The sequence below is a fragment of the Nocardioides sp. Root122 genome (genome assembly GCF_001425025.1).
Lineage (GTDB): Bacteria > Actinomycetota > Actinomycetes > Propionibacteriales > Nocardioidaceae > Nocardioides.
On the sequence record NZ_LMDE01000011.1, the window covers coordinates 55653 to 169063 of the forward strand.

107 protein-coding genes and 1 tRNA gene (1 of these 108 only partly in view) are annotated in these 113411 nt (G+C 71.8%); 42 read left to right on the forward strand and 66 right to left on the reverse strand.

The annotated features are described in order from the left end of the window. Positions 1-111 precede the first annotated feature (111 nt). On the reverse strand, positions 112-1044 hold the full coding sequence (locus ASC64_RS13055; protein ID WP_056907990.1) for an aminoglycoside phosphotransferase family protein: 933 nt from the start codon (positions 1042-1044) through the stop codon (positions 112-114). A 23-nt stretch (positions 1045-1067) separates the two neighbouring features. Here ASC64_RS13055 and ASC64_RS13060 point away from each other — a divergent pair, with 23 nt between their 5' ends. Both ASC64_RS13060 and ASC64_RS13065 read left to right on the forward strand, forming a co-directional pair. Continuing rightward, positions 1068-1523 carry an XdhC family protein gene (locus ASC64_RS13060; RefSeq protein ID WP_056907991.1) on the forward strand — a complete coding sequence of 152 codons (456 nt, stop codon included), beginning with the start codon at positions 1068-1070 and terminating at the stop codon, positions 1521-1523. Positions 1524-1525: 2 nt separating this feature from the next. After that, positions 1526-2614 (forward strand): DNA glycosylase AlkZ-like family protein, encoded by a 1089-nt coding sequence (locus ASC64_RS13065; RefSeq protein WP_056907992.1) that lies wholly within the window; start codon positions 1526-1528, stop codon positions 2612-2614. A 5-nt stretch (positions 2615-2619) separates the two neighbouring features. On the opposite strand, the gene ASC64_RS13070 is transcribed toward ASC64_RS13065, so the two are convergent. Then, positions 2620-3126 carry a HutD/Ves family protein gene (locus tag ASC64_RS13070; protein WP_056907993.1) on the reverse strand — a complete coding sequence of 169 codons (507 nt, stop codon included), beginning with the start codon at positions 3124-3126 and terminating at the stop codon, positions 2620-2622. Beyond that, complete coding sequence (gene lepA, locus ASC64_RS13075) at positions 3126-5000, reverse strand: translation elongation factor 4 (RefSeq protein ID WP_056907994.1); 1875 nt, start codon at positions 4998-5000, stop codon at positions 3126-3128. The genes ASC64_RS13070 and lepA overlap by 1 nt, the downstream gene beginning before the upstream one ends. A 107-nt stretch (positions 5001-5107) precedes the next feature. Between lepA and ASC64_RS13080 the strand changes: the two genes are divergently transcribed. Further along, positions 5108-6058, forward strand: a complete 951-nt coding sequence (locus ASC64_RS13080; RefSeq protein ID WP_056907995.1) for a DMT family transporter — start codon at positions 5108-5110, stop codon at positions 6056-6058. Between the two features lie 176 nt (positions 6059-6234). Here ASC64_RS13080 and bglX read toward each other — a convergent pair whose 3' ends face one another. Both bglX and ASC64_RS13090 read right to left on the reverse strand, forming a co-directional pair. Then, a complete protein-coding gene (gene bglX, locus ASC64_RS13085; protein WP_056907996.1) occupies positions 6235-8598 on the reverse strand; it encodes a beta-glucosidase BglX in 2364 nt (787 codons plus the stop codon). A 125-nt stretch (positions 8599-8723) separates the two neighbouring features. Beyond that, positions 8724-9251, reverse strand: a complete 528-nt coding sequence (locus ASC64_RS13090; protein WP_056907997.1) for a GNAT family N-acetyltransferase — start codon at positions 9249-9251, stop codon at positions 8724-8726. Between the two features lie 99 nt (positions 9252-9350). Between ASC64_RS13090 and ASC64_RS13095 the strand changes: the two genes are divergently transcribed. From ASC64_RS13095 to rpsT, 3 genes are all read left to right on the forward strand, one after another. Beyond that, the gene (locus ASC64_RS13095; RefSeq protein WP_056907998.1) at positions 9351-10313 is read left to right on the forward strand and encodes a phosphotransferase family protein; all 963 of its coding nucleotides are present in this window, start codon (positions 9351-9353) and stop codon (positions 10311-10313) included. Further along, positions 10310-11254 carry a hypothetical protein gene (locus ASC64_RS13100; protein ID WP_056907999.1) on the forward strand — a complete coding sequence of 315 codons (945 nt, stop codon included), beginning with the start codon at positions 10310-10312 and terminating at the stop codon, positions 11252-11254. The genes ASC64_RS13095 and ASC64_RS13100 overlap by 4 nt, the downstream gene beginning before the upstream one ends. A 170-nt stretch (positions 11255-11424) precedes the next feature. Next, positions 11425-11685: a 30S ribosomal protein S20 gene (gene rpsT / locus ASC64_RS13105; RefSeq protein ID WP_056908000.1), complete on the forward strand. Its 261-nt coding sequence runs from the start codon at positions 11425-11427 to the stop codon at positions 11683-11685. 81 nt (positions 11686-11766) lie between these two features. Here the strand turns inward: rpsT and holA are convergent, their stop codons facing one another. From holA to leuS, 5 genes are all read right to left on the reverse strand, one after another. Continuing rightward, positions 11767-12753, reverse strand: a complete 987-nt coding sequence (holA, locus tag ASC64_RS13110; protein WP_056908001.1) for a DNA polymerase III subunit delta — start codon at positions 12751-12753, stop codon at positions 11767-11769. 54 nt (positions 12754-12807) lie between these two features. Continuing rightward, positions 12808-15075 carry a ComEC/Rec2 family competence protein gene (locus tag ASC64_RS13115; protein WP_056908002.1) on the reverse strand — a complete coding sequence of 756 codons (2268 nt, stop codon included), beginning with the start codon at positions 15073-15075 and terminating at the stop codon, positions 12808-12810. A 3-nt stretch (positions 15076-15078) separates the two neighbouring features. Continuing rightward, complete coding sequence (locus ASC64_RS13120) at positions 15079-15930, reverse strand: ComEA family DNA-binding protein (RefSeq protein ID WP_082550458.1); 852 nt, start codon at positions 15928-15930, stop codon at positions 15079-15081. A 66-nt stretch (positions 15931-15996) separates the two neighbouring features. Next, entirely contained in the window at positions 15997-16854 is an 858-nt protein-coding gene (locus tag ASC64_RS13125) for a DegV family protein (protein WP_056908003.1), read from the reverse strand. Positions 16855-16882: 28 nt separating this feature from the next. Then, on the reverse strand, positions 16883-19387 hold the full coding sequence (leuS, locus tag ASC64_RS13130) for a leucine--tRNA ligase (protein WP_056908004.1): 2505 nt from the start codon (positions 19385-19387) through the stop codon (positions 16883-16885). Positions 19388-19547: 160 nt separating this feature from the next. Between leuS and ASC64_RS13135 the strand changes: the two genes are divergently transcribed. Further along, positions 19548-20312 carry a hypothetical protein gene (locus ASC64_RS13135; protein WP_056908005.1) on the forward strand — a complete coding sequence of 255 codons (765 nt, stop codon included), beginning with the start codon at positions 19548-19550 and terminating at the stop codon, positions 20310-20312. 6 nt (positions 20313-20318) lie between these two features. Here ASC64_RS13135 and ASC64_RS13140 read toward each other — a convergent pair whose 3' ends face one another. Further along, positions 20319-20849, reverse strand: coding sequence for a DUF4870 domain-containing protein (locus ASC64_RS13140; RefSeq protein WP_082550459.1), 531 nt, complete (start codon positions 20847-20849; stop codon positions 20319-20321). A 289-nt stretch (positions 20850-21138) separates the two neighbouring features. Here ASC64_RS13140 and ASC64_RS13145 point away from each other — a divergent pair, with 289 nt between their 5' ends. From ASC64_RS13145 to ASC64_RS13160, 4 genes are read left to right on the forward strand one after another with little or no spacing between them, the layout of a single operon-like run. Then, positions 21139-21705 carry an ArsR/SmtB family transcription factor gene (locus ASC64_RS13145; RefSeq protein WP_200937746.1) on the forward strand — a complete coding sequence of 189 codons (567 nt, stop codon included), beginning with the start codon at positions 21139-21141 and terminating at the stop codon, positions 21703-21705. Further along, positions 21702-22955, forward strand: coding sequence for an MFS transporter (locus ASC64_RS13150; protein WP_056908006.1), 1254 nt, complete (start codon positions 21702-21704; stop codon positions 22953-22955). Before ASC64_RS13145 ends, ASC64_RS13150 begins: the two co-directional genes overlap by 4 nt. A 9-nt stretch (positions 22956-22964) precedes the next feature. Beyond that, a complete protein-coding gene (locus ASC64_RS13155; protein WP_056908007.1) occupies positions 22965-23726 on the forward strand; it encodes an SDR family NAD(P)-dependent oxidoreductase in 762 nt (253 codons plus the stop codon). Beyond that, positions 23726-24007, forward strand: a complete 282-nt coding sequence (locus ASC64_RS13160; RefSeq protein ID WP_056908008.1) for an ankyrin repeat domain-containing protein — start codon at positions 23726-23728, stop codon at positions 24005-24007. The genes ASC64_RS13155 and ASC64_RS13160 overlap by 1 nt, the downstream gene beginning before the upstream one ends. Here ASC64_RS13160 and ASC64_RS13165 read toward each other — a convergent pair. Next, positions 24000-25385, reverse strand: a complete 1386-nt coding sequence (locus tag ASC64_RS13165; RefSeq protein ID WP_056908009.1) for a DUF6226 family protein — start codon at positions 25383-25385, stop codon at positions 24000-24002. The two genes, ASC64_RS13160 and ASC64_RS13165, sit on opposite strands and share 8 nt — an antisense overlap. Before the next feature lie 13 nt (positions 25386-25398). Next, positions 25399-26634 carry an ornithine--oxo-acid transaminase gene (rocD, locus tag ASC64_RS13170; protein WP_156385187.1) on the reverse strand — a complete coding sequence of 412 codons (1236 nt, stop codon included), beginning with the start codon at positions 26632-26634 and terminating at the stop codon, positions 25399-25401. A gap of 126 nt (positions 26635-26760) precedes the next feature. On the opposite strand from rocD, the gene ASC64_RS13175 reads away from it, so the two are divergent. After that, entirely contained in the window at positions 26761-27636 is an 876-nt protein-coding gene (locus ASC64_RS13175; protein ID WP_056908010.1) for an NAD(P)-dependent oxidoreductase, read from the forward strand. Positions 27637-27792: 156 nt separating this feature from the next. Here the strand turns inward: ASC64_RS13175 and ASC64_RS13180 are convergent. The 7 genes from ASC64_RS13180 to ASC64_RS13205 form a co-directional block, all read right to left on the reverse strand. After that, positions 27793-27868 (reverse strand) — tRNA-Ala (locus ASC64_RS13180). An 82-nt stretch (positions 27869-27950) separates the two neighbouring features. Next, complete coding sequence (locus ASC64_RS13185; protein WP_200937747.1) at positions 27951-28421, reverse strand: DUF4112 domain-containing protein; 471 nt, start codon at positions 28419-28421, stop codon at positions 27951-27953. Continuing rightward, complete coding sequence (locus ASC64_RS13190) at positions 28418-29041, reverse strand: histidine phosphatase family protein (protein ID WP_056908011.1); 624 nt, start codon at positions 29039-29041, stop codon at positions 28418-28420. The genes ASC64_RS13185 and ASC64_RS13190 overlap by 4 nt, the downstream gene beginning before the upstream one ends. Further along, on the reverse strand, positions 29038-29397 hold the full coding sequence (gene rsfS / locus ASC64_RS13195) for a ribosome silencing factor (protein WP_056908012.1): 360 nt from the start codon (positions 29395-29397) through the stop codon (positions 29038-29040). Before rsfS ends, ASC64_RS13190 begins: the two co-directional genes overlap by 4 nt. Then, positions 29394-30023, reverse strand: coding sequence for a nicotinate-nucleotide adenylyltransferase (nadD, locus tag ASC64_RS13200; protein ID WP_439956824.1), 630 nt, complete (start codon positions 30021-30023; stop codon positions 29394-29396). Before nadD ends, rsfS begins: the two co-directional genes overlap by 4 nt. Before the next feature lie 4 nt (positions 30024-30027). Further along, on the reverse strand, positions 30028-30180 hold the full coding sequence (locus tag ASC64_RS22515; protein ID WP_200937748.1) for a hypothetical protein: 153 nt from the start codon (positions 30178-30180) through the stop codon (positions 30028-30030). A gap of 30 nt (positions 30181-30210) precedes the next feature. Beyond that, entirely contained in the window at positions 30211-31461 is a 1251-nt protein-coding gene (locus ASC64_RS13205; RefSeq protein WP_056908013.1) for a glutamate-5-semialdehyde dehydrogenase, read from the reverse strand. Between the two features lie 39 nt (positions 31462-31500). On the opposite strand from ASC64_RS13205, the gene ASC64_RS13210 reads away from it, so the two are divergent. Further along, on the forward strand, positions 31501-33036 hold the full coding sequence (locus ASC64_RS13210; protein WP_056908014.1) for a hypothetical protein: 1536 nt from the start codon (positions 31501-31503) through the stop codon (positions 33034-33036). A 64-nt stretch (positions 33037-33100) separates the two neighbouring features. Here ASC64_RS13210 and ASC64_RS13215 read toward each other — a convergent pair whose 3' ends face one another. From ASC64_RS13215 to ASC64_RS13240, 6 genes are all read right to left on the reverse strand, one after another. Then, a complete protein-coding gene (locus tag ASC64_RS13215) occupies positions 33101-34075 on the reverse strand; it encodes an electron transfer flavoprotein subunit alpha/FixB family protein (protein ID WP_056908015.1) in 975 nt (324 codons plus the stop codon). A 13-nt stretch (positions 34076-34088) separates the two neighbouring features. Continuing rightward, on the reverse strand, positions 34089-34871 hold the full coding sequence (locus ASC64_RS13220; RefSeq protein WP_235563740.1) for an electron transfer flavoprotein subunit beta/FixA family protein: 783 nt from the start codon (positions 34869-34871) through the stop codon (positions 34089-34091). A 174-nt stretch (positions 34872-35045) separates the two neighbouring features. Further along, complete coding sequence (locus tag ASC64_RS13225) at positions 35046-35750, reverse strand: Ig-like domain repeat protein (RefSeq protein WP_156385188.1); 705 nt, start codon at positions 35748-35750, stop codon at positions 35046-35048. Positions 35751-35797: 47 nt separating this feature from the next. Next, the gene (locus tag ASC64_RS13230) at positions 35798-36691 is read right to left on the reverse strand and encodes a DUF6801 domain-containing protein (RefSeq protein WP_056908018.1); all 894 of its coding nucleotides are present in this window, start codon (positions 36689-36691) and stop codon (positions 35798-35800) included. 166 nt (positions 36692-36857) lie between these two features. Beyond that, positions 36858-37157: a hypothetical protein gene (locus ASC64_RS13235; RefSeq protein ID WP_056908019.1), complete on the reverse strand. Its 300-nt coding sequence runs from the start codon at positions 37155-37157 to the stop codon at positions 36858-36860. Positions 37158-37226: 69 nt separating this feature from the next. Beyond that, positions 37227-38003, reverse strand: a complete 777-nt coding sequence (locus ASC64_RS13240; protein WP_056908020.1) for an enoyl-CoA hydratase/isomerase family protein — start codon at positions 38001-38003, stop codon at positions 37227-37229. Positions 38004-38107: 104 nt separating this feature from the next. On the opposite strand from ASC64_RS13240, the gene glgX reads away from it, so the two are divergent. Next, positions 38108-40294, forward strand: coding sequence for a glycogen debranching protein GlgX (gene glgX, locus ASC64_RS13245; RefSeq protein WP_082550463.1), 2187 nt, complete (start codon positions 38108-38110; stop codon positions 40292-40294). A 51-nt stretch (positions 40295-40345) separates the two neighbouring features. Here the strand turns inward: glgX and ASC64_RS13250 are convergent, their stop codons facing one another. Then, on the reverse strand, positions 40346-40807 hold the full coding sequence (locus tag ASC64_RS13250) for a MarR family winged helix-turn-helix transcriptional regulator (protein ID WP_056908021.1): 462 nt from the start codon (positions 40805-40807) through the stop codon (positions 40346-40348). 46 nt (positions 40808-40853) lie between these two features. Between ASC64_RS13250 and ASC64_RS13255 the strand changes: the two genes are divergently transcribed. After that, complete coding sequence (locus tag ASC64_RS13255; protein ID WP_056908022.1) at positions 40854-41225, forward strand: hypothetical protein; 372 nt, start codon at positions 40854-40856, stop codon at positions 41223-41225. Here the strand turns inward: ASC64_RS13255 and ASC64_RS13260 are convergent, their stop codons facing one another. Beyond that, positions 41226-42137 (reverse strand): helix-turn-helix transcriptional regulator, encoded by a 912-nt coding sequence (locus ASC64_RS13260; RefSeq protein WP_235563744.1) that lies wholly within the window; start codon positions 42135-42137, stop codon positions 41226-41228. Between the two features lie 63 nt (positions 42138-42200). After that, a complete protein-coding gene (locus ASC64_RS22810) occupies positions 42201-42461 on the reverse strand; it encodes a VOC family protein (protein WP_235563746.1) in 261 nt (86 codons plus the stop codon). Between the two features lie 374 nt (positions 42462-42835). Between ASC64_RS22810 and ASC64_RS22520 the strand changes: the two genes are divergently transcribed. Then, complete coding sequence (locus tag ASC64_RS22520) at positions 42836-42976, forward strand: hypothetical protein (protein WP_200937749.1); 141 nt, start codon at positions 42836-42838, stop codon at positions 42974-42976. A gap of 29 nt (positions 42977-43005) precedes the next feature. Here the strand turns inward: ASC64_RS22520 and glgP are convergent, their stop codons facing one another. Next, positions 43006-45588 (reverse strand): alpha-glucan family phosphorylase, encoded by a 2583-nt coding sequence (gene glgP, locus ASC64_RS13270; RefSeq protein WP_056908024.1) that lies wholly within the window; start codon positions 45586-45588, stop codon positions 43006-43008. Between the two features lie 116 nt (positions 45589-45704). Here glgP and ASC64_RS13275 point away from each other — a divergent pair, with 116 nt between their 5' ends. From ASC64_RS13275 to glgB, 5 genes are all read left to right on the forward strand, one after another. After that, positions 45705-49547, forward strand: a complete 3843-nt coding sequence (locus tag ASC64_RS13275; RefSeq protein ID WP_156385189.1) for a M36 family metallopeptidase — start codon at positions 45705-45707, stop codon at positions 49545-49547. 74 nt (positions 49548-49621) lie between these two features. Then, complete coding sequence (locus tag ASC64_RS13280; RefSeq protein WP_056908025.1) at positions 49622-51601, forward strand: alpha-1,4-glucan--maltose-1-phosphate maltosyltransferase; 1980 nt, start codon at positions 49622-49624, stop codon at positions 51599-51601. An 11-nt stretch (positions 51602-51612) separates the two neighbouring features. Continuing rightward, the gene (treS, locus tag ASC64_RS13285) at positions 51613-53355 is read left to right on the forward strand and encodes a maltose alpha-D-glucosyltransferase (protein ID WP_056908026.1); all 1743 of its coding nucleotides are present in this window, start codon (positions 51613-51615) and stop codon (positions 53353-53355) included. Then, complete coding sequence (locus ASC64_RS13290) at positions 53352-54773, forward strand: maltokinase N-terminal cap-like domain-containing protein (RefSeq protein ID WP_056908027.1); 1422 nt, start codon at positions 53352-53354, stop codon at positions 54771-54773. The genes treS and ASC64_RS13290 overlap by 4 nt, the downstream gene beginning before the upstream one ends. Beyond that, a complete protein-coding gene (glgB, locus tag ASC64_RS13295; RefSeq protein ID WP_235563747.1) occupies positions 54770-56662 on the forward strand; it encodes a 1,4-alpha-glucan branching protein GlgB in 1893 nt (630 codons plus the stop codon). Before ASC64_RS13290 ends, glgB begins: the two co-directional genes overlap by 4 nt. Positions 56663-56714: 52 nt before the next feature. Here glgB and ASC64_RS13300 read toward each other — a convergent pair whose 3' ends face one another. Continuing rightward, positions 56715-57587, reverse strand: a complete 873-nt coding sequence (locus tag ASC64_RS13300) for a hypothetical protein (RefSeq protein WP_156385190.1) — start codon at positions 57585-57587, stop codon at positions 56715-56717. 163 nt (positions 57588-57750) lie between these two features. On the opposite strand from ASC64_RS13300, the gene ASC64_RS13305 reads away from it, so the two are divergent. From ASC64_RS13305 to ppdK, 3 genes are read left to right on the forward strand one after another with little or no spacing between them, the layout of a single operon-like run. Continuing rightward, a complete protein-coding gene (locus tag ASC64_RS13305) occupies positions 57751-59604 on the forward strand; it encodes a multicopper oxidase domain-containing protein (protein ID WP_056908029.1) in 1854 nt (617 codons plus the stop codon). A gap of 34 nt (positions 59605-59638) precedes the next feature. Then, positions 59639-60664 carry an NUDIX hydrolase gene (locus tag ASC64_RS13310; RefSeq protein ID WP_056908030.1) on the forward strand — a complete coding sequence of 342 codons (1026 nt, stop codon included), beginning with the start codon at positions 59639-59641 and terminating at the stop codon, positions 60662-60664. 14 nt (positions 60665-60678) lie between these two features. Next, positions 60679-63357: a pyruvate, phosphate dikinase gene (gene ppdK / locus ASC64_RS13315; protein WP_056908031.1), complete on the forward strand. Its 2679-nt coding sequence runs from the start codon at positions 60679-60681 to the stop codon at positions 63355-63357. On the opposite strand, the gene ASC64_RS13320 is transcribed toward ppdK, so the two are convergent. Next, entirely contained in the window at positions 63343-64284 is a 942-nt protein-coding gene (locus tag ASC64_RS13320) for a co-chaperone YbbN (protein ID WP_056908032.1), read from the reverse strand. The genes ppdK and ASC64_RS13320 overlap by 15 nt on opposite strands. A 59-nt stretch (positions 64285-64343) precedes the next feature. On the opposite strand from ASC64_RS13320, the gene ASC64_RS13325 reads away from it, so the two are divergent. Together ASC64_RS13325 and ASC64_RS13330 are read left to right on the forward strand one after the other, a co-directional pair. Continuing rightward, positions 64344-64931 (forward strand): GtrA family protein, encoded by a 588-nt coding sequence (locus ASC64_RS13325; protein WP_056908033.1) that lies wholly within the window; start codon positions 64344-64346, stop codon positions 64929-64931. 101 nt (positions 64932-65032) lie between these two features. Beyond that, positions 65033-65758 (forward strand): SDR family oxidoreductase, encoded by a 726-nt coding sequence (locus ASC64_RS13330; protein ID WP_056908034.1) that lies wholly within the window; start codon positions 65033-65035, stop codon positions 65756-65758. Between the two features lie 22 nt (positions 65759-65780). Here ASC64_RS13330 and ASC64_RS13335 read toward each other — a convergent pair whose 3' ends face one another. Continuing rightward, positions 65781-68348 (reverse strand): MMPL family transporter, encoded by a 2568-nt coding sequence (locus ASC64_RS13335; RefSeq protein ID WP_056908035.1) that lies wholly within the window; start codon positions 68346-68348, stop codon positions 65781-65783. Position 68349: 1 nt separating this feature from the next. Next, complete coding sequence (locus ASC64_RS13340; protein WP_156385191.1) at positions 68350-68991, reverse strand: TetR/AcrR family transcriptional regulator; 642 nt, start codon at positions 68989-68991, stop codon at positions 68350-68352. 158 nt (positions 68992-69149) lie between these two features. Between ASC64_RS13340 and ASC64_RS13345 the strand changes: the two genes are divergently transcribed. Further along, a complete protein-coding gene (locus ASC64_RS13345) occupies positions 69150-69695 on the forward strand; it encodes a hypothetical protein (protein WP_056908037.1) in 546 nt (181 codons plus the stop codon). Here ASC64_RS13345 and meaB read toward each other — a convergent pair. Next, on the reverse strand, positions 69686-70645 hold the full coding sequence (meaB, locus tag ASC64_RS13350) for a methylmalonyl Co-A mutase-associated GTPase MeaB (protein WP_056908403.1): 960 nt from the start codon (positions 70643-70645) through the stop codon (positions 69686-69688). The two genes, ASC64_RS13345 and meaB, sit on opposite strands and share 10 nt — an antisense overlap. A gap of 17 nt (positions 70646-70662) precedes the next feature. Beyond that, positions 70663-71844 carry an acetyl-CoA C-acetyltransferase gene (locus ASC64_RS13355; protein WP_056908038.1) on the reverse strand — a complete coding sequence of 394 codons (1182 nt, stop codon included), beginning with the start codon at positions 71842-71844 and terminating at the stop codon, positions 70663-70665. Between the two features lie 281 nt (positions 71845-72125). On the opposite strand from ASC64_RS13355, the gene ASC64_RS13360 reads away from it, so the two are divergent. The 6 genes from ASC64_RS13360 (at position 72126) to ASC64_RS13390 (ending at position 78907) form a co-directional block, all read left to right on the forward strand. After that, positions 72126-72881, forward strand: coding sequence for a LamG-like jellyroll fold domain-containing protein (locus ASC64_RS13360; protein WP_056908039.1), 756 nt, complete (start codon positions 72126-72128; stop codon positions 72879-72881). Between the two features lie 92 nt (positions 72882-72973). Next, positions 72974-73429, forward strand: coding sequence for a methylmalonyl-CoA epimerase (gene mce / locus ASC64_RS13365; protein ID WP_056908040.1), 456 nt, complete (start codon positions 72974-72976; stop codon positions 73427-73429). Between the two features lie 130 nt (positions 73430-73559). Next, a complete protein-coding gene (gene ccrA, locus ASC64_RS13370; RefSeq protein WP_056908041.1) occupies positions 73560-74900 on the forward strand; it encodes a crotonyl-CoA carboxylase/reductase in 1341 nt (446 codons plus the stop codon). A 139-nt stretch (positions 74901-75039) separates the two neighbouring features. Next, positions 75040-76452, forward strand: coding sequence for a hypothetical protein (locus ASC64_RS13375; protein ID WP_082550467.1), 1413 nt, complete (start codon positions 75040-75042; stop codon positions 76450-76452). 26 nt (positions 76453-76478) lie between these two features. Then, positions 76479-77777: an AI-2E family transporter gene (locus ASC64_RS13380; protein WP_056908043.1), complete on the forward strand. Its 1299-nt coding sequence runs from the start codon at positions 76479-76481 to the stop codon at positions 77775-77777. A 137-nt stretch (positions 77778-77914) separates the two neighbouring features. Further along, on the forward strand, positions 77915-78907 hold the full coding sequence (locus tag ASC64_RS13390) for a hypothetical protein (RefSeq protein ID WP_056908045.1): 993 nt from the start codon (positions 77915-77917) through the stop codon (positions 78905-78907). Here the strand turns inward: ASC64_RS13390 and ASC64_RS13395 are convergent. Further along, on the reverse strand, positions 78844-79866 hold the full coding sequence (locus tag ASC64_RS13395) for an EamA family transporter (protein WP_082550513.1): 1023 nt from the start codon (positions 79864-79866) through the stop codon (positions 78844-78846). The genes ASC64_RS13390 and ASC64_RS13395 overlap by 64 nt on opposite strands. A gap of 47 nt (positions 79867-79913) precedes the next feature. On the opposite strand from ASC64_RS13395, the gene ASC64_RS13400 reads away from it, so the two are divergent. Next, positions 79914-80450 carry a CGNR zinc finger domain-containing protein gene (locus ASC64_RS13400; protein WP_056908046.1) on the forward strand — a complete coding sequence of 179 codons (537 nt, stop codon included), beginning with the start codon at positions 79914-79916 and terminating at the stop codon, positions 80448-80450. Between the two features lie 46 nt (positions 80451-80496). Here ASC64_RS13400 and ASC64_RS13405 read toward each other — a convergent pair whose 3' ends face one another. The 4 genes from ASC64_RS13405 to ASC64_RS13420 all read right to left on the reverse strand — a co-directional run bounded on the left by ASC64_RS13405 (position 80497) and on the right by ASC64_RS13420 (position 83899). Further along, positions 80497-81267: an alpha/beta fold hydrolase gene (locus tag ASC64_RS13405; protein WP_056908047.1), complete on the reverse strand. Its 771-nt coding sequence runs from the start codon at positions 81265-81267 to the stop codon at positions 80497-80499. A gap of 19 nt (positions 81268-81286) precedes the next feature. Then, positions 81287-81526 carry a hypothetical protein gene (locus ASC64_RS13410; protein ID WP_056908048.1) on the reverse strand — a complete coding sequence of 80 codons (240 nt, stop codon included), beginning with the start codon at positions 81524-81526 and terminating at the stop codon, positions 81287-81289. After that, positions 81523-83007, reverse strand: coding sequence for an MFS transporter (locus ASC64_RS13415; protein ID WP_056908049.1), 1485 nt, complete (start codon positions 83005-83007; stop codon positions 81523-81525). The genes ASC64_RS13410 and ASC64_RS13415 overlap by 4 nt, the downstream gene beginning before the upstream one ends. Positions 83008-83128: 121 nt before the next feature. Continuing rightward, a complete protein-coding gene (locus ASC64_RS13420; protein WP_056908050.1) occupies positions 83129-83899 on the reverse strand; it encodes a hypothetical protein in 771 nt (256 codons plus the stop codon). 225 nt (positions 83900-84124) lie between these two features. Here ASC64_RS13420 and ASC64_RS13425 point away from each other — a divergent pair, with 225 nt between their 5' ends. The 3 genes from ASC64_RS13425 (at position 84125) to ASC64_RS13435 (ending at position 87677) form a co-directional block, all read left to right on the forward strand. Continuing rightward, positions 84125-86548: a LuxR C-terminal-related transcriptional regulator gene (locus ASC64_RS13425; RefSeq protein ID WP_056908051.1), complete on the forward strand. Its 2424-nt coding sequence runs from the start codon at positions 84125-84127 to the stop codon at positions 86546-86548. Positions 86549-86595: 47 nt separating this feature from the next. Then, a complete protein-coding gene (locus ASC64_RS13430; protein WP_056908052.1) occupies positions 86596-87057 on the forward strand; it encodes a VOC family protein in 462 nt (153 codons plus the stop codon). 80 nt (positions 87058-87137) lie between these two features. Continuing rightward, positions 87138-87677 carry a hypothetical protein gene (locus ASC64_RS13435; protein ID WP_056908053.1) on the forward strand — a complete coding sequence of 180 codons (540 nt, stop codon included), beginning with the start codon at positions 87138-87140 and terminating at the stop codon, positions 87675-87677. Between the two features lie 11 nt (positions 87678-87688). On the opposite strand, the gene ASC64_RS13440 is transcribed toward ASC64_RS13435, so the two are convergent. Continuing rightward, a complete protein-coding gene (locus tag ASC64_RS13440; RefSeq protein WP_082550514.1) occupies positions 87689-89497 on the reverse strand; it encodes a 3-hydroxyacyl-CoA dehydrogenase family protein in 1809 nt (602 codons plus the stop codon). Between the two features lie 47 nt (positions 89498-89544). Next, the gene (locus ASC64_RS22525; RefSeq protein WP_200937751.1) at positions 89545-90528 is read right to left on the reverse strand and encodes a hypothetical protein; all 984 of its coding nucleotides are present in this window, start codon (positions 90526-90528) and stop codon (positions 89545-89547) included. Here ASC64_RS22525 and nucS point away from each other — a divergent pair. Further along, positions 90517-91239: an endonuclease NucS gene (gene nucS / locus ASC64_RS13450; protein ID WP_439956818.1), complete on the forward strand. Its 723-nt coding sequence runs from the start codon at positions 90517-90519 to the stop codon at positions 91237-91239. The two genes, ASC64_RS22525 and nucS, sit on opposite strands and share 12 nt — an antisense overlap. 9 nt (positions 91240-91248) lie before the next feature. Here nucS and ASC64_RS13455 read toward each other — a convergent pair whose 3' ends face one another. Then, complete coding sequence (locus tag ASC64_RS13455; protein ID WP_056908055.1) at positions 91249-91851, reverse strand: 3'-5' exoribonuclease domain-containing protein; 603 nt, start codon at positions 91849-91851, stop codon at positions 91249-91251. 28 nt (positions 91852-91879) lie between these two features. Here ASC64_RS13455 and ASC64_RS13460 point away from each other — a divergent pair, with 28 nt between their 5' ends. Next, positions 91880-92329: a DUF952 domain-containing protein gene (locus ASC64_RS13460; RefSeq protein WP_200937753.1), complete on the forward strand. Its 450-nt coding sequence runs from the start codon at positions 91880-91882 to the stop codon at positions 92327-92329. A gap of 10 nt (positions 92330-92339) precedes the next feature. Here the strand turns inward: ASC64_RS13460 and ASC64_RS13465 are convergent, their stop codons facing one another. From ASC64_RS13465 to ASC64_RS13480, 4 genes are all read right to left on the reverse strand, one after another. Beyond that, the gene (locus ASC64_RS13465) at positions 92340-92951 is read right to left on the reverse strand and encodes a histidine phosphatase family protein (RefSeq protein ID WP_056908056.1); all 612 of its coding nucleotides are present in this window, start codon (positions 92949-92951) and stop codon (positions 92340-92342) included. Continuing rightward, the gene (locus ASC64_RS13470; RefSeq protein WP_056908057.1) at positions 92944-93867 is read right to left on the reverse strand and encodes an FAD-dependent oxidoreductase; all 924 of its coding nucleotides are present in this window, start codon (positions 93865-93867) and stop codon (positions 92944-92946) included. Before ASC64_RS13470 ends, ASC64_RS13465 begins: the two co-directional genes overlap by 8 nt. 21 nt (positions 93868-93888) lie before the next feature. Then, positions 93889-95901, reverse strand: coding sequence for a protein meaA (locus ASC64_RS13475; protein WP_056908058.1), 2013 nt, complete (start codon positions 95899-95901; stop codon positions 93889-93891). A gap of 65 nt (positions 95902-95966) precedes the next feature. Beyond that, positions 95967-96272, reverse strand: coding sequence for an STAS domain-containing protein (locus ASC64_RS13480; RefSeq protein ID WP_056908059.1), 306 nt, complete (start codon positions 96270-96272; stop codon positions 95967-95969). Positions 96273-96404: 132 nt separating this feature from the next. Here ASC64_RS13480 and ASC64_RS13485 point away from each other — a divergent pair, with 132 nt between their 5' ends. Then, positions 96405-96989, forward strand: coding sequence for a cob(I)yrinic acid a,c-diamide adenosyltransferase (locus ASC64_RS13485; protein WP_056908060.1), 585 nt, complete (start codon positions 96405-96407; stop codon positions 96987-96989). A 92-nt stretch (positions 96990-97081) separates the two neighbouring features. Next, positions 97082-98059: a sensor domain-containing diguanylate cyclase gene (locus ASC64_RS13490; RefSeq protein ID WP_082550471.1), complete on the forward strand. Its 978-nt coding sequence runs from the start codon at positions 97082-97084 to the stop codon at positions 98057-98059. A 78-nt stretch (positions 98060-98137) separates the two neighbouring features. Here the strand turns inward: ASC64_RS13490 and ASC64_RS13495 are convergent, their stop codons facing one another. Beyond that, a complete protein-coding gene (locus ASC64_RS13495) occupies positions 98138-99304 on the reverse strand; it encodes an MFS transporter (protein ID WP_082550472.1) in 1167 nt (388 codons plus the stop codon). Between the two features lie 78 nt (positions 99305-99382). On the opposite strand from ASC64_RS13495, the gene ASC64_RS13500 reads away from it, so the two are divergent. Then, positions 99383-100369 (forward strand): LacI family DNA-binding transcriptional regulator, encoded by a 987-nt coding sequence (locus ASC64_RS13500; RefSeq protein ID WP_056908063.1) that lies wholly within the window; start codon positions 99383-99385, stop codon positions 100367-100369. Between the two features lie 18 nt (positions 100370-100387). On the opposite strand, the gene ASC64_RS13505 is transcribed toward ASC64_RS13500, so the two are convergent. The 17 genes from ASC64_RS13505 to rho form a co-directional block, all read right to left on the reverse strand. Beyond that, entirely contained in the window at positions 100388-100831 is a 444-nt protein-coding gene (locus ASC64_RS13505) for a DUF2550 domain-containing protein (RefSeq protein WP_056908064.1), read from the reverse strand. Between the two features lie 89 nt (positions 100832-100920). After that, complete coding sequence (locus ASC64_RS13510) at positions 100921-101328, reverse strand: F0F1 ATP synthase subunit epsilon (protein WP_056908065.1); 408 nt, start codon at positions 101326-101328, stop codon at positions 100921-100923. Continuing rightward, complete coding sequence (atpD, locus tag ASC64_RS13515; RefSeq protein WP_056908066.1) at positions 101328-102785, reverse strand: F0F1 ATP synthase subunit beta; 1458 nt, start codon at positions 102783-102785, stop codon at positions 101328-101330. Before atpD ends, ASC64_RS13510 begins: the two co-directional genes overlap by 1 nt. A gap of 2 nt (positions 102786-102787) precedes the next feature. Then, on the reverse strand, positions 102788-103714 hold the full coding sequence (locus ASC64_RS13520; RefSeq protein ID WP_056908067.1) for a F0F1 ATP synthase subunit gamma: 927 nt from the start codon (positions 103712-103714) through the stop codon (positions 102788-102790). A gap of 4 nt (positions 103715-103718) precedes the next feature. Next, positions 103719-105362 (reverse strand): F0F1 ATP synthase subunit alpha, encoded by a 1644-nt coding sequence (atpA, locus tag ASC64_RS13525; RefSeq protein ID WP_056908068.1) that lies wholly within the window; start codon positions 105360-105362, stop codon positions 103719-103721. A 71-nt stretch (positions 105363-105433) separates the two neighbouring features. Next, complete coding sequence (locus tag ASC64_RS13530; RefSeq protein ID WP_056908069.1) at positions 105434-106228, reverse strand: F0F1 ATP synthase subunit delta; 795 nt, start codon at positions 106226-106228, stop codon at positions 105434-105436. Next, positions 106228-106809 (reverse strand): F0F1 ATP synthase subunit B, encoded by a 582-nt coding sequence (locus ASC64_RS13535; protein WP_056908070.1) that lies wholly within the window; start codon positions 106807-106809, stop codon positions 106228-106230. Before ASC64_RS13535 ends, ASC64_RS13530 begins: the two co-directional genes overlap by 1 nt. 34 nt (positions 106810-106843) lie before the next feature. Next, positions 106844-107047 carry an ATP synthase F0 subunit C gene (gene atpE / locus ASC64_RS13540; RefSeq protein WP_056908071.1) on the reverse strand — a complete coding sequence of 68 codons (204 nt, stop codon included), beginning with the start codon at positions 107045-107047 and terminating at the stop codon, positions 106844-106846. A gap of 71 nt (positions 107048-107118) precedes the next feature. Continuing rightward, the gene (gene atpB, locus ASC64_RS13545) at positions 107119-107916 is read right to left on the reverse strand and encodes a F0F1 ATP synthase subunit A (RefSeq protein WP_082550474.1); all 798 of its coding nucleotides are present in this window, start codon (positions 107914-107916) and stop codon (positions 107119-107121) included. 12 nt (positions 107917-107928) lie between these two features. Beyond that, positions 107929-108153: an AtpZ/AtpI family protein gene (locus ASC64_RS13550; protein ID WP_156385193.1), complete on the reverse strand. Its 225-nt coding sequence runs from the start codon at positions 108151-108153 to the stop codon at positions 107929-107931. A gap of 29 nt (positions 108154-108182) precedes the next feature. Then, the gene (locus ASC64_RS13555; RefSeq protein WP_056908073.1) at positions 108183-108674 is read right to left on the reverse strand and encodes a hypothetical protein; all 492 of its coding nucleotides are present in this window, start codon (positions 108672-108674) and stop codon (positions 108183-108185) included. A 75-nt stretch (positions 108675-108749) separates the two neighbouring features. Further along, the gene (locus ASC64_RS13560) at positions 108750-109976 is read right to left on the reverse strand and encodes an MraY family glycosyltransferase (protein ID WP_082550475.1); all 1227 of its coding nucleotides are present in this window, start codon (positions 109974-109976) and stop codon (positions 108750-108752) included. 5 nt (positions 109977-109981) lie between these two features. After that, on the reverse strand, positions 109982-110647 hold the full coding sequence (locus tag ASC64_RS13565) for an L-threonylcarbamoyladenylate synthase (RefSeq protein WP_056908074.1): 666 nt from the start codon (positions 110645-110647) through the stop codon (positions 109982-109984). Continuing rightward, a complete protein-coding gene (gene prmC, locus ASC64_RS13570) occupies positions 110644-111474 on the reverse strand; it encodes a peptide chain release factor N(5)-glutamine methyltransferase (protein ID WP_235563748.1) in 831 nt (276 codons plus the stop codon). The genes ASC64_RS13565 and prmC overlap by 4 nt, the downstream gene beginning before the upstream one ends. Positions 111475-111486: 12 nt before the next feature. Beyond that, a complete protein-coding gene (gene prfA, locus ASC64_RS13575) occupies positions 111487-112560 on the reverse strand; it encodes a peptide chain release factor 1 (protein ID WP_056908076.1) in 1074 nt (357 codons plus the stop codon). An 87-nt stretch (positions 112561-112647) separates the two neighbouring features. After that, positions 112648-112869, reverse strand: a complete 222-nt coding sequence (gene rpmE, locus ASC64_RS13580) for a 50S ribosomal protein L31 (RefSeq protein ID WP_056908077.1) — start codon at positions 112867-112869, stop codon at positions 112648-112650. Positions 112870-113011: 142 nt separating this feature from the next. Next, positions 113012-113411 carry the 3' end of a transcription termination factor Rho gene (rho, locus tag ASC64_RS13585; RefSeq protein WP_082550476.1) on the reverse strand. It continues 1520 nt past the right edge of the window, so the window shows 400 of its 1920 coding nt (coding positions 1521-1920); the start codon falls outside the window, past its right edge; the stop codon is at positions 113012-113014.

The following is a 113411-nucleotide window of genomic DNA, read 5'->3' on the forward strand; positions in this document are numbered from 1 at the left end:
GGGTTGCTGCTGACTGGCCTGTAACCTAGATCACTATGTTTACCGGGTGGTAGCAAACTCGCGGATTGTCCGGACCACGGACGTGATCAGCCTCGCACCCCGCGACCCGAGTCAGTCCTGCACGGCCTTGGTGATCGCGATGCAGCGGGTGATCCAGTCCTGCTCGTCGGCGCTGAGCCGGCGACCCGCGCGCCGCGCGTCCTGAACGGCCCAGCCGGCGTTGAGCACCATCCGGACCACGACCCAGTCGCGGGCCCGGTCCTCGTCCAGCCCGCCCGCGTCGACGAGGGCGTGGAAGCGGCGACGCAGGCCGTCGCGGACCGAGCCGACGGCGAGCGGGCCGCTCAGCTCGTCCATCCGGTTCCACAGCATCGGCGCCGGCTCGTAGTGCGGGTCGCCGGCCATCGGCTTGGGGTCGATGGCCAGCCACTCGCCCGCGTCGGCCATCACGTTGGAGTAGTGGAGGTCACCGTGCACGACGACCGGTCGGGACGCGTCCGGCGCCAGCAGGTCCCGTCCGAGGGACAGGGCCTGCTCGACGTAGCGCCGCGGGATCGGCACGTCGCGACCGAGGTCGTCCAGCTCGACCAGCCACCGCTCGACGTACGACGCCACGGTGGCCAGCTGCGGCAGCGCGGGGACGTGCAGCCGCCCGTAGAGGCCGCCGACGACCTCGCACGCCTCGACGTCCCACGCGTCGCCGAGGTCGGGACCGGGCAGCCAGTCCAGGAGGAGGGCCCGCCGGTGCGGGTCGGCGCGCAGGAGTCGTACGGCGCCGCGTCCGCCCCACTTCTGGAGGGCCAGACCCTCGTGGAGCGACTCCTCGTCGCCGTCGAACGAGACCTTGAGGGCCGCGCGCGCCCCGGAGGCGTCCGTCACCGGCACGACGAGGGAGCAGAACCCGTGGAGGGAGTCGGCGACCGGCGTCAGGTGCCACTCGTCGAGCAGCTCGCCCGCCAGGCGCGGGAGCCGGTCGAGCCAGCGGCCCCAGTCCTCCCCCAAGCCCCGTTGCGACTGCAGCTCCTGCGGGATGGTGACGGGCATGCGGCGACAATAGGCTGGCCGACATGGGTGAGCGCAGAGAGCAGCCGTGGTCGGACGACGGGCCGTCGCACGGCCGGATCCTGATCCTCAGTGACAACCCGATCTCCCGCGCGATCGCGGTCATCGCCTCGACCGTCGGGCGCGACGTGGTCGTGGAGCCCGACGACGACGGCGGCCCGGGCCTGTCGCCGGCGCCGGGCGATGCCGTCGTGCTGTGCGACCACGACGCGCCGGACGCGCCGCAGGTGCTGCGTGACGCCCTGGCCTCGGAGGCGTCGTACGTCGCGATGATGGCGAGCCGCCGCCGGGCGGCCGGGTTGCTGGACGAGCTCGTGGAGGAGGGGGTGGACATCTCGTCCCTGCACGTCCCGGCGGGCCACGACCTCGGCGGCAAGGGCCCCGGCGAGATCGCCCTCTCGGTGGTCGCGGAGATCGTCGCCGAGTCCTATGCCCGCCCCGGCGGCCCGATGCGCCGCTGAGCGTGGCGCTTTCCTGGGACGACCTGGCGGGCGCCGCCCTGGCGCGGCAGTTCCCCGACCCCGCACCCGACGTCGCGGGCCGCCTCACGCAGGTCGGCCCGGTCCAGGCCCAGACCGCGCGGTCGCCGTTCCTCGGGCTCGCCGCCCGCTTCCCCGGCACCACGCGCGCCGAGGTCGAGTCGGCCTACGAGGCCGGCGCGATCGTGCGCGGCAGCACGATCCGGGGCACGGTCCACACCGCGACCCCGCAGCAGTACGCCGCCCTCGGCGCCGTGACCCGCGTCGGGCAGCGCACCCTGTGGCAGCGCCTGCTGCGGCTCGAGCGCTCGACCCTCGAGGAGCTGTGGGCCGCCACCGAGGAGTTCGCCGCCGACTGGCGCACGACCGACGACCTCCAGGACCACCTCCACCGGTGGCTCGTCGAGCACGAGGGACGCGACGACGTGACCACCAACGCCGCGGGGCGCTACCTCGCGTTCGGCCACGGCGGCCTGGTGCGGCGACCGGTCAACGGCGACTGGGCCGGGCAGGGCGCGCCGGAGTACCGCACCCTGTCGCCCGTCGTCGCCGCGACCCTGGCGGACGCGGTGCTGCTGCACCTGCGCAGCCACGGTCCGGCGTCCCGGCACGACCTGGCCTGGTGGTCCGGGCTCGGTCTGCGGGCCGTCGACCAGCTGCTCGCCGAGCTCGACGGGCTGGTGTCCGAGGAGGGCCCCGACGGCAGGACCTACGTCGCCCTCCCGGACGCACCTCCCGCCCGCGCGCTGGAGGGCGTGCGGCTGCTGCCGGAGTTCGACGCGGTCATGTGCGGCTACGACCCGGCAGCGCGGATCCGTTTCGCGCGGAGGGAGCACCTCGACCGGCTCTGGACCGGCGCCAACGGCATGGTCCTGCCGCCGCTGCTCGTGGACGGGCGGATCACCGGCTACTGGCGCGCCACGGGGTCTGCGAAGCGGCGTCCGCTCGAGGTCGTGTGGTTCGCCGGCACCCGCAGGCCCCGCAAGGCCGAGCTGGACCCCCCGGTCGGCGCGCTCGAGACCGGGCTCGGGATCACCGTCACCGACGTGGCCCTCACGCGCGAGCAGGTGTAGCCGGCTCAGCAGCGCTCGAGCGTGATGACGGCGACGGTGGACCGGCCGGACACCTCGCCGGGGCCGGCGACGAGGCTTCCGGAGCCGGCGTCCGGGGAACCGCCCTTCAGGACGAAGGCGGCCTGGTCCTCGGCCAGCGGGAGCACCGACGTACGGCCGAGCTCCAGGACGGTCACGTGCGGCGTGACGGACGGGTCGACGATCACGTTGAGCGCGCGCACCGGGCCCTCCGGGACGGACGCCTCGACCACCGCGTCGCCGGAGAAGGCGAAGGGGCGGTGCGGCTCGACCACGTGGGTCTCACCGTCGACGTCGAGCCCGAGCACCGGGCCGTCGACGACGGTCAGCAGCCGGCGTCGGCCGGGGAAGGGCGAGAACGGTCCGTCGGAGCCGATGTCGGCGAGGCTGATCCGCCACGACCCGTCGTCGGCCACGAGCAGCTCGCGCGTCGTACCGCCGCCGTTGGCCCACGGCTGCGGTGCGACCTCCTCGGCCCGGACGACGCGGGTCACTACTTCTTCCCGGACTTCTCCGCGGGCTGGGTGGTGGACAGCGCGGCGACGAACGCCTCCGGCGGCACCTCGACCGACCCGATGTTCTTCATCCGCTTCTTGCCCGCCTTCTGCTTCTCGAGCAGCTTGCGCTTGCGGCTGATGTCACCGCCGTAGCACTTGGCGAGCACGTCCTTGCGGATCGCGCGGATGGTCTCGCGGGCGATCACGCGCGCACCGATCGCTGCCTGGATCGGCACCTCGAACTGCTGGCGCGGGATGAGGTCCTTGAGCTTGCCGGCCATCATCACGCCGTAGGAGTAGGCGGCGTCGCGGTGGATGATCGCGCTGAACGCGTCGACCGGCTCGCCCTGGAGCAGGATGTCGACCTTCACCAGGTCGGCGGCCTGGTCGCCGGAGCGCTCGTAGTCGAGCGAGGCGTAGCCCTTGGTGCGCGACTTCAGCTGGTCGAAGAAGTCGAAGACGATCTCGCCCATCGGCAGCGTGTAGCGCATCTCGACGCGGTCCTCGGAGAGGTAGTCCATCCCCTGCAGGCTGCCGCGCTTGAGCTGGCACAGCTCCATGATGGTGCCGATGTAGTCGCTCGGCGCGAGGATCGTCGCCTTCACGACCGGCTCGCGGACCTCGGCGACCTTGCCGTCGGGGTACTCGCTGGGGTTGGTCACCACGTGCTCGGTGCCGTCGTCCATGACCACGCCGTAGACCACGTTGGGGGCGGTCGAGATCAGGTCGAGGTTGAACTCGCGCTCGAGCCGGTCGCGGGTGATCTCCATGTGGAGCAGGCCGAGGAAGCCGCAGCGGAAGCCGAAGCCCAGGGCGCCGGACGTCTCGGGCTCGTAGGTGAGCGCTGCATCGTTGAGCTGGAGCTTCTCGAGGGCGTCGCGCAGCGTCGGGTAGTCGTCGCCGTCGATCGGGTAGAGACCGGCGTAGACCATCGGGTTCGGGTGCTTGTAGCCGCCGAGCGGCTCGGTCGCCCCGTGGTGCTGCGACGTCACGGTGTCGCCGACGCGCGACTGACGCACGTCCTTCACGCCGGTGATCAGGTAGCCGACCTCGCCGACACCGATCTCCGCCGACTTCACGGGCTCGGGGCTGATCACGCCGACCTCGAGCATCTCGTGCACGGCGTTGGTCGACATCATCTTGATCCGGTCGCGGTGGCTGAGCTTGCCGTCGACCACGCGGACGTAGGTCACCACGCCGCGGTAGGTGTCGTAGACCGAGTCGAAGATCAGCGCGCGGGCCGGCTTGTCGGCGTCACCGACCGGCGGCGGGGTCTGCTTGACGATCTCGTTGAGCAGCGCCTCCACGCCGACGCCGGTCTTGGCGCTGGTGAGCAGCACGTCCTCGGGCTCGCAGCCGACCAGGCCGGCGAGCTCGGCGGCGTACTTGTCCACGTTGGCGCTCGGCAGGTCGATCTTGTTGAGCACCGGGATGATGTGGAGGTCGGCGCCCATCGCGAGGTAGAGGTTGGCGAGCGTCTGCGCCTCGATGCCTTGGGCGGCGTCGACCAGCAGGACCGCCGCCTCGCACGCCTCGAGGCTGCGCGAGACCTCGTAGGTGAAGTCGACGTGGCCGGGGGTGTCGATCATGTTCAGCACGTAGGTGCCGGGCTCGGCGTCCTCGGCGTTGCCGGCCGGCACGGTCCACGGCATCCGCACGGCCTGCGACTTGATGGTGATGCCGCGCTCGCGCTCGATGTCCATCCGGTCGAGGTACTGCGCGCGCGAGGACCGCTCGTCGACGACGCCGGTGAGCTGGAGCATGCGGTCAGCGAGGGTCGACTTGCCGTGGTCGATGTGCGCGATGATGCAGAAGTTGCGGATGATCGACGGATCGGTCGAGCCAGGCTGAGGCGCGTTCTTGAGGCTCACGGACTGCTTTCAGGAGTACGACGGCGGGGTCCGGTCATTGTTCCACGCACCCGGGGGCACGCCGAACCGGCGGCGACCGGCCCGCGGGCGGACGCTAGCGTGCCGGGGTGACCCGGCCGCCTCACTCGCACCTCCCCCTGGCCCCGGCCGCCGCCTTCGTCCTCGTGTGGTCGTCGGGCTACATCTCCGGTCCGGCCGCCGTGCACGCCGCCGCTCCTTTCACCGTCCTGGGCTGGCGCTTCGTCCTGGCCGCCCTGCTCGGTGCAGGCCTGGCACTCGCGATGCGCCGGCCCACCCGGATGGACCGCGCCATCGTCGGACGGGTGGCGCTCGTCGGGCTGGTCATGAACGCCCTGCAGTTCGGCCTGATGTACGTCGCCTTCGACCTCGGGCTCGGCGCCACGCTCGCCTCGCTCTTCCACGCGCTCAGCCCCGTGCTCACCGCGATCCTCGCGGCCGGCCTCCTCGGCGAGCGCGTCTCGGTGCTCCAGGTCGCCGGGTTCGTCGTCGGCGTGGTCGGGGTGCTGCTGGTCCTCGGGGCCGACCTCGGCCACGCGGGCGGCCCGGTCGCGGTCCTCATCGGGTGCCTGAGCATGCTCACCCTCAGCCTCGGCACCCTCGGCCAGCGGTGGATCGGCGCCCAGCCCGACCTCCTGTGGTCGGCGGCGGTCCAGTTCGCGGTGTCCGCTCCCCCGATGCTGGTGCTGGGCTGGGCGACCGAGGGCCTGTGGCCCGTCACGGACACCTCGCAGGCGGTGGTATCCGTGCTCCTCCTCGCGATCGTGAACTCCATCGTCGGGCTGGTCCTGCTGTCCATGCTGGTGCTGCGTGGCGGCTCCGGCGCCGCTGCCAGCCTCTTCTTCCTCAGCCCGCCCGTCACCGCGGTGATGGCCTGGCTGGTTCTCGACGAGACGCTGACCCCGACCCAGCTGGTGGGTCTGGTCGTGGCCGTCGTCGGCGTCGGCGCGGCGACCCGCACGCGCCCGGTCCCTGTTCCTGGCTCACCGACCGGCGACGAGCACCATGCAGGCAGTTCACGCGCGGAGCATCCACGCTGAGCGTGAGGACGACAGCGATCAATCCGAACTGCCTTCCTGACGGACGGCTGGAGTGGGCAGTGCCGCTCCGGCCGACAGAGATCGTGGCCGGACGACCGCTGTACGGCCCGCACCCCATCGGCCAGCGAGTCTGAACCAGACGGCACCGATCGGTCCGGACCACGCCCTCGTCGGCCTCACCGGGTGACCGTGAACGTCTGCTTCATGGTTGCCGTCGACGAGTCCCCGCCGTAGACCTCGATCAGCCCCGGCTCGACGACGTACGTCCCCTGGTTGTCCCAGAAGCCGAAGTCGCTCTTGTCGAGGGTGAAGCTGACGGTGGTGGACTGGCCCGGCTCGAGGCTCACCCGCTGGAACCCCCGCAGCCGCCGTACGGGCTGGGACAGGCTCGCGACCGGGTCGTGGAGGTAGAGCTGCACGACGTCGTCACCGGCCACGCTCCCGGTGTTGCGCACCCGCATCGACGCGGTGAGGCTGCCGGTGCGCCGCACGGTGCTGCGGCTGAGGGACAGCCCGGTCACCTCGAAGGTGGTGTAGCTCAGGCCGTAGCCGAACGGGTAGAGCGGGGCACACGTGTCGAGGTCGCGGTAGCGCGAGTTCCACTTGAACGTCGGGTCGCACGGACGGCCGGTCGGCTCGTGGTTGTAGTAGTACGGCACGGTGCCGACGCGGCGCGGGAACGAGACCGGCAGCTTGCCGCCGGGGTTGACCGTGCCGAAGAGCACGTCGGCGACCGCGTTGCCGCCCTGGGTGCCCGGGAACCAGGCCTCGAGGATCGCGGACGCCTTGCCCTGCACGGCGCTGAGGTCGAGCGGGCGTCCGTTGAACAGCACGACCACCAGCGGCTTGCCGGTCTGCGCCACCGCGTCGATCAGCTCCTCCTGGGCGCCGGGCAGGTCCAGCTCGCTGCGAGCGTTGGACTCCCCACTCATGAAGGCGTTCTCACCCAGTGCGAGCACGACCTGGTCGGCCGCCTCGGCCGCCGCCACCGCGTCCTCGATCGTGGTGCCGTCCGCTCCGGGCCCGGCGCACACCTCCTCCTCCGGCGTGAGCGGCGGGTTCGCGTTGTTGGGCGGGTCGAAGTTGTGCGCCAGGTTGCACGCCTGCGTGTACGTCACCTCGGCGCTGCTCGCGGCCCGCAGCCCCGCGACCAACGGCACGTGGTCGGGGGCGAGGTCGTCCGATCCGCGGCCGGACCACGGACCGAGCACGTCGTCGACGTTGTCCCCGAACGGCCCGATGAGGGCTGTGGACCGCTCCGGGTCGAGCGGCAACGCGCCGTCGTCGTTCTTCAGCAGCACCATGGACCGCCCCGCGGCCCAGCGGCTCTTCTCGAGGTCCTCGGGCCGGCCGTAGCTGGCCGGGTCGGCGGCCGCGCCGACGTCGATGTAGGGGTTGTCGAAGAGGCCGGCCCGGAACTTCACGCGCAGGATGCGGCGCACGGCGTCGTCGAGGCGCCGCATGGTGATCTGCCTGCTCGCGAGCAGCTCCGTGCCGTAGTCGCGGATGTTGGTGCTGACCATCTCGGAGTCGGTGCCGGCCATCAGCGCGGCCGCGCCCGCCTGCGGCCCGTCGGCGGCCACCCCGTGGCCGCACGGGCCCTCGTCGGGTCGCACCGGCGGGCAGGCGCGGAGCTCGGCAACGGCGGTGTAGTCGCTCTCGATGAAGCCGTCGAAGCCCCACTCCTTCTTCAGGATGTCGGTCTCGGTGTACTTGTTCGCACAGCCGGGCACCCCGTTGATCGAGTTGAACGAGCACATGACCGTGTCGGCGCCCGCATCGATCGCGGCCTTGAACGGCGGCAGGTAGAGGTTGCGCAGCCGGGACTCCGACATGTCGGTGGTGTTGTAGTCGCGGCCACCCTCGGGCTGGCCGTAGGCGACGTAGTGCTTGACGCTCGAGACGACCTTGTCGGGCGCGCTGTAGTCGGAGCCCTGAGCCCCCTTCACGCGGGCCGCGCCCATCACCGAGCCGAGGTAGGGGTCCTCCCCCGCTCCCTCGACGATGCGGCCCCACCGCGGCTCGTGGGAGACGTCGACCATCGGGCTGTAGACCTGCTTGAGCCCCTGGACGGCCGACTCGCGCGCACCGACCTCGGCGTCGGCACGCGCGACGTCGGGGTCGAAGGAGCTGGCCGCACCCAACGGCACCGGGAAGATCGTGCGGTAGCCGTGGATCGTGTCGTAGGCGAACAGGACAGGGATCCCGAGGCGCGACTCCTCGACCGCGATCCGCTGGAAGTGGTCGATCTTCTCCGGGTCGACGAGGCTGAAGACCGACCCCACACCCGCGCGGGCGTCGGCGTCGGTGATCTGGCCGTCGGAGAGCAGCTGGACCTGCTGCAGCTTCTCCTCGACCGTCATCCGGGCCACGAGCCGGTCGATCTTGCGCTCGATGCTGTTGCTCGGCCTGCCGCGGGTGGGGGCCAGGGCGTCCTCGTCGTCGCTCGCGCTGCGGGAGGCCAGCGCCCCCGAGGCCAGCGCCAACGTCAGCCCCAGGGCTGCGGCGAGGGTGGTCGTACGGCGTCGGGTGTGCGCCATGGGGTGCCTCCGGGGGTCTGGGTGGCCAGGCGCCCGGGCCGGACCCTGCTCCGAGCGCAGGTGTGATCTACGTCACTCTCCGCCGCACCGGGAGGGCTGTCAACGGGCGCTGGAGATCGGACGCCTCAGGAGGTCGGCACCCAGTAGCGGCGCTTGACCCCGCGGACGTCCTCCAGCTCGCCACCGGCGGCCTCGATCACCCGGATCGAGCCGACGTTGTCGGTGTCACAGGTCACCAGCGCCGGGTCGATGCCGAGCCGGAGCGCCCACGGGAGCGCCTCCTGGAGCATGGCCGTCGCGTGGCCCTCGCGACGGCGCGTCGGGCGGACGTCGTACCCGATGTGCCCACCGACATCGAGGAGGAAGTCGTTGAGCCGGTGGCGGATCGCGATGCGACCGAGGTAGTCCTCGCCGTCGACCCACCACAGCGTCGTGCACGGGACGTGGAAGTCGGGGCGCGGGGTGTCCTCGGCGGCGTCGGCACGGACTGCCTCGGTGAACGCGGCGAAGGCCTCGGGGTCGGTCCACCCGGGCGCGTTGTGCTCGATCCACGCGGAGGTCTGGGTGTTCTGGGCACCCTCGGCGACGAACTCGTCCATCGCCTCGAGGAAGGAGCGCTGGACGGAGGTGGTCGGCAGGACGAGCTCGGGCATGCCCCCATTTGTACCGTCGTCCCGGCAGCCCGCTCCATCCGGTATCCGACGCGTCGGATACCGGTCGTGGCTGCGGACGTCGTGGGGAAGGATGCGTCCATGTCCCGCACCGCACCCGTCGCGCCCTACCCCGCCCCGCACGACAACACCGCCCGCCGCCTCGAGTGGTCGTTCCTCCCCCCGAACCTGCGGGCCTACATCGAGCGCAAGTGCGGGTCCGGGGTCGTCTCGGCGATCTCGCAGACGAGCGGCTTCACGCCCGGCTTCGCCTCCGTCCTGGTCTGCGAGGACGGCTCGCGGCACTTCGTGAAGGCGGCGTCGGTGAAGGCGCAGCGCCCGTTCGCCGACTCCTACCGCGAGGAGGCCCGCAAGCTCGCCGCCCTCCCCGTGGAGGTGCCCGCCCCGCGCCTGCTGTGGCACCTCGACGACGACTGGGTGGTCCTCGGCATCGAGTACGTCGCTGCGCGGGCGCCTCGCCGCCCCTGGGAGCAGGAGGACCTCGACGCCGTCCTCGACGCGCTGGAGCAGGCGGCCGACGCACTCACGCCTCCCCCGCCCGACCTCGACCTCGACACCGCCGAGGACGACTTCGCGCCCCTGCTCGACGGCTGGACCGCGATCCGCGAGACCCGCGGTGACCTCGACCCCGCCCACCTCGTGGAGGCCGAGGCGCTGGCCCGGCGCTACGCCGAGGTCGTCGGCGGCGACACGCTCGTGCACACCGACGTGCGCTCCGACAACGTGCTCATCGACCCCGAGGGCCGCGCGCTCGTCTGCGACTGGAACTGGCCGGTCCGCGGCACCGCCTGGTTCGACTCGTTCGCCGCGCTCATCGGGCCCCGCGGCGAGGGCGTCGACGTCGACCCGGTCATCGCCGCGCGACGACTGCTGCGTGACGTCCCAGCTGAAGCGTTCGACATCGCCCTCGCGCTCTACGCCGGCTACTTCTTCACGCAGTCCGAGCTCCCGGTCCCGCCGACGTCGCCCCACCTCCGCGACCACCAGCGCTGGCAGGGCGAGGTCTGCTGGCACTGGCTCGCCGAGCGCCGCGGCTGGTCGTGACCGCCCCGCGCGCCGTCGGCGTGCGGCTGCCCTACGCCGCCGTGCCCGCCGCCGTGCGCACCTGGGTCGAGGACGTGCTCGGGTCGCCCGTGGTCGCGACGGCCGAGCAGGTCGGCGGCATGTCGCCGGGCTGCGCCACCCGCGTGACCTGTGCCGACGGCACCCGCGCCTTCGTGAAGGCGGTCGGCGCGGAGCTCAACCCCGACACCCCGGGCCTGTTCCGGCGTGAGGTGGGCGTGCTCACCCACCTCGGCGAGCACGACCTGTGGGCCCGCCTGCTCGCGTCGTACGACGACGGGGCGTGGGTCGCGCTGCTGATCGAGGACGTCGACGGACGCCATCCCGACTTCTCGCACCCCGACGAGCTGGCTGCGGTCCTCGACGGGACCGACCGCCTCTCCACCGTCCTCCGGGAGCGCCCCGTCCCCGACACGGTGGACCTGGTGGACGTCGCCCACGTCCTCCGGAAGTGGGCGGACTGCCTCGACGGGCTGGCCGGGGCGCCGGCAGCCGCGCGCGTCCCTGACTGGCTCCGCAGCGATCCGTACGGCTGGGCCGCAGTGCTGCGCGACCATGCCGCGCGGCCGATGCCGGACGTCATCCACTGGGACATCCGGATCGACAACCTGCTGCGGCGCCCGGACGGTCGCATCGTCTTCGTGGACTGGGGCACGACCGCCCGCGGCCCCGCGTGGACCGACGCACTCCTGGCGCGGCTCGAGCGGGTGGACGAGGCGTGGTTCGACGACTCGGTGGGCACCTCCCCGGCCCTGCTCGAGGCGGGCGACGACGCCGTCACGGCCTTCCTCGCCGGCTTCGGCGCGCACCTCGCCGTACGCTCCCTGGTGGCGGTCGACGTGAACCTCCCCACGCTCAACGATTTCCGCGTGCGGGAGTCGCGGCGCATGCTGGAGGCCGTGGCCCGCCGCACCGGTCGCTGAGCCCGTTGTCGTGGCGCAGTCGATTTGGGCGTGGGCGATGCCTGCCGGTATCGTCTCCCTCTGCATGTCCGGCACCCGACCCTCCCCGTGATGGTTCTGGGAGGGATTGCCAGGCAGCCGACAAGCACAGACTTCCATTCCAGACCAGTTCTAGCTCCGAGGATCCACACGTGGCGAACATCAAGTCCCAGATCAAGCGCAACAAGCAGAACGAGAAGGCGCGTCAGCGCAACCAGGCCGTGAAGTCGCGCCTGAAGACCGCCGTTCGCAAGTTCCGTGAGCTGTCCGAGGCGGGCGACAAGGACGCCGCGCTGGTCGCCGGCCGCGACGCCATGAAGGCGCTCGACAAGGCCGCCTCGAAGGGCGTCATCCACGGCAACCAGGCCGCGAACCGCAAGTCCTCGATCGCCAAGAAGACCGCCGCTCTCTGAGCCGCCTGCCGATCGGCACCACGCGCTGAACACCCGCCCACGTGGCGGGTGTTTCGCATTCCGGGGCGAGTCGGAGCGCGGTCAGCGCGCGTCGCGCAGCCCGGCCACGGTCAGCACGAGCCGCTCGAGGGTGTAGGACGCGTCGTGCGCGCGTCCCTTGATGTCGGCGTCGGCCGTCGCCACCGCGCGGACCGCGGCGGCGATGCCGTCCGGGCTCCACGACCGGGACTGGTCGCGGACGGTGCGGACCTTCCACGGCGGCACGCCGAGGTCGCGGGCCAGGTCGGCGTCGCGCGCCCCGCGCGGCGCACCGAGGTAGCGCGCCAGGCTGCGGGCAGAGGCGGCCATCGCCGAGGTGACCAGCACCGCCGGCGTGCCGGAGTCGAGCGCCCAGCGCAGCTCCTCCAGCGCCTGCGCCCGCTTGCCGGAGAACGCGGCGTCGGCGACGGTGAACGACTTGGCCTCGGCCCGGCCCCCGAAGTAGCGCTGGACCTTGTCGATCGTGAGTTGCTCGCCCGGGAAGTCGTTGGTGAGCTGGTCGGCGGCGGCGGCCAGCGAGCGCAGGTCGGAGCCCACCGCCTGGACGAGGAACACGGCGGCCTCGGAGTCGATCCGGGCGCCGTGCGAGGCGACCTCGGAGGTGACGAAGCCGGGCATCTCGCTCGCCTTGATCTCCTCCGACTTCACCTCGGTGACCGCTGGCAGCTTGCGCAGCTTGGCCAGCACGCCGCTGCCCTTCTGGCCGCCGGAGTGCACCAGGACGAGGGCGACGTCCTCGGCCGGTGCGGCGCAGTAGTCGAGCAGGCCGTCGACGGACTCGTCGGGCAGGTCCTCAACCCCGCGCACGATGACGCAGCGGATCGAGGAGAAGAGTGACGGCGCGGCCATCTCCCCCAGCGCGGCCAGCGTGAGCTCGGCGGCGGCCGACTCGGCGAGCTCGGCCTCCGGGTCGTGGGCCCGCACCGCTTCGCGGACCGAGGCGACCGTGCGCGAGGAGAGGTACTCCTCCTTGCCCGTCACGAGGACGACGTGGCCGAGGACCTGCGCGGCGGTGGGGGTGCGTGCCATGGTGCGGCGATCCTATGGGACCTCACCCACACCGACGTACCCCCCGGCGAGGTCCTAGCCGCGCGCGACGACGCCGACCTCGCCGTCGCGCACCACCACGGCGACGTCGCCGGCCAGGTCGGTGCGCCACACCCGCGTGCCGGCCGCGGTGAGCGCGGCGAGGACGTCGGGGGCGGGGTGCCCGTAGTCGTTGTCCTCGCCGACCGACACCAGCGCCACCCGCGCCCCCAGCGCGGTGAGCCAGTCCAGGTCCTGGTGGCGGCTGCCGTGGTGGGGGACCTTGAGCACGTCGACCCGCAGCCCGGGGAGGTCGCGGGCCAGGGCCGCCTGCGCGGACGGCTCGACGTCGCCGGTGAGCAGGATCCGCAGCCCCCGCACCTGCGCCAGCAGCACGACGCTGGCGTTGTTGGGCGCGCTCTCCCCCGAGGCGTCGAGACGCGCGCCCGGACGGGGCCAGATCTCCTGGAGCGTGACCTCGCCGACCGTCCTCGTGGTCCCGTACGCCGGCGGGGCAGGGTCGCGGCCGAGCGCGGTCGCCACCTCCCGCACGCCCGCCGCGGGATCGAGCAGGGCCGTCCCCTCGACGTCACCCACCCGGCGCCCCTCCCCCGCCCCGGCGGTGCCGCCGACGTGGTCGGCATGGAAGTGGGTGAGCACCAGCAGCGGCACCGAGGTGACCGCGAGCCGGTCCAGGCAGGCGTCCATCGCCACGGGGTCGGGGCCCGTGTCGACCACGACGGCCACGTGCTCGGCGGCTCGCAGCACCAGCCCGTCGCCCTGGCCGACGTCGCACATCGCGAGCACCCAGCCCTCGGCCGGCCAGCCGATCGACGGCGGCCGCACCAGCATCGCGACCACCAGCAGGCCCGTGGACGCCAACGCCGTGGACGGGTGGCGCAGCACGCTCGGCGCCAGCACGACCATCGCCAGGCAGAGCGCCGTGAGCAGGGCGAGGGCCAACGGGCCGGTCCCCCACGTGACCGCCGCGGCCGGGATGCCGGCGCCCCAGCGGGCCACGGTGATGATCCAGCCCGCCGACCACGCCGCCGGGGCGGCGACGAGCACGCCCGCCGGCGCCCAGAGCAGGCCGAGCAGACCGCCGGTCAGCCCCAGCACGGTCGCGGGCGCCACCGCGGGTGCGGCCAGCAGGTTGGCGGCGACCGCCACGAGGCTGACCTGCCCGGACAGCGCCGCGACGACGGGCGTGCAGGCGACCTGGGCGGCCAACGGGACGCTGACGGCCTCCGCGACCCAGCGCGGGGTCCATCGCGCCAGCGCGTCGCGCCAGCCGGGCGCGAGCAGGAGGATGCCGGCCGTCGCGAGCACGGACAGCGCGAAGCCCGCCGTGATGGCCAGGCGCGGCCAGACGAGCAGGAGCAGCAGGACGGCGACGCCCAGGCTGCGGGTGCCGCGCGAGCGGCCGTTGTGCCCCAACCCGACGAGGGCGACGGTGCCCATCGCAGCGGCGCGTACGACGCTCGGCTCGGCACGGGCCGTGAGGACGAAGCCGGCGATGCCGACGGCAGCCAGCGCGTGCAGCCAGCGGCCCCGGACGCCGGCCCAGCGGCCGAGGACGAGCAGGAACCCGACGACCAGGGTGAGGTTGGTGCCGCTCACCGCGAGCAGGTGGGTCAGGCCGGTCGTGCGGAAGTCGTCGGCGAGGTCGGGGTCGAGGCCACCGTCGTCGCCGACCACCAGTGCCGGCACCAGCTCGCGTGCGTCCGCGTCCCGGCCGGCCACCGCGGCGCGCACCGATCGGCGTACGGCAGCGGCGGCGTCCCACCAGGCGTCCGGCTCCGTCAGCACCCGCGGCTCGCCCACCGGTCGGACGAGCGCCGCCACGTCGCCGTCGCCCGGAACCAGCCGGGCAGCCGTCTCGAGGGTGGTGCCGAGGGGTTGGCGCGGCCAGTCGGCGTCGGCCATCACCACGACCGGGGCGTCGAGCGACCACGCGCTGCCCCGGCCCTCCAGGCGGGTCACCCGGGCGCGGACGACCTGGAGGTCGCCGTACTGGCCGGCCACCACCCGCGTGTCCGAGGTCAGGTCGAGGCGCAGCGTGGCGACCGCCTCGTCGGCGGCCAGCCGGGCGAGCGGCGAGGTCGCGACGACCGCCAGCTGGAGCGCCGCCACCCCGGCCACCGCGACGAGCGCGGCGAGCGGACCGACCCATGCCACGGACCACCAGCGGCGGGCCACACCCACGACGACGAGGACCACGACCCCGATGACACTGCCCAGGGCAGCCGGTCCCGGCAGCGCCAGCACGAGCAACGCGCCGGTCCAGGCGCCCAGCCCCAGCGCGACCGCACGCAGGTCGGGCACGGGTCAGAGCGTGACGAGCGGCGCCAGGTCGGCGAGCGTCGCCTCGCCGATGCCGTCCACCTCCAGGAGCTCGTCGACCGAGGAGAAGCCCCCGTTGTCGGTGCGCCACGCGAGGATCGCCTCGGCGGTGACCGGACCCACCCCGGGCAACGTCTCCAGGGTGGGCTGGTCCGCGGTGTTGAGGTTGACCAGGGTCCCTCCCGACGGCGTGGGCGAGCCGAGGCTGCCCGCCACCCCGGCCGCAGGCGCCACCCCGACCAGGATCTGCTCGCCGTCGACCAGCGGGCGGGCGAGGTTGAGCGAGGTGAGGTCGACGCCGCTCCGCGCGCCGCCGGCGGCCTTCAGGGCATCGACGACCCGCGACCCCGGAGGAAGCACCGCGATCCCCGGCCGGCGCACCTTGCCGGCGATGTCGACCACGAGGTCAGCCGAGGGGGCTGCGGTCCCCGAGGGCGAGGGAACGGACGGGTCGGGGGAGGTCGAGGAGGCCACCTCGGTGTCCGTCAGCCCGGCCAGCGGCGAGGCCGCCGGCTCGACGGGCGCGAGGGGCACCGCCTCCGCCTGGTCGCGCACCGCCCACCACGCCGCCAGCCCCACCGCGACGGCCGCCACCACGGCGACGACGGCGAGGTGGACCGGCCCCAGACGGAGGGCCCCCAGCCGCAGCCGCCGCGACGCGTGCCGCCCCGGCACCGGCAGGACCACCGGCGCGGGCGGGGGCGCCTCGGAGGGGCGGACCCGGGTGTGCGTCGAGGGGTCGGGCTCACTGCGTACGGCGGCCAGCTCCGCGCTCAGCGTCGCCAGCCGTCGCGACACCGCCTCCGCGTGCTCGGACGAGGACTGGGATCGGCGCATGCCTCCACGCTAGGAACGCCCGTGCCCGCTCCGACAGGCCCGATCGCCGATCTGTGGAGAAACGTGTCAGGGGCGCGGCGAGACGCAGACCGCGACCATGCCCGGGCCGACGTGGGCGCCGAGCACGGCGCCGAGCTCGCCGCACATCACCTCGCGCCCGTCCAGCCCGCCGGCCAGGCGCTCGGCGAGCGTGGTGGCCAGCTCCTCGGCCCGCTCGGCGTTGGCCAGGTGGGAGACGCACACGTCGACCTGCTGCTCCCCCGCGATCTCCACCGCGAGGTCCGCGAGCCGGGCGAGCGCACGCGACGCCGTGCGCACGCGCTCGCGCGGGACGACACGGCCGTCCTTGATCTCCAGCAGCGGCTTGACCGCGAGGGCGCTGCCGAAGAGGGCGGCTGCGGCGCCGATCCGGCCGCCGCGGCGGAGGTACTCCAGGGTGTCGACGTAGAACAGCGACGAGGCGGCCTGGCCGCGCGCGAGGGCCGCCTCGGCCGCCGCCTGCGCGGTGCCGCCGGACTCGAGCACGTCGACCGCGGTCAGCGCGGCGTAGCCGGTGGCGATGCCGACCTGCCCGGAGTCGACCACGTGCACCGGCAGGTCGACCTCGAGCGCGGCGAGCTGCGCGGACTCGAAGGTGCCACTCATCTCGCCGGAGAGGTGCACGGAGACGACCTCGTCGACCCCGTCGGCCTCCAACGAGCGGTAGACCTCCGCGAACAGCGCGGGAGCAGGTCGCGAGGTGCTCACCGGCACGAAGTCGCGCAGCGCCTGCGCCACCACGTCCGGGGTGGCGCCGTCCGGGCCCTCGTCGAGCACTTTGGCGCCGATCACCACCTGCAGCGGCACGACCCGGATGCCGCGGGCCTGCGCCACCTCGGTGGGCAGGCTCGCGGTCGAGTCGGTGACCACGACGACGCGGGACATGCAGGGACCTTACTGTCCGGGGACGACCTCAGACGACGATGTTCACCAGCTTGGGCGCACGCACGATCACCTTGCGCACCTGCGCTCCGTCGATCGCCCGCTGGACGCCCTCGTCGGCCATCGCCGCGGCCTCCAGGTCGGCCTCGGAGATGTCCGGGGACACCTCCAGCCGGGCGCGGACCTTGCCCTTGACCTGCACGACCGCGGTGACGGTGTCCTCGACCAGCAGCGCCTCGTCGACGGCCGGCCACCCGACGCGTACGACTGTGGGCTCGTGACCCAGCCGCTCCCACATCTCCTCGGCCGTGTAGGGAGCGACGAGGGACAGCAGGATCGCCACCGCCTCAGTCGCCTCGCGCACCGCCGGGTCGGCCGGGCCGCAGCCGGAGTCGATGGCCTTGCGGGTGGCGTTCACCAGCTCCATCACCCGCGCGACCATCACGTTGAAGCGGTAGGTCTCGACCAGCTCGGCCGCGTCGTGGATCGTCCGCGCGGTCGTACGCCGCAGGGCGACGTCGCCGGTCGTCACGTCGACGCCGGGGGCGGAGGTGACGTCACCGGACAGCCGCCAGGCTCGCTGCAGGAAGCGCAGCGACCCCTCGGGCGACATGTTGGCCCAGTCGATGTCGTCCTCCGGCGGACCGGCGAAGACCAGCGTCAGCCGCACGGCGTCGACGCCGAAGGCGGCCAGCTGGTCGCCCAGGTTGACGCCGTTGCCCAGGGACTTGCTCATCTTCTTGCCCTGGTTGATCACGAAGCCCTGGTTCAGCTGGGCCGACCACGGCTCGCGGAAGTCGACCAGGCCCATGTCGTTGAGCACCTTGGTGAAGAACCGGCCGTAGAGCAGGTGCAGCACCGCGTGCTCGACGCCGCCGACGTAGAGGTTGGCCGGCATCCAGGCGTTGACCTTGTCGCTGTCGAACGGCCGGTCGTCCTCGTGCGGCGAGCAGTAGCGGAACATGTACCAGGACGAGTCCACGAAGGTGTCCATCGTGTCCGTGTCGCGCGTGGCCGGACCGCCGCACGTCGGGCAGGCGACGTTGACCCACTCGGCCGCCCCGCCCAGCGGCGAGGTGCCCTTGGGCTTCAGGTCGGAGCCCTTCAGCATCGGCAGGGTCACCGGCAGCTGGTCCTCGGGCACCGGGACCTCGCCGTCCACCGGGCAGTGGATGATCGGGATCGGGGCGCCCCAGTAGCGCTGGCGGCTCAGCAGCCAGTCGCGCAGGCGGAAGTTGACCGTGCCGCGACCCAGGTCCTTGCCCTCCAGGAAGGCGATGGTCGTGGTCTTGGCCTCGGCGACGCCCATCCCGGACAGGTCGATGTCGTCGTTGGCGGAGTTGATCGCGGGACCGTCGCCGGTGAAGGCCTCGCCCTCCCAGCCCTCCGGCGGCTGGACCGTGCGGATCACCGGCAGGTCGAACGCCTGGGCGAACTCCCAGTCGCGCTGGTCCTGTCCCGGGACGGCCATGATCGCGCCGGTGCCGTAGTCGGCCAGCACGTAGTCGGCGGCGTAGACCGGGATCTGCGTGCCGGTCAGCGGGTTGGTCGCGTGCACGCCCAGGAAGACACCGGTCTTGGGCCGGTCGGTGGCCAGCCGGTTGATCTCGGTCTCCTTGCGGACCTCGACCAGGTAGTCGTCCAGCGCCTGCCGCTGCTCGTCGGTGACCAGCTCGCCGGCCAGCGCGGCGTCGGCCGCAACCACCATGAACGTGGCGCCGAACAGCGTGTCCGGGCGGGTCGTGTAGACCGTGACCGGCTCGTCACGCCCCTCGACGACGAAGTCGACGTGCGCACCCTCGGAGCGGCCGATCCAGTTGCGCTGCGCGGTGACCACGCGGTCGGGCCAGGTCTTCTCCAGGTCGTCCAGGCCGTCCAGCAGCTCCTGGGCGTAGTCGGTGATCTTGAAGTACCACTGGGTCAGCTCCTTCTTGGTCACCTCCGCCCCGCAGCGGTCGCAGACGCCGCCCACGACCTGCTCGTTGGCCAGCACGGTCTGGTCGTTGGGGCACCAGTTCACCGGGCTGTTCTTGCGATAGGCCAGGCCGCGCTCGTAGAACTTCAGGAACAGCCACTGCGTCCAGCGGTAGTACTCCGGGTCGCTGGTGTTGAAGGTGCGCGACCAGTCGAACGACGCGGCGTAGCGCCGGCACGACTCGATCGACTTGGCGATGTTGGCGCGCGTGTATGTGTCGGGGTGCTCGTCGTGGCGGATCGCGGCGTTCTCCGCAGGCAGGCCGAAGGAGTCGAAGCCCATCGGGTTCAGCACCTCGTAGCCGCGCTGCCACCAGTAGCGCGCCACCACGTCGTGCAGCGCGAACACCTCGGCGTGGCCCATGTGCAGGTCACCGCTCGGGTAGGGGAACATCGTCAGCGCGTAGCGCTTCTCGCGCGGGCTGTCGTCGTCGGCGCGAAACGGCTGGAGGTCCTCCCAGACACGCTGCCACTTCGTCTCGGTGGCGGCGATGTCGTACGTCGCGCGCTCGGCCTCGGTCGGGTGGGAGGCTCCGGTGTCTGCGGTGTCTGGGGTGCTCATGGCGTGTCCTCTGCAGGTGCGGATGGTGCTGGGTCGGGCATGAAAAAACCCCTCACATGGAGGGGTGGCCGCGTGTCGGTCTCCGTGGGTGGGAGATCCCGATCAGCGCGGCTGTCGAAGAAGGAGCTGCTCGTGCACGAGAGACAGCATACTCGCTCCCATGGCCGCTGACCTGAGCAGGTACGACGACTGGCTCGCGTTCCTCACCGGGCTCCCCGGCCGCGTGCCGACCCTCCAGGTGGTCGTGGTCAACGGCTCGGCTGTCACCGGGGGGTGGGACGAGCACTCCGACCTCGACGTCGAGGCGTGGTGCAGCGGCGACGCCTCGACGACGTACGACGCCGTGCTCGAGCTGGTGCAGCGGGACTTCGACGTCGACCACGTCTGGCAGCTGCCGGAGGCCACGTGGCCGACCGGGCGGCAGTGCTTCGTCCACCTCCAGCCCGACGCCGGTGACCTCAGCCGCCCGACCCGGCTCGTCGACCTCGTCGTCCTGACCACTCCCGAGGTGCTCACCATGGACACCCGGCGCCACGGCGTGCCGCTGGTGCTGCACGACCCCGACGGGTTGCTGGTCCTGGCGGACGACGACGAGGCCGAGCTGCAGGAGCAGCGGCGGCAGGCGGTCGCCCAGACCGCCGCCCGGCGCCAGACCGCTGCCTGGCTGGTGGAGCGGGCCATCGCCCGCGGCGACCTCGCCGAGGCGACGTCGCTGCACCTGCGGTTCGCGGTCGAGCCGCTGGTGCGGCTGCTGCGGGTCCAGCACTGCCCGGCACGGCACGACTTCGGGCTGCGCTACCTGCGCACCGACCTGCCCGCCGGGATGGCGGAGCGGGTGGAAGCACTGATGCCCGGGCCGGACCTCGCGGTCCGGTCCCGGGCAGCGTTCGCGTGGCAGGACGAGGTCCTGCGCGACCTCAGCTGAGGGTCGTCACTTGACGAACTGCGGGGTGAGCGGCGGCGTCCACCACTCCCCGTTGTAGGCCTTCACCGCGCCGATCACGTGCAGGACGCCCGCCACCACGAACGCCGCGGCGAGCGCCGGCAGCATCACGACCAGGCCCAGGCCCAGCGTGAAGATGGCGATCGGGATGGTGAGGATGCCGAGCACGAGCAGCCAGATGAACATGGTGATCTGGATGTTGATGGAGTTGGCCGCGTGGCTGCGGACGAAGGGCCCACGGTCCTTGTGGATCACGTAGACGGCGATCGAGGCGAGGAAGCCGAGGAAGCCGGCCGAGCAGATCATCGCGACGACGGCGCCGGCGTGGCTGATCGCACCCCACGTGCGCTCGTCCTCGGGCGACATCGTCGCCGGGGCGGTGCCGTAGGCGGCCTGCGGCTGCTGGCCGTAGCCCTGGGTGGGGTGGCTCTGGGTGGGGTGGCTCTGGGACTGGTAGCCCGGGGTCGGGTAGCCCTGGGTGGGCTGGCCCTGCGGGTCGGTCGGGTACTGGTCGGACATCTCTCTCACTCCTCGGCGGGCCGGTGCGGCCCCTGCGTGAGGACCAGCCAAGCACGTCCCCGGGACGAATTCACCCGTTCCGGGGTCCGGTCAGGGTCGGGTCGGGGGTGGTTCCGGGGCGGCCCCCTCCGGCCCCCTCGCGGTAGTCCAGTGGCGAACGGTCGTCCGGTACGTGGGTCGGCAACCGCTGGCCACTGGACTACCCCGATAACGACTGCCCAAGAAGTGTTTGACAGTCGCGTCGGCTGCCTGCACACTCACTCCCCGACGACGGGTGGAGGGTGGAGCGTTGGGGGACACGGACGAGGCGGTCGCGCGGCTGCGCGCCACCGCGCACCCGCTGCGGCTGCGGATCCTCTCGCTGCTGACGGGCGAGGCGATGAGCGCGGCCGAGGTGGCCCGCGCGCTGGACACCACCCACGCCAACGCGTCGTACCACCTCCGGGTGTTGCACGACGCCGGCAAGCTCCTGGTCGAGGGCGAGGAGAAGATCCGCGGCGGCGTGGCCAAGCGCTACCGGTACGACGCCACGCGCGAGGTGGCCGACCGCAGCCCGGACGTCGACGACCGGATCGCCTACGCGCGGGCCAGCGCCGCCGAGGTCGAGCGCCGCCTGCTCAGCGCCGCCCGCGGCCCGGCGACCTCGAGCGACCTCGAGACGTGGGTGACCCCGGAGACGTGGCAACGGGCGGTGGACCTCCTCCACGAGGCCTCCCAGCTGCTGCACGGCGCGGCCCTCCCCACGGGGACGCCTGGCACCGTGCACGTCAGCGCCACCCACACCGCCTTCACGATGACCGGCGGTCTCACCGGCGAGGACGCCCGCCGAGCCGTCGACCCGGAGGAGCAGCGATGACGACCTGGGCCACCTCGTTCGCGCCGCTGCGCAACCGCAACTTCGCGTGGTACTTCTCCTCGCGCTTCGTCAACACGCTCGGCAACATGATGTCCAACGTCGCGCTCGCCTTCGCGGTGCTCGACATCAGCGACTCGGCGAGCGCGCTGGGGCAGGTGCTCGCGGCCCACATGGCGCCCATGGTGCTGCTGCTGCTCTACGGCGGCGTGATCGCCGACCGGTTCCCGCGGGTGGCGGTCCTCCAGTTCTCCAACCTCGCCTCGGCGCTGACCCAGGGCGCCATCGCGGTGCTCGTGCTCACCGGGCACGCCGAGATCTGGATGCTGCTCGTCCTGGCCGCCGCCCACGGCGTGGTGAGCGGGGTCGGCTTCCCGGCGATGGCGAGCGTGCTGCCGAGCCTGGTGCCGCGCGCGCAGCTCCAGCCGGCCAACGCGCTCGTGTCGCTGACCCGCAACGGCCTGACCGTCCTCGGACCCAGCGTCGGGGCGCTCCTCGTGGTCACCGTCGGGCCCGGCTGGGCGCTGGCGGTCGACGCGGGGACCTGGCTGCTGAGCGCGCTCCTGCTGCTGCCGATCACGATCCCGCCGCGCGAGCCGCGCAGCGGGTCGTCCAGCACGATCCGCGAGCTGCGCGAGGGGTGGGGCTTCTTCTGGGCCACGCCCTGGCTGTGGGTCGTGGTCGTCGGCTTCGGCGTGATGAACGCGATCCACGGCGGTGCCTGGAACACGCTCGGCCCGGTCGTGGCCGACGACACCATCGGCCGCCAGGGCTGGGGCTACGTGCTCTCGGCGGAGGCGATCGGTCTGGTGCTGACCACCGTCGTGCTGCTGTGGCTGCCGCTCCAGCGGCCGCTGCTCTACGGGATGATCGGCATGTTCGCGTTCGTCCCGCCGATGGTGCTGCTCGGCGTCCACCCGAGCCTGGGCTGGCTGGTCGCCGCGTCGTTCCTCGCCGGGGTCGGCGTCGAGGTCTTCGGCATGGGGTGGAACCTCGCGATGCAGGAGAACATCGACGACTCGATGCTCTCGCGCGCCTACTCCTACGACGCCCTCGGGTCCTTCGTGGCGATCCCGATCGGCCAGGTCGCCTACGGGCCGCTGGCGCAGGTGGTCGGCGTGGAGCAGCTCCTGGTCGCCTCGGGAGTGGCGTACGCCGTCGTCGTCGCGCTCGTGCTGTGCTCCAGGTCCGTGCGCGACCTGCCGCGCACCCCGGTCACCCCGACGGAACCCGTGACGACCGCCACGCCGTAGGGTCCCGGCATGGGAGTCATGGACATGTTCCGCCTCGACGGCAAGGTCGTCATCGTCACCGGTGCCTCCAGCGGGCTGGGCGTCGCCTTCGCCCACTGCTTCGCCGAGGCGGGCGCCGACCTCATGCTCGGCGCGCGCCGGGTCGAGAAGCTCGAGCGGGTCGCGGCATCGGTGCGCTCGACCGGTCGCCGGGTGCACACCGTCGCGACCGACGTGGCCGACCCCGACCAGTGCCAGCGGCTGGTCGACGAGGCGATGGCGAAGTTCGGGCGCGTCGACGTGCTCGTCAACAACGCCGGCATCGGCACGGCGGTGCCCGCCACCCGGGAGACCCCCGAGCAGTTCCGCTCCGTCATCGACGTCAACCTCAACGGCTGCTACTGGATGGCGCAGGCGTGTGGCCGGGTGATGCAGCCGGGCTCGAGCATCATCAACATCTCCTCGATCCTCGGCATCACCACCGGTGGCCTGCCGCAGGCGGCGTACTCCGCCTCGAAGGCCGGCCTGGGCGGGCTGACCCGCGACCTGGCCCAGCAGTGGACTGGCCGCAAGGGCATCCGCGTGAACGCCCTCGCGCCGGGCTTCTTCGCCTCGGAGATGACCGAGACCTACCCCGACGGCTACCTCGACCTGGCCATGCAGCGCGTGCCGGCGGGCCGCAAGGGCGACCCGCACGAGCTGGCCGCGACCGCGGTGTGGCTGGCCTCCGACGCCGGTGGCTACGTCACCGGGCAGATGATCCCGGTCGACGGCGGCCTCACCATCGCCTGATGTCCCACGGGGACTACAAGGCGTTCTTCGCCGCAGCCTGCGCCGGTGACGTGGAGCTGGTCGAGCACCACCTCGACGCCGGCGTCGACGTGGACTTCGTGCACCCCGAGCTCCAGTCGACCGCGCTGGTCGCGGCCATCGAGGAGCGGCGCTCCGACGTCGCCCTGCTTCTCCTCGACCGCGGGGCGTCACCCACCCTGGTCTCCCCGCTGGAGGGCACGACGCCGGGCGAGGCGGCCCGGGCCGCCGGTCTGACGGCGGTCGTCGACCGGCTCAGCTGAGCCAGGGATCGCCGGCGACCACCCCGTCGGTACGGCGTCCCTCCGCGGCCTCGTCCAGCCAGCGCTCCGCGTCGGCCACGCCGTTGGCCCCCCAGCCGTCGAGATGCCGCGTGACGACCCTGGACCCCTCCCGCACGGCGTAGACACCCCCGGAGAGCGCGAGCACGAACGCGTCGTCCACCGTCTCCAGCAGGTCGGCCGAGCCGGTGTCGCAGGCGTCGCAGCCGCAGTCCGGCTGGCGCTCGAGGACCTCCACAGGCTCGCCGACGCCGATCTGGACGAACGCCTCCTCGGCCGACTGCGACGGGGCCACGCCCACGACGATCGGTTGCGTCCCCGGCTTTCCGCGCACCACCGTGACGCGGGTCGGCGTGAGGACGGGCTCGCCCTGCCACGTGAGCGACGACGGCTCGACCGACCCGGCCGTCCCGATCCCGGCCGTGGTGATCGCCTCGACCCACGCGTCGGCGCGGACGGCGAGGAGCTGGTACTTCTCCGGGTCCAGGCAGCGGGAGTACTCCTCCTCCAGCGGCTCCCGTCCGCCGGGACGGGGGTTCGGCCAGTCCGCCAGGTCGCCGCGCAGTCGAGTGAACGCCTCGTCGACCGTGGACAGCAGCGCCGCCGCCGCGAACCTGCGGCGGTCCGGGCGCGTCGAGACATCCACGCCGTCGAGCACGACCATGCCTCCTCCGTGGGGCGTCGACACGCTGATCGAGGTCGGTTGCGCCACGTCATCGGTGGTGAAGGTCGCCCACGCGGTCCCGTCCGTGCGGACCGGCTCCCCCAGCGGCGCCAGCATGATGCTGACATGCCCGCCGGCCTCGGTGAAGACCCGGCGGGGGAAGTGCCGGTCGGCGACGAAACCCAGCGCCACCAGCAGGTCCGCGACCCGGTCGGGATCGCGCGGCGTGAGCCCGACCGACTCCACCACGGCGCCGTCCGCGGGGCCGGGAGGCATCGGGGTCGTCCACTCGATCAGGAACGGGAGCGCGTCGTCGTAGGGCCCGGCATCGACGTCGCAGACCACCCACTCGACGAGGTCGCCGTCCGGGGTGCGTCGCGAGCCCGGCACGGCGGGCGCCGGGTCGAAGCCGGCGTCGACGAGCGCCGCACGCGCCGCCTCCATGTCGTCGACGGCGACCGCCCACGAGATCGGGCCGCGGGCCCCGCGGACGCGGTCGAGCCAAGGGTTCGACTCGTCCCGCCCGGCCGCGATCAGCTCGACGTACGCCGGTCGCGGACCGCGGACGAGCACGTTCTCCGTGCCGACCGGGTGGACTCCCCCGCGCTCGGCGGGCAGGCCGGCGGCACGCCAGCGGGTCGCCGCCGCGTCGAGGTCCTCGACGGCGACGACGAGGTGGTCGAAGCGCGCGGCCACTCGACGCCGACCGTCAGCCCGCGAGGATCTCGGTGACCGCGCGGACCAGCCCGGCGATGTCCTCGTCGCTGGCCACCAGCGGCGGGGCGAAGCGGACGGTGGAGCCGTGGGTGTCCTTGGCCAGGATGCCGCGGGCCATCAGCGCCTCGGACATCTGCCGGCCGCTCATCAGCGTCGGGTCGATGTCGATGCCGGCCCACGCGCCGCGCACCCGTACGTCGGACAGGCCGTTGCCCACGAGCGGGCGGAAGCCGGCCTCGAGCAGGTCGCCGATCTCGGCGGACCGGGCCTGGAAGGTGCCCTCCTCGAGCATCGCGACGACCTCGGTGCCGATGGCCGCGGCGAGCGGGTTGCCACCGAAGGTGGAGCCGTGCGATCCGGGCGTGATGACGTCCATGACCTCGTGGTCGGCCGCGATCGCGGAGACCGGGTAGATGCCGCCGCCGAGGGCCTTGCCCATGACGTAGATGTCGGGGACGACGTCCTCGTGGTCGCACGCGAAGGTGCGGCCGGAGCGGGCCAGGCCGGACTGGATCTCGTCGGCGACCATCAGCACGTTGCGCTCGGTGCAGAGCTCGCGCAGCGCGCGCAGGAAGCCCTCGGGCGGCATGACCACGCCGCCCTCGCCCTGGATCGGCTCGAAGAGCACAGCGACGGTGGTGTCGTCGATGGCAGCGGCGATCGAGTCGATGTCGCCGTACTTCACGCTGCGGAAGCCGGTGGTGAACGGGGCGTAGCCCGAGGTGGCGACCTCGTCGTCGGAGAAGCTCACGATCGTGGTGGTGCGGCCGTGGAAGTTGCCCTCCATGGTGATGATCGAGGCCTGCCCGGCGGGCACGCCCTTGACCTCGTAGCCCCACTTGCGGCTGACCTTGATGGCGGTCTCGACGGCCTCGGCGCCGGAGTTCATCGGCAGGACCATGTCCTTGCCGGTCAGCCGGGCCAGGGCCTCGGCGAAGCCGCTCAGCTTGTCGTTGAAGAAGGCGCGGCTGGTCAGCGTGAGCCGGCCCAGCTGCTCGCGCGCGACCGCGACGAGGCGCTCGTTGGAGTGGCCGAAGTTGAGCGCGGAGTAGCCCGCGAGGCAGTCCAGGTAGCGCTTGCCGTCGACGTCGATGACCCACGCGCCGTCGCCCTCGGAGAGCACCACCGGCAGCGGGTGGTAGTTGTGCGCTGCGTAGCGCTCGGTCGCCTCGATGTGGGCGGCGGTGAGCTCAGACATGGTGCCGGTGGAGAGGTCAGTCGCGGTCATGGGCACATGGTGCCACCGCCCCGACGTTTCCGCCGAAGCGACGAGGCCACTGGTTCGCAGGTGGCCCGCGACAGGGCCCGCACCCGGCTGGTGTCATCGGCTGGACACCTGCGAAGGAGGCACACGATGGACGACTCGGACCTGGTCGGCTTCATCGGGCTCGGGCACATGGGCGAGCCGATCGCGCTCAACCTGCTGCGGTCCGGACGGCGGCTCGTGGTGTGGACGCGGCGCCCGGAGCGGGTGCGCGAGCTCGTGCACCTCGGCGCCGAGGGTGCGGCCGACGTGGGCGAGGTGCTCGCCCGCTGCGAGGTGGTGCTCCTCATGCTCTCCGACGCGGCTGCGCTGGCGGAGGTGCTCGGCTGGGACGGCTCACGCTTCGCCCAGCGCCTGGAGGGACGCACCCTGGTCAACCTCGGCACGGTCTCGACGACCTCGGCCGAAGCGCTCCGCCAGCGGGTGCGGGATGCGGGCGGACGCTACGTCGAGGCTCCCGTGTCGGGATCGCGCGTGCCGGCGCAGCGCGGCGAGCTGGTCGTCATGCTGGCCGGTGACGGTGACCTCGACGCCGTCGAGCGGCTCCTCGCACCCACCAGCCGCGCCGTCGTGCGGTGCGGCGAGGTCCCGGCCGCCACCGCCACCAAGCTGTCGGTCAACGCCTTCCTCGTCAGCCTCGTCACCGCGCTGGCGGAGTCGGTCCACCTGGCCGAGCGCAGCGGGGTCGACCTGGAGGTGTTCCACCGGGTGCTCGACTCCGGGCCGATGGCCAGCGCCGTGTCGACGATGCGCCTGGCAGCCATGCTCGAGCGCGACTACGCGCCGCAGACCGCCATCGACGACGTCGCCCGCAACTGCGCGCTCGTGCTCGAGCTCGCCGCCGCGGCGGGCACCGACGCGCCGATGGCCCGCCAGAGCCACGCGCTCTACACCCGCTCCTCCGACCTCGGCTTCGGCGCTGACGACATGGCAGCCGTGGTGGAGGCGCTGCGCCACTCCTCCTGACGGGAAACGAGCGATTGGCCTGGGCCAGGCCGTCGGCGGTAGTCCACCGGGAAGCGGTCGTCGGGCGACCTCCCGGACCGCCATCGCCCGGTGGACTACCGCCCGACCGGCGCCCCGGAACCACAGAAGTCCGGCGCTCTGCGCCGGACTTCTCGTTGGTGGAGCTGAGGGGACTCGAACCCCTGACCCTCTGCATGCCATGCAGATGCGCTACCAGCTGCGCCACAGCCCCAACATCGTCCTTCCGTGGAGCCGGAAGGACAACGCGGAGAACATTAGCCGACGCCGGCGGCGAGGAGAAATCGGGGTGTCCCTCAGCTGATCCAGCGCACCAGCAACCAGATCGAGAGGACCGCGACGGCGAGCCCGGCGAGGATCGGCACGACGGTGAGGGCGAGCGCCCCGGCGACGTAGGCCGCGCTGGGCGGCTCGCGCAGCGGCTCCCGCTCGACCTCGCGGAGCAGCAGGTGGAGGTTCTTCCGGTTGGCCCGGTGGGCCACGTCGAGCAGGTCGCCGACGCCGGGGACCAGGCCCAGCAACGCGTCGACGACGAGGTTGAGCGCCATCCGGGCGAGCACGGCCATCGGCACCCGCGCCAGGATCGCGTCGCGCACGATCACCGTCGACAGCGCGCTCCCGACCGCGTCGCCGATGCCGGGCAGCAGGCCGAGGACGGCGTCGAGGCCGACGCCGACCCGGGTGCCGGGCACGGTCACCGCGTCGTCCATCACCTTGGCCAGCTGCCGGCTCAGCCGGAGGTCGACCTCGCGCGCCCGGCCGCTCACGCGACGACCCGGTTCCAGGCCACCAGCCGCCAGCGGTCGGCGCCGCCCGTCCAGGTCGACGCGCCGTGCTCGAGCACGATCCACCCGCAGTTGGCCAGCACGCCGAGCGCCTCCCCTGCGCCGGCGAGGCCGAGGAACGCCGGGACGGCGACGCGCAGCGCCGCGCCGTGGGAGACGACGATGCCGGTCTCCCCCTCGCCCAGCGAGTCGGCGTACGACGTCAGGGCGGGCAGGTAGCGGGCGAGCACGTCGTCGTCGGTCTCGCGGCCGGGGATGCTCGCGATGTCACCGGCGAGGAGCGCGGCGTGCTCCTCGGGGTGCGCGGCGGCGTACTGCTCATTCGTGAGGCCGGTGCGGTTCGGGCCGACGTCGAACTCGCGCAGCCGGGGGTCGAGGACCGGCTCGAGCGCGGCTTCCGCCGCGACGTGGGCCGCCGTCTGCGCGGCGCGGGACAGGTCCGAGCTCCAGACCGCGACCGGCGCGAGCGCGGCGAGGTAGGGCGCCACCGCCTTGGACTGCGCCTGTCCCTCCGCGTCGAGCGGGATGTCGGCGTGGCCCTGGGCGCGCCCGGTGTCGTTCCACTCCGTGCGACCGTGCCGGAGCAGGACCAGGCGCCTCACTGCAGGTCGAGCGGGATGAGCGGGCAGTCGCCCCAGAGACGCTCGAGGGCGTAGAAGGAGCGCTCCTCCTCGTGCTGGACGTGCACGACGATCTCACCGTAGTCGAGCAGCACCCAGCGGCCCTCGCGGTGGCCTTCGCGCCGGATCGGCTTGGCGCCGGCCTCGCGGAGCTTGTCCTCCACCTCGTCGACGATCGCTCCTACAGCGCGCTCGTTGGTGGCGCTGGCGAGCACGAAGGCGTCGGTGATGGCGAGCTGGTCGCTCACGTCGAAGGCCAGCACCTGGTCGGCCTTCTTGTCGTGGGCCGCCTGGGCGGCAACGGCGACGAGCTCGAGGGCGTGGTCGGTGGCAGTCATGGTGCGTCCTTGCTGGTGGGGGCCGAGTAGAGGTCGTGCTTGGCGATGTACTGGACGACGCCGTCGGGCACGAGGTACCAGACCGGCTCGCCGCGACGCTTGCGGTCGCGGCAGTCCGTGGAGGAGATCGCCAGGGCGGGGATCTCGACCATGGTGACCCGCTCGGCGGGGATCTTGGCCAACGCCTCGGGGTCCATCTCGTAGCCGGGCCGGGTGCAGCCGACGAAGTTGGCGAGGTCGAAGAGCTCGTCGGCGTCGCGCCACGTGAAGATGTCGGCGAGCGCGTCGGCGCCGGTGATGAAGAACAGCTCGGCGTCGGGCATCTCGGCCTTGAGGTCGCGGAGCGTGTCGATCGTGTAGGTCTTGCCCTCGCGGTCGATGTCGACGCGGGAGACGTTGAAGCGCGGGTTGGCCGCGGTCGCCACCACGGTCATCAGGTAGCGGTGCTCGGCCTCGGTGACCCGGCGGTCGCTCTTCTGCCAGGGGTCGCCCGTGGGGACGAAGATGACCTCGTCGAGGTCGAACCAGGCCTGCACCTCCGACGCGGCCACGAGGTGGCCGTGGTGGATGGGGTCGAAGGTGCCACCCATCACGCCGACGCGGCGAGGCGCCTTCCGGTCCGGCACGGGATCAGCTGTGCTCGCGGCCGCCACCGAACGAGATCACTGCCAGCAGCAGGACGAGCAGCAGGCCCAGCGCGATGGCACCCACGACGTAGGGGTGGATCGCGGGGTCGCCGTGCTCGGCGGACTCGGCGGCAAGCGTGGTGACGGTGCTCAGCATGGGCGCGATCCTATCGCCTGCGCCCGGGGGTCAGCGCACGTGGCCGTCGCCGACCACGACGTACTTGCTCGACGTCATCTCCGGCAGCCCCATCGGGCCGCGCGCGTGCAACTTCTGGGTGGAGATCCCGATCTCGGCCCCAAAGCCGAACTCGCCGCCGTCGGTGAAGCGCGTCGAGGCGTTGACGACGACGGCAGCGGAGTCGACCGCGGCGACGAAGCGACGGATGGTGCCCTGGTCGCGTGCCACGATCGCCTCGGTGTGACCGGACGAGAAGCGGCGGATGTGCGCGATCGCCCCCTCGACGTCGGGGACCACCGCAGCAGAGATCTCCAGCGCCAGGAACTCCGCGCCGTGGTCCTCCTCGGTCGCCGTCACCACGTCGTCGTACTCGGCGAACGCGGGGTCGCCGTGGATCGTCACGCCCGCCGCCTGGAGTGCCTCGATGACCGTCGGCAGGAACTCGTCGGCGACGTCCTCGTGCACGAGTAGCGACTCCGCCGCGTTGCAGACGCTGGTGCGCTGCGTCTTGGCGTTGAGCACGATCGCCAGCGCCTGCTCGAGGTCGGCCGAGGCGTCGACGTAGACGTGGCAGTTGCCCACCCCTGTCTCGATCACGGGCACCGTCGACTCCTCCACGACGCTGCGGATCAGCCCGGCACCGCCGCGCGGGATCAGCACGTCGACGAGGCCGCGGGCCCGCATCAGCGCCTTGACGCTGTCGTGGGTGTCGCCCGGCACGAGCTGTACGACGTCCTCCGGCAGGCCGGTGCCGGCGAGCGCGCCGCGCATCGCCGCCACGATCGCGGCATTGCTCGACCGGGCGCTGGAGGAGCCGCGCAGCAGGACCGCGTTGCCCGCCTTGAGGCAGATGCCGGCCGCATCGGCGGTGACGTTGGGCCGCGCCTCGTAGATCATGCCGACCACCCCGAACGGCACGCGCACCTGGCGCAGCTCGAGCCCGTTGGCCAGCGTGCTGCCGCGCAGCACCTCCCCCACCGGGTCCGGCAGACCCGCGACGTCGCGCAGTCCCTGCGCCATCGCGGCGAGGCGGTCCTCGTCGAGCCGGAGCCGGTCGACGATGTTGGCCGGGGTGCCGCCGGACTCGGCCCGCGCGACGTCCTCGGAGTTGGCGGCGAGGATCTCGCTCCTCGAGGCGAGCAGCGCGTCGGCCATCGCGTGCAGCGCGGCGTCCTTCGTCGCCCGGGTCGCCGTGGCGAGCACGTGGCTCGCGGTGCGGGCGCGACCGGCGACCTCGCGGACTGCTTCCTCGCTGCTCATGGCGACCAGCGTAGGTCGAGCGGACCTAGGGTGAGGCGCATGTCTCGCATCACGGGGGTGGTCGTCGCACTGGCGACGGCAGCGGCGGTCCTGTCCGGCTCGACGGCTGACGCCGGGACGGGCGCAGCAGCGCCGCCGACGGCGTCGCTGCCCCACGAGATCCCCGGTGGCGTGGAGCTCACCCTCGCCGCTGGCGACCTGCTCCGCCTCTGGGCCGCCGAGGACCACGGGGCCGTGTGGTCCCGGCGCTACGACGCCGCGACCTCGGCCTGGGGCGCGCGGGCCGTGGTGCTCAGGAAGAAGAACCTCCTCTGCGGCGACGTCGACGCGCGGACCGCCAGGGGCGCCGTCGCCCTCATCGCCGAGTGCGACCGCTACGGCTGGTCCGAGGACCAGGCGCCGACCTCCTCGCGGGCGCTCTGGTCGGCCGACACCCGCACATGGACGTCGTACCGGCTGGAGGGCGAGGCCTATGAGGAGCCCGGCATCTCACCCGACGGCAGCCGGGCGGTGTGGCCGGAGTCCGACGGCTACGTCACCTTCGGTCCGGCGGGATTCAGCCGGCACGCCCTGATGACGCCAGGCCAGGAGTACACCGCGACGACCACGATCGCGGACACCGGCCAGGTGTCCTACCTCTACGGCTCCTTCCGCCGCGGATGCCACCTGGTCGCACTGACCCGCACCGGCGACGCCGCGCCCTCCCGGCAGGTCGTCGCGTTCGACACAGGGTGCTCGGACAGCGACCTCGCCAACGTCGACTCCGACACGACGCTGTTCGGTGACTTCTCCGACCCCGCCCAGGTCACCGTCATCTCGCGTGCCGACGCAGCCTCGCCGTGGGGCGTCACCGCGATCGCCCCTTCCTCCGCACCCGGGCTCGACCGCGCCGGCGGGCGCCGGCTGCCCACCGACTTCGTCGAGGCGAGAGGCTTCCCGCTCCTCGCGCTCGGAGCCGGTCGGGGCCAGCCGATCAGGGCGCAGGCGTACGACCCGGCAACGCAGACGTGGGGCCCCTCGACGGTGGCCTACGACCCGGGCGGCAGGACGTGCCGGTGGGGCGACAACTGGATCGCGGAGCCGTTGGCGGTCGTGGCTGTCACCGTGCGCTGCGGCAGGCGTTCCGTGGTCCTGACCACGTCCGACACCGTGACGTGGCAGGCGCTGCGCATGGGCCGCCACGTGCCCGGCATCTCCCCCGACGGCACCTACGTCGCCGTCCCCGGACCGAGCAGCACCTCGGTCATCTCGCCGGAGCGCGGAGTCGTGACCCTCCCTATCGGCGTGCGGGGCGCGTGCGACGTCGTCGTGCCCGACGGTCCCGGCGGCGCCGTGCTCCTGACCGCCGCCGGGCGCCGCCGCGGCTGGCCGACCGTCCTGCAGCACTCCTCACCGACCGGCTGGGAACGGCTCTCCCGGACGAACCTCCCCACGTTCGCGCCCACCTGCGTCGCCGCGCGCTCGGCCGCCTACGACCTGCCCTACCGCTTCGACATCTACAGCAGGTGGGCGGGCTACACCGTCCAGGTCGTGCAGCGGGGCTCGGAGTGGACGACCTGGCGCAGCCGGTCCTGACCCCGGACGCGCGACGGCCCGGCAGGAGACCTGCCGGGCCGTCGTACGCGGTGGTGCGGGCGGATCAGCCCTTGCGCTCCTTGACCTTCTCCGTGGCGGCGGGCAGCACCGAGTGCAGGTCACCCACCACGCCGAAGTCGACCAGCTCGAAGATCGGGGCCTCGGGGTCCTTGTTGACCGCGACGATCGTCTTGGAGGTCTGCATGCCGGCGCGGTGCTGGATCGCACCGGAGATGCCGTTGGCGACGTAGAGCTGCGGCGAGACCGTCTTGCCGGTCTGGCCGACCTGGAAGGCGTGCGGCATCCAGCCCGAGTCGACCGCGGCGCGCGAGGCACCCACGGCGGCACCGAGGCTGTCGGCGAAGCCCTCGACCGGCTCGAAGTTGCCGCCGGTGCCACGACCGCCGGAGACCACGATGGCAGCCTCGGTCAGCTCCGGGCGACCGGTGGACTGGCGCGGCTGGGTGGCCACGATCTGCGCGGTCTTCGCAGCGTCCGACACGGTCGCAGCGAACGCCTCGACGGCGCCGGCGCCCTCGGCCTCCTCGGGGGCGGCCGAGTTGGGCTTCACGGTGATGATCGGCGTGCCGGTGGTGACCTTGGCCTGCACCGTGTAGTTGCCGGCGAAGACGCTCTGGGTGGTCACGCCGCCCTCCTGCACGTCGACGGCGTCGGTGATCAGGCCCGAGCCCAGCTTGATCGCCAGGCGACCGGCGACCTCCTTGTTCTCGAACGTCGAGGGCAGCAGGATCGCGGCGGGGCCATTCCCACCAGCCTTCTCGGCCAGCTGCTTCACCAGCTGCTCGAGCGCCTCGGCCTTGGGTGCGACGAGGTAGCCCTTGATCTGGGCGTCGTCGACGACGTAGACCTTCGCGGCGCCGTACTTCTTCACCTTCTCGGCCACGGCGTCGCCCTGCTCGGGGGAGCCGAAGAACACGGCCGACGGCTCGCCGAGGCGGCGCGCGATCGTGAGCAGCTCGAAGGTCGGCTTCTTGACCTCGCCCTCGGCGTGGTCGATGACAACAAGAACCTCAGACATGTCCAGCAGCTCCTCAGATGAACTTCTTGGAGGCGAGGAAGTCGACCAGCGCAGTGGCGCCCGAGCCGTCCTCGTCGGTGACGATCTCGCCGGCGGTGCGCGGCGGCCGCGCGGTGGTGTCCTCCACCTGCGTGTAGGCCACCGACAGGCCGACCTGCTCGGCGTCGAGACCCAGGTCGGACAGCGACCAGGTGTCGAGCGGCTTCTTCTTCGCGGCCATGATGCCCTTGAACGACGGGTAGCGGGCCTCGCCCGACTGGTCGGTCACGCTCAGCACGATCGGCAGCGTCGCACCGATGACCTCGGTCGAGCCCTCGTTGTCGCGCTTGATCCGGACCTGGTCGCCCTGCGACTCGATCACCGAGGCCAGCGTCACCTGCGGCATCCCGAGGCGCTCGGCCAGCATCGCCGGCACGACCGATCCCGAGGCGTCGGTGGATGCCATGCCGCAGACCACCAGGTCCGCGCCGGCGTCGGCCTTGATCTTCTCGACGGCCTTGGCGAGCACCAGCGAGGTGCCGAGGTAGTCAGAGCCGGCGATGGCGTCATCGACAACGTGGACGCCGGAGTCGGCACCCATCTGCAGCGCCTTGCGCACCGCGTCGACGGCCTTCTCCGGGCCCACCGTCAGGGCGGTGACGGTGATCTCCTCGCCCTCGCGCTTCTCACGGAACTGCAGGGCCTGCTCGACGGCGTACTCGTCCAGCTCGGACAACAACCCGTCGACCCCGACGCGGTCGACGGTGAAGTCGTCCTCGAACTTGCGGTCGGCCGTGGCGTCCGGCACGTACTTCACACAGACAACAATGTTCATGGTGGTGTGGCCTTGCGGCCCCTCCTGTGGACTCGGATGTGCTGGTGAGGCTACAAGCGAGGCACCCCGCCACGGAATGGCGGTGCGGGTGGGGTCGCTCACAGTGACACTGTCACGGTCGCGCGCAGGCGCGATCCGGGCCCGGCCGGGACGTGGTCAGCGGCGCGGGCCGATGCGGAAGTGCACGGTCCGCGTCGCCGGCAGGTGCTGGGCATCGCCGCGGTAGGTGACCGCCACGCGGTAGCCGCCACGGCGCGAGGGTCCCGTCGCCAGCCGGACCGGGCTCGTGAGGGCGCCACTCTCCAGGGCGCCGCCGGCGACGCGCACCTTCCTGCCCCAGCGGCGTACGACGATGCGCACGTCGCCCGAGGCGGTGGTGCCGTACTCCCCCGCGGCACGCACGTGGACGACCATCGGCGCGCGGAGGCGGCGGCCCGTCACGTCGACCTGCAGCCGGGTGCGCACCTGGGCGACCTGCCAGCCGGCGCTGGAGGACGTGCTGCCGTCCTGGAGCAGCGGGTCGCGAGGCAGGTACGTCGCCTGCACGGCGTGGGCGCCGGCGCCCGCCCGGGGCAGCACGATGCTGGCCGTGCCGTCCGCGCCGAGGCCGGCCTTGAAGGCGACCCCGTCGACGGAGAACACGACGTCGCCCTCGCCGGGCCCGGCGGCGGTGGTCACCGCGGCCGACGCGGTGACGGGCTGGCCGTAGGCCGACTGGACCGCGCTGAGCGCCACCGTGGTGGTGGACGGCACGGCGGCCGACGCCGGCCGGCCCGGGCACGCCGCGGCCGCCAGCGCCAGGGCGCCGGCGGCGGCCGAGAAGGCCGCCTGCCGGCGCACGGACGATCGAGCTCGAGACATGTGGAACCCCCTGCCCGGATCGTAGGTCACGGGCAGGGGGTGCCGGATCAGCCGACCTTGACCTTGGTCCTGCCCTTCGACGCAGCGTGCGTCGCGTCACCGGCGTAGGAGACGGTGATCGTGTAGGCGCCCGGCTTGGTGACCTTGGCGACGACGACCTTGGCCTTGCCGGCCTTCACCTCGACCCGGACGTTCGCGACCTTCTTCTTGCCGCGGGTGACCTTGACCTTCGCCTTGCCGGTCGCGGCGTTGTCGGCCGAGCCGACCTTGACCTTGGCGACGATCCTGGACTGCTTCTTGGCGTACTTCCCGCTCACCGTCGTGGTGGTCGCCTGGACCGCCGGGGTGCCCGGGGTAGTGGGCGTCGTGGCGTCAGCCACGGTGACGGTGTCGACGGTGAGGTCCTGCGCCGGGGTGGTCGGCTTCGGCGTGCAGCTCACGTCCGCGGTGTAGGCAGCGGAGCCGTCCTCCTTCGTGAAGACCAGGGACGCGGTGTAGCTGGCGGCCTTGAGGACGTAGGTGCCGGCGGCGGTCGGCGTGAACGTCGGCCCCGCGCCCGTCGCGGTGACGGTGACCGGGCCCGAGGCGGGCAGGTCGGCGCTCGCCACGGTGGCGGCGATGTCGGGCAGCGCGGCGCCGTTCTGCGTGGCCTGGATCTTGGCTGTGCCCGCGACCTTGCGCGCTCCGAAGAACGTGTAGACCGCGTTGCGGACGTCGTCGGGGATGGTCACCTTCGCGGTCACGTTGACCGGGGCCGAGGCACCCGTGGCGAGGGTGGCGGGCAGGTCGGTGTCGGCGGTGGTGATGAACTCCTTGTCACCGATGACGGTGCCACAGATGAAGACGAGGTTGCCGGACGCCGCGACCGATGGAACGGCGCCGAGGCCGGTGGCGACGATCGAGGCGATGCCGAGTGCGGCGAGGCTGGACTTCAGGTGCATGCGTATTCCTCCCAAGGAACAACGAGTCAGTACATCAGGGTCAGCACCACCGTCCCTCCCTCGGGCGGTGGTCGCCCCCGAACTGTGACACCTAGTTACACACTGAGGTACAGGTCGTCCCACGATGCGGTACGCATGTTCACCGAGTGGGCGCCGAGCGCCCGGCTCAGGCCTTGATGAGCTTGCTCACCAGGCGTCCGACGACGAGCCACGCGATCGCGCCGAGGCCCCAGTTGAAGAGCGCGTTCTTGGTGTCGGCGCCCTCGCCGCGGAACTGCTTGATCCCGTCGCTGCGGGAGAAGACGTCGAGGTCGACGAAGTCGGCGGCGCGCAGGATGAAGTGCACCGCGTCGTTGGCCCTGTTCGCCTCGAGCGCGATCAGCAGGGCGCCCATGGCGAGCAGCAGTGCCGAGAGGGCGCTGACGATCCACACGATCTGGGCCAGGGTTGCGCGGAGCTTGTCCACTGGTCGGTCTCCTTCAGGTCGTCACGGCGACGTGCGGTCGCTCGGCGGGCTGCCGGAGCGTACCCGGTGTCAGCGCCCGACGAACGTCGCCTTGCCCGGTCCGTTCTCAACGAACGAGGTCATCCCGCGGGTACGGTCCTCGGTCGCGAACACGGCGGCGAACTGCTGTCGCTCGATCTCCAGGCCGGTGTCGAGGTCGACCTCGCTCCCCCGGTCGATGCACTCCTTGGCCGCACGGAGCGCCAGGGCGGCGGCGCCGCTGAACTGCGCGGCGTAGGCCACCGACTCCTCGAGGACCTTCTCGGCAGGGACGACGCGGTCCACGAGGCCGATGCGCAGCGCCTCGTCGGCCTTGACGAACCGGCCGGTGAAGATGATGTCCTTGGCCTTCGCGGTGCCGACGAGCCGCGTGAGGCGCTGGGTGCCGCCGGCGCCCGGGATGATCCCGAGGAGGACCTCGGGCTGCCCGAAGACCGCATCCTGCGCGGCGAAGCGCAGGTCCGCCGACAGGGCCAGCTCGCAGCCGCCGCCCAGGGCGTACCCGTTGACCGCGGCGACCACGGGCTTGGGGATCCGGGCGATGGCGGTGGTGGCGGTGCTGACCGAGGTGGAGACCTTCACCATGTCGGCGTAGGAGAGGTCGGCCATCTCCTTGACGTCGTTGCCCGCGGCGAAGACCCGCTCGCCGCCCCACAGCACGACGGCGCGCACGTCGTCGCGCTCGGTGAGCTCGGCAGCGGCCTCGCGGAGGTCGGACTGCACCTGGACGCTGATGGCGTTCATCTTCGGGCGGTCGAGCCGCACGACGGCGACTCCGTCGGTCACGTCGATCGAGACGAACTCCATGGGCTGCTCCTCATCGCTGGACGGGACCGGCTCGGACCCGTGCTGTGGGTGGTGTTACGCGATCGCGATGCCGCATTGTGCCGTGCGCGCCGGTCTCGACCACAATGACCCGCGTGACACCGCCCCCCGACACCATCGTGTGGAACCACGACGGCGAGACCATGACGGTCTGGCCCGGTCGCCACTACCCCCTCGGCGCGACCTGGTCGCACGAGGCGACGAACTTCGCGGTCTACGCGCCAGCGGCGCAGCGGGTGTGGGTCTGCCTCTTCGACGACGACGGCACCGAGACGCGCCACCTGCTCACCGAGCACTCGCTCGGCGTGTGGCACGGCGCGATCCCCGGCGTCCCGCCCGGCACCTGCTACGGCTACCGCGCGCACGGACCGTGGGCCCCCGAGGCCGGGCTGCGGTTCAACGCGGCCAAGCTGCTGCTCGATCCCTATGGCAAGGCGGTCTCGGGCGACCTCGTCGTCGACGACGCGATCTTCGGCTACACCGTGGGCGATCCCGACACGATCAGCGACCTCGACTCGGCGCCGTACGTGCCCCGCAGCGTGGTCGTCCACGACCACTTCCAGTGGGGCGCCGACACCTCGCCGCGCCGCCGCTGGCGCGACACCGTCATCTACGAGCTGCACGTCAAGGGCATGACCCAGCTGCACGACCGGGTCCCCGAGGAGCTGCGCGGCACCTATGCCGGCCTGGCCACGCCCGCGGTGATCGACTACCTCAAGGACCTCGGCATCACGGCCGTCGAGCTGCTGCCGGTGCAGCAGTTCCTCTCCGAGCCGGCGCTGGCCGAGCGCGGGCTGGTGAACTACTGGGGCTACAACTCCATCAGCTTCTTCGCGCCGCACAACGCCTACGCGCACGCCGGCGACCGGGGCCAGCAGGTCACCGAGTTCAAGCAGATGGTCAAGGACTTCCACGCCGCCGGGCTCGAGGTCATCCTCGACGTGGTCTACAACCACACCGCCGAGGCCGGCCCGCTCGGTCCGACGCTGAGCTTCCGCGGCCTCGACGACCTGGGCTACTACCAGCGGGCGGTACCACCGCCGCCGATCGGCCCGGACGACGAGCCGATGCCCGACACCTACTGGGACGTGACCGGCTGCGGCAACACCCTCGACGCCACCCACACCCAGAGCCTGCGGATGATCCTGGACTCGCTGCGCTACTGGGTGAGCGAGATGCACGTCGACGGCTTCCGCTTCGACCTCATGAGCGCGCTGACGCGCACCAACCAGGTCGTCGACATGGGCAGCCACCTGATCACCGCGATCGGCCAGGACCCGATCCTGCGGCACGTGAAGCTCGTCGCCGAGCCGTGGGACGCCTCGATGGACGGCTACCGGGTCGGCGAGTTCCCGCCGCCCTGGATCGAGTGGAACGACCAGTTCCGCGACACCATGCGCGACTTCTGGCGCGGGCAGTCCGACGGCGTGCGCACGGTCGCGACCCGGCTCGCGGGCTCGAGCGACCTCTACGCCGACGACGGCCGCTCGCCCTATGCGTCGGTCAACTTCATCACCGCCCACGACGGCTTCACGCTGCGCGACCTCGTCTCCTACAACGACAAGCACAACGAGGACAACGGCGAGGACAACCGCGACGGCACCGACAACAACCGCTCGTGGAACTGCGGCGTCGAGGGCGAGACCCACGACCCGGAGATCATCGCCGTGCGCCGTCGGCAGGCGGCCAACCTGATGGCGACGCTGTGCTTCTCCAGCGGCGTGCCCATGCTCACCGCCGGCGACGAGCGCGGCCGCACCCAGCGGGGCAACAACAACGCCTACGGCCAGGACAACGAGACGTCCTGGATCGACTGGCGACCCGACGACGCCTGGCTCGACGTCTACGAGATCACCAAGACCGCGCTGCGGCTGCGCCGCGAGCACCCGGTGCTGCGGCAGCGGCACTGGTTCGAGGGGCGTCCGACCATCCGGGGCGGCATCAAGGACGTCGTGTGGGTGCACCCCAACGGCCGGGAGATGTCGACCGACGACTGGAACGACGACTCCTGCCGCACGGTGGGGATGTTCCTCAACGGGGCGCCGCTGCGCTCCCCCGGACCGCGCGGCGAGCAGGTGCGCGACCAGTCGTTCATGATCTGGCTCAACGCCGGCGGCGACGACGTGGAGCTGGTCCTGCCGGCGAACCAGTGGGTCCACCACGGCGAGGTCGTGCTCTCGACCAACGCCGACATCGCGCTCGGCACGCCGGTGGTCGCCGGCAGCTCGCTCGAGCTGCAGGCCCACTCGGTCCTGGTGCTGCGCCAGACGTAGTCGATTGCGCCTCCGCTTCGCTTCGGCGCGTGTCCGCGGCGCCTGCAACGGTCAGGCGGTGGCGGCCTTTGCCGCCGTGATCACCTCGGTGAGGCTGTCGCGCAGGGACATCAGCTCGTCGACGTCCATGTCGAGGCGCTCCACGACGGTGGCGGGCACCTGGAGCGCGCGCCGGCGCAGCTCGCGTCCCTGCGGCGTGAGCCCGACGGCGAGGCTGCGCTCGTCGTCGGGGTTGCGGTCGCGGCGGACCAGGCCGGCGGTCTCGAGGCGCTTGAGCAGCCGCGACAGCGTGGCCGCGTCGAGCTCGAGCATCCGGCTCAGCTCGGTGACCGAGAGCGGCTCGTCGCCCCACAGCGCCAGCATCACGAGGTACTGCGGGTGGGTGAGGCCCAGCGGCTCGAGCACCGGGCGGTAGACCGAGATGACCGTGCGGGACGCGACGGCGAGCGCGAAGCAGACCTGTCGCTCGAGCGAGAGCGGGTCGTCCTGTGGATTTCCAGGTGTCGAGGTCACTTTGTTAGCCTAACAACAGTTGTCACAGCAACGAATCTGAGGAGCCATGGCGCAGCACACCGTTCCCGCCCGCCGCAAGGAGAAGGGCCGCGGCCACCTGCTCGACCTCGACGCCCCGCGCGTGGTCGTCGCCGACCCCGAGGGCGACGCGCGCGACCTGGCCCGCGTCCAGCGCTGGGTGATGTCGACGCTCGCCGTGACGACGATCCTGCACCTCGTGGTCGGCCTCGTCGTCGCGGCGGCGACGCTGGACGACTCCCCCCTCAGCTCCCAGGTGGGCCTGGCGGTCGTGGCGGGCATCTTCGGTGCCATGGCCGTCGCGGTGGGCCGCGCCATCCACGGCCGCCGCATCCTGTCCCCCTGGCTGCTCCTCGGCGTCGTGCCCACGCTCGTGGGCCTCTGGCTGGTGCTTGGCTAGCTAGGACGCCGGCTGCGCCACCCACTCCATGGGGTCGCCGGCGTCGAGGTCGGTGATGCCGAGCGTCTCGAAGGCGCCGAGCACCACCAGGCGTCGTACGGCGGCGAAGGTGAGCACGTGCGCGACCATGCCGCCGTAGGAGAAGACGCGGGGCGGCTCGCAGGTGGCGTCGACGAACGTGTCGTCGAGGCGACCCTCCTCGATCGTCGTACGCACCTGGGTGAGGAACGTCGGCCCCTCGTCGGCGAGCTCGCGGCGCAGCGTGCTGAGCGACTTCCCGCGCTCCTGGTCCCAGTCGTAGCGACGTTGCTCCACGGCGGCGTTCCACTGGGCCAGCTGGCCGACGAGCCGGGCGAGCACCGACCGGATCGTCATGTCGTCGTCGATGGTGCCGATCGGCACCTCGATCGGGGCGTCGAGCTGCTCGTCGCTCAGCCGCGTCGCGCGGTCGAGCATCTCGCTCGTCAGCCAGAGGTGGTGCTCGATCATCCGGGTCAGCAGGTCCATGGCGGTCACCTTTCGGGCGGTGGGCAGCCGGAGGCTGCCCGGTGGGTGGAAGTGCACCTGGCTCGCGGCCCGGATCTGGGTGCGGGTCGGTGCGTGACGCCAGCGGCTCGGCGCGGTGCCATAGGCACGGGTGAAGGCGCGGGTGAACGCCTCGTGCGAGCCGAAGCCCGCCTCGATCGCGACGTCGAGCACCGGCCGGTCGGTGGTGACCAGCACGTACGCCGCCCGCTCGAGCAGCAGCCGCCGGCGCATCCGCTCCGGTGGCTCACCGCCCGCCGCGGACACGACACGGTCGAGGTGGTGGCGCGAGAGGTGGAGCCGCCGCGCCCGCTCCTCGCTCCCCTGGTCGAGGGTGTCGGCCAGGGTGGCGAGGAACTCCGCGAAGGTGTCCGCCACTGTCGTCATGTCCTCACCCTGCCCATCCCCGTCGGTCACGGCTTGATCGTGCTTGCGCAGTCCTCACGTGGGTCACCCGAGGCGCTGGGTCACCGACACGACGATCCCGTCCGGCCCCCGGACGTAGGCCATCCGCCACGTGTCCTCGTGGTCGCCGACTCCTCCGACGAGCCCGTAACCGTTGGCCGCGAGCCGCTCGACCACCGAGGTGACGTCGTCCACCTCGAAGCAGACGTTGCGCAGGCCGAGCTCATTGGCCATCGCGTCCGGAGAGCCCGGCGTGTGGTCGGGCCGCACGAAACGCGCCAGCTCGAGGCCGGTGCCGCCACCCACCGGGCGGAGAGCATGACGACCTCGCACCGCGAGTCGGGGATGCCACACACGGTGTCGATGAACTCGCCCTCCACGAACGCGCGCCCCTCCACCTCGAGGCCGAGGCCCACGAAGAAGTCGGTCGCCCGGTCGAGGTCGGAGACGGTGACCCCGATGTGGTCGAAGTGCTTGATGTTGGTCATGGGGCTGATCCTCCGGTCTTGGGTGTCCTTGCGCCACTGGGTCGGAGCAGACCCGCGAACCTCGACATGCCGGAGGGCGGGATCGGGCGCGGGGCCGATCTACGTAGATATCCGGATGCGCCAGGCACCCGGGCAGGCGCACGCTGTCAGGACCAGAACCCACCACCCCCGACCACCGAAGGGAGACACGCCATGTGGGACACCGTCGAGAAGACCAGCAGCCGGCTCACGCACGACGTGCCGTGCCCGAGGTGCGGGCACGCCACGCACACCTACCTGCCGTGCAGCGACACGTGCGGGTGCCGGCGGTCGATCCCGCTGGCCCTCGCCTGAGCCAGCCGGGGATCGCTGACGTGGACGGATCAGGCGGGCTCGGTGACCAGGCCCAGCTCGGCGACCGAGGCGAGCGACTCGTTGCGCGGGACGACACGGACCGTGTAGCCGAACGCGCCCGAGTGGTCGAGCAGCACGGCCGCGTCGAAGCGGTGGCGGTTGCCGTCGTAGGACTCCCCCACCAGCATCGGCGTCACCGAGGTGGCGGTCAGCACGTCGTCGGAGCCGATCTTGCCGTGCACGACCTGCACCTCGACGTCGTCCGGCGACAGCGAGCCGAGCGCGACCCACGCGCGAACGGCGAGCGTCGCGCCGACCTCGGGCTGGTCGCCGACGCCCTCGGAGTCCACATGCTCGACACGGACGCCGGGCCACGCGGCGCGGATCTCCTGCTTCCAGCCGGAGAGGGTGCGGGCTCCGGTGTAGTCGGAGTTGAGGGTGCGGGCGGTGTGCGCGGCCGGGGCGTAGAGCTCGCGGACGTAGTCGCGCACCTGGCGGGTGGCGAGCACCTTGGGGCCGAGCGACTTCAGCGTGTGGCGCACCATCTCCAGCCAGCGCGGCGGTACGCCTTCGTCGTTGGTCTCGTAGAAGCGCGGCACGACCTCGCCCTCGAGCAGGTCGTAGAGCGCGTTGGCCTCGAGGTCGTCGCGGCGCTCGGTGTCGTCGATGCCGTCGGCCGACGGGATCGCCCAGCCGTTGTTGCCGTCGTACCACTCGTCCCACCAGCCGTCGAGGATCGAGAGGTTCAGGCCGCCGTTGAGGGCCGCCTTCATGCCCGAGGTGCCGCACGCCTCGTAGGGGCGCAGCGGGTTGTTCAGCCAGACGTCGCAGCCCGGGTAGAGCGGCTGCGCCATCGCGATGTCGTAGTTGGGCAGGAACGCGATGCGGTGCCGGATCTCCGGGTCGTCGGCGAAGCGGACCATCTCCTGGATGAGCCGCTTGCCGGTCTCGTCGGCGGGGTGCGCCTTGCCGGCGATGACCAGCTGGATCGGGCGCTCCGGGTCGAGCAGCAGCTTCTTCAGGCGGGCCGGGTCGCGCAGCATCAGCGTGAGCCGCTTGTACGTCGGCACGCGACGCGCGAAGCCGATCGTCAGCACGTCGGGGTCGAGCGCCGTGTCGACCCAGGTCGTCTCGGCCGGGGCGAAGCCGCGCTTCGAGGCCGAGCGACGCATCCGGTCGCGGGCGTCCTCGACGAAGCGGGTGCGCAGGGTGCGCTTGAGGTCCCAGATCTCGCGGTCGCTGATGTGGTCGACCAGCGGCCACAGCGCGTCGGTGTCGTCACCGTCGATGTCGCCACCGCGGCTCGCGGCGAGCTCGATGACCTCGCGGGCGATCCAGGTCGGGCCGTGCACGCCGTTGGTGATCGAGGTGATCGGCACCTCGGCCTCGTCGAACGCCGGCCAGAGACCGTTGAACATGCCGCGCGACACGTGGCCGTGCAGCTGCGAGACGCCGTTGGCGCGCTGGGCGAGCCGGAAGCCCATCACCGCCATGTTGAAGACGCCGGCGTCGCCACCCTCGTAGTCCTCGGCACCCAGGGCGAGCACCCGGTCGACCGGCACGCCGGGCGTCGGCGAGCTGCCGCTGAAGTACTGCTCGACCAGCTCGCGCGGGAACCGGTCGATGCCTGCGGGGACCGGGGTGTGGGTCGTGAACACCGTGCCGGCGCGCGAGACCTCGAGCGCGGTGTCGAAGTCGAGGTGCGGGCCGTCCTCGCCCACGGTGAGCTCGCGGATCCGCTCGACGCCGAGGAAGCCGGCGTGGCCCTCGTTGGCGTGGAAGACCTCGGGGGCCGGGGCGCCGGTGATCCGCGACCACGCGCGGAGCGCGCGCACGCCGCCGATGCCGAGGAGCAGCTCCTGGCGCAGCCGGTGCTCGGAGTTGCCGCCGTAGAGCCGGTCGGTGACGTCGCGGTAGTGGGCGCTGTTCTCCTCGATGTCGGTGTCGAGCAGCAGCAGCGGCACGCGGCCGACCTGCGCGACGAGGATCCGGGCCACCAGGTCGGGGCCGTCGGGGAGCGCGATCGAGATCGTCGCCCGGGTGCCGTCCGGCTCGCGGAGCACGGTCAGGGGCAGCTCGTCCGGGTCGAGCACGGGGTAGCTCTCCTGCTGCCAGCCGTCGCGGTCGAGCGCCTGCTTGAAGTAGCCGTGGCGGTAGAACAGGCCGACGCCGACCAGCGGGATGCCGAGGTCGGAGGACGCCTTCAGGTGGTCGCCGGCGAGGATGCCGAGGCCGCCGGAGTACTGGGGCAGCACCGAGGTGATGCCGAACTCGGACGAGAAGTAGGCGATGGCGCGCGGCGCGTCCTCGCCGGCCTTGCGGGCGTACCACCGGTCCTCGGAGAGGTAGCGCTGGAGGTCGTCGTGGGCGGCGTCGAGACGCGCGCGGAAGTCGCCGTCGTCGACGAGCTCGTCGAGCCGCGCGCGACCCACGGCGCCCAGGAACCGCACCGGGTCCCCTGCGACCTCACGCCACAGCCGGGGATCGATGGACGCGAACACGTCCTGGGTGGGCGGGTGCCACGACCAGCGGAGGTTGCCGGCCAGCACGGACAGCGCACCCAGGGGCTCGGGCAGGACAGGACGGACGGTGAATCGACGAAAAGCTCGCACGACCGAGCACGCTAGGCCATTTCTTGGATCGATCCAACCCGTTCTGCGGTGCATCCCGTGCGACACGCCGTGGGAGGTCCGCATAACCCGCCGGTAGGTTCCCGCGTTGTCGGCGCATGAGCCAGCCCCGCCCCCGCCTCGGCCGCACCACCCTCGCGGCCGCATCGCTCCTCGCGATCTCCAGCCTGTCCACGATCGCCGCACCGGCGACCGCCGAGCCCGACACCGTCGCGCCGGGCCCCACGCCTGCCGACGTCCGCACGCTGGGCGATCCCGTCGCGGGACCGTCCGACACCGACACCCGGGGCACCGCCTCCCCGACCGCGACGCAGAAGGCCGCCGTCGACGCGCTGGGCGCGGTCACAGCGCGCTGGAACCCCCTCGGCACCCCGGCCTCGATCCTCCCGGCATCGGGCAGCCTCGGTCCGGCGCCCGGTGCGCCCGCGGCCGGCGCCCGGTCGTGGCTGCGCTCGCACGCCGACCTGTTCGGCATGACGGCCTCCGACGTCGACGACCTGGTCCTGGTCAGCGCCCAGGAGCTCGTCGGGTCCGACGCCCGCGCTGTGCTGTTCCGCCAGGACTTCGACGGCCTGGCGCCGGCCCTCGGCGGCCTGGTCACCGTCGGCGTCGCCGATGGCACGGTCGCCTACGTCTCGTCCTCGCTCGCCCGCACGACCGGCACGGTCCCCGCGGCGACCCTGACGCCCCTGCAGGGCTGGCTGGAGGCGGCGACCGACCTGTCCGTGGGCGTGCCCGCGGACCAGGTCGCCGACATCACCCGGACCGTGCGCGACGGCTGGACCCGGCTCACCGTCCCCGGGTTCGCCCAGGAGCAGCAGGTGCGCCTGCGCGCGCTGCCGATGGCCGACGGCTCGGTCCGCCCGGTCCTCGAGGCCAACGTCGTCAACGCCACCGGCGCCGCCGCGCTGGGCTTCACCTCGCTCGTCGACGCCGTCACCGGCGAGGTGCTCGCCCGCCACAACCGCGTGGAGAACTTCGCCTACAACGACGTCTTCACGGGTGCGGTCACCGCGGCAGCGTGCGGCCCGAAGCACCCGTTCGAGCTCGAGGACGACCTGACCCGCAGCATCACCGCGGTCGCTACCGGAGCCCCCGTGGACGACTTCACCGTGAAGATCTACCGGGGCGACGAGCTGCTCGTCACCGGGGACCTGGCGACCAACCCCGAGGTGGCGACGTACTCCGCCGCGGAGATCCCGGCCGGGACCTACTCCGCCCAGGTCTGCCCCTTCGACGCCGCCTCGGTCGTCGTCGGCCAGTACGCCCTGGCTGTCACGACCAGCGACAGCGCCGCCCCCGGCACGGACGACCTGACCGCGAACCCGCGCTGGCGCTACTTCACCGCCAACCCCACCCTCGACTCCCCCGACCGGACGCCGACCAACTCGGTGGTGGGCTGCTGGCGGCTGACCAGCGCCGCGGCCGACGCGGAGTGCACGACGCCGCCCGGGGAGCTGCGCACCGTCGCCGCCTTCGGCCCGTGGGACACCCTCGGCGCGCTCCCGACGTTCACCACCGTCGGCAACAACGCCAACACCCACGAGGCGTGGGCCAGCCCGCTGACCCCGGGTGGCCTCCTGCAGGCGCCGACCTCCCCCGAGCGCCACTACACGGGCGAGTTCACCGACGCGTGGAACAACAGCCGGTGCGACGTGGCCGAGCTCGTCCCGGGCGGCAACGACATCGAGGCCTCGGTGGGCAACCTCTTCGTCGCGCACAACCGGATGCACGACTACTCCTACTCGCTCGGCTTCACCGAGGAGAACTACAACCTCCAGTCCGACAACGGCGGCCGGGGCGGTGCCGCCGGCGACCCGGAGGTCGGCAACGCCCAGGCCGGCGCCGTGTCCGGCGGGAGCCCGAGCTTCCTCGGCCGGGACAACGCCAACCAGATCGCGCTCCAGGACGGCATCCCCGGCATCACGAACCAGTACCTCTTCGAGCCGATCGCCGGAGCCTTCTACGCGCCGTGCACCGACGGCGGCCTCGACATGGGGATCGTGGGCCACGAGTACACCCACGCCATCAGCAACCGCATGATCGGTGGCCCCGACGAGGGCATCACCTCCGAGCAGGGCGGCGCGATGGGCGAGTCGTGGGGCGACCTGGTCGCCGGCGAGTACCAGTTCGCCGACGGCTACAGCAACGGCGGCAACGTCTGGGCCGTCGGCGCCTACGCCACGGGCAACACCGAGACCGCGATCCGCGACTACTCGATCGACGACAACCCGCTCAACTACTCCGACTACGGCTTCGACACCACCGGGCCGGAGGTCCACGCGGACGGCGAGATCTGGAACGGCACGATGTGGGAGGTCCGCCAGGCCCTCGTCGAGAAGTACGCCGACCGGTTCCCGTACGACGACGCCGCCCTGCAGCGGGCGTGCGCGGACGCCACTGCCACGACGACTCCGCGCCCGGCCGGCACCTGCCCCGGAAACCGGCGCTGGGTGCAGCTCGTGTTCGACGCCTTCCTGCTCCAGCAGGGCTCGACGTCGATGCTGGACGCCCGCGACGCGATGCTCGCCGCCGACCGGATGCGGTTCGGGGGCGAGGACGTGGACGTCATGTGGGCCGCCTTCGCCCGCCGCGGCATGGGTGTCGACGCCCACACCGTGGACGCCGACGACGACGAGCCCACGCCCAGCTTCGCGACCCCGACGGGGAACAGCTCGACCGTCACCTTCGCGACCAACGGCGTGGCCAGGATCTACGTCGGCGACTACGAGGCCCGGGTGACGCCCGTGGCCGACACCGACCCGGACACCGGGCTGGGCGCCAGCGCGCGCTTCACGCCCGGCACCTACGACATGGTGGCCGTGTCGCCCGACCGCGGCTTCACCCGCTGGACGATGACGGTCCTCGACGACGGCGCGGCCCGCACCGAGACGCTCGGCGACGTGGTCAATCTGGCGAGCTCAGCGGCTGGCGCCTCGGTGATCGGCGCCACGGAGGGCTCGCGCAACGCCGAGGCACTCATCGACGGCACCGAGGCCACCACGTGGGGCGGCGTGACCGAGGCCCAGGTCGACGAGTCGCACCCGTCGGTGTCGGTCGACCTCGCCGGCGACGTGAGCACCGTGAGGCGCGTCCAGGTGAGCGCCTACCTCACCCCGGCCCCGGCCTCGCCGACGGACGTCCCGCTCGCGCAGGACGACCCGGACTCCGGCTCGCGCTTCACCGCGCTGCGCCAGTTCGCGCTCGAGGCGTGCACCGCGGCGTGCGACACCACCGACGCCACGTGGACCCGGTTCTACACCTCGCCCGCCGACGCGTTCCCGAGCGCGCTCCCCCGCCCGGTGGCGCCGACGCTCAACCTGCGCGAGTTCGACGTGCCCGACACGGAGGCGGCCGCCGTGCGCCTGGTGACGCTCGAGAACCAGTGCACCGGCCAGTCGGCGTACGCCGGGCAGCAGACCGCGAGTGCCAGCGTCCTCACCGACTGCAAGGCGGGCTCGGACCGCGGCACCATCGTGCACGCCGCGGAGCTGCAGGTCTTCGGTGCGGCGCCGACCCTGCCCGACCAGCCCGGCGACCCGACCACGGACGGCGGGACAGGCGGCACGGGCACCGGGACCGGCGGCACGGGCACCGGCACGGGCAGCGCGGGCACCACGACGCCGGGCGCGGCCCGGGTGCGACCGACCGTCGCGCTGAAGGTCCGCCGCAAGCACCAGACCGCCGCGAACGGCGCACCTCGCCTCCTCGTCCGCGTCTCCTCCGACGCCGCCGTGCCGGAGGCGGGCCGACTCGTGGTCGTGGTCGACGGGGAGAAGTGGCGCACGGTCCGCAGCAGCACCGGCCGGGCACGGGTCTCGGTGACCAAGCGACTGCTCCGCGGCCGCCACACGGTGCGCGTGCGCTTCCGCCCCGACGACCGTACGACGTTCCGCCCCGCGCGCAGCCGCGTGCAGCGGATCGTCGTCACCGGTCGGTGAGCGGGCACCCCGTCGGGTGAGACCACGTCCGTCACGGGTTGCGTCCGGCACCTGACCTTCGCAAGTGTGGGGGCATGGTTGGACGCATACCCGTGATGGATGTCTCGCCCGTCGTCGACCTCGGCCGACTGGCGGCCAAGGCCACGGTCGGGGAGCCGATGCCTGTGCGGGCGAGCGTGTTCCGCGAGGGACACGACCAGCTCGGCGCAGAGGTCGTGGCCACCGACCCGACGGGCACGCGGCGCGCGCCCGTGCGGATGCAGCCCTACGGGGACCAGCCCAACCGCTACGTCGCCCACGTCACGCCCGACACCGAGGGCGAGTGGACCTTCGAGATCCAGAGCTGGTCCGACCCGATCGCGACCTGGCAGCACGACGCGGGCATCAAGATCCCCGCGGGCGTCGACGTCGAGCTGATGTTCACCGAGGCCGGGCTGCTCCTCGAGCGGGTCGCGTCCGGCACCGGCGACGACGCCCTCGACCAGCGGGCCTCCGCCGTCGTCGCGGGAGCCGCCCAGGCCGCCGGCGACACCACCCGACCGGTCGCCGCCCGGCTCGCCGCCCTGCAGGACCCCGAGCTCGACGCCGTCCTGCTCGCGCACCCGTTGCGCGACCTGCTGACCGTCACCGGCCCGTTCCGGTTCCGTGCCGACCGCGTGCGCGCGCTCTTCGGCAGCTGGTACGAGTTCTTCCCCCGCTCGGAGGGCGCGGTCAAGGACCCGAAGACCGGCAAGATCACCAGTGGCACGTTCCGCACCGCCGCCGAGCGCCTCGACGCGGTGGCCGACATGGGCTTCGACGTGCTCTACCTGCCGCCCATCCACCCGATCGGCGAGGTCAACCGCAAGGGCCCCAACAACACGCTCACCCCCGGCCCCGACGACACCGGCTCACCGTGGGCGATCGGCAGCAAGGACGGCGGCCACGACGCCATCCACCCCGAGCTCGGCACGTTCGAGGACTTCGACGCCTTCGTCGCCCGCGCCGGTGAGCTCGGCCTCGAGGTCGCCCTCGACCTGGCGCTCCAGGCCGCGCCCGACCATCCGTGGGTGAGCACCCACCCGCAGTTCTTCACCACCCGCGCCGACGGCACCATCGCCTACGCGGAGAACCCGCCGAAGAAGTACCAGGACATCTACCCGATCAACTTCGACAACGACCCCGCGGGCATCTGCCGCGAGGTGCTGCGGATCGTGAAGCTGTGGATGTCGCACGGCGTGCGGATCTTCCGCGTCGACAACCCCCACACCAAGCCGTTGGCCTTCTGGGAGTGGCTGCTCGCGGAGGTGCGTCGTACCGACCCCGACGTCCTGTTCCTGTCGGAGGCCTTCACCAAGCCCGCGATGATGCACGGCCTCGGGGCGATCGGCTACCACCAGAGCTACACCTACTTCACGTGGCGCACGCACAAGCGGGAGATCGAGGACTACCTCCGCGAGCTCTCCTGCGAGTCCGACCACCTGATGCGGCCGAACTTCTTCGTCAACACCCCCGACATCCTCCACGCCTACCTCCAGTACGGCGGCCCGGCGGCGTTCAAGGTGCGCGCCGCGCTCGCCGCCACCGGATCGCCGAGCTGGGGCGTCTACGCCGGCTACGAGCTGTTCGAGCACGTCGCGGTGAAGCCCGGGTCGGAGGAGTACCTCGACTCGGAGAAGTTCCAGATCCGGATCCGCGACTGGGAGAAGCACGACGCCGAGGGCACCACCCTGGCGCCCTACATCACCCGGCTCAACCAGGTCCGGCGCGAGCACCCCGCGCTGCAGATGCTGCGCAACGTCACCATCCACGAGAGCGACGACGACCACGTGCTGGTCTTCTCCAAGCGCCACGAGGACGACGTCGTGATCAGCATCATCAACCTCGACCCGCACGGCACGCGCGAGACCATGGTCCACCTCGACATGCCCGCGCTCGGCCTCGGCTGGCACGACTCCTTCGTCGCGCACGACGAGATCACCGACGCGGACTGGAGCTGGAGCCAGCACAACTACGTCCGGCTCGACCCCGGCTACGAACCCGCCCACGTCATCACCGTCAGGAGGACCCGTTGAGCGACCAGCCCATGCCGACGGACGCAGGAGCCGCCACGGCGGTCCTCAACGCCGAGCCGGAGTGGTTCCGCACCGCCGTGTTCTACGAGGTGCTGGTGCGGTCGTTCCGCGACTCCAACGGCGACGGCACGGGCGACTTCAAGGGCCTGATCGAGAAGCTCGACTACCTCGAGTGGCTCGGCGTCGACTGCCTGTGGGTGCCGCCGTTCTTCACCTCGCCGCTGCGCGACGGCGGCTACGACGTCGCCGACTACAACAACATCCTCCCCGAGGCCGGCACGGTCGAGGACTTCCACGAGTTCCTCGACGCCTGCCACCAGCGCGGCATCCGCGTGATCATCGACTTCGTCATGAACCACACGAGTGACGCGCACCCGTGGTTCCAGGCCAGCCGCAGCGACCCCGAGGGCCCCTACGGCGACTTCTACGTGTGGTCCGACACCGACGAGCTCTACGAGGAGGCGCGGGTCATCTTCGTCGACACCGAGCCGTCCAACTGGACCTGGGACCCGGTGCGGCAGCAGTACTTCTGGCACCGCTTCTTCCACCACCAGCCGGACCTCAACTTCGACAACCCCAAGGTCCACGACGCGATGCTCGAGGCGATGGCGTTCTGGCTCGACATGGGGCTCGACGGCTTCCGGCTCGACGCGGTGCCCTACCTCTACGAGCGGCCGGGCACCAACGGCGAGAACCTCGAGGAGACCCACGAGTTCCTGAAGAAGTGCCGCTCCTTCGTCGACGAGCACTACCCCGGGCGGGTGCTGCTCTGCGAGGCCAACCAGTGGCCCGCCGACGTGGTCGAGTACTTCGGCCCGGAGGAGACCGAGGACGGTCGCTGGATCGGCACCGAGTGCCACATGGCCTTCCACTTCCCGGTGATGCCCCGCATCTTCATGGCCGTGCGGCGCGAGTCGCGCTTCCCGATCTCGGAGATCCTCGAGCAGACCCCCGCGATCCCGGACGGCTGCCAGTGGGGCATCTTCCTGCGCAACCACGACGAGCTGACGCTGGAGATGGTCACCGACGAGGACCGCGACTACATGTGGTCCGAGTACGCCCACGACCCGCGGATGAAGGCCAACATCGGCATCCGCCGGCGCCTGGCGCCCCTGCTCGACAACGACGTCAACCGGATGGAGCTGTTCACCGCGCTCCTGCTCTCGCTGCCCGGGTCGCCGGTCCTCTACTACGGCGACGAGATCGGCATGGGCGACAACATCTGGCTCGGTGACCGCGACGGCGTGCGCACCCCGATGCAGTGGACGCCCGACCGCAACGCGGGGTTCTCGTCCGCCACGCCGGGCAAGCTGTTCCTGCCGGCCATCCAGGACCCGGTCTACGGCTACCAGTCGGTCAACGTCGAGGCGCAGCTGGAGAACACGTCCTCGCTGCTGCACTGGACCCGCCGGCTCGTGCACACCCGCCGGCGGCACCCGGCGTTCGGCCTCGGCGACTTCATCGACCTCGGCGGCTCCAACCCGAGCGTGCTGTCCTACGTCCGCGAGCACAGCCCCACGGACGCCGAGGGCGACGACCGCGACATCATCCTGTGCGTCAACAACCTCTCCCGCTTCCCGCAGCCCGTCGAGCTCGACCTGCGCCACTGGGAGGGCATGGTGCCCGTCGAGCTCCTCGGCGGCGTACCGTTCCCGGCGATCGGCGAGCTGCCCTACCTGTTGACGCTCGGGGGCTACGGCTTCCTGTGGCTGCGACTCACCGACCAGACGATGACCCAGGGGGTCGACGCGTGAACGAGGAGCTGCAGCACTGGGTCGCCGAGGCCCGCTGGTTCGCAGGCAAGGGCCGCGACTGGACCCTCGCGTCCGTACGACGGGTGGGTGAGCTGCCGCGTCCGACCGAGGACGACGGGCTGGCGCCCCCACCGGAGGGCCTCCGGGTGGTGATCGACCTCGCCGAGGTCGCCTACGCCGACGGCGAGAGCGAGCTCTACCAGCTGCCCCTCGCCTGCTACACCGAGCCCCAGGATCGCCTCGACCACGCCTTCATCGGCGAGTGGGACGACGACGCGGGCCACGTGTGGGTCTACGACGCGGTGCACGACCGGGAGTCGATGGCGCTGTGGCTGCGGGCCTTCGCCGCTCCCCCGGCCAGCACCTCGCGCGGGCTGCTGGACTTCCACTCGTTGCCCGGGCACGAGCTCGACCTGTCCGCGCACTCGACGTTGTTCTCCGGCGAGCAGTCCAACTCCTCGGTCGCCTTCGGCGAGGACTCCCTGATGAAGGTGTTCCGCAAGGTGACGCCGGGAGTGAACCCCGACATCGCGATCCACCAGGTGCTGACCGAGGCGGGCTCGACGCACGTGGCCTCGCTCTACGGCTGGCTCGACCTGGTCGACGACGAGCGCGAGGGCACCGACTCCACGATCCAGCTGGCGATGCTCCAGCAGTTCCTGCGCACCGCGAGCGACGGGTGGGACCTGGCCCTGGCGAGCGTGCGCAACCTGTTCGCCGAGGCGGACCTGCACGCCGACGAGGTCGGCGGCGACTTCGCGAGCGAGGCGGCGCGGCTCGGCGTCGCCCTGGCCGAGGTGCACGCCGACCTGGCGCGGCACTTCCCGGTCGAGGATCGCGATGCCGCCACGGCCGGCGCCCTGGCCGCGGCGATGGAGGGCCGGCTCGACGCCGCCCTCGTCGTCGTACCCCAGCTGGCCGAGCACGAGGCGACGCTGCGCGAGACCTTCGGCCGGCTCCGCGGGCTCGACCGGGTCGAGGTGCAGCAGGTCCACGGCGACCTCCACCTCGGCCAGACCCTGCGCACCAGCCTCGGCTGGAAGATCGTCGACTTCGAGGGCGAGCCGGCCAAGCCGCTGGCCGAGCGGCTCAAGCCCGACTCGGTCTGGCGCGACGTCGCCGGGATGATCCGCTCCTTCGACTACGCCCCGCGCGTGGTGGCGATGACCGGCGCCGGGGCCGACAACGGCGGCGAGTCCGAGCAGCGCGACTACCGGGCGGCCGAGTGGTCGAAGCGCAACCGTGCCGCCTTCCTCGCCGCCTACACCGGCGAACGGGGCGCCGGGATCGACGAGCAGGCCCGCACCCTGCTCGACGCCTACCTCGCTGACAAGGTCGTCTACGAGGCCGTCTACGAAGCACGCAACCGTCCGGGATGGCTGTCCATCCCGCTGGCAGCGCTGGGAGAGACCACATGAGCACGAGCAACAGCACGAGCACCAACGCCCCCGGCGAGCTCGACCTGCACCTGATCGGTGAGGGCCGCCACGAGGAGCTCTGGAAGGTCCTCGGCGCGCAGGTGACCGACGACGGCACCTCCTTCCGCGTCTGGGCACCCAACGCGCAGGAGGTCCAGGTCGCCGGCGAGTGGGCCGGCTGGGACGGCGCGGCCCACCCGATGACCCGCCTCGACGGCTCCGGCGTCTGGCACGTCCACGTCGAGGGAGCGGGTGTCGGTGCCCAGTACAAGTACCGCATCCGCGGTGCGGACGGCGGCTGGGTCGACCGCGCGGACCCGATGGCGCAGTACGCCGAGAAGCCGCCGAGCTCGGCCTCCCGGGTCTGGCGATCCGAGCACCAGTGGAACGACGCCGCATGGCTCGAGGCACGGCTTGCCAAGAACCCGGTCGACGAGGCGATGTCGGTCTACGAGCTGCACCTGGCCTCCTGGCGCAGGCACTACTCCGGCGAGCTCTACGACTGGGACCAGATGGCCGACGCGCTCGTCCCCTACGTCTCGGACCTGGGCTTCACCCACGTCGAGCTGATGCCGGTCATGCAGCACCCGTTCGGCGGCTCGTGGGGCTACCACGTGACGTCGTACTTCGCCCCGGACTCGCGGTTCGGCGACCCCGACGGCCTCAAGCGCCTGATCGACCGCCTGCACCAGGCCGGCGTCGGCGTGATCCTCGACTGGGTGCCCGGGCACTTCGCGACCGACGAGTGGGCGCTGGCCCGCTTCGACGGCACGCCCCTCTACGAGGACCCCAACCCGCAGCGTGGCTGGCACAAGGAGTGGGGCTCCCACATCTTCAACTTCGGCCGCAACGAGGTGCGCAACTTCCTCTACGCCAACGCGGTCTACTGGCTCGAGGAGTACCACGCCGACGGGCTGCGGGTGGACGGCGTCGCCTCGATGCTCTACCTCGACTACGCACGCGAGCACGGCGAGTGGTCGCCGAACAAGCACGGCGGCCGGGAGAACCTCGAGGCCGTGCAGTTCCTCCAGGAGATGAACGCCACCGTCTACAAGCGGGTCCCCGGCATCGTGACGATCGCCGAGGAGTCCACCGCGTGGCCGGGCGTCACCGGCCCGACCAGCGAGGGCGGCCTCGGCTTCGGCTTCAAGTGGAACATGGGCTGGATGCACGACTCGCTCAACTACGTCTCCAAGGACCCGCTCTACCGCAGCCACCACCACGGCCAGATGACGTTCTCGCTCGTCTACGCCTACGCGGAGAACTACGTCCTGCCGATCAGCCACGACGAGGTCGTCCACGGCAAGGGCTCGCTGCTGCGCAAGATGCCCGGCGACCGCTGGCAGCAGCTGGCCAACCTGCGTGCCTACCTCGCCTACATGTGGGCCCACCCCGGCAAGCAGCTCCTCTTCATGGGGTGCGAGTTCGGCCAGGAGTCGGAGTGGGCGGAGAGCCGCGAGCTCGACTGGTGGCTCCTGGAGCACCCCGAGCACGCCGGCGTCCACGCGATGGTGCGCGACATGAACGCCGCCTACGCCGCCACCGGGGCGCTGTGGGGCCGTGACAACGACCCCTCGGGCTTCGCCTGGATCGACGCCAACGACGCAGGCCGCAACGTGTTCTCGTTCGTACGTCGCGCACCCGGGCACCCGGACCTGGTCTGCGTGGCGAACTTCGCCGGCCAGCCCCACGAGGGCTTCCGCCTCGGCCTCCCATCGTCCGGCACGTGGACGGAGGTCCTCAACACCGACGCCGAGGCCTACACCGGCTCGGGCGTGGGCAACCTCGGGGTCATCACCGCGACGGAGGGCGACCACCACGGCCAGCCGGCCTACGCCGACATCGTGGTGCCTCCCCTGGCCACCGTGTGGTTCCGCAAGGAGGACTGAGCGGGCGGACTGAGCAGGAGGTTGCCGGGGGCCTCGCGGCCCCCGGCGACGCTCACATGAGGTGGATCATCTCCAGCATCCCCATCAGGGCGTGCGGCATGCCGCCCATCTTGGGGTCGGGGAAGAAGCACATGACGACGTACTGGCCCGGAGGCAGGTCGTAGTCGACCGTCATGTCGTGACCCGGGCTGATCGACCCGGTCTCCATCCCTGCCGGCAGCCCCCAGGGCGGCGCCCCTTCGTCACCGCTCTGCAGGAACTCCAGCACCTGGTCCGTGGTGGTGCCCTCCACGACCTGCTGGAGGACGATGAAGTGCGGGACCCCGGTGTTGCGCTTGTTCTTGAACAGCAGGCTGCCCTTGGCGGGGAGGCTCGACGACCCGGCCCACCCGGGACCGTTGACGGCGATGATCGTGCCGTCCGTCTTCGGCGCCTTCGTGCTGCCGGACTTGCCGGAGACGACGAAGGGCTTGCCGACGACCACTCCGCGCTCGCCGAGGGAGAACGGCGTGTAGGAGCCGGCCTTGGGGAGCACGACGGTGCCCGAACCGCCCCCGGCGAAGCCGCCGAGGATCTGGGTGCGGGCCAGCGCGTGCTTGAGCGCGTTGACGTCGTTCTTGGCGCCGAACTTGTTGACGTCCTCGACGAAGTCGGCGGCGTCGTAGCCCTTGGCGAACATCGCGATCTCCACGGTGCCCTTGCCCTTCACGCTGAGCTGGACCCGACCGGGTCGGAGTCCCTTCGTGCCCTTGAGCGTGATCGTCTTCTTGGTCAGCGTCGCCTTCACGTGCGGCATCGCCGCACGCGACGTGACCGAGGCCGGCGACGCGTTCGCACCGGTCGGTGCGACCAGGAGCGGCGTGCTGGCGAGCGCTGCTGCGCTCACCACGGCCACGACCCGTCGCAATCTCTGGGCTGTCTGCATGAGTGAACCAAACCTTTCCCGTGAGCTGGTCCGGCCCTCCGCCGGCACAGCGGTCCAGTAGACGCACCTTGCTCCAGCGGAGGCACGGGATTTTCCTCCGATGTCCAGACCACCCCGAAAACGGGTATGCGGGCAGTCCGGACGCGACGGCAGACTCGACCGCGTGCGGGGGACGCTCGAGACGAAGGTGCGCGCTGCAGTCGCTGCAGCGGCCGTGGTGATGTGCGCCGGCGCCGTGGTGGCCTACGACGTCGGCCCGGGACCCGACGCGGGCCCGGCCTTCGCCGAGCCGGTCCGCAACGCCACGGTGGTCATCGACCAGGGCGGCGTCCGCAAGGGCTACGCCACGCCGCAGGTGTCGGTGTCCGGCGGCGGCACCGTGACGGTCGTCAACCTCGACTCCTTCGACCACACCGTCACCTCGGTGGCCAAGGGCCCCGACGGCCTGCCCGCGTTCGACGTGCTCGTCCGCGCCGGCACGTCCGAGACGGTGCCGGGGGTCGACCTGCTGGCCGCCGGTGCCTGGGACTTCTACTGCAAGTTCCACCCCAACATGCGCGGCACGCTCACCGTCGAGGGGACGGGCGGCGGGGTCGAGCCCGGCCGCCCGACGTTCGACCAGCCACTGGTGGTGCCCCGCACCGAGCGCGGGGCGGACGTCCGGCTGGTGATGCGACGCAGCATGGTCCGCACGCGGGCCGACGGCCCACGCACCGCGATGTGGACCTACGACGGGACCTACCCCGGCCCCACCATCCGCCGGCGCGGGGGGCAGGGCACCGAGGTGACGGTCGTCAACCGGCTGCCGCGCGGCGCCGGCTCGATGTCGACGCACCTGCACGGCGACCACCACGCGTCGCGCGACGACGGCCAGCCGACGTCGTACCTCATCCGGCGCGGCGCCAGCCGCACCTACGACTATCCGCTGACCGTGGCCGGCAAGCCCGAGCCGGGGTCGTTCTTCTGGTACCACGACCACCGCATGGACCGCACCGCCCGCAACAACTGGCGCGGGCTCCAGGGGATGTTCATCGTCACCGACCCCCCGCGCCGCGGCCTCCACCTGCCCAGCGGGGCGCGCGACGTGCCGCTGATGATCTCGGAGCGGTCGTTCGGCCCGGACAACCAGCTCACGAACCCCTTCGCGCACGGACCGCGGATGGTGGGCCACCACGGCTCGATGGCGTGGACCGGTCCCCACGCGCCGCCGGACGACGCCACGATCGGCGACACGGTGCTGGTCAACGGTCGCGAGGCGCCCTACCTCCGGGTGTCGGCGACGCGCTACCGGCTGCGGCTGCTCAACTCCTCGCCCTTCTCCAGCTACAACCTCACGCTGTCCGGGGGACGCCCCTTCCTGCAGATCGGCACCGGCAGCGGCCTGCTGCCGCGTGCCGTGGTCCGCACGCACGTGCTGCTGGGCCCGGCGCAGCGTGCCGACGTGCTCGTCGACTTCCACGGCGCGACCGGGGAGGAGCTGGTCCTCTCCTCCGAGCCGGCCACGCCCGGCACGACGGGCGACGACGCCCGCAGCGCCCCCGTGATGGAGTTCCGCGTCGGTGAGCCGGCCCGCGACACGTCCCGCCTGCCGGCCCGACTGCCGTCACCGGAGCTGGTCTCCCCCGTGCCGCGGAAGATCGCGAAGACGTGGACCTTCGGGCTCTCCGGCGACGACCACCACGGCAGCTTCTGGTCGATCGACGGCCAGGCCTTCGACCCCGACCGGGTGGACCACCGCGTCCGCCTCGGCACCGTCGAGCGCTGGCGGTTCCGCAACACCAGCGACGTGACCCACTACGTCCACGTCCACGCCGAGCAGTGGCGCACCCTGCGACGTGACGGCGCCGCGCCACCACCGTGGGAGCAGGGCCTGGAGGACACGTGGCGCCTCGAGCCGGGCGAGGAGGTCGAGGTGGCCGCGCGCTTCACCGACCACACCGGCCCGTTCATGATCCACTGCCACATGCTCGACCACGAGGACCACGGCATGATGGCCCGCTTCGACGTCCTGCCCTGAGGAGACGCCGCGGAAGGGTCGTTAGGGTGACGAGGTGCCTCCCGAACAGCCGACCCTGACCGACGGCGTGGTGACGCTCCGGCCGTGGCGGGACGACGACATCGCCGCAGCGGTCGCCGGCCACGACGACGAGATGGCGCTGTGGTTCGGCTGGGACCCGGCGGACGTGTCGGAGGAGCGCCACCGCGACGCCGTACGACGCTGGCGCGAGGACTACGCCGCCGACCGCCGCCGCACGTCGTTCGTCATCGAGCACGACGGCGAGCTCGTCGGCAGTGTCGAGATCACCAGGCAGGGCACCCACGGCGCCAGTCTCAGCTGGGCGCTCTACGCCGGTCACCGCGGGCGCGGCCACGCCGCCCGGGCCGTGAAGGTGCTGGTCGACTGGGCCTTCGCCGACGCCGACGACGGCGGTCTCGGGGTGCAGCGCGTCGAGGCGCGGATCGACCCCCGCAACGACGCGAGCCGTCGGGTGGCCACGCGGGCGGGCCTGCGCCTCGAGGGGACCCAGCGCGTCGTTCCCGGCATGGGCGACCGCCCCGACGCGACGTCGTACGCCGTCTACGCGCGGCTCGCCACCGATCCGCCCGTCAGCGAGCCGGAGGGCTTCCGGTCACTGCTCAACTCCTTCCTCCCCCGCAAGCGCGCGATCTCGCAGATGCTGGTGCGCGACGACGCCGGGCGGGTGCTGCTGTGCCGGCTCACCTACAAGCGCGACTGGGACCTTCCGGGCGGCGTCGTCGAGGTCGGCGAGTCGCCGCGGATCGCCGTCCAGCGCGAGGTCGAGGAGGAGCTCGGGCTGACGATCGAGCCCGGCGGCCTGGTGCTCACCGACTGGCTGCCGGCGTGGGGCGGCTGGGACGACGCGGTCTGCCTGGTCTTCGACGGCGGTACGCACCCATCGTCCGTGCTGGCCGGGGTGGTCATGCAGGAGCGGGAGATCCGGGACGTGCGGTTCTGCACGCTGGAGGAGGTCGACGAGCTCGCCGCCGACTTCACCGCACGGCGCGTCCGCGCGGCAGTCCAAGGGTCCCGGCCGTATACGGAGTCCGGTCGCTGAGGCAGGATGCCTCCATGACCTGGGTGTACGACTTCGCAGAGGGAAGCAAGGACCAGAAGGACCTGCTGGGAGGCAAGGGCGCCAACCTGGCCGAGATGACGAACCTCGGCTTGCCCGTCCCACCGGGCTTCACGATCTCCACCGAGACGTGCCGCGCCTACCTGGCCGAGGGCGGCGAGCCCGAGGGCCTCGCCGAGGAGGTCACCGAGCACCTCGCCTCGCTCGAGGAGGCGATGGGCAAGAAGCTGGGCGACGCCGAGGACCCGCTGCTGGTCTCGGTGCGCTCCGGGGCGAAGTTCTCCATGCCGGGCATGATGGAGACGGTCCTCAACGTCGGGCTCAACGACACCTCGGTCGGCGGCCTGGCCGCCCGCAGCGAGTCCGAGCGCTTCGCGCTGGACTCCTACCGGCGGTTGCTCCAGATGTTCGGCGGCACGGTGCTGCACGTCGACTCCGAGCTGTTCTCCGACGCGCTCGACGAGGCGAAGAAGGCCAAGGGCACCGAGAACGACCTCGACCTCGACGCCGACGACCTGCGCGGGCTGGTCGAGACGTTCAAGGGGATCATCAAGACCGAGACCGGCCGCGACTTCCCGCAGGACCCGCGCGAGCAGATGGACCTCGCGATCCGCGCCGTCTTCGACTCCTGGAACACCGACCGGGCGCGGCTCTACCGCCGCCAGGAGCGGATCCCGGAGGACCTCGGCACCGCCGTCAACGTCCAGGCGATGGTCTTCGGCAACTTCGGCATGGACTCCGGCTCCGGCGTGGCGTTCACCCGTGACCCGGCCAGCGGCGCCCAGGGCGAGTACGGCGACTACCTCCAGAACGCGCAGGGCGAGGACGTCGTCGCCGGCATCCGCAACACGGTCTCGCTGGCCGACATGGCCGAGATCGACCGGAAGTCCCACGACGACCTGATGATGATCATGACGCGGCTCGAGCGCCACTACCGCGACATGTGCGACATCGAGTTCACCGTCGAGCGGGGCAAGCTCTGGATGCTCCAGACCCGCGTCGGCAAGCGCACGCCGGAGGCCGCCTTCCGCATCGCCGTCCACATGGTCGACGAGGGCATGATCCAGCTCGACGAGGCGGTGCTCCGCGTGACCGGCGACCAGCTGGCGCAGCTGATGTTCCCGCGCTTCGACGAGTCCGCCGACCGCACGCTGCTCGCCAAGGGCATGAACGCCTCCCCCGGTGCCGCCGTCGGCAAGGCCGTCTTCGACTCCGACACCGCGGTGGAGTGGGCCGAGCGGGGCGAGGACGTGATCCTCGTCCGCAAGGAGACCAACCCCGACGACCTGCGCGGCATGGTCGCCGCTCGGGGCATCCTCACCAGCCGGGGCGGCAAGACCTCGCATGCGGCCGTGGTCGCCCGTGGCATGGGTCGCACCTGCGTCTGCGGCGCCGAGTCGCTCGACGTGGACACCAAGGCCAAGGAGTTCCGGGTCCGCGACGGCGAGACGGTCCGCGAGGGCGACGTGATCTCCATCGACGGCACGACCGGTGAGGTCTTCGCGGGCGCCGTGCCGGTGGCCGACTCCGTCGTCGTGCGCCACTTCGAGGGCGAGAAGATCGACGACGACCTCGCCCAGGCGGTCGCACGGATCATGGCGCACGCCGACGGCGCCCGACGGCTGCGGGTGCGGACCAACGCCGACACCCCGGAGGACGCCGCCCGCGCCCGCCGCTTCGGGGCCCAGGGCATCGGGCTGTGCCGCACTGAGCACATGTTCCTCGGCGAGCGCCGGACGCTGGTCGAGCAGCTGATCGTCGCCGAGGACGAGGCCGGCGTGGACGCCGCCCTCGACGAGCTGCTGCCCCTGCAGCGCCAGGACTTCACCGAGATCCTCGAGGCGATGGACGGCCTGCCGGTGACGATCCGGCTGCTCGACCCGCCGCTGCACGAGTTCCTGCCCGACATCACCGACCTCAGCGTGGAGGTCGCCCTCGCCGAGGAGCGGGGCGAGGTCGACGAGCACGCGGCGCGGCTGCTCACCCACGTCCGCCGGCTCCACGAGCAGAACCCGATGCTCGGGCTCCGCGGCGTCCGCCTCGGGATCCAGATCCCCGGGCTGTTCCGGATGCAGGCGCGCGCGATCGCCGAGGCCGCCGCCGACCGGATGGACGCCCACGGCACGCCGCGACCGGAGATCATGGTGCCGCTGGTGGCCAGCGTGCGCGAGCTCAACATCGTCCGGTCCGAGATCGAGCAGCAGATCGCCGAGGTCGAGGAGGAGCGCGGGGTGAAGCTCGCCATCGCCATCGGCACGATGATCGAGCTGCCGCGCGCCGCCTTCCTGGCCGACCGCATCGCCAAGTCGGCCGACTTCTTCTCGTTCGGCACCAACGACCTCACCCAGATGGCCTGGGGCTTCTCGCGTGACGACGTGGAGTCGGCGTTCTTCTCCCGCTACTTCGAGCACGGCATCTTCGACGTCTCACCGTTCGAGTCCCTGGACCAGCTCGGCGTCGGCGGCATGGTGGAGATGGGGACGAAGAAGGGCCGCAAGACGCGCGCCGACCTCAAGGTCGGCGTGTGCGGCGAGCACGGCGGCGACCCGTCGTCGGTGCACTTCTTCGACCGGGTGGGCCTGAACTACGTCTCGTGCTCGCCCTTCCGCGTCCCGATCGCCCGGCTCGAGGCCGGACGGTCGGTGCTCGGGAAGCGCGACTCAGAAGAGCGCTGACGCCAGGTTGCGACGACCCGCCAGCACGCGCGGGTCGTCGTTGCCGACCGCGGCGAACAGCCCGAGCAGGTGGTCGCGGGCCTTGTCACGGTCCTTGTCGCTCGTGCGGGCCACGAGGTTCACCAACCGGGTGAACGCGTCGTCGACGTGGCCGCCGAGCATGTCGAGGTCGGCGACCAGGGTCTGCGCGTCGACGTCGTCGGGCCGGTCGGCGGCAGCCGCCCGCGCCTGGTTGAGGTCGACGCCCTGGGTGCGCTGCATGACCTTGGCCATCGCGAGGCCGCCGGCGGCCTCGACGTCGGCCGGGTTGGCGTCGACGAGGCGCTGGTACTCCGCGACCGCACCGTCGATGTCGCCGGACGCGAGCGCGTCCTGCGCGGGCGCGTAGCGCGGGTCCACGACCTCCTCCTCGCCCTCGGCGACGGGCGTCGCCGAGCGCGGCTGGTGGCGGCCGGTGATGCCCTGGCTGGTGAGCTGCTGGCCGACCTGGGTCAGCGCGGTGCGCAGCTCCTCGATCGGCAGCGGGTCCTGGAGGAGCGGCATCGGCCGGCCGTCGACGACCGCGACCACCAGCGGGATCGACGGGATCTGCATGGCCTGGGCGATCTGCGGCGCGGCGTCGATGTCGACCAGCCCGAGGAGGTAGCGCCCCTCGTGCTCGTCCACCACGGTGGCGAGGTCGTCGGCGAGCTGGCCGCTCTCCGGCATCCGGGTGCGCGAGTAGAACACCAGGAGCACCGGGGCGGTCATCGACTGCTCGAGCAGGCCCTGGAAGCTCGACTCGTCCACCACCACGCTGTACGACGACCCTGCCGACGACCCTGCCGCTCCGCTGCCGGCCGGCGCGCTGGGCTGCGGCGGGCGGGCGGCCTGGGCGAGACCGGAGAGATCGATGGCACCTGGACGGCTGAACGGCTGCTGCGTCATGGGGCCAATCCTAGGGAGACCGGCCACGCGGCGCTGCTCCGGTGGGTAGCCTCGACGACATGGGACCTCGCGGAGCCGCGCTGCTGACGCGCCACCGCCGCAACCTGGGCCTCCTCGCGCGCTTCGGCGTGGTGGGTGCGTCCGGGGTCGTGGTCAACATGATCACGCTCATCGCGCTGCACAAGCTCGGTCCCAGCTTCGACGACGCGGTCGTCGGGCTGGCCGGATCGGACTTCAACCTCCGCTGGTACCACGTCTACTCGACGCTCGCCTTCCTCGTCGCCAACCTCAGCAACTTCCAGCTCAACCGGTCGTGGACCTTCCAGAGCAGCCGGCACACACCTTGGTGGAAGGAGTACTGGCCGTTCCTCGTGGTGGGCCTCGGCGGGCAGGCGGTGGGCCTGGCGCTGCTGACCCTGCTCATCCACCCCCACTCGCCGCTGAGCCTGCCCACCGACGTGTTCGACGACTCCAGCGGGCTGCGCAACCGGCTCTACTGGTCCCAGCTCATCGTGATCACCCTGGTGACCCCGCTGTCCTTCGTCCTCAACAAGGTCTGGACCTTCGCCGCGGTGCGCACCGGCCGGCTCGCGCTCCTCGACGCGGCGCACGAGGAGGAAGTGATGGCCGGGAAGGATGTGGTCTGAGCGTGCCGAACTGTGCCTGAACTGAGCACAGGCTCACCTATCTCCGCGTACCTACCCCGTGGTAGACAATGCCGGGGTTCAACGGGGAGGGACGGCACGTCATGACATCGGGGTCCTACGACTTCACCGGCTACGAGGTCCTCGTGGTCGGCGGCACGCGCGGCGAGGGACACACCGTCGCGTCCGCCTTCGCACGCTCGGGTGCGTCCGTGACCGTCACCGGCACGATGATGCTGCGCGCCCTCTACGACACGGACCTGACCGCCTTCGACTACGAGTCGGTCAACCTGGCCCGGCAGGAGTCGATCGACAACCTCGTCGGGACGATCGGCCACATCGACGTGCTCGTCCTCGCCGCGTCCTGCAACCTGCCCTTCGGCCTGCCCGCCAGCGAGCAGGCGTTCATCGCCGAGGCGGTCCGGTCCGGGCTGCTCGGCCCCACCTTCCTCACCACCCGGATGCGTCTCAAGCTGAGCCAGAGCCCGGCGACCGGTGGCGGCTGCGTGATCAACACCGGTGCGGTGGCCCAGTGGCTCGAGCTCTCCTCCGCCCCCGAGGTGGCACAGGCACAGCTCGTCGAGTCGACGGCGCGCGCCGGCGAGCAGTGGTCGGGCCTCGGCGTCCGCGTGAACTCCGTGCTCCAGCGCAAGCGCTCGGTGCTCCCCCGCCAGTACGCCCCCGTGGCCGCGTCCAGCCACGGCAGCCGCCTCGCCGGCGACACCCTCGTGCGCACCCAGCGGATGAGCGACGCGGTCGCCGACGCAGCACTGTTCCTCGCGAGCAGCGGGGCCTCGCGCATCACGGGCCAGACGCTGCGCCTGGGCTGAGCGCCCGGCCGCGAGGGCGGCCTCAGCCGACCGGGGCCAGCTCGCGCTCGGGCTCTGCGGCCTGCTCCTGTGCGGCCAGCCGCTCGGCCAGTGCCGCACCCTCGACGTCGAGGTTCGGCAGCAGCCGGTCCAGCCACCGCGGCAGCCACCAGGCGCGGTCGCCCAGCATGGACAGCACGGCGGGCGTGAACGTCATCCGCACGAGGAAGGCGTCGAGGAACACACCCACCGCCAGCCCGAAGCCGATGGAGCGCGCCATCGTCATCTCGGCCCAGATGAAGCCCGAGAAGACGGCGACCATGATGAGTGCGGCCGCCGCCACCACGCGGGCACCGGACACGAAGCCCACGCGCACCGCCGTACGTGCGTCCTTGCCGTGGACGTAGGCCTCGTGCATCCCGGAGACCAGGAACATCTGGTAGTCCATCGCGAGCCCGAACAGGATCCCGATGAGGAGCGTCGGCATGAAGCTGAAGACCGCTGACGGGTCGTGCACGTCGAAGACCGAGCCGAGCCAGCCCCACTGGTAGACCGCGACGATGGCCCCGAAGCTGGCCGCGACGGAGAGCAGGAAGCCTGCGGTCGCCACGAGTGGCACGAGGATGGAGCGGAACACGATGGTCAGCAGCACCAGCGAGAGCCCGATCACCATCGTCAGGTAGAGCGGCAGGGCACCCGCGAGCCGCTCCGAGACCTCGATGTTGGCCACGGTGGCGCCGGTCAGGCCGAGCTCCACGTCGTCGCCGAGGAGCTGCTTCCCCGTGGGGTTCGCGTCACCGATGAACGGGCCCAGGTCGAGCCACGAGTCCGCACGCACGGCGTCGCCGTCGGCGAGGCGTCGCAGCCCCTGGACCAGCTCCACGGTGGACGCCGCGGACGGTCCCTCGGCGGGCACGACCTGGAACGCGATCGTGCGCCGGTCGTCGCTGGTGCCGATGGGCAGCACCGAGACGCGGTCGTCGACCGCCAGCACGGCGCGGGCGATCTTCGCCTCCTCGGCGACGAGGTCGTCCTCCGCCACGGGGGCGGCGTACTCCGCGGCGACGAGCAGCGGGCCGTTGCTGCCGGGCCCGAAGCTCTCGGCGACCCGCTCGTAGGCCCGGTACGCCGTCGAGTCCTGCGGCTCGGACGAACCGTCCGGCAGGCCGAGGCGCATGGACAGGGCCGGGAGCGCGAGCACCAGCATCACGAGGGCGACCAGCACGGTCGCAGCACGCGGCCGACGGGTGACCAGGCCGACCCAGCGCTGCGGCCACCCCTCGTGCGTCGGCGCCGACGCCGGGCGGCGGCGCGACCGGCGAGACCGGCGCGGCACGGCGCGGTGCCCGACGAGCGAGAGGAGGGCCGGCGTCAGGGTGAGCGCCACGAGCACGGTGACGGCGACCGTGAAGGCGGCGAGCAGGCCCATCTGGAGCAGGGTCGGGATGCCGGAGACGGCGAGGGCGGCCAGGGCGATCACCACGGTGCTGCCGGCGACGACGACGGCGGAACCGGCCGTGCCGGTGGCGAGCGCGACGCTCGCGCGGAGCTGGTCGCGGGTCGGCTCCGTGCCGTCAGCGGTGAGCTCGGCGAGCTGACGGCGGTGCCGGTTGACGATGAAGAGGGCGTAGTCGATCCCGACGGCGAGGCCGAGCATCATGCCCAGGACCGGGGCCATCTGCTGGAGGTCGATCCAGTGCGTGGTCGCGATGCCGAGCGTCAGGCTCACCCCCACCCCGACGAGCGCGATGGCGAGCGGCAGACCGGCCAGGACGAGCGAGCCGAGCATGACGAGCAGCACGACGCCCGCCACGGCGACACCGACCGCCTCGCCGATGCCGCCGACCTCGCGGCTCATGGTCAGCTCCTGGCCGTAGTCGGTTTCCAGGCCGGCGTCAGCGAGCCGCTCCCCCGTCTCCGGCACCGCCTCCAGGGTGGTGGGGTCGAGCTGCTGGGTCTGCGTGTCGAAGCGCACCTGCACGAGCGCGGTGGTGCCGTCGCGGCTCACGAAGGAGACACCCTCGCCGGCGGAGCGCAGGTCGCGACCCGCGTGGTAGGCGTCCCAGCCGGCGGTGAGCCTCTTCTCGGCCTCGCCCAGCTGTGCGCGGCCGTCGGCGAGCTGGCGCTCGAGGTCCGCGGTGGCGTCGTCGGGGTTCGCAGCGAGGTAGTTCTCCAGCCCGACGAGCTGCGCGCGGCCGGTGTCGTACTGCTGCTGGCCCTTGGTGAGGCGGCGCTCGGCCTTGTCGAGACGGTCGTCGGAGCTGTCGAGACGCTTCTGCAGGGCGAACGGGTCCATCACCTCGGTGACGTGCGGGAGCTCCTCCCATGCAGCCATGGTGTCGCGCAGGGCGGTCTTCTGCTCTGCGGTGAAGCCGTCGGCGCTGTGGACCACGACCGTGCCCGTTCCGCCGGCGACCTGCGGGATCTCCTGTCCCAGCTCGTCCAGCACACGGCCGAACTCGCTGTCAGGGATCTCGAACTCGTTGCTGAGCGGTCGCGAGAGCGTGGCCATCCCCCCGACGGCCGCAGCCATCACGAAGAGCCAGGCGAGCAGGACGGCGAGGGGGCGACGGGCCGAGAACAGGCCGAGCCGGTGCAGCAGGGTTGCCACGTCAGTTCTCCATCTGGGGACGTGCGGGGACGGCGGCGGCCTCGTCGAAGCCGGCGAAGAGGTGTTCCATGGCCCGGCGGATCCAGACCTTGTGGAGCTCGGCGGCCTCCGCCTCGTCGGCCGAGGCGGAGACGGCCAGGCGGGTCACCGCGCAGAGCGCGCCGAACGAGGCGGCGGCGAGGCTGGCGACGTAGATCGGGTCGGCGTCCTCGCCGAGGCGCCGGCGCAGTCCCTCCTCGAGGGCCTCGCGCTGGCGGTCCTCGAACTCCAGCAGGAAGCGGCGGGTGGCCGTCGACCTGCCGGCCGCCCGCTCGAGCTGGCGGGCCTGGGAGAACGCCGCCCCGTCGACCATTGCCTCGAGCACGACCAGCGCGGAGGTGCGCAGGGGTTCGTCGGCGGGCCGGGCGACGATGGCGTCGATGGTCTCGACCGTGGCGGCCTCGAGCGAGGCGGTCAGGACGTCCTCGACGCGCGGGAAGTAGTTGAACAGGGTGCGGCGCGAGACGCCCGCGACCTCGGTGATCCGGTCCGCGGTCAACGCCTCGAGCCCCTCGTCCCCGAGGACCTGGATGGCCGCCGCGGTCAGTGCGGCGCGCGTCTCGAGCTTGCGGCGCTCCCGGCCGCCGGCGATGTTCAGCGTCATGACCTGCACGGTAGTGCAAGTTTGCACGGGCGTGCAAACTCCGGTTGCGCCGAAACCCCCGCACGACCCGCGACGCACAGTTACAGTTCGGGCACGCCAGGCCACACGCCGTCCACAGGAGGGCAACACCGCCTCCCGCCCGGAAGGACACCACACCGTTGACCGAGCTGATCTCGCCGTCCCGCGCCGCGTGGGTCGGTCGCGTCTCGCAGCACCGCCGCGACCAGATCGCCGCACGGATGGCGCACTCCGACCCGGACGGACCCACCGGGCCCGTCCGGTCGGAGCGCCTGGCCCTCGACCTGGCCCAGGTGCGCGTCGCCTGGGCGAGCCGTGTCCAGGAGAGCTGGCTCCCGGTCGTGAAGACCCTCTGCCGCGAGCTCGACGCCATCACCTCCGTGGTGCTGTGCACCTCCGCGGGTGCCGCCGTGGCGACCTACGGCCTCGCGTCCGCGGACGTCGCGCGCATCTCGAACCTCACCGGCGTGCTCGTCGGCGCGGCATCCGCGCTGAGCGAGTCCGACCTGGAGGTCGTGCACCTCGCCGCCGGCCGGACGCACACCGTGGTGGCCCCCGTCGAGGGCACGGAGATGGGACCCCACGTCCTCGCGGTCACCGCCGAGGGGACCAACGCGGCCGCCGTGGTGGGCCTCACCCGCGGCGCAGCGCTGGAGCTGCGGGAGCTGCTGGCCGCTCAGCCCTGAGCGAGCAGCTCGTCGGCTGCGGCGTACGGGTCCACGTCCCCTGACACGACCCGACCGGCGAGGCGGTCCAGGTCGGCGTCGCCGCCTGCCTGTCCCCATCGCTCGCGGAGCGCGTCGAGCGCGATCGCCTCGACCTCGCGCCGCGCCCGGGCCGTACGACGACGGGTCAGCTCGCCCGACTCCCCCAGCCACGCCGCGTGCCGGTCGATCTCTGCGAGCAGCTCCTCGATGCCCTGGCCCGTGCTGGCCACGGTCTGGAGGACGGGTGGGCGCCAGGCGCCGTCGCGCCGCTCGGCCATGGTGAGCATCGTGCGCAGCTCACGCCGGGTGCGATCGGCGCCCTCCCGGTCGGCCTTGTTGACCGCGTAGACGTCGCCGATCTCGAGGATCCCGGCCTTGGCCGCCTGGATGCCGTCGCCCATGCCGGGCGCCAGCAGGACCAGCGTCGTGTCGGCGAGGCCGGCCACCTCGACCTCGCTCTGCCCGACGCCCACCGTCTCCACGATGACCACGTCGCACCCGGCGGCGTCCAGGACCCGCACTGCCTGGGGCGTCGACCACGCCAGGCCGCCGAGGTGGCCGCGGGCTCCCATCGAGCGGATGTAGACGTCCTTGTCGAGGGCATGGTCACCCATCCGGACGCGGTCACCGAGCAGCGCACCGCCCGAGAAGGGCGAGGACGGGTCGATCGCCAGCACGCCCACCCGCTTGCCGGCGCGGCGAAGCGCCGACACCAGGGCGTTGGTGGACGTGGACTTGCCGACCCCGGGCGCCCCGGTGATCCCGAGGACGTGGGCACGGCCCACGTGCTCGCGCAGGGCCGCCATCACCTCACGCAGGTGAGGTGACGCATCCTCGACCAGCGTGATCAGGCGCGCGACCGCGGCGGCCTCGCCCCCACGTGCCCGCGCGACCAGGTCGGGGACCGCGAGGGCACCCCGCCGGGTCACGCGCGCCACCGGTCCCGTCAGGCGGGGACGCGGATGATGAGGGCGTCGCCCTGACCGCCGCCGCCGCAGAGCGCGGCAGCGCCGACGCCACCGCCGCGGCGCTTGAGCTCGAGGGCGAGCGTCAGCACGATGCGGGCGCCGGACATGCCGACCGGGTGGCCCAGCGCGATCGCGCCGCCGTTGACGTTGACCTTGTCGTCGCTGACACCGAGCTGCTTGGCCGACTCGATGCCGACCGCCGCGAAGGCCTCGTTGAGCTCGAAGAGGTCGATGTCGGAGACCTCGATCCCCTCCTTCTCGGCCGCCTTGGCGATCGCGTTGGCCGGCTGGAGCTGGAGTGAGGAGTCGGGGCCGGCGACCTGGCCGGAGGCTCCGATCTCGGCGAGCCAGGTCAGCCCGAGCTCCTCGGCCTTGGCCTTGCTCATCACGACCACGGCGCAGGCACCGTCGGAGATCTGGGACGCGGAGCCGGCGGTGATGGTGCCGTCCTTCGCCACCGGACGCAGGCCGGAGAGCGACTCGACGGTCGTGTCGCCGCGGATGCCCTCGTCCTCGGCCACGGTGATGTCGCCCTTGCGCGTCGAGATCGTCACCGGGACGACCTCGTCGTCGAAGAGGCCGTTCTTCCAGGCCAGCGCCGCGCGCTGGTGCGACTGGGCCGAGAAGGCGTCCTGCTCCTCGCGGGTCAGGTTCGCACCTGCGGCGTTGCAGCCCTCGGTCAGGTTGATCATCGCCTGGTCCGTGAACTGGTCGTAGAGCGCGTCGTAGGCCATCGAGTCGACCAGCGCGGTGTCGCCGTACTTGAAGCCCTCGCGGCTCTTCGGCAGCAGGTGGGGCGCCTGGGTCATCGACTCCATGCCACCGGCGACGACGATCTCGTGCTCACCGGCACGGATCAGCTGGTCGGCCATCGCGATCGCGTTGATCCCCGAGAGGCACACCTTGTTGATGGTGATCGAAGGGACGCTCATCGGGATGCCGCCCTTGACCGCGGCCTGGCGGGCGGTGATCTGGCCGGTGCCGGCCTGGATGACCTGGCCCATGATCACGTAGTCGACCTGCTCGCCGGACACGCCGGCCTTGTCCAGGGCGCCCTTGATGGCCACGCCGCCGAGGTCGGCCGCGGACTGGTCCTTGAGGCCGCCCAGCAGGCGGCCGATCGGGGTACGAGCCCCGGCGACGATCACGGAACCGGTCATGAGCTTTCCTCCAGGCATGCGGGTGTGTGCGAGCGAGTGCTACGTCTGGCGACGATACCCACCCGCGCGCCCGGACCGGGAGGGGCCGCGGGCCCGCGCTCGTGAGGCACACGTCACACCGGCACTGCTGACGGGGACGACCCGCGCGCGGTCCGCCACACCCCTGAGGGCTCACCAATTTGAGGGAGTCCGCCCGCCGGCGGCGCCGCGGGCAGCCGTCGAGTGGTCGGCTGGGCGCACCACGGCCTCGGGGCCGACCCGTCCGTCGCCGAGGAGCGCCCATGTCACGAGTCCGCCGCACCCTGACCTCCGCCGTCGCGCTGGCCACCGCCGCGCTGCTCGGCACCGTCCTCGCCGCCCCTCCGGCGAGCGCCCGCGCGGACGGCGTGGGCGGTCTGTGGTTCTTCGACGAGGGGTCCGGCCAGGTGGCCTACGACCTCTCCTTCAACGGCAACCGCGGCCAGCTCGGCACCACGGCGGGCGCCGACGCCGCCGACCCGACGTGGGTGCAGCTCCCGCGCCTGCTGTTCTTCAAGCGCGCCGCGCTCCGCTTCAACGGCGCCCAGAGCGTCCGGATGGCCGATGCGCCGTCGCTGGAGCCGGACGGCGTCACCGTGCTGGCTCGGGTGCGCAGCACCGGCCCGGGCGCCTTCCGCTACGTCATGTCCAAGGGGGCGTTCCAGTGCGAGAACGCGTCCTACGGCCTGTTCACCGGCGGTGAGGGCGGACTCGTCTTCTACGTCTCCGACGGGACGACGGTGTTCCGGTCGTCCGACGCGGGTGCCGGGATCTGGGACGGCGCCTGGCACACCGTGATGGGAGCCTTCGACGGACAGGCGATCCGGCTCTTCGTCGACGGCCGGCAGGTGGGCACGTCAGTGCCGGCCGCGGCCGACGTCTACTACGGCATGCCCAACGGCGACGACTTCTACGTCGGCGACTACGGCGGCCCGTGCGCCAGCCCGCTCGGCTTCGTGGGTGACATCGACGCGGCCGCGGTCCTCGGCACGTACGACCGCACCGCCTCGCTCGGCTGAGCGCGGGCCGCGGGCACGGCCGACGGCGGGGCGGGAGTGGCGACGGTCACACCCTCTCGCCCCCGGGCGCGACGTCGTACACCATGTGCTGCATGACCCCGGACCTGCCTGCTGACGTGCACCACCTGTTCACCGCCATCGACCACGTCGGCATCGCGGTGCCGGACCTCGACGAGGCGATGGCGTTCTACCGCGACGCCTACGGCATGCAGGTCCTCCACGAGGAGACCAACGAGGAGCAGGGCGTCCGCGAGGCGATGGTCGGCGTGGGCGACTCCGGCTCGTGCATCCAGCTCCTCGCGCCGCTCTCCCCCGAGTCGACCATCGCCAAGTTCCTCGAGCGCAACGGCCAGGGCATCCAGCAGCTGGCCTTCCGCGTCGAGGACGTGGAGCACGTCGCCGACGTGCTGCGCGGGCGCGGCCTGCGCCTGCTCTACGACGCCCCCCGACGCGGCACGTCGAACAGTCGCGTCAACTTCATCCACCCCAAGGACGCGGGCGGGGTGCTGGTCGAGCTGGTCGAACCGGCCACCGACGCCGCCCACTGACGAGCCGTACCGCGCAGGCAGCCCGGGCGAGGAATCTCACACCACGCACCACGCGAGGTTACTCGCCGGTATCTTCACCCCGATCGACGTCCGTGCCACCGATGCCTCACCGCTGATCCAGGAGACACCCGTGCAGAACATCCTCGAAGCCATCCAGTCGGGCAACGCCACCTCGGAGGACTTCGCCAGCCTCGAGCTGCCCGAGTCCTACCGCGCCGCCTTCGTCAAGAAGGACGAGGTCGACATGTTCGAGGGCGTGCCGTCGAAGGAGAAGGACCCCCGCAAGTCCCTCCACGTCGACGACGTCCCCCTCCCCGAGCTGGGTCCCGGTGAGGCCTTCGTGGCCGTCATGGCCAGCGCCATCAACTACAACACCGTGTGGACCTCGATCTTCGAGCCCGTCTCCACCTTCGGCTTCCTCGAGCGCTACGGCCGCAACTCCGAGCTCACCAAGCGCCACGACCTGCCCTACCACGTGGTCGGCTCGGACCTCTCCGGCGTCGTGATCGCCGTCGGCGCCGGCGTCACCAAGTGGAAGCCGGGCGACCGCGTCGTCGCGCACTGCCTCTCCGTGGAGCTCGAGGGCCCCGACGGCCACAACGACACCATGCTCGACACCGAGCAGCGGATCTGGGGCTTCGAGACCAACTTCGGCGGCCTGGCCGACGTGGCGATGGTCAAGGCCAACCAGCTCATGCCGAAGCCCGAGCACCTCACCTGGGAGGAGGCCGCCTCCCCCGGCCTGGTGAACTGCACGGCGTACCGCCAGCTCGTGAGCAAGAACGGCGGCGACATGAAGCAGGGCGACAACGTCCTCATCTGGGGCGCGTCCGGCGGCCTCGGCGGCTTCGCGACGCAGTACGCCCTCAACGGCGGCGCCACGCCGGTGTGCGTGGTCTCCAACGAGGAGAAGGCCCAGATCGCCCGCAGCATGGGCGCCGAGCTGATCATCAACCGCTCGGAGGAGGGCTACAAGTTCTGGAACGACGAGGGCACGCAGCAGGACCCGAAGGAGTGGAAGCGCTTCGGCGCCCGCATCCGCGAGCTCACCGGCGGCGAGGACATCGACATCGTCTTCGAGCACCCGGGCCGTGAGACCTTCGGTGCCTCCGTGTTCGTGACCCGCAAGGGCGGCACCATCACCACCTGCGCGTCGACCTCGGGCTACATGCACGAGTACGACAACCGCTACCTCTGGATGAACCTGAAGCGCATCATCTCCAGCCACTTCGCCAACTACCGCGAGTCGTGGGAGGCCAACCGCCTCATCGCCAAGGGCAAGATCCACCCGACCCTGTCCAAGACCTACACGCTCGACGAGGTCGGACAGGCCTCGCTGGACGTCCACCAGAACGCCCACCAGGGCAAGGTCGGCGTGCTGTGCCTCGCCCCGGAGGAGGGCCAGGGTGTCCTCGACCACGAGATGCGCGCCCGGCACGAGACCGCGATCAACCGCTTCCGGGGGGTCTGACCTCACCCCTTCGGGGCCCATCTGAGATTGCTCACACCCCGGTTCGCGGCTCATCCGCGAGCCGGGGTGTGTTTGTTCCACGGCATCGGAGACACTGGCACCGACGCAGTCCGTACGACGTGAGAGTGGGTGTCGCAGCATGAGCTCCGACCAGGGCCTGTCCATCTTCGACGAGCCGGAGTCCTCCGACGACTCGGCCGAGGCGACCCAGGTGCTCCCGGTGACGCCCAAGGACGAACCGGCCCCCGCTGCGGCCGAGGAGCCCGCTCCGAAGGCCCCCGCCAAGCCGGCGGCCACGCCCACCGGGGAGACCACCGCGAAGTCCACCGCGGAGTCCACCGAGAAGTCCACCGCGAAGCCCGTCGAGGAGCCTGCCGTGAAGCCGGCACCTCGCGTGGACCCGGACGACGTGGCCACCCGCCGCAGTCCGATCATCCCGCCTCCCGCGCCTGCCCGCACCCCGGCCGCCGCCCCGGCCCCGGCCCCGACCCCGAGCCCGACGCCCGCATCGACCCCGTCGGCCGCCCGGCCCGTCGTGCCCCCGCCGCCGGCGCAGGCCGCGACCCCGCTGCCCCAGGTCCGCCGCGGCGGCTACGACAAGGCGGCGGTCGACCAGCGCGTCCACCAGCTCCTGTCGGAGAAGTCCGGCCTGGCCACCAGCCTGGCCAGCAGCGAGGAGCGGGTGATCGAGCTCGAGTCCGAGCTGGGCCGCCTGCGTGCCGAGCTCGACGAGAACGCCAACCCGACCTACGCCGGCCTCGGAGGCCGCGCCACCTCGATGCTCAAGCTCGCCGAGGACGAGGCCAACGACGTGCGCACCGCCGCGCGGCGCGACGCCGACGAGATCCGCAAGGCCGCCGGCCGCGACGCCGAGAGCATCCGCGCGGACGCGGCACGCGAAGCCGACGACATGCGGATGGTCCAGCTCAAGGAGCTCGACGAGATGCGGTCGCGACTGACCGCGGACGCCGAGACCGAGCGTTCGCTGGCCAAGGCCGAGGCGGCCGACCTGCTCGCGGCTGCCAAGCGCGAGGCCGACCAGCTGCGCCTGGCCGCCCAGCAGGAGACCAACGAGATGCGCACCACCGCCACCCGCGAGGCCGAGCAGGCCCGCGCCGCTGCCGACCGTGAGGTGCAGGAGGCCAGGCGCACGCTCGCGGTGGAGAAGGAGCGGCTCACCCGCGAGGCGGCCGAGCACCACAGCAACGCCACGGCCGAGACCCAGCGGCTCGTCGCCGAGGCCGAGGCCCGCGCCAACGCTGCCGAGCAGCGGGCACGTGAGGCGACGGCGCAGGCCAACGCCCACCGTTCCCAGGCGCAGAGCGAGGCCGAGGGCCTGCTCAGCCGGGCCCGTCGCGAGGCCGAGCAGATCGTCGCCTCCGCGCGCACCCAGGCGGACTCGATCACCGCGACCCGGCACGCAGAGGCCGAGCGTGCGTTGGCCAACATCCAGTCCGAGGTGGAGCGGGTGACCAAGCGTCGTGACGCGATCACGGCCCAGCTCGGTGCCCTGCGCGACGTGGTCGCCGGCTTCGGCGAGGACGAGTCCTGAGCTGGGTCTCTCGGCTGCGGGACGCTGTGGCGCCCCGCGACGCCGAGCCCCAGGTCCCCGCCGCAGACCAGGCCCGGACGGACGCCGCCTCGGTCCCTCCCGGAGCCGCCCAGGAGGTCGTCGAGCAGGCCAGCGACCACGCCGACCGCGCCGAGGCCGCCGCGGAGTCGGCCGAGGAGTCCGCACAGTCCGCCGCCGTGATCGCGGAGAAGATCGACGACGCGACCGACCTGGTGGTCGACGACGCCGCGCCGGCGCCGTACGTCCCCGTGGAGCCCGCCACCAGCCCACCGCTCCTGCTGCGCCACTCGCCGTTCAAGATCGGCTTCTTCGGCGCGCTGGGCGCGCTCGTGGCGTTGTTCCTGTCCGAGCAGCTGCTCAGCATCTCCTCCGTGCTGGTGCTCCTCGTGATGTCGATGTTCCTCGCGATCGGGCTCAACCCGGTCGTGGAGTTCTTCATGCGCCGGGGGGTGCGGCGCAGCCTGTCGGTGGTGCTGGTCCTCGTGGTCGTGATCAGCGTGCTGACCCTCTTCGTGGTCGCGGTGGCACCGGTCATCAGCGAGCAGATCGCCCAGATCACCCGCAACGCCCCCGGTTGGCTCGACGACCTGCAGTCCAACTCGCAGGTGCAGAAGCTCGACGACAAGTACGACCTCATCGCCAAGGTCCGCGACTACATCCAGAACGGCGACTTCGGCCAGAAGCTCTTCGGCGGTGCCCTCGGCTTCGGGCTGAAGGTGCTCAGCGTCGTGACCAACAGCCTCATCGTGCTCGTGCTGATGATCTACTTCCTGGCCTCGCTGCCGAGCATCAAGCACGCCGCCTACTCGCTCGCGCCCGCCTCGAAGCGGCACCGCGTCAGCGACCTCGGTGACAGCATCATCCGCTCCACCGGCGCCTACGTCGCAGGGGCGTTCCTCGTCGCGCTGTGCGCCGGGATCAGCACGCTGCTGTTCTCGCTGGTCGTCGGCCTCGGCGACTACGCCTTCGCGCTCGCCTTCGTCGTCGGGCTGTTCTCGTTGATCCCGATCGTCGGCGCCTTCGTGTCCGGGGCGATCATGACGTTGCTGGGTCTCACCGTCTCGCCGACCGTCGCGCTGATCGCCCTGGTCTACTACCTGGCCTACCAGCAGTTCGAGTCCTACGTGATCTACCCCAGGATCATGAAGCGCTCGGTGGACCTGCCGGGCTCGGTGACCGTGGTGGCAGCCCTGGTGGGCGGCTCGCTGATGGGCATCATCGGCGCGCTGCTGGCGGTGCCCACCGCCGCCGCGCTCATGCTGCTGCACCGCGAGGTGTTCCTCAAGCGGCAGGACGCCCGCTGAGCGTCCTACGGACCATCGCGGCGACAGCCGCGGTCGCCCTGCTCGCCGCCTGCAGCGTCGGCGAGGCGCCCCGCCCGGTGCCGGCACCGGCGGGGAAGCCGCCCCGCGCGGTGGCGCCGGAGTGGCAGGCGATCCCCATGGACGGCGAGATCGCCGACATCGATGGGACCTACAGCCAGTTCCTCACCGTCGTCGGACGCACCGACGACGGCGGCCCGCTGGTGGCCGCCGTCGACGGCATCGACGTCATCCGGGTGGCCACGAAGGTGCCCGACGACTACGGGACCGGTGCCGACAGTGCCACCGGCGACTACTCCAACGAGGGCTTCGTCCAGCAGGCCGCACCCGCGCTGGGGCGACCGGCTCGCGTCTACGTCGGCTCCCTCGACACCGAGCTCGGCGGCGAGCTCGAGGAGTGGTACCGCCAGCGCCTGGTCCATCCGGACGGCGGGCGTCCCCCGTGGGCCTCGCTCCTCTTCGACGACGAGGGCGACGTGCGCGCGGTGACGGCCCGCCGGGAGCGCGGATCGTGGCAGGCGCACCTCTGGGAGGTGCACCCCGACGACGGCCGCTGGCGGGTCGCCGAGCATGGTGCCGGACCGCGCCTGCGCGACGCGCCCGCGGCGACCTCTGTGGTGACGAGCACGGAAGAGGTGCGCGTGCACCTCGCTGAGACCACGGACGCCGGGGCGCGGCTCTGGTCGATCGACGCCGACCCCTACTTCCCGACCCGGTGGCGACGGGAGGAGCTCGTGGGAGGAGCTGACTCCGTCACCGACATCCTCAGCTGGGCGGTCGGCACGTGGGTGGCCGGCACGCGCGACGGGCGGCCCGTGATCTGGGACTTCGACGCGGTGGGTGGCGAGGTCGACCTCCCCGACGTCACCCTCGACCCCGAGGCGCCGGTCGTGCGGCTGCTGCGCCTGCCCATCGGCGACCAGCAGCCCGCCTTCGCCGCCCAGCGCCCCGACGGCCCCAGCGTCTGGGTGCGCGGCACGAGCCAGTGGCGCGAGCTGAAGGCGCCGGCCGGGACGATGTCGCTCGCGGCGGCGACCGACCAGGGGTTCTACCTCGTGATCGACGACGTGCTGTGGTTCCGGCCGCTGGCCTGGGACGCCGAGCTCTCCTGAACGGCAGCGTGCTCGTCCGGCAACGGCTCCACGACGAGTGAGGAACGGCCTTCCCCCAGCTTGACCACCACGACCCCGGCCAGCACCAGCACGCCGCCGGCGAGCTGGACGGTCCGGGGCAGCTCCCCGAGCAGCAGCCAGGCCCAGACCACCGCGGCCAGGACCTCGCCCAGCGCGACGAAGGAGGCGAGCCGGCTGCCGAGGCGGCGACCGGCCGCGATGCCGGTGACATAGGAGAACGCCGCCGTGACCAGGCCCAGCAGGACCACGGGGATCCACCAGGCGACCGCACGGCCGTCGTAGACCGCGTCCGCGGTGGAGGCGTGGAAGGGCAGGACCCCGGTGGCGCCTGCCACCAGCAGGACCGCCCCGCCGACCAGCAGGCCGCCTGCGGCGAGGGAGATGCCCGGCAGCCCGTTGTCCTCGTCGGCGGAGATCACGAAGTACGTCGCCGCACCCACCATGGCGCCGAGCGCCCACAGCACCCCCGCCGTGCTCAGCTCGGCCCCGGAGACCACGTCGAGCACCAGCACCAGTCCGGTCGCGGCGATCGCCGCCCCCAGCAGCGTCAGGGCCGAGGGCCGGTGCCCGTGGCGCAGCCACAGCCACACCACGACGGCGACGGGAGCGGTGTACTCGAGCAGCAGCGCGACGCTCACCTGCATGTAGGTGACGGCGTAGAAGTAGCACAGCTGCGCACCGGCCACGGCCGCGAGGCCGTAGACCACGACGAGACCCACGTTGTCGCGGACCAGGTGCCACCTGCCCCGGAGCGCCAGCGCGCCCGGGACGACCAGCACCGCTGCCGCGATCGCGATCCTCAGCCCGACGGTGGCACCGGCGCTCCAGCCGGTGTCGAGCAGGCCACGGGCCAGCGCGCCCGAGAGGCCGAACGACACAGCCGACGCCACGGCGAGACCGAGCCCGGCGGCCGTGCGGGACGAGGTGTCATTGGTCATGGCGCTCACGGTCATGACACTAGGAGGCCCTGATGTAATGTGTCAACATGCTTTTCACGGATGACACCGACGCGGCGCTCCAGGCCGCCGTCGCGCTGGCCAACTCGACCGACGAGGCCGGCCAGCCGCTGGGATCGGTCGACGACCTGTCGGCGTTCCTCGTCGGGTGGTCCTACACCGGGCGCCACGACGCGACCCCTGCCGAGCTCGACGCCGTACGCCGCCTGCGCCCTGCGCTGCGCGAGCTGCTGCTCGCCGAGCGCGACGACGCTGCCGCGATCGTGAACACCATGCTCGCCGACGCCCGGGCCCTCCCCCAGCTCCAGCGCCACGACCAGTGGGACTGGCACCTGCACGCCGTCGACCCCGACCGCCCGCTCGAGGAGCGCGTCGTGGTGGAGACCGCGATGGCGATGGTCGACGTGATCCGCGCCGACGAGATGTCGCGGCTGGCCAGCTGTGCCGCGGACGACTGCGAGGACGTCGTCCTCGACCTGTCGCGCAACCGCTCGCGGCGCTACTGCTCCACCACCTGCGGCAACCGCGAGGCCGTCGCCGCCTACCGCGCCCGCCAGCGCACCTGACGCTCACCGACCCCGCGCCGAAGCGCCTGGCCTCGCGCCGCGCCGATCAGGCCAGGAAGCGCCGCATCACCTCGAGGAACACGTCCGGCTGCTCCGAGTGCACCCAGTGTCCGGCGCCCTTGACCAGGACGCGTCGGTTGCGCGGGAACCGGCGGTCCATCTCGCCGGCCGACTCGTCGCTGATGTAGTCGGAGTCGGCTCCGCCCACCCACAGCACCGGTCCGTCGTACGTCGCCTCGCCGAGCTCGGCAGCGGGCCAGCCGACCAGCCCGGCCATCTCCTCGCCCAGCAGCTCGAGGTTGAGCTGCCAGTGCCAGCCGTCGTCGGTGCGCCGCAGGTTCTGCAGGAGGAAGCTGCGCACGACCGGATTGGGCACCGCCTCGCGCAACGCCTCCTCGGCCTCGTCGCGCCGCTCGATGCGCGTCAGGTCGAGCGCGCGCATCGTCTCGATGTAGCCGACGAACTCGCGCCCGCTCTCGTAGGCCACCGGCCCGATGTCGACCACGGCGAGCCGCTCGACCAGGTCGGGGTGGCGCAGCGCGAGGCACATCGCGATCTTGCCGCCCATCGAGTGACCGACCAGCGCGAGTGGCGCCTCGGGACGCAGGGTCTCGGCGACCTGGTCGGCGAGGTCGAGGTAGTCGAAGGTCTCGGTCCACGGCGAGCGCCCGTGGTTGGGCATGTCGACGAGCACGACGCGGTGGTCGGTGCTGAGCGCCTTGGCGATCTGCGTCCAGTTCTTGCCCTGGCCGAAGAGTCCGTGGCAGAACGCGACGGTCGGGCCGTGGTCGCCGAGGACCGTGGTGTGCAGGCTCACCGCACCATCCTCGCAGTGCTCAGGTGGCGACGACCGACCCGTCCCCCGTCGTGTGCACGAGACCGTCGCTGGCCGCCAGGGCGAGGGCCCGCTCGAAGCGTCCCTCCTCCCACCACTGGCCGCCGACGACCTCGCGCAGCCGGTCGGGCGGCGTCGGTCCGTTGGCCTGCAGGGCACGCACGATCTGGCCCATCTCGTGGAGGACCTGGCGGTCGCGGGGCCCCTCCGTGGACGGCTTGGGCGGCGGCATCGGGCTCATGCCCGGCTCCTCTCTGCCTCGTCGGCCTGGTTGCCGGACGTGTCCTCCGCGGTGAGCGGCTGGGCGATGTCCTCCAGCGACTGGCCCTCGGCCTTGACGCCGAGGAAGATCTCGACGACACCGCCGATGACCATCAGCGCCGCGCCGATGTAGTAGCCGATCGCGATGCCGGTGATGTCACCGCTGCTGCTCGCGTCGTCGATGAGCTTGCCGAACAGCAGCGGCCCGGTGATGCCGCCGGCCGCGGTGCCGATCGCGTAGAAGAAGGCGATGCACAGCGCCCGGGTCTCCATCGGGAAGATCTCGGAGGCGGTGAGGTAGGCGGCACTCGCGCCGGCGGATGCGAAGAAGAAGATGATCGCGCCGAAGAGCGTCAGGGTCACCGCACTGAGACCGCCGAGCATGGTGCCGGCGACCGCCAGCAGGACCCCGGACAGGATGTAGGTGCCGGCGATCATGCGCACCCGGCCCAGGCTGTCGAACAGCGGGCTGAGCAGCAGCGCGCCGATGAAGTTGCTGGCCGCGAAGATCGCGAGGTACCAGCCGGTCTGCTTCACGTCGAGGAACGTGGTGAGGGTGTCGCCGTAGGTGAAGAAGAAGGCGTTGTAGAGGAACGCCTGGCCGACGAAGAGCGAGAAGCACAGCACCGTGCGGCGCGGGTAGAGCGTGAAGACGGTCTTGGCGATCAGCGGCAGGCTGATGGTCTTGCGCTGCCGGATGGTGATCGTGTCGTCGACGTCGTGGAGCTCCTTGCCCGTCTCGTCGGTGACGGTCTTCTCGATGTCGCGGACGATGCGCTCGGCCTCCTCCTCCCGCTCGTGGATGAACAGCCAGCGCGGGCTCTCGGGGACGTGGCGACGGACGACGAGGATGCCGATCGCGAGGACCGCGCCCAGGCCGAACGCCGAGCGCCAGCCCCAGCTCGGGTCGACGACGTTGGGGTCGAGCAGCGGGATCGTGAGCAGCGAGCCGAGCGCCGCGCCGACCCAGAACGAGCCGTTGATGGCGACGTCGACCCGCCCCCGGTACTTGGCGGGGATCAGCTCGTCGATCGCGGAGTTGATGGCGGCGTACTCGCCACCGATGCCGGTGCCGGTGAGGAAGCGGCAGGCGAAGTACCACGCCGGGTTCATCGAGAAGGCCGTCAGCACCGTGGCGACCGTGTAGACGCCCAGCGTGATCAGGAACAGCTTCTTGCGACCGAACCGGTCGGTGAGCTGGCCGAAGAACAGCGCGCCGATGCAGGCGCCGGCGACGTACATCGCACCGGCCATGCCGACGTCGGAGCTGGAGAGGCCGAGCCCGGTGTCGTTCGGCTTGAGCGCCTCCGACATCGAGCCGACGATGGTGACCTCGAGACCGTCGAGGATCCACACCGTGCCGAGCCCGATCACCACCATCCAGTGCCAGCGCGCCCACGGGAGGCGGTCCATCCGTGCGGGGATGTCAGTGGTGATGGTGCCTGTCTCGACTCCTGCCATGTTCCGCGACGCTAGACCTGTCCTCGGAGGTCGAGCACACCCCTGGGGACGAGTGGTGCGGCCGCCGCGACGGGGTCAGGACGAAGGGCTGGACGAGGGCCCGACGAGGACCGGTCGCGGGTCAGAAGTCGAAGCCGTCGAACCCGTCGAACATGCCGCCGATGCCGTCGCCGATCCCGCCGAACATGTCGCCGATGCCTTCACCGATCGCGCCGATGCCCTCACCCAGGCCGTCGAAGCCGCCGCCGAACAGCATGCCCATGAACATCCAGTCCATCGGGCTGAAGGCGCCGAAGTAGCCGGCGGCGTAGGGCTGGTAGGCGCGGCCGCCCTGCCAGTAGGGCACTCGGCGCGAGCCGACCATCACCTTGCGGATGTCGGGCTCGGCACCGGCGCGCACGCGCTCGACGTCGAGGGCGCACGCTGGCACGTCGCGGGAGGCGCCGCCGGGCGGCGTCCACGGGACGTCGGCGACCGACAGCCCGTGGCGCGGGTCGAAGAAGCACGGAGGACGGCGCTGCGGCAGCGGCTCCCCCGCCACCCGAGCGCGCACGCACGCCATGGCGTAGCGGCCGTCCTCGAGGATCTCGGTGACGTGGCGGACGTCCTCGGGCCGCGTCAGTCCGGCCGCCGCGACCTTGGCGGACTCGTAGGCGTCGAGCGCGCGCTGGTAGTCGGCGTTGGCGCCCGGGTCGAGCTCCTCCCCGGCGAGGTCGATGTCGAGGTCCTGGAGCTCCACGCCGAGGGCGGTGACGTCCTCCTCGGCGAGCCTCTTCACCGGTGCGACCTCGGCCTCGGCGCGGGCCAGCTCACGCTTCTTGCCCGACTTGCCCGACGCCACCGCGACCGCGATGAGCCCCCCGAGGACGATCAGCACGAGGACGGTTCCCATGCCGTCAGCGTACGCATCGCCCGCAACCTGCGGGCGACGCGAAGAGCAGGTCGCGCGTCGACCCCCGACGACGTGCGACCTGCTCTCGAGAAGCGGCCGGGCAGCGGGACCCTCCCCTGTGCGGTCCCACCGCTCTCGGCGTGAGAGAACATTCCCGCGAAACAGCGGGTGTCAGCATCCGTAGTCCTACCTATCTCTCCTACGTAAGCCGATAGGTTCGACCTCGTGCTGTCCCCGTGCCTCGGTCGCGACGACGTCCAGCGCGCGCTGAACGAGGCGATCGAGGAGTCCCGCTGGGTCACCGTCGTCGGGCCTCCGGGCAGTGGGAAGACCCTCCTGGTGCGCCACCTCGCGCAGGCGGCGCCCGCGTCCTGGGTCGACGCCCGCAGCCTGCGCACCCTCGACGACCTGCTCGTCGCGGCGCTCGAGAGCCTCCAGTCCGAGACCGCCCCCGGCGACTCGCTGAGCGGCGCGCTGGGGCGGGCCGTCGACGGGCGGGACACGCTGCTCGTGCTCGACGGCCTCGACCTCGACGCGACCGGCGCCGGCCCCGTGCTGCAGTCGGTGCTCGAGAGCACCACCGACGCGCGCGTGGTGGTGACCGCGCGCACCACGGCCGGACAGCCCTACGAGTCCGTCGTACGCGTCGGGCCGCTGCCGGTGCCCGCGCCGCGGTCGCCGCTGGAGGGTCCTGCCGTCGAGCTGTTCCTGCGTCGGATCCGTTCTGCCGGGGGCCAGCAGGTCGACCTCGCGGCGCAGGCCCACGAGGTACGCCGCCTGCTGAGCGCGACCGGCGGCCTCCCGCTGCTGATCGAGCAGGTCGCCGTGCAGTCCGCCCTCGTCGGGTTGAGCAACGCGATGTCCACGGTGAGCCTCGACCAGGCGGTCGACTCCGCGCACGACCTCCTCGACGACGCGAGCGCCACTGCCCTGCGCCGGGTCGGGCTGCTCGACTTCGCCGCCGGCCTCGGCGTGCTCGCCGAGGTCCTCGACGTGCCGGTGTCCGAGGCCGCCGAGCTGGCCGGCGGCCTGGTCCGTCGGAGCCTGCTCGAGGTGGACCAGCACGGTCGCTTCGACATGCTCTCCCCGATCCGCGGACGGGCGCGGACCCTGGCCCGTCCGGCCGACATCGAGGCCGTGGACGCCGGACTGCTCCGGTGGGCACAGCGCCACGCGCCCGAGCACGACAACTTCGGCGCCGCGGACGCCGAGTGGCTGCGCGACCTCCCCGCCATGCGCCACGCGGTGCTGACCGCCTGCGCGCGGCCGGAGACCCGCGCCGACGGCTACTCCGTCGCCAACCGGATCTACTCCTCGCTCTACACCTCGATGCGCACCCGCGAGGCGGTCGAGATCATGGAGGGCGCGCTCTCCAGCGGCGACGGCCCACCGGCGATCGGTGCCCAGATGGCCAGGCGCGCGGGCATCGCCGCATCGGAGATGCGCGGCTCCTACGAAGGGCTCTGGCTGCTGGACCGGGCCGACCAGCACGCGTCGTCGGCACCACGACCGGAGGAGCAGCTGGCCAAGACCGCGTCCATCCGCGCCGAGATGCACCTCGACGCGGGCGACCTCGCCCAGGCCGAGAGCGAGGCCCTGCGGGCCATCGAGCTCGACCCCGAGGGGTCGATGCGCCGCCAGGCCACCCGCACGCTGGCCGACCTCTACGCCTCGCAGGGTCGCTTCGCCGAGGCCACCCGCGCAGCGGCCGAGGCGATGCCCGCCCGCACCAGCCGCGACGAGCGCTGGATCGACCTCTCGCTGCGCACGGTGCTGGCCCGTATCGCCCTCGAGCAGGGCCGGATCGCCGAGGCGGTCGCGGGGACCCGGGCCGTGGTGACCGAGGCGCGCGAGCTCGCCGAGGACCGCGTCGGGCTGCTGGCGGAGACGCTGCTGCGGGGGCTCGACCCGACCTGGGTTCCCACCGACGTCGTCCGCGACACGTTGCCCTGGGCCGTGCGGTTGCCCGTGCTGGCGCAGGACGGGCGTGACCTGCTCGCCCGCGGCGAGACCCGGCAGGCTGCCGGCCTGGCCGCCGACGTGGTGGCGCTGGCCGACTCCGCCCGGCTGGGACGCGACGGCGTGGAGGCGCGGCTGCTGCTCGGGCGGGCGCTGGTCGAGCTCGGCGACCTCGACCAGGCCACGACGACGTACCTCACGGCGCTCGACCACTGCCGCACGATGCGTCTCCCTCTGCGGGCCGCCGACGTGCTGGACGGACTCGCGGGTGTCGCCCGCGCCCGCGACCTGCCGGAGGCCCGTGCGCTGGCTGCGGCCGCCTTCGCGCTCCGCACGCCGCGGATGGCGGTGCGCTGGGGCTACTCCGCCGACTACGACGTCAAGCCCAGTGGCACCGCACCCGCGGAGTGGCTCGACGGTGCCGACCTCTCGGCGGAGTCGGTCCCCCTGATCACGGCGGTGTTCAACCGGCCCGCGACCGCGCCGCCCTCGGCGCTCGACGCGCTGACCGCCGCTGAGCGCCAGGTGGCCGAGCGGGTGGCGCACGGGCTGACCAGCCGCGCGATCGCCGAGGAGCTCTTCGTCTCCCCGCGCACCGTCGACGCGCACCTGACCCACATCTACCGCAAGCTCGACATCAACACCCGCGCGCGGCTGGCGGCCCTCGTCATGGAGCAGTCGCAGCGCTGACGCCGGTCGGGGGGTCACTGTCGGTGGCGTGTGCGCATGATGGCTCCATGAGCCGGACCATCCAGGTGACCTTCGACGCCCACGACCCCGAGACGCTCTCCCGCTTCTGGGCCGCCGCCATGGACTACGTCAACCCACCGCCGCCGGGGCACGAGCTCGTGCCGGGCCAGGACCCCTTCGAGGCCTGGCACGACTTCCTCGCCGGGATCGGCGTGCCGGAGTCGCAGTGGAACTCCGCCTCCGCGGCCGAGGACCCCGACGGCGACGGTCCGCGGCTGTTCTTCCAGCGCGTCCCGGAGGGCAAGACCGCGAAGAACCGCGTGCACCTCGACCTGCGCGCGGCCCCGGGCCTGCAGGGCGAGGAGCGGATGGCCGCCCTCGAGGCGGAGTGCGAGCGTCTCGTCGCCCTCGGCGCCACCCGGGTGGCGCGGCACGAGCCCGCTCCCCCGATGGACGCCGGCCACCTCGTGCTGACCGACCCCGAGGGCAACGAGTTCTGCCTCGACTGAATCGCCGGCGGCGGCGGCCTGCGTGCTTTACTCGGGGTGAGCGATCGAGTGCTCACCCCTGGACGAGGACCGGCCCCCGGATGACAGACACGACCCGCGAGAGCGGTGTGCCCGCGCCGTCCCGTCGAGCCCTGCTGGGCGCCGCCTGGAGCGCGCCGGTGATCGTCGCCGCCGGCACGGCGCCCGCCTATGCGGCGTCCGCCGCGGCCACGCTCGTGCTCGACACCTTCACGTCCTACGGCGCCGCCTACACCAAGGCCGGCCTACCCTCCCGGATCGAGACCAAGGTCCAGGTCCGGCGTCCGTGGGACGCGACCGCGCCGGCAGTCACCAGCATCACGGTGACGGTGCCTTTCCCCGACACGGTGGCCTCCGGCGGCAAGGCTGCGTCCGTGTCCGGCGCCGGTTGGGCCGCCGGTCCGGTGACCACCCCGACGAAGGGCGCCTACACCTACTCGTTCACCTGGACCGGCAAGCTGGACAACACGACGCAGTCGACCTCGGAGCTGCTGTTCCAGGTGAGGCGGAACAACGTCGCCACGACGGGCGCCACCCTCACCGCCACCGCGACGTCACCGCAGGCGACCTCGGCCAGCCGCACCATCCAGACGACGATCTGACGGCGTGGCCCTCAGCGCGCGCTGTAGTCCCGGAAGCCGCGTCCGGTCTTGCGGCCGAGGTAGCCGGCGGTCACGAGGTGCTCCAGCAGCGGCGCCGGCGAGAAGCCCGGCTCGCGGAACTCGAGGTAGAGCTCCTTCTGGATCGCCAGTGAGACGTCGTTGCCGACGACGTCGAGCAGCTCGAACGGGCCCATCGGCAGCGCACACCCCTGCTTCATGGCGGTGTCGATGTCATCGGCGGTCGCGTAGTGCGCCTCGAGCATCTTCACCGCGTCGTTCAGGTAGGGGAACAGCAGCGCGTTGACGATGAATCCGGAGCGGTCCCCGCATTTCACGGCCACCTTGCCGACCCGGTCGCACAGCGCGAGCACGGTCTCGGTGACCGCCTCGTCGGTGGCCACCGTGGAGACGACCTCCACCAGCTTCATGATCGCGGCGGGATTGAAGAAGTGCATGCCGATGACGTCCTGCGGACGCTTGGTCACGCGGGCCATCGCGATGATCGGCAGTGACGAGGTGGTGGTCGCCAGGATCGCGCCGGCCCCTCCTCGACCGCCCTGACAGATCTCGTCGAGGTTCTCGAACAGGGTGGTCTTGATGGCGAGGTCCTCCGCGATCGCCTCGACCACGATGTCGACGTCCTTGAGGTCGTCGAGCGAGGTGGTGCCCCGGACCCGCCCGAGCACCTCGGCCTTCTGCTCCTCGGTGGCACGACCACGCTGGATCTGCTTGTCGAAGTTGCGGGTGATCGTGGCGACCACGCCGTCGACCTTGTCCTGGCCGCGGCCGGTGAAGAGCACGTCGTAGCCGGCCTTGGCGAAGACCTCCACGATGCCGCACGCCATCGTGCCGGTGCCGACCACACCGACGAGCTCGATGTCGTGGCGCAACTGCGGCTTGTCGTCCACGCTGGGGGTGTGGGCGTCGGCGACGACGACCGGTGAGTCGGGGGCCTCGTATGTGTAGAAGCCGCGCCCGGACTTGCGGCCGAGCAGGCCCGCGGTGACGTACTGCTTGAGGATCGGAGCCGGCGCGTGGAGACGGTCGCGTCCCTGCTTGTACATCGTGTCGAGGATCTCGTAGGCCGTGTCGAGGCCGATCAGGTCGAGGAGCGCGAGGGGGCCCATCGGGTAGCCGCAGCCGAACCGCATCGCGGCGTCGATGTCCTCGCGGGAGGCGTACTTGCCCTCGTACATCGCGACCGCGTGGTTGAGGTAGCCGAAGAGCAGCGTGTTGGCGATGAAGCCGGCCTTGTCGCCGCAGACGACGGGGTTCTTGCCCAGGTCGCGCAGCAGGCCCTGGACGCGGGCGAGGACCTCGGGCTCGGTGACGACGGTGCGGACGATCTCGACGAGGTTCTGCACCGGGGCGGGGTTGAAGAAGTGCACCCCGACGACCCGACCGGGCTTGGCGTTGGCGGTGGAGATCTCGGTGACGCTCAGCGAGGAGGTGTTGGTCGCCAGCACCGCGTCCGGGCGCACGATGTCGTCCAGCCTCCGGAAGATCGACTTCTTGACCTCCAGCGACTCCACGACCGCCTCGACGACGAGGTCGGCCACGGCCAGGTCCTCCATCGCGGTGGTGAGGGTGATCCGGCCGAGCAGCTCGGCCTGCTGCTCCACGGTCATCTTCTCGCGCTTCACCGCACGGCCGGTGGAGTGCTCGAGGTGCTGACGTCCCCGCTCGAGCGCCGCCTCGTTGACCTCGACGCCGATGACGTCGTAGCCGTTGCGGGCGAAGACCTCGGCGATGCCGGCGCCCATGGTGCCCAGGCCGATCACGCCGACGGTGGTGAACTCGCGGGAAGTCTCCTCAGTCATGGCACGCATGCTCCCACGGCCCACGTCGGTGGGGCATGTGGGAAGCGTCACGTGCCGCCCGAGGCGGCTCCGGCGTCCGGGCGGACGACGACCACCTCGTCACCGGGCCGCACCGGACCGGGTCGCACCACCTTCGCGCAGAGCCCTCGCAGCCTCCGCGGCTTGCCCTCGGGGCCGTTGACGAAGGCCAGCGCGTCCTTGCCGAAGCGGGCGATGAACTTCCCGCAGCCGCTGTGCGGCTGGTCGGTCACCACGACCACGGACCCCTCCGGGCCACCGATGTGGAGCTCGCTCCACGGCGGCAGGTTGGCGTGGGAGAGGTCGAGGTCGAGGAACATCTGGTCACCGGCGAGGGGCTCGCGCTCGGGGTCCTGGGCCAGGAACTCCACGAGCGGGTGACTCATGATGTTGAGCTGCATGTCGGGGTGCGCCGAGCCGTCCGGCGTACGGCGGCTCCCCCGCACCGACCACGTGTCGCCCACCAGGCCCTCGGTGACGTCGAGGTGGCCGACCTCGAGCACCTCGCGCTGACCGGCGGCCGGGCGCCGGACGACGGCGCGCAGCACGCCCACGTCGCGCGGGGCGCCGTCGAGCGCCGGGAGGAAGGCTGCGAGGTCGTCGACAGTGCGGTGGGCCCGCAGCACCCGGCGCACGAGCACCCTCCCCGGCTGCTCGCGCACCTGCGCCAGGGGGCGCGGGAGCGGCTCGTCGGCGGGGATCTCGGCGAACCCCAGCGCGGCGTAGGCCGCAGCCTCCGCTCCGACGTACGGCGATGCGGTGACCTGGCCGTGCCTCCGGGCGGACAGGCGCTCGCACGCCGCCTCGACCAGCGCACGCGTCGTGCTGCCGTCGAGGTCCACCGCGACCACGACCTCGTGCAGGTGGGCGTGCCCGTCGAGCAGGTCGACGCGGACGTGGCCGACCGGCGGGTCGCCCGTGACCAGGACGAACCCGGGGCGCTCGCCCACCGGCTCGAGGTCGAGCTGCACGATGTCTCGCTGCCGCGCGGGGCGTACTGCGTGGTCGGTCACGGGGTCACTGTAGATTCGCCCGTCGTGAGGATCGTCGTCGCACGCTGCCAGGTGGACTACGCAGGTCGGCTCTCGGCCCACCTGCCGCTCGCCACCCGCGTCCTGATGCTGAAGTCGGACGGGTCCGTGCTGATCCACTCCGACGGAGGCTCCTACAAGCCGCTCAACTGGATGTCACCGCCCTGCACGGTGCGCGAGGGCGTCTCGGAGGACGGCCAGGCCGAGTGGCTGGTGACGGCGACGAAGTCCGACGACACCCTGCGCATCCTCATCGACGAGGTCCTGCACGACAGCTCGCACGACCTCGGGGTCGACCCGGGCCTGCAGAAGGACGGCGTCGAGAAGCACCTCCAGGAGCTGCTGGCCGAGCACCCCGCCACGCTCGCCGAGGGCCTCACCCTCGTGCGCCGGGAGTTCATGACCGCCATCGGCCCCGTCGACCTGATGTGCCGCGACGCCGACGGCCTCTCGGTCGCGGTGGAGATCAAGCGCCGCGGCGAGATCGACGGCGTCGAGCAGCTCACCCGCTACCTCGAGCTCCTCAACCGCGACCCGATGCTCACCAGCAAGGGCCCGGTGCGCGGGATCTACGCCGCCCAGGAGATCAAGCCCCAGGCCCGCGTGCTCGCCACCGACCGCGGCATCACCTGCGCCCTCGTCGACTACGACGCGCTCCGCGGCATGGACGACGCGGAGCACCGCCTCTTCTAGAGCCTTCTTCTAGGAGGTGCCTGCCCGGTCGCGGGAGCGCCGCAGGACCTCGACGAGCAGGTGGGCGTAGCCCCGCGCGTCGTCGATGGCGCGGTGGGTGTGCTCGACCTGGCCGAACCACTCGCTCGGAAGGTCGTGGACGGAGAAGGTCGCCGGATCGCCGCCGACCAGGCCACAGGCGAGGCTCTTGAGGCAGAGACCGGCACCGTGGAAGAGGCGGTCCGTCTCGTCCGGCCCCTGGGCGAGGCCGTACGCCGTGAAGCGGCGCAGGTAGTGGTCGACGTAGGTCCCGTCGAAGCCCAGCGGCGAGGCGACGAGCTCCCGCTCCTCCCCCAGGCCCTGCACCCAGCCGACGAACTCGGCCATCACCTCGGGCACCGGCCGGGCGCCCTCGGTGGACGCGGCCAGCACCTCCGGCGGCTGGGACAGCCACCACGACCAGGTGGCCGGGTTCGGCTGCGCGCCGGGGAGCCGCTCGAGCACCGCCTCGAACTCCGACACCTGGCGGCCCGACCCCGTCACCGCGACCGACGCCAGCGCCAGCATGGAGTGGGCGCCGGGGACGAAGCCGTCCACCTCGATGTCGGTCACGACGTAGATGCGCTCAGCCATGGCACCAGCCTCGCACTACCCTCGCACGGTGACCGCGACGCCTCCCGAGCGCATCTTCCACATCGCCACGGCCGACGACTGGCGCCGGGCGCTGGGGACGGGCACGTACACGACGTCGACCGTCGGGGTGAGCCTCGAGGAGGAGGGCTTCATCCACGCCAGCCGCCGTGACCAGGTGCAGGGCGTGTTCGACCGCTACTACCGCGGCCTGGGCGAGGACCTGGTCCTGCTCACCATCGACACCTCGCGTCTCGAGTCCGAGGTCCGCGTGGAGCCGGTCGGGGACGACGCCTACCCGCACGTCTACGGCCCGATCCAGAGCCGCGCCGTGGTGGAGGTCGTCCCGCTGAGCCGGACCGGCGCCACTGAGACGGTGACCTCGCTGTGGATCAAGGAGATGGCACGGCGGATGGGGCTCGCGCTGCTGGTGATGCTGGTGATCGCGGTGGTCGTGCTCCTCGCCCAACGACTGGCGTGACGACCAGCCGTCAGCCCACCGGCATGCCCGCCCACGAGCGGGCGACCCACCCGTCGGCGTCCGCCTCGAGGGCGACCACCGCGCAGTTGGCCAGCGGGCGCCGATGACCGTGGTCGGGCGGCAGGTTGGTGGCCAGCGCGGGCACGGTCGTGCAGATCGCGCCACCGTGGCTGATCACGAGCACCCCCTCCCCACGGTGCGTGTCCGCGACCTCCTCGAGCACCGCGGACACACGACCGATCACCTCTGCGCCACTCTCCGCACCCGGGACACGCGCGTCGAGGTCGCCGGCCAGCCAGGCGGCGAAGGTCTCCCGGAAGGGATCGGGGTCACCGGTCCCGCCGGCGTGGTCGCCGACGCTGAACTCCCGCAGCCCCTCGCGCACGACGACGTCGACGCCGAGCACCCCGGCCGCGAGCTCGGCGGTCTGGACTGCTCGCGCCATGGGGCTCGACCAGACCGCGGCGATCCGCTCGGCGGCCAGGCGTGAACCCAGTCCGCGGGACTGCTCCCGCCCGACCGGGCTCAGCCACCCACCGGAGTCGCTGAGCAGCTCGCTCTCGTAGAGGGCCTCACCGTGGCGCGCCACGAAGACCCGGGCAGGACACTGCAGGTCACCCACGGGCCAGCTCCACCACGTCATCGGCACAGCCCCAGCTCACCGTCACGCCGCAACCGCCGTGCCCGTAGCAGTGGATGACGTCGTCCTCGCGCTCCAGCCGCACCGTGGCGCGACTGGGCCGGAGGCCGACCTTGTGGCGCAGGACGCGGGCGCCGGCGAGACGCGGTTCGATCCGCGCGGCCCGCTCGAGGATCGTCCGGGCGGTGGCCGGGTCCGGCGTCCGGCTCCACTCCGCCTCGATCGCGGTCCCACCGAGCACGACGTCCCTGCTGCGCGGCACGATGTAGGTCGGCGTCTCCGACTCGATCCACCAGTGGTCGAGCCCCACCTGCTCGACCAGCACGACCTGTCCGCGCACCGGCGCCACGGTGTGGTCGGCCCCGAGCAGCCGCGACCCGATGCCGCTCGCGTTGACGACCATGGCGTCGGTGTCGGGCAGGGCGGAGAGGTTCATCCGGGTGATCGTGCCGCCCAGCGCCTCGACACGGGCGGCGAGCCAACGAAGGTAGACCGGCATCTCGACCACAGGGGTCCGCATGGTCAGCCCCGATGCGTAGCCGGACGGCAGGCTCGTCTCCTGGTCCGGGCCGGCGCCCGGCGGCAGCGCGTCGCGCCACCAGACGTCACCGCCGGCCTCGCGGAACAGCTCGGTGCCGGTGCGCATCACGACGCCGCTCGACTCGTCCTCGCACAGCGTCGCGAAGACGTCGTACGCCGACCGCGCCCAGCGCACCACGTGCTCCTGCGGCTTCGCGTACGGCGACCACACCGCCGCCGCGATCGCCGACGTCGTCTCCAACGGCAGGTCGCGCGCCACCACGTCGACGCGGTGGCCGGCCTCGAGCAGCCGGACGGCACACGTCAACCCGACCACGCCGGCCCCGACCACGATGACGCGCTGCTCGGAGGTGGGCATGGGCGAGAGTCTGCCAGCAGGTCAGTCCAGGCCGTTGGCCTTGCGGATGACGTCGACGAAGCCGCCCATGATCTCGGTGAGGCCGAAGTCCTTGGGCGTGTAGACCGCGGCGACACCCCGCTCGATCAGCGCCTTGGCGTCGGACGCCGGGATGATGCCGCCGACGATGACGGGCAGGTCGCCGAGCCCAGCGGCCTCCAGGCCGTCGAGGACGTCGGGCACCAGCTCCATGTGCGAGCCGGACAGGATCGACAGTCCGACCAGGTGCACGTCCTCGGCCACGGCGGCGGCGACGATCTGCTCCGGGGTGAGACGGATGCCCTGGTAGATGACCTCGAAGCCCGCGTCGCGTGCCCGCACGGCGACCTGCTCGGCCCCGTTGGAGTGCCCGTCGAGACCCGGCTTGCCCACCAGCACGCGCAGGCGGCCGCCCAGCTCCTCGCCGGTCGCCCTGACCCGCTCACGCACCGCGCTGAGCTCGGCGCCCGCGTCGGCGACGCCGACGGCGCCGGAGACGCCGGTGGGCGCGCGGAACTCGCCGAAGACCTCACGGAGCGTGCCCGCCCACTCCCCCGTCGTCGCGCCAGCGCGAGCGGCCACCAGCGTGGGGTGCATCAGGTTGGCGTCGGTCGTGGCGGCCTCGGCCAGGGCCTGCAGTGCCGCGGCGACCTCGGCCTCGTCCCGCTGCGCCTTCCAGGCCGCGACGGAGTCGAGCGCGGACTGCTCGGCAGCCGGGTCCGCGGCCATGATCGCGCCGTCCAGGTCGGCGGTCAGCGGCGACGGCTCGGTCGTCTCGAACCTGTTCACGCCGACGATGACCTCCTCGCCCGACTCGATGCGCGCCCGGCGGGCGGCGTGGGCCGAGACGAGGTTCTGCTTCATGTAACCGGACTCGACAGCGGCGATCGCGCCGCCCATCTCCTGCACCCGGTCGATCTCGGCCCTGGCACCCTCGACGAGCTCGGCGACCTTGGCCTCGATGACGTGGCTACCGGCGAAGATGTCGTCGTACTCCAGCAGGTCGGACTCGAAGGCGAGGACCTGCTGGAACCGCAGCGACCACTGCTGGTCCCACGGGCGGGGCAGCCCGAGGGCCTCGTTCCAGGCAGGCAGCTGCACCGCGCGGGCGCGGGCGTCCTTCGACAGCGTCACGCCGAGCATCTCGAGCACGATCCGTTGCACGTTGTTCTCCGGCTGCGCCTCGGTCAGGCCGAGCGAGTTGACCTGCACGCCGTAACGGAACCGGCGCATCTTGGGGTCGGTGACGCCGTAGCGCTCGCGGGTGATCTCGTCCCACAGCTGGACGAAGGCCCGCATCTTGCAGGTCTCCTCGATGAACCGCACGCCGGCGTTGACGAAGAAGGAGATGCGGCCGACGACCTTCTCGAAGTCGTCGTCGGAGACCTGTCCGGACGCCTTGACCTGGTCGAGCACGGCGATCGCGGTGCAGAGTGAGTAGGCCAGCTCCTGCACCGGCGTCGCGCCGGCCTCCTGCAGGTGGTAGCTGCAGATGTTGATGGGGTTCCACTTCGGGATCTCGTGGACCGTGTAGGCGATCATGTCGGCGATCAGGCGCAGGGACGCCTCGGGACCGAAGACGTAGGTCCCCCGGGAGAGGTACTCCTTGATGATGTCGTTCTGCGTGGTGCCGGCGAGCTGGTGGGCGACTTCGTCGGGCGTGAGGTCGGGGTTCTGCTCCTCGGCGACGACCTGGTACATCGCGAGCAGCCACATCGCGGTCGCGTTGATCGTCATGGAGGTGTTCATCCCGGTGAGCGGGATGTCGGCGAACAGCTTGCGCATCTCGCCCAGGTGCGGGACGGGGACGCCGACCTTGCCGACCTCACCCCGGCTGAGCGGGCTGTCCGGGTCGTAGCCGGTCTGGGTGGGCAGGTCGAACGCCACGCTGAGCCCGGTCTGGCCCTTGGCAAGGTTGGTGCGGTAGAGCGCGTTGGACGCCTCGGCCGTGGAGTGGCCGGCGTACGTGCGCATCACCCAGGGGCGGTCCTTGGCGGGCCGATCGGTGTCGCTCATGGCGACAGGGTAGGACGCGGTTACCCGGGAGTCACCGGGCTGGACGTGTGACGGATGCCTCAGGCTCAGGCGGTGGCGGCGACCCGCTCGACCTCGATGGCGTGGGCCAGGCGGGCGAGGTGGGCCATCCGGCGCACGGCCGGGCCGGGGTTGCGCACGGTGAGGTGGTGGCCGCTCAGCCACGCGTGCCTGGTGGCCACCGCGAGCAGGCGCAGGGCGGTCAGGTCGATCGTCGACACCTCGGTCATGTCGATGACCAGGTCGTCACGGCCCTCGAGGTGCTCGTAGATCGCGTTGCGGACCTCCCACGTGCTGCGCACGTCGAACGCGCCGTGCAGGACCAGGATGTTCCCGTCCGAGACGATGTCCATCTGGTGCTCCTCACTGACGTCCCCCGACGCCAGGCCCGTGACCGCTGTCACTCCTACGACGCATGTGTACCCCATCGGGTTGCATCGATGCCTCACCTTTTCGGCGAGTCCCCGCCAAGTAGGCTCCGCCGCATGGTCAACCTGACGCGCATCTACACCCGCACCGGCGACGCCGGCCGGACCCGGCTCGGCGACATGAGCGAGACGGGGAAGACCGACCTGCGCCTGGAGGCCTACGCGTGCGTCGACGAGGGCAACGCCCACATCGGGGTGGCGGTGGCGCACAGCGCCGTGGACGGCAGTCTCGGGGACGACGTCGTCACCGTGCTGACGCGGATCCAGAACGACCTCTTCGACGTGGGCGCCGACCTGTCCACGCCGGTCGTCCCCGACCCGAAGTACCCCCCGCTGCGCGTCGAGCAGGACTACGTGGACCGGCTCGAGGCCTGGTGCGACCACTACAACGAGTCGCTCCCCGCGCTGCGGTCGTTCATCCTCAACGGGGGCAGCGTCGGCGCCGCCCACCTCCACGTCGCGCGCACCGTCGTACGCCGTGCCGAGCGGGCCGCCTGGGCGGCGTGGGAGGAGCACGAGGCGAGCATGAACCCGCTGGCGATCACCTACCTCAACCGCCTCTCCGACCTGCTCTTCATCCTCGCCCGCCACGCCAACCGCGAGAACGGCGACGTGCTGTGGGTGCCCGGCGGCGAGCGCTGACCTCGTCACACCATCGGATTCCCGCCCGGGACCGGTGGCACGTGTCCCACAATGGTGCGGACCGGTCCTGATCAATCTCGGAGGAGACAGACGTGTCCGCGCAGCCCACCTTCGCCTCGGCGGCGAGGTCAACGATGCCCCCCTTGGTCGGGGTGTCGACCTTCGACGAAGCTTCCCGCCTGGTGCTGGACTACCTCCAGGAGCAGGTGCCGATGGACTTCTGGACCGTCTCGCGGGTGATCGACGGGCGGCAGGTCTACCTCGACGTCACTCCCAACGAGCTGGACCTCGCCGTCGGCGACGGCCCCTCGTGGAAGGAGTCGCTCTGCCACTCCATGTGGGAGCGGGGCGGCCCGCGGGTCGTCCCCGACGTGTCGCAGGTCCCGCAGTACGCCGGGAACACGGCGGCACGTGACCTCTCCGTCGCCAGCTATGTCGGCATCCCGCTCTTCAACGAGGACAACACGCTCTTCGGCACGGTGTGCGGCATCGACACCTCGGTGCGGGGCGACGCGTTCGCCGACCTCGAGCCCCAGCTGGAGCTGCTCGGCCAGATGCTGTCCGTGGTCCGCAACCTCGACGCCCAGGGGGTCTGGCTCTCGCGCCAGCTCGAGGCGACCCTGCAGGAGGCCGAGACCGACGTGCTGACCGGCCTGCGCAACCGTCCGGCCTGGCGCCGGGCGTGCGAGGTCGAGGAGGCCCGCCACCACCGGCTGGGGGACCAGGCGAGCATCGTGGTCCTCGATGTCGACGGGCTCAAGCAGGTCAACGACCACGAGGGCCACGCAGCCGGCGACGCGCTGCTGCAACACATGGCCACCGTGGTCCGGACGTCCTGCCGGCGCACCGACGTGGTGGCCCGGCTGGGGGGCGACGAGTTCGCCGTCCTCTGCCCGCAGACCACGGCCGGCGGGGTCACCCACCTCGTCAAGCGGCTGCGCGAGGAGCTCGCCGCCGTCGGACTCTCCGCGAGCATCGGCGCAGCGACGCTGGAGCAGGCGGGGACGATCACCGAGACCGAGGCCAAGGCCGACGCCGCGATGTACGCCGACAAGCGCGCCCGCCGCTGAACCTCGACAGGTGACCGCACGACCCGGGTCACCTGCGTCCCCGTCGGCGCTTCGTGCCGCCTCCGCCCGGGGTGACTCCTAGCGCGCTGCGGCGGCCGGGCTCCGCTGCTCGCGGGCCGACGGCACCACGAGCGCGGCGGGCATCAGCAGCACGGCGACGACCAGCAGCGCCTTGAGCGTGCCGACCTGGTCGCCGACGAAGCCGAGGAACGGCGGCCCGGCCAGGAAGGCGGCGTAGCCGATCGTCGAGACCACGCTCACGCGCGACGCGGCGCGGACCGGGTCGTCGGCCGCGGCGCTCATCCCGACCGGGAAGCCGAGGGACGCACCGACGCCCCACAGCACGATGCCGAGGACGACGAGGGCCGGCTGGTCGGCGAACACGATCAGCAGCACGCCGGCGCCCGCGAGGGCCATGGTGCTCCAGAGCACGGCCACCCGTCCGAACCGGTCGATCAGCCCGGTCCCGAGGAAGCGGCCCACGGTCATGGCGAGCACGAAGACGGCGAAGCCGGCCACGCCCACCGCGTGGGAGACGTCGTGGCCGTCGACGAGGGCGACCGCCAGCCAGTCGTTGGCGGTGCCCTCGGTCATCGCGAGGGCGAGCACCATCACGCCGATGAGCAGGGTCCGGGGCTCGAGCCAGGCGCGTGCGGCCGAGACGCCCTGCTCCTCGTGGGCCTCGGCGACCGGCAGGAACGACGGGGAGGTGCGGATGACCAGGAGCACCGCGACCAGCACGATGACGACGAGGTGCACCGACGACGGCACGGAGAGCTCGATCAGCAGGGCGCCCAGCAGCGCGCCGACCACCGTGCCGGCGCTGAAGCCGGCGTGGAACCGGGGCATCACGGTGCGTCGCAGGCCACGCTCGACCTCGGCCCCCTCGACGTTCATCGCCACGTCCCACACGCCGATGCCGAGGCCGTAGACGAAGAGCCCGCCGACCGTCACGGCCAGCACGTGACCCAGGCCCAGAGCCGCGACCAGCATCCCCAGGGTGGCCGCGGCAGCGCCGAAGCGCACGATGCGCACGGTGCCCCACCGGTTGATGAGGGCGCCGCTCGTCGGGAGCGCCAGCACGGAGCCCAGCGCGATGGCCAGCAGCACCAGGCCGAGCCCGCCGTTGGAGAGGTCGAAGCTCGACCTGACCTCCGGGATGCGCGATACCCAGCTGGAGAACACGAGGCCGTTCAGGAAGAACGACAGCCCGACGGCGTTGCGGGCGGCAGTCAGGGTGGGCACGGGCTCTCCTCGCGGGGTCACGTCGCCGGCGCCCGGGACGTGTCGATATCGAATCGTTTCGATGCTAACGTCTCCCCCGTGTCCGGTCCAACTCGCTCGGGGTCCCGCGCGCCCACCCTGGCCGACGTGGCCGCCGCCGCCGGGGTCTCGCTGTCGACGGCGTCGCTGGCGTTCTCGGGCAACAAGCCCGTCTCCGAGGCCACCCGTGCCCGCGTCCTCGCCGCGGCCTCCGCGCTCGGCTACTCCGGGCCCAACCCCCTCGCCCGCAACCTGCGGCAGGGCCGCAGCGGCGTGGTCGGCATCGCCGTCGGCCAGCTCAGCACGGCCTTCCGCGACCCGGCCGCGCTGCCGATGCTCGACGCCGTCTCCGAGGTGCTCGGCAGCGCCGGCATGGGCCTGCTGCTGATGGGCGACGACGAGGGCCACGCCCGGCTCCCCCTCGACGCGGTCATCTACGACTTGTGCGGACGCGAGCACGGGTGGGGGCCCTACGACGACCTCGTCGCGCGGGACGTCCCCCTGGTCGTCGTCGAGGGACCGGCGTGGCCCGGCACCACCTTCATCGACGTGGAGCACCGTGCGGGGTCCGCTGCCCTCGCCGCCCACCTCCACGACCTCGGCCACCGCCGGGTGGCGCTGGTGACCCTCGAGCAGTCGCATCCCCAGCGCGAGCGCGAGGCCGGCATCCGGCAGGTGTTCCCCGACGTGCGCGTCGTCGGGGAGTGCGCGAGCGACCTCGCGGCGGCGCAGGACCTCGTCTCGGCCTTCCTGGACACCTCCCCGGACGTGACCGCGATCGTGTGCCAGAGCGACGTGCAGGCTGCCGGGGTCGTCCTCGAGGCCAGGAGGCGCGGACTGTCCGTGCCCGGCGACCTCAGCGTCGCCGGCTTCGACGGCGTGCCGACGCCGTGGCTCGACCTGGCGCTGACCACGGTCGTGCAGCCCATCGCCGAGAAGGGGCGTACGACGGCCCAGGCGGCGCTGGCGCGCATCGCCGGCGAGCACGTCGACGACGTCGTGCTGCCCGTCGAGCTGCGGATCGGCGACTCGACCGGCCCGGCCTGACGCACCCGGGCGGACGGCTCAGCGGCGGTTCCAGTCAGTGCCCGGCGGACCCGACTCGAGCCACGCCTGGAAGCCGGTCAACGAGGCCTCGCTCATCGCGATCTCGAGTGGCTCGCCGGCGTAGTGGCACGACGCCACCAGGTGGCCGTCGTAGAGCGACATCTCCTCGGCGCCGGCGGGCGCACGGCGCCCGGAGTACTCGAGGTGCTGACGTGCCCAGACCCGCTTGGGCCGCGGGGACAGCGAGAAGATCCGGAACCACTCCAGGGACTGACCGGAGTAGCGGCCGATGCCGAGCAGCCAGCCGCGACCGGGGTGGTCGGTGCGCGCACGGTAGCTGAGCTCGAACGTGCCGCCGTTGCGCGCCAGGAACCGGCGCCGGACGATCAGGGAGACTCCGTAGAGCAGGGCCAGCAGAAGGGCGAGCCCGACGCCGTCGAGCATCCACTCCCAGACCGGCATCCACACCCTCCACACGCCGACAGAAAAAAGGTGAGCGCACGAACCGTGTGGTTCGTGCGCTCACCCTAGCGGTCGTGCGGGAGGACCCGTCAGGAGGCCCGTTCCGCGGCACGGATACGTGCCTCGGCGCGGCGTACGGCCTCCTCGGCGGCGTCGTCGTTCTCGCCGGACTCCTTGGCCCGCTCGAGGTCCTGGCGCGCCTTCTCCAGGTCGATCTCGTGCGACATCTCGGCCCGCTCGGAGAGGATCGAGACGCGGTTGTCGGCCACCGACAGGAAGCCGGCGTCGACCGCCGCGACCCAGGTCTCACCCTCGACCGTCTGCACGTCGACGACACCCTCGATGATCGAGGAGAGCAGCGGCGCGTGGTTGGGGAGGATGCCGACGTCGCCCTCGGTCGTGCGGGCGATGACCATGGTGGCCTGGCCCGACCAGACGAGCCGGTCGGCAGCGACCAGCTCGACCTGGAGGACCTTGTCGGTCGACAGGTCAGCCATCAGAGGCTCTTCTGGATCTCGGCCCACTTCTGCTCGACGTCGTCCAGACCGCCGCACATGAAGAAGGCCTGCTCGGCCACGTGGTCGTACTCGCCGTCAGCGATCTTGTTGAATGCCTCGATGGTGTCGGCCACCGGGACGGTCGAACCCTCGATGCCGGTGAACTGCTTGGCGACGTAGGTGTTCTGCGACAGGAACCGCTGGATGCGACGGGCGCGGGAGACGATGATCTTGTCCTCCTCGGAGAGCTCGTCGACACCGAGGATCGCGATGATGTCCTGGAGCTCCTTGTTGCGCTGGAGGATCTGCTTCACGCGGATCGCGCACCGGTAGTGGTCCTCGCCGATGTACTGCGGGTCGAGGATCCGCGAGGTCGAGGTGAGCGGGTCCACGGCCGGGTAGATGCCGAGCGAGGCGATCTCTCGCGAGAGCTCGGTGGTGGCGTCAAGGTGCGCGAACGTCGTGGCCGGGGCCGGGTCCGTGTAGTCGTCCGCAGGCACGTAGATCGCCTGCAGCGACGTGATCGAGTGACCTCGCGTCGAGGTGATGCGCTCCTGCAGCTGGCCCATCTCGTCGGCGAGGTTGGGCTGGTAGCCCACCGCGGACGGCATCCGCCCCAGCAGCGTGGACACCTCGGAGCCAGCCTGGGTGAAGCGGAAGATGTTGTCGATGAAGAGCAGCACGTCCTTCTGCTGCACGTCACGGAAGTACTCCGCCATCGTCAGGGCCGACAGGGCGACGCGCAGGCGCGTCCCCGGCGGCTCGTCCATCTGGCCGAAGACGAGGGCGGTCTGGCCGAGGACGCCGGCCTCCTCCATCTCGACGATGAGGTCGTTGCCCTCGCGGGTCCGCTCGCCGACACCGGCGAACACCGACACACCACCGTGGTCCTTGGCGACACGGGCGATCATCTCCTGGATGAGCACGGTCTTGCCGACGCCGGCACCACCGAACAGGCCGATCTTGCCGCCCTGGACGTAGGGGGTGAGGAGGTCGATGACCTTGATGCCGGTCTCGAACATCTGGGTCTTCGACTCCAGCTGGTCGAAGGCAGGTGCCTTGCGGTGGATGCCCCACCGCTCGGCGGGCTCGAAGGTCTCGCCCTCCTCGAGGTTGAGGACGTCGCCGGTGGTGTTGAACACGTGACCGAGGGTCGCGTCGCCCACGGGGACCGTGATCGACTCTCCCGTGTCGGTGACCTGGCCGCCTCGCACCAGCCCGTCGGTGGGCTTCATCGAGATGGCGCGGACCATGCCGTCGCCGATGTGCTGGGCGACCTCGAGGATGATCGACTTGGTCTCGCCGCTCAGCTCGAACTCGCAGGTCAGGGCGTTGTAGATGGCGGGCATCGAGCCGGTCGGGAACTCGATGTCCACGACGGGGCCGATGACCCGGGCAATGCGGCCGACGGCGCCGCCCTTGCTCTCGGTGGTCGTCTCTTCAACAGTGGCAGTCATGTTCACTCACTCCCGGCTTGGGCGTCGGCAAGGGCGTTGACGCCACCGACGATCTCGCTGATCTCTTGGGTAATGCCGGCCTGGCGGGCCTGGTTGGCGATGCGCTTGTACTTCTTGATGAGCTCGTCGGCGTTGTCCGTGGCGGACTTCATCGCCTTCTGGCGAGCGGCCAGCTCGGAGGCGGCCGCCTGCAGCAGGGCGAAGAAGATCCGGCTCTGGACGTAGCGCGGGAGCAGGGAGTCGAGCACCTCCGAGGGGGACGGCTCGAACTCGTAGAGCGGCAGCACGTCGGCCTTGGCGGGGGCCTCAGTGCCCTCGACGACCTCCAGCGGCAGGAGTCGTACGGCGGTCGGCTCCTGGCTGAGCATCGAGCGGAACCGCGTGTAGACCACGTGGACCTCATCGACCGCCCGCACGTCGGACTCGCTGTCCTCCACGTCGGCGAGGAACGCCGCGATCAGCGTCGCGCCGATCTCGGCCGCGACGTCGTAGGTCGGCTGGTCGGAGAAGCCGGTCCACGCCTGGACGACCGCGCGCTGGCGGAACTTGAAGTAGGCCTCGCCCTTGCGTCCGGAGACGTAGAGGTCGACCTCCTTGCCCTCGCCCTTGAGCTTCTCGATGAGCCGCTCGGCCTCCTTGAGCACGCTCGAGGAGTAGGCGCCGGCGAGACCACGGTCGGAGGTGACGATGAGGATCGCCGCCTTCTTCGGGTTCTCCGGCTCGAGGGTGAGGGCGTGGTCGACGTTGGAGAACGTCGCCACGGCCGACACCGCTCGGGTCAGCTCACGGGCGTAGGGAGCCGCGGCCTGGGCCCGCTGCTGCGCCTTGATGATCCGGGACGCGGCGATGAGCTCCATGGCACGCGTGATCTTCTTCATCGACTCCGTCGACTTGATCCGCGCGCGGTACTCGCGTACCGAGAGAGCCATGGCGTCAGCCCCGCTTCTGCTTGACGATCTGCTCCTGCTCGACGTCCTCGTCCTCGAGAGCGACGTGCTCTTCCTTGCCGGCCTTGATGTTCTGGCCGTCGGAAGTCTCGAACTGGTCGAGGAAGGAGTCGTAGGCCGACGCGAGCTGGTCCTCGGTCGAGTCCTCGAACTTCAGGCTCTCGCGGATGCCGGCGAGGATGCCCTCGTGGCTGCGACGCAGGTAGTCGAGGAACTCGTTCTCGAAGCGCAGCACGTCGTCGGTCGGCACGTTGTCGAGCCGGCCCGAGGTGCCCGTCCACAGCGAGACCGTCATCTCCTCGACCGGGTACGGCGAGTACTGCGGCTGCTTGAGCAGCGCCATCAGGCGCTGGCCACGGTCGAGCTGCTGGCGCGAGGCCGCGTCGAGGTCGGAGGCGAACATCGCGAAGGCCTCCATGGCGCGGAACTGCGCCAGGTCGACCTTGAGCGATCCGGTGACGGCCTTCATGGCCTTCGTCATCGCTGAGCCACCCACGCGCGAGACCGAGACACCCACGTCGATCGCCGGGCGCTGGTTGGCCGCGAACAGGTCGGACTGCAGGAAGATCTGGCCGTCGGTGATCGAGATGACGTTGGTCGGGATGAACGCCGAGACGTCGTTGGCCTTGGTCTCGATGATCGGCAGGCCCGTCATCGAGCCCTTGCCCATCTCGTCGGAGAGCTTCGCGCAGCGCTCGAGGAGCCGGCTGTGCAGGTAGAACACGTCGCCGGGGTAGGCCTCGCGGCCCGGCGGGCGACGCAGCAGCAGCGACACGGCGCGGTAGGCCTCGGCCTGCTTGGTCAGGTCGTCGAACACGATCAGGACGTGCTTGCCCTCGTACATCCAGTGCTGGCCAATGGCCGAGCCGGTGTAGGGGGCGAGGTACTTGAAGCCGGCGGAGTCGGACGCGGGCGAGGCCACGATGGTCGTGTACTCGAGCGCGCCGGCCTCCTCGAGGGCGCCACGCACGGCGGCGATGGTCGAGCCCTTCTGGCCGATCGCGACGTAGATGCAGCGCACCTGCTTGTCCGGGTCGCCGGACTCCCAATTCTGCTTCTGGTTGATGATCGTGTCGATGGCGATCGTCGTCTTGCCCGTCGAGCGGTCACCGATGATGAGCTGGCGCTGGCCGCGGCCGATGGGCGTCAGGGCGTCGATGGCCTTGATGCCGGTCGCGAGGGGCTCGTGCACCGACTTGCGCACCATCACGCCCGGAGCCTGGAGCTCCAGCGCGCGGCGGCCCTCGAGCGGGGTGATCTCGCCGAGACCGTCGATCGCGGTGCCGAGCGGGTCGACCACGCGGCCGAGGTAGCCGTCACCGACGGGGACCGAGAGGATCTCGCCCGTGCGGCGCACGACCTGGCCCTCCTCGATCTTGTCGAAGTCACCCAGGACGACGACACCGATCTCGCGGGTGTCGAGGTTCAGGGCGATGCCCAGCGTGCCGTCCTCGAACTCGAGCAGCTCGTTGGCCATGACCGAGGGCAGTCCGCTCACGCGGGCGATGCCGTCAGCGGCCTCCGCGACGGTGCCGACCTCTTCCGTGGTCGCCGACTCGGGCTTGTAGTCCGACACGAAGCGCTGAAGCGCGTCCCGGATCTCGTCCGGACGGATGGACAGCTCCGTCATTTCACTCACCTGTTTCTCTGGGTCTGCTCGAAAGTTCTTGCTGGGTCTGGGGTGTCGCTGCGTGGTGCTGGTCAGCCGGCGAGCTTGCGCCCGGCGTCGTCGAGGCGGCTCGCGACCGTCCCGTCGATGACGTCGTCACCGATGTCGACCCGGATGCCGCCGATGACCTCGGGGTCGACGACGACGTTGAGGTGGACCGTGCGGCCGTAGGTGCGCGAGAGCACGGCCTGCAGGCGCTCGCGGTCGGTCTCGGCCAGGGGCCGGGCGACGCGCACCGTGGCGACCCGCTGCTCGCGGACCTCCGCGGCCACCTTCTGGTACTCGGTCAGCGCCGCACCCACGGTGCGGTGGCTGCCCGAGAGGGACTGCTGGACCAGCGAGACGGTCGCCGGCAGCGTCTTGTCGGACAGCAGGTCGCTCACGAGGGCGACCTTGTCGGCCCGGCTGCGTGCCGGGTCGGAGAGCGCGTCGCGGAGCTCCGGGCTGCCCTGCACGAGCTGGTTGACCGCGAACAGCTCGTCCTCGAGCCTGTCGGCCTGGTCGGCAGCTGACCGGACGACGGCGACCACGCCCAGCTGCTCGAGGGCGTCGGCGAGGTCCCGCGCCGAGGTCCAGCGGTGGGCCACGGCAGTGGTGACCACCTCGAGGGCCTCGCCGGACACCTTGCCGGACAGCACCTCGCGGAGCAGGCCGGCCTTGGCCTCGCCGAGGACGGAGACGTCAGTGGCGATCCGGCGCAGGCCCGGCTCGGCGCGGAACAGGTCCGCCGTACCGAACAGGTCCTGGCCCACCTGGCGCAGGTCACCCGTGCCGGGCAGCACACCGGCTGCCGCGGCGTAGGCGTCTGCGGACGCACCTCGCATCATCAGTTGACGCTCCCCGACGTGGTGCCGTTGCTGGCCTCCAGGTCGGCGAGGAAGCGCTCGACCACGCGGCTCTGGCGAGCCTCGTCCTCGAGGCTCTCGCCCACGATGCGCCCGGCGAGACCGGTCGCGAGCGCGCCGACCTCGGCGCGGAGGGAGGTGACCGCCTGCTGGCGCTCGGCCTCGATCTGCGTCTTGCCGTGCTCGACGATGCGGCTGGACTCGGCCTGGGCCGACTCGCGCATCTCCGCCACGATCTGGGCACCCTGCTCGCGCGCCTCCTCACGGATGCGCGCCGCCTCGTGCCGCGCGTCGGCGAGCTGCTTCTCCAGCTCGGCGAGCCTGGCGTCGGCCTCGGCCTGCTTGGACTCGGCCGCGGCGATGCCGCCCTCGATCGCCTGCGTGCGCTCGGCGAAGGTCTGCTCGAAGCGCGGAGCCACGAACTTCCAGATGAGGAACAGCAGCAGGCCGAAGACGACCAGCGACAGGGCGGCCTCGACGGGCACGAAGCCGAGCGGGTTCTCCGGGGCGTGGCCGCCCTCGGTGGGCTCGGATCCTTCCGCGAGGAAGATCAGATTCTGCATGGCAGTCCTTCGTCAGTCGTGCAAGCGGGTCGTGTCAGAGGACGAACGCGAGCGCGATACCGATGATGGCGAGCGCCTCGGCGAGGGCGAAGCCCAGGATGGCGATCGACTGGAGGCGGCTCTGGGCCTCGGGCTGACGGGCGACGCCGGAGATGTACGCCGCGAAGATCAGGCCGATACCGACACCCGGGCCGATGGCCGCAAGTCCGTAGCCGATCATGTTGAGGTTGCCGTCCACGGCAGTTTCCTTTCGGTTGGTGCTACTTCAGGTAGGGGTGGTGCAGATCGAGGGGGCGCTGAGCGCGGGGCTCAGTGCTCGTCGGCGAGGGCGCCGGAGATGTACATCGCGTTGAGCAGGGTGAAGACGTAGGCCTGCAGGAACTGCACCAGGAGCTCGAGGAACGAGATCGCGATGGCGAGGACCCAGGCGAGCGGGCCGGCGACGTAGCCGATGCCGCCGTACTCCAGCAGGAACAGGCCACCGGTGGAGAACAGGATGAGCAGGAGGTGGCCGGCGAACATGTTGGCGAACAGACGCAGCGCCAGCGTGACCGGGCGGACCAGGATGTTGGAGAAGAACTCGAGCGGCACCAGGAGGGGGTACATCACCGGGCTCACGCCGCTCGGGACGCTCTGCAGCTTGAGGTAGCCGAGGAGCCCGTGCTTCTTGATGCCCACGCCGTTGTAGATGAGCCAGCTCAGCGCGGCCAGCGCGTAGGCCATCGAGGCACGCGAGAAGGTCGGGAACTGGATGCCCGGGATCGAGGCGAAGGCGTTGTTGATGAGGATGAAGAAGAAGAGCGTCACCAGGTAGGGGACGAACTTGATGAAGTCGTGGCTGCCGATGATGTCGCGGCCGATCGAGTTGCGGACCATGCCGTAGGCGCTCTCGCCGGCGAACTGCAGGCGGCCCGGCACGAGGGTGGCGCGGCGGAACGCGGCGTAGAAGAAGACGAAGACGACGAGCGCGCCGAGGACCAGCTGGACCATGGGCTTGGTGACGGCGGTGTCACCGATGTGGAACAGCGCCTGCTTGGAGAAGTCGAAGCTGTTGGGCCCCGGAGCGACGAATTCGCCTCCGGACGCAGCCATCGTGGTGCCGAACATCGAGTCAGTCTCCTACTGGCTTGCCTTGTTGAACCGTGCGTATGTCATGTAGATCCCGAAGCCGGCACCGACGAGGATGCCGATCGCCACGAGGAAGTCCGTGCCGAGCCACCGGTCGAGCGCCCAGCCAGCGAGACCGTAGACGCCCACACCCGAGACGATGTAGCCGAAGGCGTGCCAGGGGTCGCCCTTGGGGGTGTCGTCGGGTCCGGCCGTCGGGGGAAGCTGTCGAGCCATCGCGGTCCGCACACTAGCAGCGGATTCGGTCATCGCTCACCCCCGGGGTGGTCCACCAACGCGTCGCTGGGAGAGGTCTCGGGAGAGGTCTCGGAGGGCAGGTCGTAGACCGGGATCCGCTGGCGCGTGGCCGCCACCAGCTGGCCGGTCACCCAGAGCAGCGTCACTGCGATCACGGCGGCGGCGAACCAGCCCCGCGAGAGGTCCGCGTCGCTCACGCCGGCACGCTCGATGGCGGCGATGCAGAGCGCCAGCACGAGGAGCTGCAGGGCGTACGTCATGAGCGCGACGAGCAGCGAGGCGGACGGCATCAGCCGCGCCACGACCGTCACCACGGCGGTCCCGGCTGCAAACACGGCGAGCGTCAGCACTCCCCCGCCGGCGGCGCCGACCACGGCGGCGCGGTCGTCGACCAGCGCGGCGGCCCCGACGAGCACGAGGACCGCGGCGGCACCTGCAGCCAGCGCACCGAGGAGCGGGGGGAACCCGGTCCGGGTGTCCTGCGTCGACTCGGTCGTCATGGCGGCGGCCTGTCCGTTGTGGGGCGGTCTCTGACTGCTCGTGAAAACTATCACAAAGTCCCGGACCCCCTCCAATCAGGGTCCGGGCAGGTGCTCCTCGGGCTCGTGCTGCGGGTCTGACGATGCCTCATCCACGTCCCCCGCGCGACCCTCGACCACGGCGTTCTGCGGCAGGCCGGTGTCGCCGAGACCGGTCTTGGACGGGCGGTGCAGCTTGGGGAGCACGAAGGTCATCGCCACGGCGAGCGCCAGCATCGAGCCGAGGCCGATCCACACCAGCGGGTCGTCGTAGAGGCTGACGAGCACCGCACCCGTGGCGAGCGTGAACGCCCAGGTCCACATGATCAGGACGGCCCGGCGCTGGGAGTGCCCGATCTCGAGGAGCCGGTGGTGCAGGTGCTGCTTGTCCGCGCTCATCGGCGAGCGACCCGCGCGCGTGCGACGCACCACCGCGAGCACCATGTCGACCATCGGCACCATCAGCAACGAGATCGGCAGCAGGACCGGCAGGACCGTCACGAAGACGGCGTTGCCCTCGCTGCTCACGTCGGCGGCGGGGAACTGGCCGGACATGGTCAGCACGCTCCCCGACAGCACCAGGCCGATGAGCATCGAGCCGGAGTCGCCCATGAAGAGGCGGGCCGGGTGGAAGTTGTGCGGCAGGAAGCCGGCACAGGCGCCGGCCAGCGCCGCGCTCAGCAGGGCACCAGTGGTGGCGAGGTTGAGGTTGTTGGTGGCCGTCAACGTGTAGCAGTACAGGAAGAACGCGGCGGCGCCGATGCCGACCACGCCCGCCGCCAGGCCGTCGAGCCCGTCCACGAAGTTCACCGCGTTCATCGTGCCGATCACCAGCAGCAGGGTCAGCAGTGCGGCCTGGGAGCTGTCGAGCGAGAACAGCTCCCCCTGGGTGTTGGGGAACCACCAGAACCGCACGCCCTGGGTGACGAGGAACCCGGCGACCAGGACCTGTCCGCCGAGCTTGGTGAGCGCATCGAGGTCGAAGATGTCGTCGAGGACGCCGAGGGCGCAGATCATCGCCCCCGCCACCACGACGTTGCGCGCGTCGTCGAAGACGAAGTAGTCGCTCCTGGACAGGAAGGGCAGGTGGGTCGCCACCAGGTACGCCGCGGCCAGCCCGCCGAGCATGGCGAGCCCGCCCAGGTAGGGGATCGGCTCCGCGTGCACGTCGCGGTCGCGGACCGCGGCGACGGCGCCGGTGCGCAGCGCGATCTCCCGGGCGATGACGGTGAGCAGGTAGGTCACCGACAGGGCGACCAGGAAGACGAGGAGGTACTCCCGCACGCGGCCTAGCCCTCGTCCGTCAGCACGACGCCGTGCTCCTCGATCGCGGCGTTGAGCACGTCGAGGGACAGGGCGCCGAGCCGCAGCACGCGGCCCTCGGGGACCGTGACGTCGATGATCGTGGACGCCTCCCCACCGGGCGACGTGCCGGCGTCGACGATGACGGCCACGGCGTCGCCGAGCATCTCCTCGGCCTGGTCGGCATCGGTCGCGGCGGGGCGTCCGGTCAGGTTGGCCGAGCTGACGGCGAGCGGGCCGGTGCGCTCGAGGACCGCGAGCGCGACCTCGTCGTCGGGCATCCGCACCGCGACGGTGCCCCGGGTCTCCCCCAGGTCCCACATCAGCGAGGCCTGCTGGCGGCAGACGAGGGTCAGCGGGCCGGGCCAGAACTGCTCCACGAGGGTGCGTGCCCACGTGGGCACGCCCTCGGCCAGCGCGTCGAGGGTGGTGGCCGCCGAGACGAGCACGGGCGGCGGCATGTCACGGCCGCGTCCCTTCGCCTCGAGCAGTCCCTTGACGGCGTCGTGGGAGAACGCGTCGGCGGCGATGCCGTAGACGGTGTCCGTCGGGATCACCACCAGCTGTCCACGTCGTACGGCGGCAGCCGCGGCGCTCACCGCCGCCTCCCGCTCCTCCTCGGTCGAGGTCGCAAGCCTGTCCACGGCGCTCATCGTGCCAGTCGCGCGGTCAGATAGCGGGGTCGACCCGCGAGGTCGCGGTGGTCGGCCACGTCGAGCCAGCGCCCGGTCGAGGCGAAGACCCCCGGGGCGGACTCGCCCTGGACGTCCGCGTGCTCGGCACCGACCACTCCCCCGGGCCGCAGCAGCAGGGCAGCGCGCTGCTCGAGGACGCGGATGGCGTCGAGCCCGTCCTGGCCGGAGAACAGGGCGAGGTGCGGGTCGTGGTCGCGGGCCTCCGCGGCGACCGACTCCCAAGCCTCGAGCGGGATGTAGGGCGGGTTGCACACCACGACGTCGACGGTGCCGCAGAGGTCGTCGAACGCGGTGGCCAGGTCTCCGTGGCGCAGGTCCACACCGGTGCCGCTGAGGTTGCGCTCGGCCCAGGCCAGGGCTCCCTCGTCGAGCTCGACCGCGTGGACCTCGGCGTCGGGGACCTCGTCGGCGACCGCCCTGGCGATGGCGCCCGAGCCGGTGCAGAGGTCGACCACCACCGCGGGACGACCGAGGGCGCCTGCACGCTCGATCGCCCAGCCGGCGAGCAGCTCGGTCTCCGGACGGGGCACGAAGACACCGGGACCGACGGCCAGCTCGACATGGCGGAACGCCGCGCTGCCGGTCAGGTGCTGCAGCGGCTCGCGGACCGCACGGCGCGCCAGGAGGGCGTCGTACTGCTCCTGCGCCTCCCCGTCGAGGTCGTCGACGAGCGGGAGGCGGCCGAGCGGCACGCCCAGGACGTGGGCCAGCAGCAGGTCGGCGTCGCGCTCCGGGGAGGCGACGCCCGCCTCCCGCAGCCGGGCCGCAGCGTCGCGTCGAGCCACACGCGCGCGCACTCAGCCCTCCAGCGCGGCCAGCCGGGCGGCCATGTCGGTCTCGACGCACGAGTCGAGCACCGGCTGGAGGTCGCCGTCGAGCACCTGGTCGAGGTTGTAGGACTTGTAGCCGGTGCGGTGGTCGGAGATCCGGTTCTCCGGGAAGTTGTAGGTGCGGATCCGCTCGGAGCGGTCGACGGTGCGCACCTGCGAGCGGCGCGCCTCGCTGGCCTCGGCGTCGGCCGCGTCCTGGGCGACCTGCAGCAGCCGGGCGCGGAGGATCCGCATCGCCGACTCCTTGTTCTGCAGCTGGCTCTTCTCGTTCTGGCAGCTCGCCACGATGCCGGTCGGCAGGTGCGTGATCCGCACGGCCGAGTCGGTCGTGTTGACGCTCTGGCCGCCGGGGCCGCTGGAGCGGAAGACGTCGATGCGGAGGTCGTTGTCGTCGATCGTGACGTCGACCTGCTCGGCCTCGGGCATCACGAGGACGCCCGCGGCGGAGGTGTGGACGCGGCCCTGCGACTCGGTGACCGGGACGCGTTGCACCCGGTGCACACCGCCCTCGAACTTCAGCAGCGCGTACGGCGCCTGGCCGGGCTCGACGGTCCCCTTCGCCTTCACCGCGGCGGTCACCGACTTGTAGCCCCCGAGGTCGGACTCGGTGGCGTCGAGCACCTCCACGCTCCAGCCGCGGCCCTCGGCGTAGCGGGAGTACATCCGCAGCAGGTCGCCGGCGAACAGCGCCGACTCCTCGCCGCCCTCGCCCGACTTGATCTCCAGCAGGGCGTCCTTGCCGTCGGTCGGGTCGCGCGGCACGAGGAGGCGGCGCAGCCGCTCCCCCGCCACCTCGCGGCGCACCGCGAGCTCCTCGGCCTCCTGGGCGAACGCGGGGTCGTCGGCGCCGAGCTCGCGCGCGGCCTCGATGTCGTCGCCGAGCTGCTGCCAGTCCTGCCACGTGGTGACGACCGCGGTGAGCTCGGCGTAGCGCTGGTTGAGCTGCTTGGCCAGGCGCTGGTCGGCATGGGTCTCGGGCAGGGCAAGGCGCTGCTCGAGCTCGGCGTGCTCCTCGCGCATCCCCTCGACGGCCTCGAACATCGCTCCTCCTCCTGATCCCCCGGTGCCCGGACAGACGACAAGGCGCCGGCCACCCGCGAAGTGCGGGCGACCGGCGCCTGACGTGGACTACTTGGACTCAGCAGCCTTCTTGGCGTAGCGGGCCTCGAAGCGGGCGACGCGGCCGCCGGTGTCGAGGATCTTCTGCTTGCCGGTGTAGAACGGGTGGCACTGCGAGCAGACATCGGCGTGGATCGAGCCGGAGGTCGCGGTGCTACGGGTGGTGAACGACGCGCCACAGGTGCAGGTGACCTGGGTCTCGACGTAGTCGGGGTGGGTGTCCTTCTTCATGGTCTTCCTCTCGATTGCTCCGGGTCGTCCCGCGCGGATGCAAGGACGTGAACCGGAACCGACGCACAAGTGTGCCACCGGTCTGAACAACGGCGCCAATCCGTGTGTTCCCCGCGGGGAGCACCCGGTCGGCGGGTGGTCCTCAGCGCCTGCCGATGACCTTCACGACGGCCTGCTGGGAGTCCGCGGCCGCGAGCTGCTTGCGCAGGTCGCCGACGACCGCGCCCTCGGCCGGCGCCAGCAGCTTCTCCTCGTGGCGGGTGCCCGAGGCTGCGACGTCCACGGCCGGGACGATCCCCTTGGCCGCCCGCTCAGCACTGAGCACCAGCTCCGAGTTGGCCGTGCCCGCCAGCTCCTCCAGGAAGAACTCGTCGGTCGCCGACCCGGTGCCCACCGTCACGGTGGCCAGGATGGTCAGCGAGCCGCCGTCCTCGATGGTGCGCGCGGCGCCGAAGAACTCCTTGGTCGGGTGGACCGCGGAGGCGTCGACGACCCCGCCCAGCACCCGTCCGTTGGCCGGGGCCGCGAGGTTGTAGGCGCGG

Bases quoted from the DNA above. Each gene is read 5' to 3' on its own strand.
- prfA (WP_056908076.1), bottom strand. From the start codon at position 112,560: ATGTTCGAGGCCGTCGAGGGGATGCGCGAGGAGCACGCCGAGCTCGAG.
- ASC64_RS13510 (WP_056908065.1), bottom strand. From the start codon at position 101,328: ATGGCTGACCTGTCGACCGACAAGGTCCTCCAGGTCGAGCTGGTCGCT.
- ASC64_RS13550 (WP_156385193.1), bottom strand. From the start codon at position 108,153: ATGGCTCGACAGCTTCCCCCGACGGCCGGACCCGACGACACCCCCAAG.
- glgX (WP_082550463.1), top strand. From the start codon at position 38,108: ATGACCCGCGTGACACCGCCCCCCGACACCATCGTGTGGAACCACGAC.
- ASC64_RS13395 (WP_082550513.1), bottom strand. From the start codon at position 79,866: ATGACCAATGACACCTCGTCCCGCACGGCCGCCGGGCTCGGTCTCGCC.
- ASC64_RS13375 (WP_082550467.1), top strand. From the start codon at position 75,040: ATGAGCTCCGACCAGGGCCTGTCCATCTTCGACGAGCCGGAGTCCTCC.
- ASC64_RS13300 (WP_156385190.1), bottom strand. From the start codon at position 57,587: ATGCAGACAGCCCAGAGATTGCGACGGGTCGTGGCCGTGGTGAGCGCA.
- ASC64_RS13435 (WP_056908053.1), top strand. From the start codon at position 87,138: ATGACAGACACGACCCGCGAGAGCGGTGTGCCCGCGCCGTCCCGTCGA.
- ASC64_RS13470 (WP_056908057.1), bottom strand. From the start codon at position 93,867: ATGCCCACCTCCGAGCAGCGCGTCATCGTGGTCGGGGCCGGCGTGGTC.
- ASC64_RS13420 (WP_056908050.1), bottom strand. From the start codon at position 83,899: ATGGGAACCGTCCTCGTGCTGATCGTCCTCGGGGGGCTCATCGCGGTC.
- ASC64_RS13555 (WP_056908073.1), bottom strand. From the start codon at position 108,674: ATGACGACCGAGTCGACGCAGGACACCCGGACCGGGTTCCCCCCGCTC.
- ASC64_RS13205 (WP_056908013.1), bottom strand. From the start codon at position 31,461: ATGAGCAGCGAGGAAGCAGTCCGCGAGGTCGCCGGTCGCGCCCGCACC.
- ASC64_RS13255 (WP_056908022.1), top strand. From the start codon at position 40,854: ATGGCGCAGCACACCGTTCCCGCCCGCCGCAAGGAGAAGGGCCGCGGC.
- ASC64_RS13360 (WP_056908039.1), top strand. From the start codon at position 72,126: ATGTCACGAGTCCGCCGCACCCTGACCTCCGCCGTCGCGCTGGCCACC.
- ASC64_RS13215 (WP_056908015.1), bottom strand. From the start codon at position 34,075: ATGTCTGAGGTTCTTGTTGTCATCGACCACGCCGAGGGCGAGGTCAAG.
- ASC64_RS13355 (WP_056908038.1), bottom strand. From the start codon at position 71,844: ATGACCGGTTCCGTGATCGTCGCCGGGGCTCGTACCCCGATCGGCCGC.
- ASC64_RS13090 (WP_056907997.1), bottom strand. From the start codon at position 9,251: ATGCCCGAGCTCGTCCTGCCGACCACCTCCGTCCAGCGCTCCTTCCTC.
- glgB (WP_235563747.1), top strand. From the start codon at position 54,770: ATGAGCACGAGCAACAGCACGAGCACCAACGCCCCCGGCGAGCTCGAC.
- ASC64_RS13155 (WP_056908007.1), top strand. From the start codon at position 22,965: ATGGGAGTCATGGACATGTTCCGCCTCGACGGCAAGGTCGTCATCGTC.
- holA (WP_056908001.1), bottom strand. From the start codon at position 12,753: ATGGCACGCACCCCCACCGCCGCGCAGGTCCTCGGCCACGTCGTCCTC.
- ASC64_RS13530 (WP_056908069.1), bottom strand. From the start codon at position 106,228: ATGATGCGAGGTGCGTCCGCAGACGCCTACGCCGCGGCAGCCGGTGTG.
- rpmE (WP_056908077.1), bottom strand. From the start codon at position 112,869: ATGAAGAAGGACACCCACCCCGACTACGTCGAGACCCAGGTCACCTGC.
- ASC64_RS13230 (WP_056908018.1), bottom strand. From the start codon at position 36,691: ATGCACCTGAAGTCCAGCCTCGCCGCACTCGGCATCGCCTCGATCGTC.
- ASC64_RS13565 (WP_056908074.1), bottom strand. From the start codon at position 110,647: ATGAGCGCCGTGGACAGGCTTGCGACCTCGACCGAGGAGGAGCGGGAG.
- ASC64_RS13475 (WP_056908058.1), bottom strand. From the start codon at position 95,901: ATGAGCGACACCGATCGGCCCGCCAAGGACCGCCCCTGGGTGATGCGC.
- ppdK (WP_056908031.1), top strand. From the start codon at position 60,679: ATGACCTGGGTGTACGACTTCGCAGAGGGAAGCAAGGACCAGAAGGAC.
- ASC64_RS13430 (WP_056908052.1), top strand. From the start codon at position 86,596: ATGAGCCGGACCATCCAGGTGACCTTCGACGCCCACGACCCCGAGACG.
- ASC64_RS13485 (WP_056908060.1), top strand. From the start codon at position 96,405: ATGGTCAACCTGACGCGCATCTACACCCGCACCGGCGACGCCGGCCGG.
- ASC64_RS13340 (WP_156385191.1), bottom strand. From the start codon at position 68,991: ATGACGCTGAACATCGCCGGCGGCCGGGAGCGCCGCAAGCTCGAGACG.
- ASC64_RS13125 (WP_056908003.1), bottom strand. From the start codon at position 16,854: ATGTCCCGCGTCGTCGTGGTCACCGACTCGACCGCGAGCCTGCCCACC.
- ASC64_RS13480 (WP_056908059.1), bottom strand. From the start codon at position 96,272: ATGGACATCGTCTCGGACGGGAACATCCTGGTCCTGCACGGCGCGTTC.
- ASC64_RS22515 (WP_200937748.1), bottom strand. From the start codon at position 30,180: ATGCTGAGCACCGTCACCACGCTTGCCGCCGAGTCCGCCGAGCACGGC.
- ASC64_RS13535 (WP_056908070.1), bottom strand. From the start codon at position 106,809: ATGCAGAATCTGATCTTCCTCGCGGAAGGATCCGAGCCCACCGAGGGC.
- atpA (WP_056908068.1), bottom strand. From the start codon at position 105,362: ATGACGGAGCTGTCCATCCGTCCGGACGAGATCCGGGACGCGCTTCAG.
- ASC64_RS13240 (WP_056908020.1), bottom strand. From the start codon at position 38,003: ATGGAGTTCGTCTCGATCGACGTGACCGACGGAGTCGCCGTCGTGCGG.
- rsfS (WP_056908012.1), bottom strand. From the start codon at position 29,397: ATGACTGCCACCGACCACGCCCTCGAGCTCGTCGCCGTTGCCGCCCAG.
- ASC64_RS13140 (WP_082550459.1), bottom strand. From the start codon at position 20,849: ATGTCCGACCAGTACCCGACCGACCCGCAGGGCCAGCCCACCCAGGGC.
- bglX (WP_056907996.1), bottom strand. From the start codon at position 8,598: ATGGCGCACACCCGACGCCGTACGACCACCCTCGCCGCAGCCCTGGGG.
- ASC64_RS13415 (WP_056908049.1), bottom strand. From the start codon at position 83,007: ATGGCAGGAGTCGAGACAGGCACCATCACCACTGACATCCCCGCACGG.
- ASC64_RS13095 (WP_056907998.1), top strand. From the start codon at position 9,351: ATGTCCCGCACCGCACCCGTCGCGCCCTACCCCGCCCCGCACGACAAC.
- ASC64_RS13060 (WP_056907991.1), top strand. From the start codon at position 1,068: ATGGGTGAGCGCAGAGAGCAGCCGTGGTCGGACGACGGGCCGTCGCAC.
- ASC64_RS13505 (WP_056908064.1), bottom strand. From the start codon at position 100,831: ATGCCGGTCTGGGAGTGGATGCTCGACGGCGTCGGGCTCGCCCTTCTG.
- ASC64_RS13120 (WP_082550458.1), bottom strand. From the start codon at position 15,930: ATGCGCCGATCCCAGTCCTCGTCCGAGCACGCGGAGGCGGTGTCGCGA.
- ASC64_RS13400 (WP_056908046.1), top strand. From the start codon at position 79,914: ATGCTTTTCACGGATGACACCGACGCGGCGCTCCAGGCCGCCGTCGCG.
- rocD (WP_156385187.1), bottom strand. From the start codon at position 26,634: ATGACCGCGACTGACCTCTCCACCGGCACCATGTCTGAGCTCACCGCC.
- ASC64_RS13320 (WP_056908032.1), bottom strand. From the start codon at position 64,284: ATGACGCAGCAGCCGTTCAGCCGTCCAGGTGCCATCGATCTCTCCGGT.
- atpD (WP_056908066.1), bottom strand. From the start codon at position 102,785: ATGACTGCCACTGTTGAAGAGACGACCACCGAGAGCAAGGGCGGCGCC.
- ASC64_RS13455 (WP_056908055.1), bottom strand. From the start codon at position 91,851: ATGGCTGAGCGCATCTACGTCGTGACCGACATCGAGGTGGACGGCTTC.
- ASC64_RS13055 (WP_056907990.1), bottom strand. From the start codon at position 1,044: ATGCCCGTCACCATCCCGCAGGAGCTGCAGTCGCAACGGGGCTTGGGG.
- leuS (WP_056908004.1), bottom strand. From the start codon at position 19,387: ATGAGCACCCCAGACACCGCAGACACCGGAGCCTCCCACCCGACCGAG.
- mce (WP_056908040.1), top strand. From the start codon at position 72,974: ATGACCCCGGACCTGCCTGCTGACGTGCACCACCTGTTCACCGCCATC.
- ASC64_RS13210 (WP_056908014.1), top strand. From the start codon at position 31,501: ATGTCTCGCATCACGGGGGTGGTCGTCGCACTGGCGACGGCAGCGGCG.
- ASC64_RS13160 (WP_056908008.1), top strand. From the start codon at position 23,726: ATGTCCCACGGGGACTACAAGGCGTTCTTCGCCGCAGCCTGCGCCGGT.
- atpB (WP_082550474.1), bottom strand. From the start codon at position 107,916: ATGTTCGGCACCACGATGGCTGCGTCCGGAGGCGAATTCGTCGCTCCG.
- ASC64_RS13150 (WP_056908006.1), top strand. From the start codon at position 21,702: ATGACGACCTGGGCCACCTCGTTCGCGCCGCTGCGCAACCGCAACTTC.
- ASC64_RS22520 (WP_200937749.1), top strand. From the start codon at position 42,836: ATGTGGGACACCGTCGAGAAGACCAGCAGCCGGCTCACGCACGACGTG.
- treS (WP_056908026.1), top strand. From the start codon at position 51,613: ATGCCGACGGACGCAGGAGCCGCCACGGCGGTCCTCAACGCCGAGCCG.
- ASC64_RS13325 (WP_056908033.1), top strand. From the start codon at position 64,344: ATGGGACCTCGCGGAGCCGCGCTGCTGACGCGCCACCGCCGCAACCTG.
- ASC64_RS13440 (WP_082550514.1), bottom strand. From the start codon at position 89,497: ATGACTGAGGAGACTTCCCGCGAGTTCACCACCGTCGGCGTGATCGGC.
- ASC64_RS13410 (WP_056908048.1), bottom strand. From the start codon at position 81,526: ATGAGCCCGATGCCGCCGCCCAAGCCGTCCACGGAGGGGCCCCGCGAC.
- ASC64_RS13260 (WP_235563744.1), bottom strand. From the start codon at position 42,137: ATGACGACAGTGGCGGACACCTTCGCGGAGTTCCTCGCCACCCTGGCC.
- ASC64_RS13175 (WP_056908010.1), top strand. From the start codon at position 26,761: ATGGACGACTCGGACCTGGTCGGCTTCATCGGGCTCGGGCACATGGGC.
- ASC64_RS13520 (WP_056908067.1), bottom strand. From the start codon at position 103,714: ATGGCTCTCTCGGTACGCGAGTACCGCGCGCGGATCAAGTCGACGGAG.
- ASC64_RS13390 (WP_056908045.1), top strand. From the start codon at position 77,915: ATGGACGGCGAGATCGCCGACATCGATGGGACCTACAGCCAGTTCCTC.
- ASC64_RS13330 (WP_056908034.1), top strand. From the start codon at position 65,033: ATGACATCGGGGTCCTACGACTTCACCGGCTACGAGGTCCTCGTGGTC.
- ASC64_RS13275 (WP_156385189.1), top strand. From the start codon at position 45,705: ATGAGCCAGCCCCGCCCCCGCCTCGGCCGCACCACCCTCGCGGCCGCA.
- ASC64_RS13135 (WP_056908005.1), top strand. From the start codon at position 19,548: ATGGCCGCTGACCTGAGCAGGTACGACGACTGGCTCGCGTTCCTCACC.
- ASC64_RS13280 (WP_056908025.1), top strand. From the start codon at position 49,622: ATGGTTGGACGCATACCCGTGATGGATGTCTCGCCCGTCGTCGACCTC.
- ASC64_RS13225 (WP_156385188.1), bottom strand. From the start codon at position 35,750: ATGTCTCGAGCTCGATCGTCCGTGCGCCGGCAGGCGGCCTTCTCGGCC.